A 95,826-nucleotide genomic window follows, 5' to 3' on the forward strand; every position below is an offset into this window, starting at 1 on the left:
CCCACGGCCAGCGTGGACGTGGAAAATCAGGCCGTCATCGACGGGGTGATTCGGGAGTTGCGCAAGGATCAGGGTGTTTCCATCATCTTTTCAACGCACAAGCGTTTGGAGGCCTCGAGGCTGGCTGATGAGAAGATATTTTTGTTCGAGGGACGACTCACGGGACCGGGTGGCGAAAACCTGCTTTCCTGCGACCTTGTTCACGGAGACCGGGGAGCGCTTTGCGTTGTCGGAGACAACATCGCCCTCCCCGTGCAAACGTCGCGCTCCGGCCCGGGGCGGGTCTTCATCAAACCCCAACTGATCAGGCTTATCCCCTTGGATGCTGCACAAGAAGAGTTGTCCGAACAAGGGCATGTCGGTGAAATATTGCAGATGACCGCGGAAGGTCCGAACATCAAGGTGCTTCTGGATATCGGCGTTCCCCTCCGGACCTTGCTGAGCAAGGATGAAGCCAGACATCTCGGCGTCATGGTCGGGGATAAAGTGCGTGTGCGTATTGATCCGGAAGCGATAGAGCTGGCCTGATGATCAGAGTGATGACAGGTTTTCCATCCCGTACAACGACAATCCACTACAAAACGAGGTTATCGCAATGAAAAACAAACAGTTTGCGTTCCTTCTCATGGCGGCCTTTCTGGTCCTCCCCATGCAGGTCAAGGCTGAACAGGTCAATTTGTACGCCGCCGGCAGTCTGCGGGCGGCCCTGACCGACGTGGCCAAGGCGTTTGAAGTCGGGACAGGAAATTCGGTCGCGACGGAATTCGGCCCATCCGGGCTGCTGCGCCAGCGCATCGAACAGGGCGAGGCCGCCCACGTCTTCGCTTCCGCGAATATGGCACACCCGCAAAACCTGGTCGGCCAGGGCCAAAAGGGGCCGGTGGCCCTGTTCACTCGAAACAACCTGTGTGCCCTGGCTCAACCGAGACTGTCCGTCACCACGGCCACCCTTTTGGACGTAATGCTCGATCCCGCCGTGCGGGTGGGCACGTCCACGCCCAAGGCCGATCCTTCCGGGGACTACGCCTTCGAACTCTTCGGCAAGGCCGACCAGCTCAAGTCCGGCAGCACGGCAATCCTGACGGCCAAAGCGTTGCAGCTCACCGGCGGTCCGGACAGCCCCAAGGCTCCGGAAGGTCGCAATCAATACGCCTGGGTCATGGATGATCAAAAGGCGGACGTTTTCCTGACCTACTGCACCAACGCCGTGCTGGCCAAGAAGGAGCTGCCGCACTTGCAGATCGTCTCCATCGGACCGGAACTCTCCGTCGGGGCGGACTACGGCCTGCTCGTCCTGGATGGCGCTTCGCAGGAAGCCTGGCGGCTGGCCCTGTTCATCTTGTCTCCCGAAGGTCAGAAAATACTTGGAGACTACGGCTTCGTGGTTGGTGGTCTGCCGGCCAAACATCCTCAAGGTTAGCAAGAAGTTGTGATGGTATTTCCCTTGCAGGCTGGTTTCAATCGTTCAGTTCTGAACGGGAGAAGGCTTGGCCGGAGGAAAATCGCGTTCAAAAATTTCCCACAAGTGAAGCTGGATTGGAAAGGCGTGCAGCGCGAGGGTGGCGTCCCAGTTGAAGCGCTCCGGGGGCAGGTAGCGGCCCTTGTCCAGGACATGGCGCTCCACCAGGTCCAGGTCCGGAAAAAACAAGAGATACTCGGTCACGCCGAATTCCTCGTACAGTTGTTTTTTGATCACCGTGTCCTTGAACGCTGTCGCCTTGGATACGATTTCAATGACCAGATCCGGAGGCCCCTGGATGGACTTGGGCGTGACCCTGGCCTTGTCGCAAACAATGAACAGGTCCGGCTGAACCACGGTCCGTTCGTCCAGGACCACGTCCGTGGGGGCGGTAAAGACCGCGCAGGGCGACTTCCCCGCAAGAAGGGATTTTTTGATCTCGAAAAAAAGATTGCCGACCAGAACCTGATGCCGTGTTGACGGGGCGGGAGTCATGGCAAAGGCCTCGCCATGAATGATCTCCCAGCGTTCCTGGTCCGGCCAGGCCAGATAATCCTGATACGTGAATCCGTCGGGTTTCAAAGCGGGCAATGCGGTCATGGCGCCTCCAGCATAGGGAGCGATCCCAGGAGTCTGAATTGATGATGAGACAAGCTTTAAGCCTAAGCGCCGGTTGCTTCCTGGTCAAGAAATCGGTGCGGAAGGTTGACCGCCTTGCTTCATGAAAGCGTCCGGACCATGCATGCCTTTTCCGACGATGCCTTCTCTATCAATACTCTGTGGACGAGAACGAGGGAATCGTGTTCATGCTGACGGTGGATGATCGAAAAGACGCTTACGGATGATCGGCCAACCGGCAAACGAAGCCTGCTCCGGACCGTCGCGACGCGGGCTCATGACTTTGACTCTCATACGTCGCCGAGGCCCTTGTCCCATTCCTTCCCCATGGCCCTGCCCACTGCGGCAAAGCCTTCAAGGTGCGAGACGCCGTGCGTGAGTTCTTTTTGGGCTTGCCTGACTCCGTGTTTGACTTCTTCCAGGATCATGTCCGCCTGCTTGCGCTGCAGGCCGCAGTGATGTTCGGCAAAGCGCAGCAGGCGTTTCCGGTCCGGCCATTTTTTTGATCCGTCCAGGGCCAGGGCGTCGTGGGGGAGGTAGGCCGTGGTGGTCACGATGTCGAAGGTGGGGGCCAGCTTTCCGCGTCTTGCCTCAGGGCTGTCGGAGATCAGGCAAAAATTTTTACGGTGCGCGTCTCCGTTGCGCAGCACAACGCTGACGGCGATCATCTTGAACAGGTCGGCAAGGCATTCTCCGAGGCATTCTTGGATGCAGTAGTTCTGGAGCACCTTGGTCAGTTGTTCATAACTCCCGTGGTACTTCTTCGCGCTGGGCAGGCCCGCCAGGACGCAAAAATCCTCAAATCCCATGTACCGGTCCTGCTCCGTGAGGTCGAATCGTTCGACCACCAGGAACTTCCCGTTTTTCGAAACCTCCCGGTACGTCGTTTTGGCAGATCGATTTGCTCTTGACGTTGTCCGTGATGTGGATTACTCATAGCTATAAGTATCCACATTGAGGAGGTGCGTTATGCGAACAATTCAGATGACCCTTGATGATAATCTCGTCAAGGCGGTGGATCGTGTTGCAAGGGAACTCCACACGAGTCGGTCCGCTTTCACAAGAAAGGCTCTACAGGATGCGCTGGAAAAGTATAAAAACGGGCAACTTGAGCTAAAGCATCGACGTGGTTACGAACAATATCCGGTTGCCGGCGATGAGTTTTCAGTTTGGGAAGCCGAACAGGCATGGGGGGATGGATGAAGCACGGGGAAATACGCTGGTATAAATTCGCGGCGCCGGATAAAAAACGGCCAGTCCTCATCCTGACGCGCGACAGCGTGTTGGAGTACCTGGGGGAGGTTACTATCGCGCCTATCACAACTACTGTGCGCGATATTCCATCGGAAGTGTTTCTCTCGACGATTGAGGGTATGCCCAAGGATTGCGCGGTCAATTGTGACCACTTGCAGACTGTTTCAAAAGGTAAAATCGGTCCATTGATCACATTCCTTCCCCGAATGAAGATGGTAGAGGTCGGACGAGCAATCCGGTTTGCACTCGACATTTGAAAATGGAGCTGCCAACCACGATCTTTCAGCGGATCGCAAAATCGCGCCTGTTGAAGTTGAAGAGCAGCAGTCCAAAATGCCTGCCACATGCCACAAGTAATCGCCAAAGGATCGGCACGTGAGCTTGGTCACGCCCAAGAAACGGGTCGCTGAGCACGGGGAGGTCTTTCCTCCCGGGTGGATGATCGAGGCGATACTGAAAAAAGGAACACTTCGAGCCAAGAGCAGACCTGACCCCTCTCCGCGTTCCCTCAAAATACCTCCCACAAGGAATCGCCAGAAATGCACCGGCACATGAGCTTGATCAAGTCCAAGAAACGCGCCGCTGGCCACGCGGAGGTGTTTCCAGCGTGGATGGTCGAAGCGATGCTTCTCTGTCGCGGAACGACGTTCGTTTCGCGTGGGGTCAGCTAGAAAGGAATCGGCGTCTTGTTGTGTCGTTTTTGTACGGCACTTTCCTACAAATTCAGAATTGGAAAAAAAGGAAAATTGAATGTTTGGACGGTTTTTTATGATAGGTATGAAGGTGATGTGTATTCTAGTTGCGCTTTCAAGCAGTGTTTCCTTTGCACAGGATTCAGCAACGGAATTTGACAGACCAGTCATAGGGGTCATTCTTCCTTTTTCCTCAGCCTTTGAAGACATCGCTTTTGAGCAGCAAAGAGCCATCAATCTGGCTCTTTCAAAGTCGGATGTTCCTGTAAATGTTATCTTCAAAGATGGAGGAGCGGACAAAGAAAGCGCTGTGCAGGCATTTCATGAGCTTGCGGGACTTGAGGATCGTCCCCTGGCAGTGATCAGCTGCTCCAGCTGGGCTTCTGACGCGATCCATCCCCTTGCTGCTGAGAAAGGCATATTTCACATCGCCATTGGCAGCGCAGCGTTGAATCGTACCCATTCAGGAAATACAGTCAGGTTCACTCTGGACGCGGCGGATGAGCAACAGCAGTTGGCTGAGTATCTGTCCTCCTTCGAGAAAATCGCAATACTGGCCATGGACAACGACCTGGGCAAAAGCTGGATTTCCCACATCCGGCACAGTTTTTCTGAGCAGGTTGCAGCGACGCATGTGTATGATCCTCAACAGATGGACATCCACGAAAAACTTTCGGAAATACAGTCCATTGATCCAGACATCCTGGTGCTCATCAGTGCGGGGGAGGCTGCCGGGATTGCCCGGCAGGCCCGAAAAATCGGAATAACCGCGCAATTCGTGGGCACTCGGCCCATTGAACGTGCGGAACTTCTGGCTGAGCCGGAATACACCAACGGACTTGTCTATACATACCCTTCCTACAATACGAAGCATGAATTTTCCGCCATGTACCGGGGGGAATACGGAAGCGATCCCGGATTTTTCGGGGTCGAAGCCTTTGATGCAGTGACCACTCTTTTGCAGATCCTGGACAAGGGGCTTGTGCGGCCGGCTGATCTGTTTCAGAGCTACGCAGGGCGGAAATTCGTGGGTGCGCTGGGGGAGATTTATTTCACCAGCCATGGAGACGCCAGGTATCCATATCTGTTTAAGCAGATAGTGGACGGCCGGTTTCAGGTTGCCGGATTTCAATTTCCCATGCTTCTTGAAAAGACTTCGCAACAGCTTGAAGACATATTCCAGGAAATGGATCAGGATATTGCACTGGCTGCCCGGAAGCTTTCCAAAACAGGACTTGCGGGAGAGCCTGCCGCTTCAATACTCCAGGAACTTTACGCAAAAAATCCCCATGCCTACAACTGCGTTACCGTTGATGCTGAAGGGATAATCGTCAATGTGGCCCCGGACAGGTACCTGGATGTCATTGGAGAGGACATCAGCCAGCAGGAACAGATCGTCCGGCTGCATTCCACGCGTCAGCCGGTACTCAGTCAGGCCGTAAAGATGGTTGAGGGATTTGTGGGTATTGACCTGGAGCATCCTGTATTCAATCTTGAAAATGAGTTCATTGGATCAGTCAGCATTTTGGCCAAACCGGATTTTTTCGGGAGCATTATTTCCCAGAAGGTCTCCAATTTTCCCGTGGAAATGTTTGTGATCCAGAAGGATGGGGTCATGGTCTATGACATCAATGAACAGGAAATCGGCAAAAATGTTTTTCTTGATCCTTTATATCAAACATATCCTTCCCTGCTTGCAGTTGCTCGCAGGATTGCTGCCGAGCCGGATGGCCGGGGGCGATACCGTTTTCTGGACAAGAACATGCAAGAGGAGGTGGTCAAAAATATCGTCTGGACCACGGTGGGGCTGCACGGAACCGAGTACCGACTGGCTCTGGCCTTTGAAGAGTAAGAACCAGACAACTACCAGATGAGCCAGGGCCGTTTTTGCTGGAACGGCCGTTGGCGTAAAGCGATCTCGTGGCCGGAATCATACCCTGGCCGCCAGACAGCGGCCCCCGCCACATTCCCCCCCCCGCCGACTCCACGATCAACCTTGAGAGAGAAGCTTCTCGATGCGTTCCTGTTGATGTTATGCTAAAAATAGCATAGTTGATTCCTTCAGAAAAGCTTCCACATTGGCGCCGAATTCCTGGCAACGATACATAATTGTATGAGTGCATGTTGCAAAAGTGTAGCTTTTTCCAGTGTCTAGGAAATATTCTCAATGATTCCAGGTTTTTATTTTTGGCACACATGATGCTCTACTCAGGAAAAACAACGAGCAGGAGGAGGGATCATGGGTATTGTTTTGGGCGTTTGTCTTGTGGCCACGGTCTTTGTGGTTTGTGAAATATTGCTGGGCAATTGCCTGGATAGGTATTCCGACGGAATCTACGGGGAAGCGTCGTGCCGCTTGTCCCGGATTCCGGCAGGGGAAGCGGCTACGAAAAGCCTGCCTTTGTTCCTGGCAGGTATCGGACTGCCACTGGCTCTGGCCAGCCCTGTCGAGGGATTCCTTTGTCTGCTGATTGCAGCGTCTCTCTGGGTGATAGGCAAGACAACCCGTATTCGAATCTGGTCGAACAGTGCCTGACGGCTCGTTTCTCTTCCCCCTGCAACTGACCTTGCGCGTGGCTTCCCTGGCCACGCTGTTCGCCCTGGTGTTCGGGGTGCTGCTGGCCTGGGTGATTCATCGGTTTCGTTTTCCCGGTCGGAACATGCTGGATGCCGTGTTGACCCTGCCCATGGTCCTGCCGCCCACGGTGCTTGGCTACTATTTGATCGTGCTGATAGGGCGCAACGGAGTGATCGGCGGCTGGCTGGAGTCGACTTTTGGGATCACCCTGATGTTCACCTGGCAGGGGGCGGTGATTGCCGCGTCCGTGGTGGCGTTTCCCCTGGTGTTCAAGTCGGCCCGAGCCGCGTTGGAAGGGGTGGGGCAAAAATACGAGAACGCGGCCCGCACCCTGGGCTGCGGCGAATGGCAAATTTTCTTGCGCGTCTTGCTGCCCATGGCCGTGCGCGGAATCGTGGCCGGAACCATGCTGGCCTTTGCCCGGGCCATGGGCGAGTTCGGGGCCACCTTGATGGTTGCCGGGAACCTGCCCGGTCGAACCCAGACCATGCCCTTGGCCGTGTACAGCGCCGTGCAGACCGGGAACCAAGACTTGGCCAACATGTTGGTGCTTGTCTTGTCCGCCGCCTGCGTGTTGATTTTATGGATTACGGGATCTCTGCTCAAACCCAAATGGGAGGAAAGGTGATGCAACGAATTGCCGCCGCCTTGCTGTGTGTTTTTCTGTTTCCTGCCTCGGTCGTGCCGGTCGCGGCTCAGGAGTTGATCGTGTCCGCGGCGGCCTCGCTGACGGATGCCTTCACTGTGCTCAAGGATGATTTTGAAAAGGAGCACCCTGGAACGCAACTGGTCTTCAACTTCGGAGCCTCCGGGGCGCTCTACCGCCAGATCGAACAGGGCGCGCCCGCGGACGTGTTCGCCTCCGCGGACATGCGCTGGATGGACGAGGCCATCCGGATCGGGCGCGTTGAATCGATGGAGTCCAAAGTCTTTGCGCAAAACCGAATTGTCCTGGCCGTACCCAAAAACAATCCTGCCGGGGTCTCGACCCTGAAAGACCTGGAGAGCGCCGGTGTCCGTCGGGTCGGAGTGGTCACGCCGGACACCAGTCCGGCGGGGAATTATACCAGGCAGTCACTGAAGGACCTGGAACTCTGGGAAGTTCTGGAGCCCAAGTACATCTTCGCGGAAAACGTGACCCAACTACTGAGCTATTTGCGGCTCGGCGAGGTGGATGCCGGGTTCTTTTTCGCCTCGGACGCGGTCCGGGGGGCGGACGTCGTGGCCGTGGTCAGGGAAATGCCCATGAAGGAGCCGGCCCTGTTTCCCATCGCCCCGCTCTCCGACAGCAAACAGCCGGACTTGGCCCAAGCCTTCGTGCGCTTCATCCTTTCCGAGAAGGGACAAGCCGTCCTTTCCGGGTACGGATTCAGCAAAGCGGAATGACAATGCTTCTGCGATGCGACATCACGACACGCTTCACCGGTGATGTCGGCGGTTTTGAGCTGGATGCGTCGTTCCAGGCGTCCTCCACGTCCATCGTTCTCTTTGGGCCGTCCGGTTCCGGCAAAACACTGACCCTGATGACCCTGGCGGGATTGCTGGCCCCTCGGTCAGGGCACATCGCGGTCCGAGGCGTCACGTTTTATGACTCCCGGACAGGAGTGAACGTGCCCGCCAGAAAGCGCAATGTCGGCGTCGTGTTTCAGGACTATGCCCTGTTTCCGCATCTGACTGTCCGGGAAAACGTGGCTTTCGGCCTGAAGCGACCCTTTCGTCCGCTCAGCACGGAACAGCGGCGAAAGGTGGAGGAACTGCTGGAATTGTTCGGCATCGCCGCTCTTGCCGGACAACGTCCCCATCAATTGTCCGGTGGCCAGCGCCAACGCACGGCCCTGGCCAGAGCCCTGGCCCCCAATCCGCGGCTGTTGCTTCTGGACGAGCCGTTCACGGCCCTGGATCAGCCCTTGCGGGCGAAAATGCGCGAGGAACTGGCCCAAATTCAGAAACGTGTTGACGTGCCCATGGTCATGGTCACCCACGATCTGGCCGATGTGGAGGTCTTTGCCCAAAGCCTGGTGGCTTTTGGTCACGGACGGGTGTTGGAGGTGCTGGATTATCGGGAGCGTCGCTCCGGTGGTGAAAGCGCGGGAGATATTCTGACTCCGTTGTTTGAGGCGGCCAATGGCAATGCCAATGAATCCGGATGATGTCCTTTTTCCGGCCTGAAGGCGGGCTTGACTGAAGACTACGGGATCTGCGACGGCAAGACGTCAAGCGTGGAGCCCTTTGGCTTCGGCATCTTTCCAGCGGAAGACAAAATTCTTACTTTGTGTCACCAGTGCCTTGAGCATAGTGGGCGGTTCATCTCTTCACGTGTCAACAGCTTTTGAACCATCCCGTAAACTTTTCTACTGATCCCACACCAAAATGCACACCATCCCTGATGAAGACCCCGCGACACGGCATTCGCCGGGCGCTTCGTTTTCCGTCCCACCGAACGTCAAGATTCTCGACTCCGTCCAACTGGCGGAGCTGGAGCGAACCTTTCGCGTCTGGGCAACGGACTCTCCGCGGCGGGACGTTCGGGAGTCCAGGCGGCGCATCCTTTTGATATTTCTTTTGATCCGTCATACGGGCGCCAAGCTGAACGAAATATTGGACCTCAAGGCGGGGGACATCGATCTGGGGAAGCGGGTCGTCACCGTGGGCGGCGAGGAACGGGAACGCGCCAGGGTCGTTGAAATTCCCGACGACCTGGCTGAAGAGCTGCGCGCGGCCTTGACTGCGGGCGGGCATGGTCCGGAGGATGCCTTGTTTCGAATCGACCCGGCCCATGTCCGGCGCAAGTTTTACGAGCAGGCCGAGGCTTGCGGGCTGCCCCGGGAGTTCGGCAATCCCAGTACGCTGCGCCGCTCACGCTCCGTGGAACTGCTGCGCGGCAATCTGCCCCTGCCCGTGGTCCAGCGGCTGCTCGGCCACTCCACGCCCAACCTCACCGCCGCGCATCTGGATGTCTCCGAGGAAGACGTCCACCATGCCGCCAGACGGTATATCGACCGGGAGAGTCGCCGGCGCACCAGCGCCCGGAACATTTTTTTCGGCAAGATCACGGAAATTCTCACCGGGGACATTCAGTCCGAAGTGACGCTGCTGACTCTGGGCGGGCTGCACGTCGTCTCGGTGATCACCAACGCCAGTCTGCGCAGGATGCGGCTGAAGGTCGGGATGTTCGTGACCGCGGAAATCAAGGCTCCTTGGGTACTCGTCGCCGGCTCCGAGGGAGCGGACCAGAACAGCGCGGACAACCGCCTGCCGGCCATGGTCATCGACGTCAGCACCGGTCGGATCAACGCCGAAATTCTGCTGCGCCTGGCGGACGGCACGGAAATCTGCTCCATAACGACCGCCGCGAGCAGCCGTCGCCTGAAGCTGCGCTCAGGCGACCAGGCCTGGGTGCTTTTCGGGGCCTATTGCGTGGTTCTCAATCGGGAGTGAGGCCGACTTCAGTCGGGACGCGGCGCGGCGTCCCTCATTCCTCAACGGGCTTGCCCCATTGCGGCGTCAAGGGTATCTCCACGCATACTTACACGATAATTCATGAAAACGTGCCTTTCTCCTTTCGATTTGGTTTGAATTTGATCATCGGAGCCATATTCCTGGCCCTGGCCGTGCTCCTGGGCAACCACATCCTGTCAGTCCTCTTCCCCATGTCCGCCCTGGGCGTGCTGCTCGTCTTTGCCGGTCTCCAACTTTGCATGAGCATGCTGGACATCAATGTTCGCAAGGATTTGTTCGTGGCGGTCGCCGTGGTCGGCATCACCCTGGCTTCCAACCTGGCCGTGGGATTCGTCGTGGGAACCGCCCTGGCCTATGTGCTGCGTTCGGATAGGCTGAAGGTGTGACCGGAGGCGACCATTTGTCCAAACTCTTACTTGTTGAGAGTTGGTGGCGAGGCAACGCGGCTGAACCCCAGAGTTGCCCCACGGATGAGGCGTGAAGCGTCATGTTCCCGATGACACGCTCGTTGGGTCACACGTCGCCGAGGCCCTTCTCCATGACCCTTCTCCATGACCCTTCTCCATGACCCTTCTCCACATTCATAGATCCTGCTTCCGCGAATTAAATCTCCTAATCCTGGCCGCGCATTCAGACAGCGGGCCCGCCACATTCCCGCCGCCGACTCTGATATTTCTCTGGCCTGAACTCCGCGATGCGAATGGTGCGAAAGACTGACAAAGGCCTTGCTCATCCTCTATCCGGCGTACTATGTCTGGCCCTGTTCTGCTCCTCGGGGTTGCCTCTCCTGGGAAGAAAACTCTTCAACTGATCCCTGCACGCCAGAAGTTGAAGGTATGATCGGGGACGAGCGTCGATGAGTGGCCATCACGCCGTAAAACGCAAGCACTTCACTCAAGACAGGAGAACACACAATGACCTCCCCCTGGATTGCTTACAACGACCTGGCCTGGGTCGATGATTGGTTGGCCGATGCGGCGGATTATGAGCGGGAGGCCGCTGTTTATGTGGAGTTGATCCGGCGGGCCGCGACGTCGGGCCTGGTTCGTGCGCCGCGGACTCTGCTGCATCTGGGCTGCGGGGCGGGCGGGCATGATCGGGAGTTCAAGCGGCACTTCGCGATCACCGGCGTGGACCTGAGTCCGGGCATGTTGAACATGGCCCGGACCAGACATCCGGAGATCGAGTATTTGGAAGACGACATGCGCTCCGTGCGCTTGAACCGACGATTCGACGCGGTGGTCATCCCGGACTGCATCGACTACATGACCACGTTGGACGAGTTGCGCCAGGCCGTGCAAACCGCGGTGGACCATCTCCATCCGGGCGGGGTCCTGCTTGTGGTCGGGAAGCCGGCGGAGACCTTTCAGGACAACAATTTCGCCTATACCGGCGAAAAGGACGGCGTCCACGTCACGCTGCTGGAAAACAACTACGTCAATCCATACCGCCCCGGCACCTACGAGGCCGCGCTCTTCTATCTGATCCGCCGCCACGGCGACCTGACCACCCACGCGGACCTTCACGTCCTCGGCCTCTTTCCCCAGGCGACCTGGGACCAGGTGTTCCAGGAGGCCGGGCTCGCCATGCGTCAAGAGATTCTCGACGGCGTCTACGACAAGTTTCTGCTCAACGACGGCGCGTATCCGATGACGATTTTCGTTGGGCAAAATAGCTGAAAAACAGGAAACGCTCATGACCAATCCGCTGATCAAGCCCGAATTCCCCCTGTCCGCGAAGTACGACCCGGACTGGATGCTGGATAACCAGATGGGGCCCAACGCCGTTTGGCTGATGGAATGGCTGGCCGGGGCCCTGGCGCTGCGACCGGGACTGCGCGTGCTCGACCTGGGGTGCGGGCGGGCCATGACCAGCGTTTTCATGGCCCGGGAGTTCGGCGTGCAGGTCTGGGCCGCGGATTTATGGATCTCTCCGGAATTCAACCATGCCCGGGCCGAGGCTGCCGGGGTTGGCTCCCTGGTGTATCCCTTGCGGGCCGAAGCCCACGCCCTGCCTTTTCCCGAGGCCTTCTTCGACGTGGTCGTGTCCGTGGACGCCTATCAGTACTTCGGCACGGACGTGCTCTACCTGGGCTACCTGACCCGCTTCCTGAAACCCGGCGGACAGATCGGCGTGGTCGTTCCCGGCCTGACGCAAGCCTTTTCAGAGGTTCCGGAGCACCTGGCCGCGCCGCAATCCAACGGCAAGATATTCTGGGAAGACGAGTGCTGGAGCTTCAAGACCGCGGACTGGTGGCGCGAGCACTGGAGCCGTAATCGGGGCGTGACTGACCTGAGCGTGGATCTGCTGCCGGACGGATGGCGGCACTGGCATGACTTCGAGCGGGCCGCGGAAGCTTCCGGCAAGTCCCATTTTCCATCGGATGCCGAAGCCCTGGCCGTTGACCAAGGGAAATTCATCGGTTTTGTCCGGGCCGTGGCCCGGCGCACCGACTGGATGGCCGAAAATCTGTACAGTCCGGACGTGGGCATGCGCTGCGGAGTGGACGGCTGATGAAGGGGTTGAACAAGCTTTCAATGTTCGCCAACCTGCTGACCGGACTGCGGCGAACGATCCGAGGGGCCGCCGCTGAAAAGGACCCAGAAAGCGGGCTAAACGGCGAGAGCGGGATGAGCGACGCCGCGCTGAACGAGGCCCTGCGCCGGGCCAGGGCGGTCCAGCCACCGCCGGTGGTCTGGCTGCTGGGCAAGACCCAGTCCGGGAAGACCTCCATCATCCGCTCCCTGACCGGTAGCCCGGACGCGGAGATCGGCAACGGCTTTCAAAGCTGCACCCGGACCGCCCGGTTCTACGACCACCCGGCCGATGCGCCGGTGGTCCGCTTCCTGGACACCCAGGGTCTGGGCGAGGTGGACTACGATCCTGCCGAGGACCTGGCCTTTTGCGAATCCCAGGCCCAGTTGATCATTGCCGTGGTCAAGGTCTCGGACGGGTTGCAGGGCGCGGTGTTCGACGTCCTGCGGGCCGTGCGCCGACGGCGACCGGACTGGCCGGTGATCGTGGCCCAGACCTGCCTGCACGAAGTCTATCCCTCAGGTTTCGAGCACGTTCTGCCCTACCCCTTCGACCAATCCGGCTGGGAGACGCGGGTTCCCCCGAACCTGACCCGGGCTCTGCTCTTCCAGCGCGACCGGCTCGGCGCCCTGCCTGGAAACGGACCGATGGTCTGGGTCCCGGTGGACCTGACCCTGCCCGAGGACGACATTCTTCCCACGGATTACGGCCTGGACGCCCTTTGGAAGGCCGTTCAGCGGGCTTCCCGGTTCGACCTGGAAGTGCGGCTTCGAGACGAGAGCGACCGGGAAGACGGCCAGAGCGATTCATTTTCCCTGGCCGCTCATCAGCAAATCGTCGGCTACGCCATGGCTTCCGCGGCCATTGGGGCCCTGCCCCTGGTGGACCTGGCGGCCCTGCCCGCCTTGCAGGTGAAGATGCTCCACAAGCTGGGCGAGTTGGCCGGAGTGCGCTGGGACAAGCGGCGCGTCGCAGAATTCTCCGCCCTGCTCGGGCCGGGCATCATGGCCGGATATGGGCTGCGCCTGGCTGGGCGCAGCGTGATCAAGTTGATTCCGGTCCTGGGCCAGACAGGAGGAGCGGCCTACGGCGCGGCCACCGGCGCGGGCCTGACCTTCGCCCTGGGCAAGGCGGCCCGACTTTACCTGGACCACGCGGCCCAAGGGCGCTCCGTGCGGGCCGAGGACGTCCGGAAGATCTTTGACGAGGCGTTGCGCCGGGGCCGGAACCTGATCAAGCCCTTCGGGCAAAAGGACGGATCATGATCAGCAAGACCGCCCTGCTGCGCGGCTTCGGCCTGCTGCGCCTTCTGGCCGTGTTCCTGGCTGCCCTGCCCCTGCTGGCCCTGCCGGCCCTCGGCCTGGCCTGGATCTGGCTGTCCGACCACCGCCCTTTCTGGCTGGCCGCGTTGGGAATCTGCGCTGTTTCCGGCTACGGACTGCACCTACTGGCGGCCCGGATCGAACGTTCCCGATCCAAGACCGATCAAGCCGAACAATCAATAGACCCCGAATCTCGCACCACCAGACCCGCCCCTCACTGGTCCCGCCAAGACGAGGCCTGTTGGATCAAGGTGGAGGAGCTGGCCCAGCGAACCTCACCCAAGGACTGGGCGGTCGCGGACGTGCAGCGCATTGCCCTGCTGGGCCGGGACACTCTGGATGTGGTGGCCGGCCACTATCATCCCGAAGCGGACAACCCTCTCCTGGAACTGACCATCCCCCACGCCCTGCTGATCACCGAACGGGCCGCCCGGGATCTGCGCCGGGAGATCACCCGGACCATCCCCTTCAGTCACAAGCTGACCATGGGCCTGCTGGCCCGGATCAACCGCTGGCGAGAAACCGTCAAGCAGTACGAAACCCTCTACCGCCTGGGCCGGGCCGTGCTTTCGCCGTATTCGGCCCTGTTTCATGAAGTGCGGCGCAACCTGGGAAACAGCATCGCCGGATACGGCCTGGAGAACGTCAAGGCCTGGCTGCTGCGCGAGTACGTGCGCAAGGTCGGGTACTACGCCATTGAACTGTACAGCGGAAAACTGCTGCTGATTGACGAGGACCCCACGGCCCGTCCCACAGCGGCCACCCGAAGCGACCTCAATGACGCCGGAAAGCACGGCGAACCCTCCACCTCAGAGCCCTTGCGCATCCTGGTCCTGGGGCGGGCCAACACGGGCAAGTCCAGCCTGATCAACGCCCTGTTCGGCAGGCTTCAGGTGACCACTGATACGCTGCCTGGAACCACCCAGGCCATGAAAGCCTATCGCCTGGAACGGGAGGGCCGGGACGCGGCCCTGATCCTGGACGCCCCCGGATGCGACACCGATCTTCTGCCCCCCAAGGCCCTGCGCCGGGCCGTGCTGGACGCGGACCTGATCCTTTGGGTCACAGCGGCAAACCGGGCCGACCGCCACGCCGAGCGCGAGCAACTGGACCGGATCAGGGCCTGGTACGCCGAACGCCCTTCCCGCCGCCTCCCGCCCCTGGTGGTCGCGCTCACACACATCGACCAGCTCCGGCCGGTCAAAGAATGGCAGCCTCCCTACGATCTGAACGCCGCTCCAAACCCCAAGGCCGTTGCCATCGCCGCGGCGGTGCAAGCCGTGGCCCGGGACCTGAACGTCCCCGTGGACCAGACCATCCCGGTCTGCCTGGCTCAGGGGCGTCTCTACAACGTGGAGGACACGTTGGCTGCGGTGATTCTGGAACTTCAGGAGGAAAGCGAAAAGGCGCGGTTTCTGCGCTGTCTGGAGGCGCGGAAGGGAGAGGAATTCTGGAGCGCCGTCAAAGAGCAGATGAAGACGGCGGGCAGAATGCTCGGGTCGGTTCTTAGATAGCCATCACGAGATGAGAGAAGAGAAAAGATCAAGAAGCCGCGCCACGCACGGACGCGGCGACGTCGGTGAAGACCTGGTGAACCATGGCCGCCTGCTCCCGGTCCGCGAACTGGAAGCGGACCCGCTCCCGGCCGGAGCGGGCCATGTCCTCGTCCAGGGTCAGGTCAAGCTGGAAGCCCCATTCCTGGTCGCTTCCCAGCACGGATTCTTCCAGCGGCGCAAGCGGGCCGACCCGCAAATCAGACACGCTTTCGCACTCGATGTTGCCGTAAAACCGGTGGCCGTTGCCCACGAAATGCACGGTCCTGCCGCGCACGTAGACTTCCTCCAGGCTGCGAAAGGCCAGGAGCATGGCGCAGGAGCCAACGGCTTCGGAAACCGAGGTCATTTCAGGGTCACTTCAGGTTGACCTGATCGGCGATGGTGGTGATGGAGGCCACGGCATCGTTCAGAAAGTCATCCAGTCCCACCCCGATGGTCTCGCACTCCCGGATGATCTCCCGGTTCACCGCCGCGGCAAAGGCCTTGTCCTTCATTTTCTTCTTCAGACTCTTGGCCCCCAGCCCCTCCAGCTTCGTGGGCCGGATCAGGGCCGCCGCGGAAACCAGGCCGGTGACGGTCTCGGAGCAGCGCAAGGCGTGGTCGAAGGTGGTGGACGGCGCAACCCCGTTGCGCTCGCCGTTATGGGCGCGGATGGCCGTCAAGGCTTCCTCGGGCAAGTCCTCGGCCAGCCACGTGGCCGCCCGCAAACCGTGCTCTTCCGGCAATTCCTTGGTTTCGTGGAAGTCCAGATCATGGAGCAGCCCCGCCAGCCCCCAGACTTCCTCATCCTGCCCCAGCCGCCTGGCCACCCCCCGCATCACCGCCTCGGTCTCCAGGGCATGATGCAGCATATGCTGTTCCTGGCCCTTGCTGGAAAGCAGCTCCCAGGCTTGTTCACGCGATATCATGATATTCTCCTTACGCTCAAAAAAACAACTTGCGTGGCAATTATTCGCCCACTGCCTGGCATGCGGCGGCAATCACGTTGTCGGCGAGATAATATCCTGAGGCGCGCAGCTCCAATAAGAGCGGCCGCACAACGGGAATCAACCCGCGACGTTTGGCTGCGACCAAAATCCCAGCCGTCCCCTTGACGGGAAGTCCATAAACATGCCGGGCGATTCGTCGACCTCGTCGTTCATCAATGATCGCCATGCACGGCGACAGATGCCGTGCAAGGCATATGACCTCGGCCTCTCCGTCATCCAACTCCATCACCAGCAAAGGGTCGGGAACGGGACTCACTCTGACACGCATCTGCCAGACTGCTCTCTGCAAAGCTCTGGCCCCCGGCTTGTCGATATCCGCCACCGACACTTCGTTGTAGACGGTCCGCGGAACCCAGCACTCGGTAAACAACGTTGGCAACAAATCGAGGGAATCAAGCAGTGATAGCGCGATCAGCGGACCGGCATTGACCACCGCGCGATCAAACATCGGCGTTAAACTCCGCCATCACCTCATCATTGTCCAGCGCTGCTATGGGTACACCGGCTCGTCCCGCGGCAAGAAGAAACTCTACCCGCCCCATTCCGCAAAGCTTCGCGGCCTTGCCGGAACTCAAGCGTCCAACTTCGAACAGTTTCAAGGCCAGCATAAATTGGGCTTCGCGTGCCAACGCTTCCGGGGACATACCAGGCAACGCCAAAGCATCAAAAGGGAGTTCGAGCACGACCGTATTCATAAGCTGCCTCCACTCAGGGGAAGTCCAAAACCTGCAACATCTTGAAAACTCACCTAAAAAATGATCTCCGTACCGATCCCGCCCTTGGTAAACATCTCCAGAAGGATGGAATTCTCCAGGCGGCCGTCGATGATGTGGGCCTTTTCGACGCCGGCTTCCACGGCTTCCAGGCAGCATTTGACCTTGGGGATCATGCCGCCGCGCAGCACCCCTTTTTCCAGGGCTTCCACGGCCTTGTGCCGGTTCATGGACGAGATCAGATTACCCTCCAGATCCAGCACGCCGGGTACGTCGGTGAGCAGGATCAGCCGTTTGGCCTCCAGAGCCGCGGCCACGGCCCCGGCCACGGCGTCGGCATTGATGTTGTAAGTTTCGCCATCGTCGTCCACGCCCACCGGGGCGATCACCGGGATGAAGCCTTCTTTTTCCAGGGTGCGAATCAGGCCGGTGCGGATGTCCGTGACCTCGCCCACCTTGCCCAGGTCGATAATTTCCGGGGGCATGTCCTTGTGCGGGATGACCATCTCCATTTTCTGGGCGTTGATGATCCGCCCGTCCTTGCCGGAGAGCCCCACGGCCTTGCCTCCGTGCTGATTGAGCAGGTTGACGATCTCCTTGTTCACCTTGCCCACCAACACCATTTCCACCACGTCCATGGTGGCCTCGTCCGTGACCCGCAGCCCTTCCCGGAACTGGCAGCAGATGCCCAGTTGATCCAGCATCCTGCCGATCTGCGGGCCGCCGCCATGCACGATCACCGGATTGACCCCGATGTAGCGCAGCAGGACGATGTTCAGGGCGAACGCCCGCTTGAGCTGCTCGTCCTTCATGGCGTGCCCGCCATACTTGATGACCACGGTCTGCCCGAAAAAATCCCGGATGTACGGGAGCGCTTCGAGCAGGGTTTTGGCTTTGGCGACTTCGTGTTGCATGGGGTTGTACTCGCTCAACCAGGTAAAAGGTGCGATTTAAGGTGCGATTTAAGCAGATTCGGAACCAATCGTTTTTTCGACACCGAAACCGATTTCGATAGCGATTTCGATTGATGCCGTCACGGTTAAGGAACCGGCGCTACAGTATATACCGCGACAAATCCCGACGCTGCTGGATATCCTGGAGCTTGTCGCGGACATAGGCGCCGTCCACGACCACCTGGTCCCCGGAACGTTCCGAGGCCTCGAAGGAGAGGTCGGAGAGAATTTTTTCCAGGATGGTATACAGCCTGCGGGCGCCGATGTTTTCCGTGTCGTCGTTGATCTTTTGGGCGAAGTCCGCCACCTCTTCCAGAGAGTCCGGGGCGAATTCCAGGGTCACGCCTTCGGTGCCCAGCAGGGCCATGTACTGTTTGGTCAGGGCGTTCTCGGGCTCGGTCAGGATGCGCAGGAAATCCTCCTTGGTCAGCGCGGACAACTCCACGCGCAGCGGAAAGCGGCCCTGTAATTCCGGGATCAGATCCGAAGGCTTGGACATATGAAAGGCCCCGGCGGCAATGAACAGGATGTGGTCCGTGCGCACCATCCCGTACTTGGTGTTCACGGAACTGCCTTCCACCACCGGCAGCAGATCCCGCTGCACGCCTTCCCGGGACACGTCGGCCTTGGTCGCTTCCCGGCTGCTGCAAACCTTGTCGATCTCGTCCAGGAAGACGATTCCGCCCTGCTCGACCCGCTCCCGGGCCGCCTCCATGATCTTGTCCATGTCGATGAGCTTGTCGCTCTCCTCCTGGATCAGCAGTTCATAGGCGTCCTTGACCTTGACCCGACGTTGCTTGCGGCGCTGGGGAAAGACCCGGCTGAACATGTCCCGGAACTGCATCTCCATGTCCTCCAGTCCGGGCATGGCCATGATCTCCACCTGGGGCGAGGAAGCCTTGACCTCCAGTTCCACCAGACGCTCATCCAGCTTGCCGTCCCGCCACAGCTTGCGCAATTTTTCCCGGGTCGAATCCTGGCCGGCGTCGCCCTCGATTTCCAAGGCCTGGCCACTGGTCGGGGGGATGGTGGGGGATGTCTGCTGTGGCGGTTTCTTGGCCGGCAGAAGCAGGTCAAGCAACCGTTCTTCAGCCAATTTCTCGGCCTTGACCCGGACCCGCTCGGTTTCCTCCTTGCGCAGCATGGTCACACCGATCTCCATCAGGTCCCGGATCATGGACTCCACGTCCCGGCCCACATAGCCGACTTCCGTGTACTTCGTCGCCTCCACCTTGATGAACGGCGCACTGGCCAGCTTGGCCAGCCGCCGGGCGATTTCCGTCTTGCCCACGCCGGTGGGGCCGATCATGATGATGTTCTTGGGCGCGATCTCGTCCCGCAGTTCCGGGGCCAACTGCTGCCTGCGCCAACGGTTGCGCAGGGCGATGGCCACCATGCGCTTGGCGTCCTTCTGGCCGATGATGTAGCGATCCAGTTCCGATACGATTTCACGGGGGGTCAAGTAGCTCATCAGGTGGTCGTCTCCTTCTTGGCCTCGTCTTTGCGCAGGGATTCCAGGCTCAGTTGGTCGTTGGTGAACACGCACAGTTCCGCGGTAATGGCCATGGACTTGCGCACGATGTCCTCGCAGTCCAGTGATGTGTTTCGGGCCAGGGCCCGAGCCGCGGCCAGGGCATAACTCCCGCCCGAGCCAATGGCCGCCACCCCGTCGTCCGGCTCGATCACGTCCCCGGTGCCGCTGAGCAGCAGGATGGACGTGTCGTCGGCCACCAGCAGCATGGCCTCCAGCCGCCGCAAATACTTGTCCAGCCGCCATTCCTTGGCCATTTCCACACTGGCCCGGACCAGGTTGCCGCCGTATTCCTCCAGCTTGGCCTCAAAGCGCTCGAACAGCGTCATGGCGTCCGCCGTGGCCCCGGCAAAGCCGACTATCACCCGATCCTTGTAAATCTTTCGAACCTTGCGGGCCTTGTGTTTCAGGGCCACGCTCTGGCCCATGGTCACCTGCCCGTCCCCGGCCATGGCCACCCCGCCCGCGTCGCGCACGGCGAGGATGGTCGTTCCGTGTAACTGCATCATGTATCCCTTGTTGTTACGGGCACACTGCATGAATAGAGAGTATCGGGACAAAAATCCTGTCCACCACCCCATTGGATGCTGCCCATAAACGGTTTGACCGTTTTAAATGCGTCAATATCCCTCAGTTGATAGAAAATGCCTTTATCCAGGTAGGGCTTGACGTCGAAAATACGCTGCTCTCCGTTGTCAAACGTGATAAATATCGTATAATTATCTACCGGGATAACTTCTTTGACTCTCGGATTCATGACGTCACCTCACTTCAGCGGATCAATTTGGAATATTGCCTGACCATTCGCCGCCAGTTCCCAATTCGCCATCAAAGCGTCTTTGTGGATGACGATCCAAGCCTGAACCAATCGGGCTTTGTTGCTTTTCAGGGAACCAGAAAGGATCTCGCCATCAGGAATGGAGAAGACCGCTTCCTGATCCTGGTATCGGACATGGATATGAGGAAGTTTGTGCTGCTGATCATCAAAAAAGTACATTGAGACAATGATCCCATAAAACATCGATATAACCGGCATGCCAGTGCGCCTATCCCTTCTTCGACTTGATCACGGCCCGGGGCTTGCTGCCTTCCTGGGCCCCCAGCAGACCGTCTTTTTCCATTTGCTCGATGAACCGGGCCGAGCGGTTGAAACCGATCCGGAAGCGGCGCTGGAGCAGGGAGATGGAGGCTCGGCCCTGTTCCAGGACGAATTCCACGGCTTGGCTGTAGATGGGGTCGTCCACCACGTCAGAGCCTTCGGGACCGTTCCCGTTGGTGACGCCGGCCTCCTCCTTGGCCCATTCGTTGAAATCCAGCTCAAAGCTGGGTGGCTGCTGTTCATGCCAAGCCTTGACCACCGCGGCGATTTCATCGTCGCCGACGAAGGCCCCGTGCATGCGCTGCAACTTTCCTGCGCTGGGCTTGAAGAGCATGTCGCCCTGTCCCAGCAGGTGTTCCGCGCCCACGGAATCCAGAATGGTCCGGGAATCGTGCTTGGACGTGACCTGGAAGCTGATCCGGCAGGGAAAGTTGGCCTTGATCAGCCCGGTGACCACGTCAACCGAAGGTCGCTGCGTGGCCAGGATCATATGAATGCCCGCGGCCCGGGCCAGTTGGGCCAGACGGACGATGCTCACTTCCACTTCCTTGCCCGCGGTGAGCATCAAGTCCGCCAACTCGTCGATGATGATCACCAGGTAGGGCATGGCCCGATGCTGTTCGGCCTCTTCCGGAGGCAGTCCGGCAACCTTTTGCTGGTACGACGAGATGTGCCGGACGCCCAAAGCAGCCATGGCCTCGTAACGGGCGTCCATCTCGGCCATGGCCCAATCCAGGGCACTTTTGGCCAGGGACATTTCCGTGACCACGGGGTGCACCAGGTGGGGCAGGTCCGCGTACACGGCCAACTCGATCCGCTTGGGGTCCACCAGCAGGAACTTGACCTCGTCCGGCCGGGCCTTGAACAGGATGCTCACGATCATCGCGTTCAGGCCCACGCTCTTTCCGGCCCCGGTGGCCCCGGCCACCAGCAGGTGGGGCATCCGGGCCAAGTCCGCGACCATGGGCAGACCTTCGATGTCCTTGCCGATGGCAATGGTCAGTTTGGATTTGGATTTCTGAAAGGCATCGGACTCCAGGATATCCCGCAACCAGACCGACTGGCGGTGCTCGTTGGGGATCTCCACGCCTACGGCGTCCTTGCCCTGCAACGGAGCCACCACGCGCACCGAAGCGGCTTTCAGGCCCAGGGACAGATCGTCGCTCAGACCGGCGATCCGGCTGATCTTCACCCCCGGCGCGGGCTTGTATTCGAACATGGTGATTACCGGGCCGGGCTGGATGTTCTGGACCTCGCCCTGAACCCCGAAGTCCGCCAGGCAGGTCACCAGGGACTTGGCCATCTCCTGGAGGCGCTGCGGGGAGGTGCGCGGCTGCTTGCGATCCGGGACGGCCAGAAGGTTCAGGCTCGGAAAGAGCGGAACGCCCTTCTCCCCCAAAGCGAAATCCAGCTTCTCCGTGACCGCGGCCAGCGGGTCGCGTTCCTTTTTCCCTTCCTTGGGTTTGGCGGGTCGGCTTTTCCCACCGGGAACCTGAAACTCCTCCAACAGGGACGACGGCATGTCGCTGTTTTTCCGCTTCTCGGGCTTGCCTTTGGCCGGGCGAGGACGGGGAGAACGCTTGAACCATTCGGCCAAGGCGCTCCCCCAGGTGGTCCAGTAGACGCCGAACAGCAACTGCGAGGCCAGAAAGACCAGGAACAGCCACAACAGCAAGGCCCCGCGCTCATGAAACAAAACCATGCTCAAAGCGTGGAGTTGGTCTCCGAAGTAACCGCCGCCGCCAATCCCCGAAACGACAATCCGCTCCTGAATCCAAGGGTGACTGGCCGCGGCCAGCAAGGCGAAACAAAGCAGCAGCAAACCGATCCAACGCCACCAGGACACCTGGAACACGCGCCAGACGCAGGCCAGCCCCAACCAGACCAGGACCACCGGAAACATGAACGCCAAAAGCCCGATCAGGTCCACGAACAATCCGGCCAGATAGGCCCCGACGATCCCGGCCTGATTATTGATGGACTGAATGCTGGTGGCCTGCTGATTGAAAGACGGGTCCTGGGGGTGGTAGCTGAACAGGCTGAGAGTGAGAAATGCGGCGGCGAAAAGCAGGGTCAGGGCGCATATTTCCCGAAGCAGTCGCGTTTCATTTCTCGGATGGGCGTCGGCGGTCACGGCGGAAGGACTCATGCCAGCCCGTTGAAAAACTCCCAATTGCCGCGTTGCCGCAAAGCGTTCAGACTCTCACGTATGAAGAAATACGCTTCGACCTTGAACGGTTTTTGCTTCGTGCACTTGGGATTTTTGAACGAACTGGAGGATAAGGTCATGTCAATACTCAGATGAGTGATCAAACGAGTCTCGGGCAAATCGTCCGCTACTCGCGGCTGATGTAGGTCCCGGAGCGGGTGTCGACCTTGATCTTGTCGCCCTGGTTGATGAACAGCGGGACGTTGACGGTCAGGCCGGTCTGAACCACGGCGGGCTTGGTGGAGCCGCTGACCGTGTCGCCTTTGAGGCCGGGATCGGTTTCAGTCACTTCCAGCACCACGGAGGCCGGCATGTCCATGTCGATGGCCTGGCCGCGGTACAGCAGCACTTTGACCTGTTGACCATCCACCAGATAGCGGCCCTTTTCCCCGGCCTGCTCCTCGGTCACGCTGAGCTGCTCGTAGGTGGTCATGTCCATGAACACGTATCCCGTGCCGTCGTGATACAGGAACTGCATTTCCCGGGATTCCAGGTCCGGCTTGGCGAATTTTTCCCCGGAACGGTAGGTTTGGTCCAGGATCCGGCCGGTGAGAATGTTGCGCAGCTTGGTGCGCACGAAAGCACCGCCCTTGCCGGGCTTGACGTGCTGGAATTCCACGATCTCGAAGGGCGTATCGTCGATTTCAAGTTTCAGTCCGCGTTTGAAGTCGGTCGTCGAAGGCATGGCATAGGTCCCATGAGTGAGGTTGAAGATTATCTTTGTTCGGCGATGGATGTGGACCACCGCAGCCAAAGCGTCTGCACGGCCAGGGCGTAGCTGAGCAGGCCGAAACCGGAAACCACGCCGATGCAGTGCTGTGCGATCAGGCTCGCATGTCGGATGGACTCGGCCCTGGCCAGAATGTTGCTCAGATGCACTTCCACGCAGGGCAGGTCGATCCAGGCCAGACAGTCGGCCAGGGCCAGGCTGGTGTGCGTGAAAGCCCCGGCGTTCAGAGCCACGCCGTAAACATCCTCGTTACGGGCCTGCTCCAGGCGATCGATGATCCGGCCTTCACCGTTGGCCTGAAAAAAAAGCAGCTCCACCTCGTCCACGGCCCGGCCCATCAAGGTTTCCAACAAGTCCGGCAGATCGCGCATGCCCTGGGTGCCGTAGATGTCCGGCTGACGCTGGCCGAGATGGCCGAGATTGGGGCCGTTGAGGACGAGAATGCGACAGGTCATGAAAGGAAACGCTCACGGAAGGCTGCTGTTTTAAGGAAGATACGATTCGGCGTCCGTCACCTTGGTCAATGACGACAGATCCAAGCGTGCACTACGAAAGAATAGGTAAATCTAGCTGGTTGTCCAGAAAATCGCAACCTGGCGGAAACTGACGGGAACAGTCAGCCGGAGACGTTCAATATCCGAAGCGGAAAGACGACCGGGAAACGGGCACCCGGTCGACGACTTGATTAGATTCGATCAACGATTAAGCTGCATCCACGGGATTTGACGCGTCGATATCCAAGTCCGCCGACGCCGTTGCCGTATCCATCGCCGCTTCCGAACAGCGCGCAGCCTTACGCCCCTCGTGCCGGGCGAAGACCAGGAAGCCGGTATGGGCGACCATCCTGTCGTCCGGGCGCAGTCTTTCGGCCACGGGCTTGTAGCGGCGCAGGAATATCTCCAGGACTTCCACATCCTCGAAGGGAGCTTTTTCCAGGCCGGCCAACAGGGAGCTGACCTGGTTGGTCGTGGGCAGCAGGAAGCCCACCGGCGCTCCGGGCATGATCGCCGCCACGACCTGGTCCAGGAAGTCCCACGGGGTGCGCACGTCCAGAAACAGGGCGTCTACGTCAGTCTGCACAAAGCCTTCGGCGATGTTTTGATTGAACTGCTCCACCCGTTCTCCCAACCCGGACCAACTCAGGTTTTCGCCGCACAGGCGGTAGAATTCCTCGCGCTGCTCATAGGTGTAGACCCGGCCATGGTCTCCGACGTACCAGGCCAGGGCCGTGGTCAACGCACCGGAACCGCTGCCGGCCTCGATCACCCGGCATCCCGGCGCGATGCCCAACTTCAGCAGGATATAGCCGATCTCCTTGGGATAGATGATCTGGGTCCGTCGCTTGAGCATCTTGACCATGTCGTAGAGGCTCGGCTTGAGCAGCCGGAAGGGATGGCCGAGATGGGTGCGCACCTCTTCGCCGTACCCGACTTGCAGCAGGGCCGCGTGTTCCAGCACCCCGAAGTGGGTCTGCATGGTTTCGCCTTCGCGAACTTTTCGAATGTAACGCTTGCCTTGCGGACAGACCAGCATTACCAGATCACCTGGATTGAGCATATTGCCTCCTGAAGATAAAGAAGTGTGCTGGTATGTGCTGAATCCCGACGTGTCAAGGTTGAAAGCCCGCCCAGGCAGGGCAATTTTGTTCTCGAACCACGGGTACTCTGGATCGGTATCGAAATCGAAATCGCCATCGAAATCGTTTTCTGGTAACATTCCGATTTCGATAGCGATTTCGATTTCGATTTCGATGATTCCTGGCCCTTCCTTGGGGGTCCCCTCGAACACCCTGCAATCTACAATTTTGAATTATAGATATTTTCCAGAGAACAAAATGGCCCTGCCCGCCCAGGACGCCCTGCCCCCGTCCGGGACGAGGACGCCGAGAGCCAGCCTTGAGGCCCACCACATCAATATCCGATTCCATACAAAACCAACGAACGCTCCATGCAATTCAAAACCCTTTACGGTCCGGTCCGATCCGGACGTCTCGGTCTGTCCCTGGGAGTGGACCTCCTGGGCAAACGCATCTGCTCCCTGGACTGCGTCTATTGCGAGGTCGGCCCGACCCGCGTCCTGACCATGGAACGCCGCCCCTACATGCCCGCGCGGGTCATTCTGGACGAGCTTCAGGCTTGGAAACGAGATCAGATGCCCAGGCCCGAGGTCGTCACCCTGGGCGGCCTGGGCGAGCCGTGCCTGAATACGGAACTGGAAGCGATCATCAGCGGCAGCCGATCCATCTTTCCGGACATTCCGGTGGCCGTGCTGACCAACTCAACCCTGCTCCACGACCCGGTGGTCCGCCGGGAACTCAGCGCCGCCGAAATCGTCCTGCCCTCCCTGGACACCCTTGTGCCCGCGGAGTTCATCAGGATAAACAGGCCCTGCCAGGGGGGCGATCTGGAACGGATCACCTCGGGTCTTCTTGATTTCCGGGCCGGGTTCTCCGGCCGAATCTTTCTGGAAATCCTCCTGAACCGGGGAATCAACGATACTCCGGAAAATCTGGCCCTGCTCCGGGACTTCCTGCCCCGGCTCAGACCGGACCGGGTGGACGTGGTCACCATGACCAGGCCGGGCGCCTCCCCTCTGGCCGAGACGGTGGACCATCAAACATTGACGACATGGCGCACCGCGTTGCAAGGAACGATTGCTACGCAAGAGGACGTTGAGCAGGCCGCCGTAATCCAGGACCAGACCCAGGATTTGGCCCAGGATTCGGCCCAGGATTCGGCCCAGGATTCGGCCCAGGTCTTGGCGACGGAAGCCCAACGCGAGCTGGTGCTGAATTCCCTGCGTCGCCGCCCGCAAACCATCGACCAGGTCCGAGAGGCCCTGGGGCTGGACCCGACGCAAACCCGCACCGTATTCGCCGACCTGACCGCCCGAGGCGCGATCCGGCATGCCCATGAACTCGGCGAGGATTTTTTTCAGGCCGCTCTCTGAAACACTCTGCGACCCACTTCCGTTCCATAGACGGAAGAATTCATAATTTTCAATATTTTCAAAGGAAAAATCATGGCTCCAACAAAACAACGCAAGAAAATGTTCATCAGCGTATTGCCTGGTGAGCAGGTCGAGTTGATTCTGGCCGAAGACGCCAAAATCACCGACTATTTCATTGAAATGCTGCACCAGGCCAAAACCAAGGGCAACATTTACAAAGGTACCGTGAACAACATCGATACGGCCCTGCAAGCGGCCTTCATCAATTACGGCGAGGCCCGCAACGGTTTCCTGCAGATCGACGAGGTTCACCCGGAATACTATCTCAAGGAACACAACCCGGAAACCGGCCGCAAATACCCGCCCCTGCAGAAGGTGCTCAAACCCGGCCAGGAACTGCTGGTCCAGGTGGTCAAGGAGCCCACGGTGAACAAGGGCGCCTTCCTGACCACCTATCTCTCCCTGGCCGGTCGTTTCCTGGTGCTCACTCCGGGCCAGGACCAGTTCGGGGTTTCCCGCAAGATTGAGGACGACGAGGAACGCAGCCGACTCAAGGATATCCTCCGGGAACAGGAACTGGGCGAAGGCATCGGCCTGATCGCCCGGACCAACAGCCTGGGTCAGACCAAGACCAACCTGCTCAAGGATCTCCAGTTTCTGAAACGGCTCTGGAAGGACGTGCGCAAGAAAGGCATGACCGAGCAGGCCCCGGTATTGATCTATCAGGAGAAGGAACTGGCCTTCCGGGCCGTGCGGGACTACCTGACCTCGGACGTGGGCGAAATCTGGATCGACCACCCGGAAACCATGGAACTGGTCAAGGAATTCGTAACCCTGACCTTTCCCCGCCGTCAGAACATGGTCAAACTGCACGCGGACACGGATCGCACCCTCTGGGAGCGCTTCAACCTGGAAAAACAATTGCAGCAGATCTTCGGGCGCGAAGTGTTGCTGCCCAGCGGCGGAAGGCTGGTCTTTGACCAGACCGAGGCCCTGATGGCCGTGGACGTCAACTCCGGAAAAATCAGCGGCAGCAATTTCAACGAAATGGTCTTCAAGACCAACATGGAGGCGGCCCAGGAAATCGGGCAACAATTGCGGATGCGCGACATCGGCGGGCAGGTCGTGATCGACTTCATCGAAATGCGCGACCCCAAGCACCGCCGGGAGGTGGAAAAGGAACTCAAGTCCTCGCTCAAGGTGGACCGGGCCCGGGTGGACGTGGGCCGGCTTTCCAAATTCGGCCTGCTGGAAATGGTCCGCCAGCGCCTGGGCTCCTCGGCCCTGTCCATCAGCTCCGAACCCTGCCCGCACTGCCAGGGCTCGGGACTGCAACGCAACATCGAATGGCGCGCCCTCCAGGTCTTGAAGGACATCTACCGCAAATTGCGTGCCAAAAACTGCCCCACGCCCCTGGAATACCGCACCGAGGCCGAATTGGCCCTGTACCTGCTGAACCACAAGCGGATCATGCTCAAGGACCTGGAGGACCGCTTCCAGAATTCGATTCTCGTGCTTACCGAGAAATGTCCGGGGTAACGAACCGCGCCACCCTGCTCCACGTCTGCTGCGGACCGTGCTCCCTCGTGCCGGTGCGGACGCTGCGGGAGCAGGGGGAGGAGGTCGTCGGGCTGTTCCATAACCCGAACATCCACGGCGTGGAGGAGTATTTCAAGCGCCGGGAGGCGGTGCTTCAGGCCGCTCAAGAAATGGACTGTCCGATGATCTGCCTGGACGCGGAATACGACCCGCGCCGTTTTTTCCAGGTCGTGCACGGCCGGGAGGACCACCGCTGCCCCGCCTGCTACCGGCTGCGTCTGGAGCGGACTTTCGCTTATGCCAAGGAACACGGGTTTTCCGCCGTGAGCACCACCCTGCTTTACAGCATCTACCAGGACCGGGACGCCATCCTGGCCATTGGCCGGGAACTGGATGACCGGACCGGAATCCGATTCCTGGACCGGGACTTCCGCCCGGGCTGGCAAGCAGGAATCGACCTGTCCCGGCAATGGGGGCTGTACCGCCAGAGCTACTGCGGCTGCCTGTACAGCGAGCTGGAGCGCCGCCGCAAAAAGCTGAACCGGCTGGCGGACGGCTCCAGTCCGACATGAATTTCGTGCATGTTGCTGTATATCCACATCCCCTTCTGCCGGAGCAAGTGCGGCTACTGCTCCTTTTTCTCGGTCCCCGGCCCCGGCGCGGCCGACCTGGAATCCTACCTGGACCATCTCGAGGCCGAAATCGCCCTCTGGGGACGGCGGCTGGGCCGGGCCGGAGTCCGGCGGCCCGTCTCCTCCATCTACTTCGGCGGCGGAACGCCCAGCCTGCTTTCCCTGGAGCAGATGGAGCGCATCGCCTCGGCCCTGGCCCGGACCTTCGAGCTGGCTCCGGGCCTGGAATGGAGCCTGGAGGCCAATCCGGACTCCGCGGCTGACCCGGACTATCTGCGCGGCCTGCTCGCCCTGGGCGTGAACCGGCTCAGCCTGGGGCTGCAAAGCCTGGACAACAAGAAGCTGGAGGTCTTGGGCCGGCGGCACCAAGCCGCGCAGGGCATGAAGGCCTTTGACATGGCTCGTCAGGCAGGCTTCGCGAACATCAGCCTGGATATTATCTGGGGTTTGCCCGGACAACGGGCCCTGGAATGGCTGCGTGAGCTGGAAACCGTGATCAATCTCCAGCCCGACCACCTCTCCTGCTACGGCCTGACCCTGGAGCACGAGACGCCCCTGGCCCGGGCCGAGTCGGCCGGGGAAATCGTCCTGCCGCCTGAAACCGAGCAGGCCAAGATGTTTCTGCAAGGGGCTGAATTGCTGGAATCAAAGGGATACCTGCACTACGAAATATCCAACTTCAGCCGGATGGGCTTTGCTTGCCGCCACAACCAGGGCTACTGGCAATCCCAAAGCTACCTTGGGCTGGGGGCCGGGGCGGTCTCCACCCTGGGCGGCCTGCGCTGGGAAAACCCCAAGAACATGAAGGATTACGCCGAACTGGTCCGCACGGAGCGGATCGGGGACACGTCGACGGCCCTGACGACCGCGGACAAGATCAAGGAGTTGGTCATGCTCTCCCTGCGCACCACCAAGGGGCTCAGCCTGGCCGAATACCGACAACGCACCGGCCAGGACTTCCTGCGCCGACACCGCCGCCTGATCCAGGTGCTCCGACAAAACGACCTGATCCGGGTCCACTCCGGCCTGCTGCGCCTGACCAGATCCGGGATGCTGGTCAGCAACGCCATCCTCGAACGCTTCCTGCAGGATGTCCCCGACCATCTTCCGGACGATGCCCGGGATCACGCCCCCGCACTGGAGCCCGGATCGCAATCGAAATCGTAATCGTAATCGTAATCGTAATCGTAATCGAAATCGAAATCGAGAAAGCCAAGCATATCATGGAGCGGTGGCGATAGCGATTTCGATAGCGATTTCGATTTCGATTTCGATTTCGACCAACATGCCCTGACTGGTCGTGTCACATTGTACGCAAATCAGACTCATGCAAACCTGGTATCTCTATTCCCTGCTGGCCCTGCTGCTTCTGGGCGGACAGCGCTTTCTGTACAAGGTCGCCGCGGCCAGGAATTGCGGCACCTTCCTGACCACCTTCTGCTTCATGACCACCGTGGCCGTGCTCAGCTCCGGCCTCCTGGTCCACTTCCCGCCGGTCGTGCCCAGCCTGAGTTTTCTGGTTTTGATCTCCCTGGCCAACAGCCTGACATTCGTCAGCGCCACCCTGGCCCACATCCAGGCCCTGAAACACATGCCCGCCACCGTGGCCTATCCCCTGATCCGGATGAACATCGTCCTGGTGGTCCTCTTTGCCGTACTTTTTCTCCAAGAACGGCTTGAGCCCCTGCAAATCCTGGGCGTCGGGCTCTCCTTGGCCACCATCTGGGTTCTGGGTCGGGACAGCGCACCGGACAACGACGCCCGGACCAGAGCCAAGGGCCTGATCCTGGTTTGCGTTGCCATGCTGGCCGGGGCCCTCTCGGCCATCAGCTCCAGATACGCGGCCCAGCATACGGATCTCCTGGCCTTCATCGCCCTGTCCTACGTCTTCTCCACCCTCTTCACCCTGGCTTTAGCTCCGAGGATGTTCGCGCCGCCCCAAAACCAGGGCAAAGTCAAAAGCCCGCGCCGACTGGCCGTAACCATCGGCCTGTCCATGGGCCTGCTCAACCTGGCCGGGTTCTACCTCTTCCTCAAAGCCCTGGCCCTGGGACCGCTGGCCATCGTGGCCTCGATCAACGGCATGCACTTCCTGGTGGCCGTGGTGCTGTCCGTGCTGATTTTTCGGGAGAAATTGACCACGGGACGCCTGCTGGGGCTGGCCCTGGCAATCATCGCCATCGTGTTACTGCGGGGGTGATCAGGATTATGCCTCGGCCGGGATGATCCAGATGTTAGTGTCTCCGGACATATCGGACAAAAAGGCGATCCAGCGACCGTCGGGAGACCATTTGGGGCACTCCTTTGTTGATGTGTTCCCACATACGTCTTGACCACCCTTCCCCGCAACTGCTCGGCGATGTTTCATCCCGGCTCCTGGTTCTACGGCCCCTGGAATGTTCGTGCGGCCCTTCGCGGCTGGAACGACTCGGACAGCGGGGCAGTTCCCTGGGATTCCGCCTCTTGAGAACTGATTAACTTCTGGCTTTTTCAATGCCTTTACGCCAAACCAGACATGGTGCATAATGGACTTCGCTATTCCGAAAAAGAAGCAAATATGGAAAAATTATCTCGTTTTTTTCGCAAGCCCGGAGGCGGTTTTTTCCTCTTCGGGCCGAGGGGAACCGGCAAGTCCACATGGCTGCGCCAAACAATGGGGGATGCCCTGTGGATCGATCTGCTCGATCCTGAAGCCCAGCGCGTCTATCAGGCCCGGCCAGAGCGGTTGAAGGAATTGATCGCCGCGTATCCCGCCGCGAGGGACGTGGTGATTGACGAAATCCAGAAGGCGCCGGCCCTGCTGGACGTGGTCCACGCCCTCATCGAGTCAGACCGCTGGCTGCGTTTCGTGCTGACCGGTTCCAGCGCCCGCAAGCTGCGACGCGGAGGATTCAATCTGCTGGCCGGCCGCCTAGTGGAAACAACCATGCATCCTTTCATGGCAGTGGAACTGGGCGCGGCCTTCAACCTGGACCGCGCCCTGCGCTTCGGCATGGTTCCCCTGGTGACGCAGTCCCCTGACCCCGAGGCGGTGTTGCGGACCTATGCCTCGCTGTACCTGCGCGAGGAGGTCCAGGCCGAGGCCCTGGTCCGAGACATAGGCGCCTTTTCCCGATTCCTGGAGGCCATCAGCTTTTCCCAGGGCAGCATCCTCAACCTGGCCCAGGTGGGCCGGGAATGCCAAGTGGGCCGCAAGACTGTGGAGGGCTACCTGGACATTCTGGAAGATCTGCTGCTGTGCTTTCGCGTCCCCGTGTTCACCAAACGAGCCAAGCGCCATTTGGTCAGCCATGACAAGTTCTATTACTTTGATGTCGGCGTGTACCGCTCACTGCGTCCTTCCGGCCCCCTGGACAGGCCGGAGGAGATCGAAGGTCCTGCCCTGGAAGGCCTTGTGGCCCAGCACCTGATGGCATGGGCCGCCTACCGGGAATCTCCAGCCCGACTGTACTATTGGCGGACCAAGTCCGGCAGCGAGGTGGATTTCGTGGTCTATGGCCCGGACACGTTCTGGGCCGTGGAGGTCAAGCGATCCGGGTCCATCCATGGCAAGGATCTCCGCCCGCTCAGGACATTTTGCCAGGACTACCCCGAGGCCAAAGCCTGCCTGGCATATCTTGGCCGGGAACGCCTCTTGATCGACGGCATCCTGTGCATCCCCTGCCGGGAATTGCTGCTGGGACTGGATCCGGCCAGACCCGAACTGATCAATCCGGACTGAAGAAGGCCCGGTGCCAGACGTCTCAATACGCTTTGCCCACCTGATACCAATCCTCAAAAAAGACTACATGGCTTCCGGGTCGCCCGCTCCCCAGGACTCGTTTCCGGCACCGGGGAGACAAGCCCCCGCAACCTCCCGGCGATGTTCCAGGCTCGACAGTGCCGAACCGTGGCCGCCGGGGTCAGGTGTTCCCAGGGCTGGCCGTCGATCATGGCTTGACGGACCTCGGTGCCGCTGATGCCTTTTTGCTCCGGAGGAACATCCCAGAGTACATGGGTTTTCAATCCAAGGGACTGGAACTGACCCAGCTTGTGTCGCCCCCAGTCGTCGCAGATGGAGAGCAGAAAGACCGCGTCCAAGGGAACGTAGTGGCGGTAGAGATCGGGATGGGTGATGGGCAGGGGGACGATGGTGGTCTCTGACTGGCTGACCCCGGCTTCCAGGAGCACGTCCCGGAGAATCACCAAGCGCTCGTAAAAGGTCAGGGGGTTGGCCAGGGCGCTGGATCGCTTGCGATCCGCGGCCACCTCGGCGGTCAGGCTGGGGTCCGGATTGGTGATGCCCACGACAAGATGACGACAGAGCGCCTTGCCGGCCAGCAGGTATCGCAGGTGGTCGTTGTGCGGGACCTGAAACCGACCGTGAATCACACCGATGTCGTACATATGAGCTTCCATGGATCTGTGGGTTCATTCAATTTTACGTTCAAGATGACACAAATAGCCAGGGCATGCTCGAAGTCGAAATCGAGATCGAAATCGCCGTCATTCGATGAAGTTTTTGTATTTCTCGATTTCGATGCCGATTTCGATCTCGATTTCGACTCTGACTCCAATGCGAAGTTGGACTGATAATGTCATTTTGAAAGAGGAATACGGACTGGCAGGGGCTGGTAGTCTCCAGGCCAATACAGACAGTCCTCCGGGGTGTCCCGGACCCCTTCCAGGCGGGCCATGTCCAGGTGATTCAGGATCAGCCGGAGCAGTTCCGTGCCCCGCACGCAGCCCAGGCATCCCTGGGCTGCGTGGATCTCGTCGAAGCGGGTCACCACGTCCCGTCGGACCCCGGTTCCGTGAAACAATAAGGGCACCGGCTCGCCGGAGTGGATCATGTTTCCGGAACTGGGCGTGGAATGGTCCGCGGTAACCACCACCAGCAAGCCCGGATTCTCCAACAGCGCTTTCCCCGTGCCCAAGGCCCGATCAAGAGCCTCGATCACCGCTTTCTTGAGCAGGGGATCCTTGGCGTGGGCCGCCTCGTCCGGGGCCTTGGTGTGCAGGTGGATGAAATCGTACCGGGTGAAGTGCTCCGGCACGTCGGCCAGGTCCCGGGCAAAATCCTCCGCCAGGTCGCCGGTGTCCCGGGGCGCTTGCCAGTCCAGTCCCAGATGTCGGGCCAGGCCGCGAAAAACCGCGCCCGAGGCGATGCTCAACCCACGCAGGCCGAAGCGCCGGGAAAATGGCGGTACCGGTCGCAAGCTTCCCGCACGCTGGGTGACCAGCCCGGTGATGGGCGAAAGCCCGGCCCCTCGACGGCGGTCATTGAGAGGATGCTCCCGCAGGGTGTCCCAGGTGTGCAGGAGATAGGCCCTGAGCACGCGGGCCGTATTTCGGGCCCGGACCGCATTCTCCGCGTCCAATGTCGTCGAGTGTTTTGAGATCAACGGCAGCAGGTCGGGCAGGAACCGACCGTCGCGCATCGGCCCGGTGTCCGTGATGTCCGGGGAAACCTCGCCGGAAAGGATCAGCACGCCGAACACGCCTTTGACCGGGACGTACCGGATCCGGATGCCGTCCTGTTCCCACTTGTCCACGGCCCGGATCAGGGCCGCGACCTCCTCTTCATCGGCCCGGGGAACGTCCCGGACCAAGGCCAGGCAGCCGTCCCGCTCTTCCAGGGCCGCGAAGTGCGCCAGGATGGCGACTTCGTCCCGGGCCAAATCCACGCCGACTCCCAGGGCCTCCAAAGGCCCCCGTCCGGGAAAGTCCTTCCGATCATAGCCGAACATGGCGAAATGCGCGGTTTCACTGGGCAGGGCCTCGCCCAGGCTTCCGGCGTGGTACAGGCCGTTGGCTCCGTTTCGGGCCAAGTGGTCCAGGTGCGGCGTGTGGGCGGCCTGGAGCGGGGTTTGCCAATCCAAGACCTCATGAGAGCGGTCTCCCAGACCATCCAGAACGATCAGCAGACACTTGTCGGGCATCATGGGCGTGGGGCTCGGTTAAAGATTCAAGGGGGAACAGAGGCGATTTTGCCCAGGAACGGCAAATCGGGATCGAATCGGGAAAACCGGATGTGGCTCCGCTTCGCGAGGATTGAGGTGAGATGGCGGGACGGCTGGATCCAATTCATCCAGGAGCAAGGCCCGGGTGGCCAGGGCGTGCTCAGGGCGCTGCAATTCAATGGTCCACCAGACGCACTCGGTTTGCAGGAGCTTGGCCATGAGCGGCCTGAACGGGGCGATGTCCTCAATGGGATGATGACCTTGGTCGTCCTCACGACCGTAAATATGGACCTCGAACAGCCTGTCCGCGAAGAGGTCCACGAACCGTTCCGCCGGGCAGCGGCCGCCGCGCGCGGCCTCCGAGCCCAAGGCGTGGCCGACGTCCAAGGTAATCATGGCTCCGGCCCGTTCGGCCCAGCGCAATACGTTTGCCGGTTCGCTGGATGGTCCGAAACGCAGATTTTCCAGGCAGACCACGATGCCCAGGTCTTTCCCGTGGGCCACCAAGCGAGCCAGATTCTCGACAAACCTCGACTCCTGCACCGGCTGGTTCGGGTCGAGTCCGGTATGCACCGTGACCACGGGCTCGCCCAGCCCGACCATGGCCCGCAAAGTGCGCAAATGCGCCTCCAGGGCCAGATCGGCCAAGGCCGGGTCGGCGTGGCCCAGTTCGTGCTCAAAATATCTGGTATGGAACCGGACGAAACGGTGTTGGGCCAGAAACGGCCGGATCATCTCCGCAAGCCGGTCCAGGTGATTCGGATCCGGTGAAAACTCCACCGCGTCGGCTTGCTCGCCGACCCAATGCAGCCTGGAAGCCGGGTCCGCCGCGGCGGCAGTAAAGGCCAGGGTCGGAGAAGAGGTTGGATATGAACTGTTCATGCCGGTTCGGTGGGATGCAATCGGGAGAGTCGGAAAACCATTTTGAACGGAAGAGGGTCGCAGGGTTTGTTGTTTCAGTATTTCTGAAACTGGCCTGAACGGCAACTGATTCTTTTCCTGTCTATCAAAACCGCCTCGTGTGATTCATTTTACCTATTTGACATTATTCCCCGGAATCGGTTTAAGAAGCACCATAAGCTTAGGGTGTCGGGATAATTCTTTTTTGCTACGAATTTCATACAGTGACGAGCTTTCGGCAATGAAACCGTGAAGCGTGTCACTGCGTGTCTTCATCAACGCCGCGAAAAGCCCCTCCCGGACCCGCAACCTCAGTGCAGGGAGCAAGAAAAATTCAAAGCATGAAAGTAGTTATTTATACGTGAGAATTTGAACTTTTCTGGGATAAGCCATCATGGGCCCAGGCTGGTCCGTTGGTCCCGTACGGCTCGATATCGCAACAGGCCCTGGAGATGAACAATCTAAACGGAGGTGGGTTATGAAATTCAGTGTTGGCTTGGCCAAGGACGACGCCGAAAAACGGCTTGCGTGTCGTGGCGTCAATCGTCGCGATTTCATGAAGTTCTGCGCCGCGGTAGCCGCGGCCATGGGCATGGAGGCCTCATTCGCCAAACAGGTCGCGGCCGCGCTCACCGATCCGCGCCGTCCGTCCGTGGTGTACTTCCATTTCGCCGAATGCACCGGTTGCTCCATGGCCGTGGTGCGCACCGTCAACCCGTACATCGATGAACTGATCCTGGACACCATTTCCCTGGACTATCACGAAACCCTGATGGCCGCGGCCGGCGATTCGGCTGAAGCAGCCCTGGAACAGGCCATCACCTCGCCCCACGGGTTCATCGCCGTGGTGGAAGGCGCCATTCCGACGAAGGACAACGGCGTCTATGGGATGGTCGGCGGACACACCATGCTGGATATGGCAAAAAAATACCTGCCCAAGGCCCAGGCCGTCATCGCCATCGGAGCCTGCGCGACCTTCGGCGGCGTACAGGCCGCGGACCCCAACCCCACGCAAGCCATGGGCGTGAACGAACTGATGGAACACCTCGGACTGCCGACCCGGGCCATCAACATCGCGGGCTGCCCCCCCAGTCCCTACAACTTCGTCGGGACCGTGGTGCATCTGCTGACCAAGGGCATGCCGGAGCTGGATCGCCTCAATCGTCCGAAGATGTTCTACGGCGAGTCGGTCCATGAACTCTGCGAACGGTTGGATCACTTCTTCAACTACGAATTCGCCCCGTCCTTCGACTCCGAGGAGGCCAGAAAAGGCTGGTGTCTGTACGAGGTCGGCTGCAAAGGGCCGGACACCTACAACAACTGTCCCAAGGTCAAGTTCAACGAAACCAACTGGCCCGTGCAGGCCGGTCACCCCTGCATCGGCTGCAGCGAGCCGAAGTTTTGGGATCAGCTGAGCCCGTTCTACAAACCGGTTTAGCAGTCCGTTGAAAAACTCCCAATTGCTGCGTCGCTGCAAAAAGTTCAAACTCTCACGTATCAATAACTACGCTTCGACCTTGATTCGATTGCCAGGACGGCAAATCGAAAATGTGGCGAAGCCACAGCCCGTGAGGGCCGGACACAGGACGTGTCCGGTAGCTTTTCTTGCTCCTTGCACTTGGGGTTTTTGAACGAACTGCCGACAAAGGACTTTTTCAACACTCACATTGCCAATAATTCGAAGGAGGAGAGATTATGTCTGGCTGTAAGCCCCAAGGTGCGCCGGTCATCCCGGTCACCCCGCAAAGCAACTATTCCGGCCCCGTAATTGTTGATCCGTTGACCAGGATCGAGGGTCACCTGCGCCTGGAAGTGGAAGTGGACAACGGCAAGGTCAAGAACGCCTGGTCCAGCTCCCAACTCTACCGCGGCCTGGAAACCATCCTCAAGGGCCGCGACCCGCGCGACGCCCAGCACTTCACCCAGCGGGCCTGCGGGGTCTGCACCTACACCCACGCCCTGGCGTCCACCCGGTGTCTGGACGATGCCGTGGGCGTCAACATTCCCGAGAACGCCCGGCTTGTCCGCAACTTGGTGATGGCCTCCCAGACATGGATCGACCATCTGATCCATTTCTACGTGCTGCATGCCCTGGACTGGGTGGACGTGACCAGCGCCTTGCAGGCCGACCCGGCCAAGGCGGCCAAGATCGCCGGCAACATCTCCCCCCGGCCGACCAGCGCCGAGGACTTGAAGGCCGTTCAGGACAAGCTGACCGCCTTCGTGAACCAGGGCCAGTTGGGCATTTTCACCAACGCCGCCTTCCTGGGCGGTCATCCGGCCTACTACCTGCCGCCGGAGGTCAACCTGATCGCCACGGCCCATTACCTGGAAGCCCTGCGCCTGCAGATCAAGGGCTCCCGCGCCATGGCCATTTTCGGCGGCAAGGTCCCCCACACCCAGTTCACCATCAGCGGCGGCGTAACGTGCTACGATGCCCTGCGTCCCGAGCGCATCGAGGAATACCGCGCCCTGTACAAGGAAACCCGCGATTTCATCGAACAGGTGTACATCCCGGATCTGCTGGCCGTGGCCTCCTATTACAAGGATTGGGCCGGGATCGGCGGCTGTACCAACTACCTGGCATTTGGCGAGTACCCCCAGGTGGAGAAGGACATCAACTCCCGCTGGTATCCCCAGGGCGTGATCATGAACCGCGACCTGACCAACGTGAAAGATTTCGATCCCGCGGCCATCTACGAACACGTGGCCGCCAGCTGGTACGAAGGCACTGAAGCCCGGCATCCCTACGAAGGCGTGACCGAACCCAAGTACACCAGCCTGGACGACAAGGAGCGCTATTCCTGGATGAAGGCCCCCCGGTACCAGGACGAATCCATGGAAGTGGGCCCGCTGGCTCAGGTGCTGGTGGCCTATGCCAAGGGTCAGCCCGAGGTGAAGGCGGCCGTGGACCTGGTGCTGAACCATCTCGGCGTGGGCGCCGACGCCCTGCACTCCACTCTGGGCCGGACCGCGGCCCGGGGCATCCATGCCCTGACCGTCGTCCAAAAGACCGAGGATTGGCTGGACGAACTGGCGGAAAACGTGAAGAGGGGCGACACCAAAATCGCCGAGAATCACGAGATGCCGGACGAGGCCGAAGGTGTCGGCTATTGCGACGCCCCCCGCGGCGCGTTGAGCCACTGGATCAAAATCAAGGGCGGCAAGATCGAGAACTTCCAACTCGTGGTCCCCTCCACCTGGAACCTGGGGCCGCGCTGCGACAAGGGCAAGCTGGGCCCGGTGGAAGAAGCGCTGATCAACACCCCCATTGCCGACCCCAAACGCCCTGTGGAACTGCTGCGCACCGTGCACTCCTTTGACCCCTGCATCGCCTGCGGCGTCCACGTCATCGACTCCAAGACCAATCAGGTCCACGAGTTCAAGATCCTCTAATCCTTGCCTTGCCGAGACGCCTACCGAAAAGGTAAGCGCTCGGAGAGTACAAGGTGAGTGATTCACGGAGAGCGAAGCGGTCTTCATGGTCCTTCGCTCTCCGTCTTTATGGAAGTCCAACCCGCGGACGGAACCCTACGATGCCGAAAAATCCCCAGGTAATGCATCCGCCTGAAGTCGCCAGACACATCAACGAAGCCTGTACCCGGTGCGGGACCTGTGTCCGCCGGTGCGCCTTTTTGACCAAGTACGGTATGCCCGGGGATATTGCCCGCCGGGTGCTGACCGGGGAACGCACCGTCGATCCGTACGAATGCAGTCTGTGCAACCTTTGCGCCGCGGTTTGCCCGGAAGAACTCGCTCCGGGCGACCTGTTCCTGGCCCTGCGTCGCCTGGCCGCGAACCAGGGTTTGGTGGACTTCAAGCCCTATGCGCCACTGCTCGGCTACGAAAAGCGCGGCCATTCCAGTCTCTTTGCCTGGTATCCCTCCACGCCCGCCAAAACAGTATTCTTTCCGGGCTGCACCCTTCCCGGCACCCGTCCCCGAGTCACATGGCGTTTCTTCGAGACCTTGCGCGAACTTGAGCCGGAGACGACCATGGTTCTGGACTGCTGCCACAAGCCGTCCCACGATCTGGGACGGCAATCCTTTTTTTTCGAGCAATTCCGGAGCATCCGGGATCGCCTCCTGGCTTTGGGCGTGGAACGGGTCATCGTGGCCTGCCCCAACTGCCACAAGGTCTTCAGGAAGTACGGGGAGGGGCTGACGGTCACAACCGTGTACGAAGTCATGGCCCAAAAACAAGCCCGGATGACGAAAGAGAGCGCAACGGTGTCACTCTCCACAACAGCTCAAGTCACGGTTCACGACCCCTGCCCTCTGAGGGATCAGCCCGGAGTCCACCAAGCCGTGCGCTCGCTTTTGGCGGCCCGGGGCTTTGATATTCGGGAAATGGAGGACAGCGGTACACGGACGTTGTGCTGCGGGGAAGGCGGAGCCGTGGGATTCAGAAATCCCACTCTGGCCGCGACCTGGGTCGAAAAACGACGCACCCAGGCCCAAGGCGACCGGATCATTACCTACTGCGCCGGTTGCGCCGGTTTCCTGAACCGCGCCGCGCCCACAAGCCATCTGGGAGACGTGCTGTTCGAGCCGGAGCGCGCCCTGACCGGAAAGAACATGATGGCCAAGGCCCCTATCACCTACCTGAACCGCTTGCTGCTGAAACGACAGCTGAAGCGCTTGTCTTGAGACGAATTCCTCCGGCTAGGTTGAGACAATGCCGAACATTGCTTAAGCGGCTTATGATCACCGCATGTGGCTATGCTGTGTTTGCTAGTGACGTAAAGTAGGCATCGCCCTGATGCAGGAGGAAGGAGGTGGCCCACAAACCTTGGCTGTTGCGACGTGTCTGCCGATACGTTTGAGACGCCATGGATCTGCGCCTGGCGGCGACCCTGCGGAAGTGGGCAGGCTTCGTCGTCCCGCATTCTTGCGGTCCGTACATGAGAAAGACAAAGCAAGACATCAAATGTTCTAGCCCGGCCCCAATCAATGCTGCCTTAGAATGTTTCCTCCATGATGCGTCGGCAACTTTCCTGGTTATCGAGGTCAATCCGGGATAACTCGGAAACCCGTTTCCCGTTGCGCAGCACCACCGCCCGGTCCGCCAAACGACGCATTTGTCCCAGGCTGTGGGTCACGGCGAGGATGGCGTAGCGATTTTTCAAATCCTGGAACAACGCTTCGATTTTCCGGGTGGCCTTGAAATCCAGAGAGGCGGTCGGTTCGTCCAAAAGCAGAATGGTCGGTTCCAGGGCCAGCACCCTTGCCAGGCAAAGCCGCTGTTGCTGCCCGCCCGATAGATTCAGAGCGTTATCGTGCAGGCGATCCTTGATCTCGTCCCACAACCAGACATTCTTCAGAGCCTGTCTGACGCGCTGCTCCACCATTGTCTTGTCCAGCCCCAGGGATACGCGCAGGGGCAGGGCCAGATTTTTATAGATGGAAAAGGGCAGTACGTTGGGGTGCTGGAAAACCATACCCATGCGTAGGCGCAGTTCGGGCAGGGATGTGTCCTTGGCGTAGCAGTCCAGCCAGCGCTCTTGCAGATGAATACGGACCCGCCCGCTGGTCTCGCACAGGGGAAATTCCTCGTTCAGCCGATTCACGGCCCGCAGCAGCGTCGTCTTGCCGGAACCGGACGGCCCCACGGCCATGACCAACTCACCGGGACGGATGCTGAGATTGATCCGCTCCAGAACGGTCTGGTCGCCGAAACGCACAGTCAAGTCATTAATTTCCAGAACAGATTCGGAAGTTTTTTTTACGCTTTCCATCGCTCTTCCATGGTTCTTTGTACGGCAAAGGCCAGACAGAATAACAGCCCCGTGAGCGTCAGCAGGACCAAGGCCGTGCCGAAGGCTTGGTCCAGTTCAGCCGTGGAGCGATGTTCCGCGGCCAGATAATAAATGCGAAAGGGCAGGGCCTCGAATTTGTCCCACAGGCTGCGGGGCAGAAATGCCTGGGCCACTACCCCGGTGAGCAGGATCACGGCGGTGTCTTCGGCGGCCCGGCCCATGGCCAGGATGACGCCGCCGAGGACGCCCCGTCCGGCCGAAGGTAGCAGAACATGGCGAATATTCTGCCACGTGGTGAATCCAAGGCTGGGTCCCAGCAGACGCAGGTGCTCCGGCAACCCTGACAAGGCGTTCTGCGTGGTCCGGACCAGGTAGGGCAGGATCAGCAGGGCGATGCAGACCGCGGCCAGCAGCAGGCAGGTCTTGGCCTGGGGGGCGAAGGTATGCCGCAGGACCACGATCATGCTGAATCCGAACAGGCCCATGACAATGGACGGAATGCCGGCCATCAGATCCACGGCAAACCCGGCCACGCCCTGAAAGCGCGGCGCGGCGTACTCGGCAAGGTAAATGCCGCCGGCAATGCCCACGGGCACGGCCATGGCGCAGGACAGCACCACCAGGAGCAAGGTTCCGGCCAGAGCGGACCAAAGACCGTCAAAAACCGGCCGGGCTCCGGTCAGGGCCTCCCACCAATGGGTCTGTCCGAAGAACAGCTCCGGCCCTAAGACTCCGGCGCCCCGGTAGAGGAGGAAACCCATCACGGCTAGAACCGCCACGCCCGTACCGAGTGCGGCTGCCCAGCAAAAGACCACGGTGGCCTTGTCGGCAAGCCTGCGTCGCGTTCTGGGCGTCATGGGGAGAAGGAGCGACCCAGCCCGCGCAAGGCCAGGTTGATCAGGATCATGATCAGGAAAAGAATCAGGGCGGAGGCGAACACCGAATGATAGAACGTGCTTTGACTGTCCGTGGCCACGACGAGGGCGATGTGCGCGGTGAGGGTACGGATGGAGTCCAGGGGAGAGCCGGGGACCATGGGGGCGTTGCCGGCCAGCATCAAGGAGATCAGAGTGTCGCCCACGGCCCTGCCGAAGCCGAGGATCATCGCGGCCAGCAGGCCGCGCCGGGACAAGGGGAGCAGAACGTGACGGATATAGGAGGGTCTGGAAAAACCCAGCGAGGCGCACGTGATCCGGGCCGCACGGTCCACTTCGCGCAATGTGGCATGAAAGACAAGGACGATGGTCGGTAGGATGAGCAACGTCAGGGCAACCATGGCCGTAAGCAGGGAAAAGCCGGTGCCCCGATCAAACCATTGGCGCATCAACGGGACCAGGAGAAAAATCGAGACAAAGCCATAGATCACCGTGGGGATGCTGGTCATGTAGTGGATCATGGCCAGACAAAGGCCTTTGATTCGTCCGGGAGCCAGCACCTGGACGAAGCAGGAAACGCCCACGGCCAAGGGCGTGGCAAGAGCCAAGGCCCCCAATGAGAGGAGCAGGGAGCCCGTGACCATCGGCAAGATGCCGAATTTGCCTTGAAACGGCAGCCACTGCCAGGAAAGAACCGCGCCCAGTTCGCCCGAAATGAACAGCGGCAACACAAGATAGACCAGAACCAGCAGGATGCAGAAGGCCGCCGCGGTGGACGTCAACGCGGCGGCGCACAGGACGCGCCGAATCCAGGATTCGGAAAGCATGGCGGGAAAAATTGCCTGGAATTACTTCAGCGGGATGTAGCCGGAAGCGCGAACAATATCGGCCCCATCCTCGCTCAGGACGTAGTCGATGAACGCCTTGGTCAGGCCATCAGGCTCGCCCTTGGTGTTCATAAACAGGTGTCGAATCACCGGATAGCTGCCGTCAATAGCCGTTTCCTGAGAAGGGACAACCCCGTCCACGGCCAGCGGTTTCACGTTGTCGTCGATGTGGCCGATGCTCATATACCCGATGGCGTTGACGTCCTGAGAGACGGCCACTTTCATGGCTCCGTTGGACTGAATGATGTTCGCCGTGCCCACCACGGCTTCCTTCTTCAACAGCTTGCCCCAGAACACTTCATGGGTCCCGCTGGCCTCCTCGCGACCGTAGACGTGAATGGCCGCATCGTTTCCGTTCACCTCATTCCAGCGCGTGATCCGCCCGGCGAAGATGTCCCTGATCTGTTGGGCGGAAAGATTCCCGACCGGGTTACCCGGATGAACCACGGGCGCCACGCCGTCAATGGCGAAGGCAAACGAGCGCAGGCCGTACCTGTCCACTTCCTCGTCGGACAGGGGGCGACCGGTGTTGCCGATGTCCACCAGCCCTTCACCGGCTTTTTGCACGCCGATCCCCGTACCCCCGCCGGCCACGGTGATTCGGACCTTGGGATTGGCCGTCATGATTCGCTTGGCCGCCTCGTTCATCACCGGGATGTGCGCCGTACCTCCGGCGATGTCCAGCGAGCCCTCCATCCCGGCAAACCTGTCCAGGTTCCCGGCCAGGACCGGCGAAGCGAGCAGGATCAGAGCCAGAGTCAGAACAAGAACTTTGCTGTGTGTGGTAAACATGAGGATTTCTCCATTTTAGGATTAAGGGTTGGGGAAGAGAACGGATTTTCATTCACGCAGTCGCCTACAGGATATTTTCCAGGCAGGTCAAATACGTATCATCTATCTAAAACAAACTTTCTCATTGATTTTTTCGATATGCCGATTTGCTTAAAAGGTTCCAGATTCGATTGAATGGGTATGCTTTTCTTGAGAGATCCGATCCTGTTGTTCTTGGCAAGCGTACATGGTGGAGCAAAGCTTTCGCCAAACCGAGGAACTCACCCGAAGCACTTGGCTGACAGCCAATGCGTGACGCTCGGAAAGAAAATTGAGTTCAAAAAAAAGGCACGACTCAAGCCGTGCCTTGTTACCGTCCGGTACCCGTGCCGACAAAAGCCAACTCCGGGACGGATAGGAATCAGTCCGTCAACAAGACGAACAACTTCCCCCGCACCCACCACCTCCACCACCCACCTGAACCTCGGAGGAGACGGCGAATCCGTACGGCGTCATGTCGATCTTGATAGCTCCGGCTTTTTGGCTCAATTCCTTGTCGATGAGAAAGGTATAGCCGCTGAGTTCCTGCACCAGGTCCGTCTCCTGCTCCGTGTCCAAAGCCAGGGAGAGCCGTTCTCCACCGCATCCGGCGGCCAGAAAAACCCGAATCGGGGATTGCTCCTTGCCTTGAAAGTGGCTGTCCAGTTGTTCCTTCACGGAAGGGGTGATTTCAATCATGTTTGTGGTCCTCTTGGGTTAAGTGTTTGCTTTTGTGAGACGTGCATAACATCGGGTAAGAACAAGAACTCGAAAAGTCAAATAGCCTCCCTATATTGTATTGCCGCAAGAGCATTTGCCGTTCCAATTGATGAGGGCAACCGTTTCGCCCCGTGCATCGAAAAAGACAATCTTCCGAAGAAGCATTCATTTGTCTTTCAAATTAGACAGCAAGCTCAAAGATGCGATAAAAGAATCCGGTTCCGTGAACACATGACTGTTTCCACCGCACCGACACCGAATGCTCGGAGGTTTTCCATGGCCGTGATCATCGCCGACCCTGCCCAGTTTTCCAAGAAAACAGCCAGAATGCTCAAATCCGGAGGTAAAGCCGGGGGAGCGGCCAGGCAGGCCCAGACAATTATCCAGGACCTGGCCGACAGCGGTCGCTTGGACCCCAATGTTGCCCGGAAGTTGACCACCAACGGCGAGGCCAGAATGGAAAACTGCTGGAAATTCAACCTCGCCGGAGGGCATCGGCTGGTCCTGGCCAAGCATGAGGGAGACTTCGTCTTCCTGTTCCTGGGAACCCACGATGAAACCGACACCTGGATCAAAAACAACTCCGGGCTCAAGCTGGATGTCTCCGGAGGGGAAATCGTCCCCGGAGCTGCATCGGGCCCGAAAGGCCACCTGAACGACCATCGGAACGGCCATCTGAAAGGCCACCTGAAAGGCCATCTGAGCGACCACCTAAACGACCACCAAAACGCGTCCGGAGCGCCCGAAACATCCAGAGCATTGGGCTCGTCATACGCGGACGACGACTACTATGAACGCCCCCTCCATGAATTCATCGACCAGAACACGCTCCGGGATATTTTTCGCGGACTGTGCGATGCTCCCGGCCTGAAGGTCGGAAACGAACCGGCCGGCTAATGTGGCAGGCCTGAGTGGCCGCCGTACCATGGCCTGTAGTTCTTGCATGTCGACGTGATCGGTTTCCTTCTCGGAAGGGCCAGGGCTCCTTGGCCGGAAAGGTTGTTCCCAGGATCTCAATACCATTTCCAATTCGAAGCTTCTCTTTCGGTATCGGTATCGGCATCGGGGTCGAATTATTGGGAATAAACAGTATCGATCCCGATACCGATACCGACGCCGACCCCGATAACTGCATTTCTCAAGCGAAAAACGCATCGCCGAAGTAGAATTGGTATAAGATTCATGCTTCGATGAGTCCAAAAAAATCGCGCCAGGGCAGGCAGAGCGTCGATCCGATGCGGTATGCCCGGTCCATCTCCCCAACGCAGAAGGTTTTAGCGTGAGGGTGTTCGGCTGCAAACGAGGCCAACCCGCGCAGCTCGGATGCGCGAATGGTCTGGCTGCTTTTGATTTCCACGGCCCACAGTTCACGTTCCGTCTCCAGCACGATGTCCACTTCCGCTCCATGCGCCGTACGCCAGTAATGCACCGGCCAGTCCTTTTCCCGATAGGACAACAGCCGCTTCAGTTCCAGGATGACGAACTGCTCGAAAAGCCTTCCGTAAACGGTCGTGCCCCGTTGCGGCGCTTCTCCCATACGTCCGCACAGCGTATTGATCACGCCGAGGTCAAACAGGTGGTAGATCGGATGCATGGTCCAGGCGCTTGCGGGCGCTTTTGGGGTAGGGGTGCAGCGGTCATCGTCTCGGCGCGAAGCGCTGGACGAGGTCGTCAACAACTTCATAGAATACAGGAATTACCAGCAGGCTCAGGAAGGTCGAGGTGATGAGGCCACCGATCACGACGATGGCCATCGGCGCGCGGAAGCTCGGGTCGGCGCCGAAGCCCAGGGCAATGGGCAGCATCCCGGCGCCCATGGCCAGCGAGGTCATCACGATGGGGCGTGCGCGCTTGCGGCAGGCGTCGAGCAGTGCATCGAGCCTGGGCAACCCGTGGTCGCGTTGTGCCATGATGGCGTACTCAACCAGCAGGATGGAGTTCTTGGTGGCGATGCCCATCAGCATGACCATCCCGATCATGGCGGGCATGCTGAGGTGGGTACTGGTCAGGAACAGCGCCAGGATCGTCCCCGGAATGGACAACAGCAACGCCCCGAGGATTGTCGCCGGCTGCGCCCAGGCGTGGAACAGCAGCACCAGCACGATGTAGATGCAGGCCACGCCCGTGCCCATTGCCAGCAGGAAACTCCGGCCAAGTTCGTTGGACGTTTCCGCCTGGCCGATGTCGTGCTTTACCAGGCCCTGCGGCAGGTGGGACAGGCTGTGCAGCGCGTTGGCGCGCCGCTGCACGTCGCCCAGGGCCTGGCCGTCGAGTTCGATTTCGAAGTTCACGTTGCGCAAGCGGTCGAGTCGGTTGATTTGCGCCGGGCCGCTGGTGATCTCAATGTCCGCTATGTCGCGCAGCGGCACCGGGCCCCGCGCGCCCGGCACCGTGAGCTGGCGCAGCAGTTCGAGATCCTGCGTGGCTTCGTCGGGCAGCCGCACGACGATCGGCACCTGGCGCTGGCCGAGGTTCAGCTTGGGCAGGAACTGGTCGTAGTCGCCTTGTGTGGCCACGCGCACGGTTTCCGCGATGGCGTCGGTGCTCACCCCCAGGTCTGCAGCGCGCGCGGTGTCCGGGCGCACGATCAGCTCGGGCCGCTGCAGGCCCGCGCTGCTGGTCACTTGGCCGATCCCCGCTAGTCCGCGCAGTTCCTGCCCCACCGTGGCCGCATGCTGCGCGAGCAGCTCGCTGTCCTCGCCGGAGAGCACCAGGATGTAGCTTTCGCCCGCAGCCATCTTGATGCGTGCACCGGCCACCGCGTGCAGGCTCGTGCGCAGCTCGCGCTCGATGTCCTGCTGGCTTACGCCCGGGCGTTCCTTGCGTGGCGTCAGGTTCAGCGTCAGCTGGGCCGTGCGGGACTCGGCGACACCGCTCATGGGGTTGTCTCCTGCACTGCCCCCGCCGATGGCGGTGTATATCTGCTTCACATGCGGGTGCGCTGCCGTGATGGCGCGCGCCTCATCGGCGATAGTCCGTGTTTGCGCGTAGGTGCTCCCCGGCGGCAACTCGACGCTGATCCGGGTCTGGCTCAGGTCGCTCGGCGGCATGAAGTCACCCTTGATGGCGCCCGTGAGCAAGGGTATGCCACTGGCAAGACCAAAGGCCGCCGTGATCGCCAGCGTGGCGCACTTGTGTGTGAACGCCCAGCGGGCGGCCTTCAGGTACGCTGGCATCCAGAAGGGCTCGGCATGGGGCTGGGTCGGTTTCTTCAGCAGGTAGGCTGCCATCATCGGCGTGAGCAACCGTGCCACGGCCAGCGAGATAAGCACGGCGATGGAGGCCGTCCAGCCGAACTGCACGAAGAACTTGCCGGCCAGGCCTTGCATGAAGGCAGTGGGCAGGAAAACGGCGATCAGGGTGAAGGTGGTGGCGATTACCGCCAGTCCGATCTCGTCGGCCGCCTCGCGCGCCGCCGCAAGGGGTTCCTTGCCCCGCCCCATATGGCGCATGATGTTCTCGATCTCGACGATGGCATCGTCCACCAGGAGGCCGATCACCAACGACAGGGCCAGCAGGGTGATGATGTTCAGCGTGAATTGCATGAACAGGAAGGTGGGGATGATGGACAGAGGCAAGGCCGCCGCGCAGATAAGGGTGGCGCGCAGGTTGCGCAGAAAGAGCCCCACCACCAGGACCGCGAGCAAGGAACCTTCGATGAGCAGCGACAGGCTGCCCCGGTAGTTCTCCAAGACCTGGTCAATGGTGTTGACGGCCTCGGTAAGTTCGAGGTCGGGGCGTTCCTTGCGCAACTCGGCAAGCGCCCGGCGCACGCCATGGGCCACGTCCAGGTCGCTGGCGCCGGTGGCGCGAAAGACCTCGAAGCCGACCACCGGCTTGCCGTCGAGGAAGGCCCCGCTGCGGCGCTCGGCCAGTGTGTCGCTCACCGTGGCCACCTGATCCAGGCGCACGCTGCGGCCGTTAGGCAGGGGGATCTCCATCGCCGCCAGCGCTTCGGCCGAGGGCACCGTGCCGACGGTACGCACCGTCTGTTCGCCGCTGCCCAGTCGGGCACGGCCGCCCGGGGCCTCGCGCTGCACCTGGGCGAGCCGACGCGAGATATCGGCGGCATTCAGGCGCAATGCCAGCAGCCGGTCCGGGTCCAGTTCCACGCGCACTTCCCGGCTCGCGCCGCCCACACGGATGATCGCGCCGACGCCGGGCACGGCGAGCAGACGCCGGGTGATCTGGTCTTCCACGAACCACGACAAGGCTTCCTCGTCCATGCGCGATGATGCCACTGTGTAGGTCAGGATCGCCTCGTTCTTGAACTCGATCCTGCTGATGACGGGATCGCGCAAGGCGGCGGGCAGATCGGCCCGCACCCGGGCCACGGCGGCACGGGTGTCGTCCAGGGCTTCCTGGGGCGGCTTCTCCAGGCGGAACTCGGCCGATATAGTGGCCACACCGTCCTGCACCACGGTGTGCAGGTGCCGCAGCCCCTTCATGGTGGCCATTGCGTTTTCCAGCTTGCGCGCCACCTCGGTTTCCATCTGGGCCGGGGCCGTGCCGGGTAAACTGGCCACAACGGTCACCATGGGCAGATCCACGTCCGGGAAGTGCTGGATCTTGGCGCCATGGAATGCGAAGAGGCCTGCCACCGTGAGCATGGCGAACAGCAGGATGGCTGGGACCGGGTGGTGGATCGACCAGGCGGAGACGTTCATGGCCGTTCCTTCAGCGAGGGATATGCATTCGGGCCTGCGGTCGCGAGGCGCACCGTCACGCCATCCGACAGGAAGCCCACACCGGACTCGACGACCGGCGTACCGGCGTCGAGCCCCTCGCGGATCTCCACCCGGTCACCACGCCGGACGCCCACCGTCACCTTCTGCTGCCGCACCTGGCTACCTTCGATGCGGAAGACATAGCTGAATCCGTCACGCAGCAAAACGGCGGTTTCCGGCAGCGTCAGCACCGTATGCTCTGCCAGCAGAAATTCGCCGCGCGCGAACAGCCCTGCGCGCGCCTGCGCGGAAGGCTCAAGGTCCACGTACACGATGCCGGTGCGCGTGTGCGGATCAACCTGCGGCGAAACCCTGCGCACGCGGCCTTCAACGATCTGCGCGCCACCGAGCGCCATGCGAACGGGCTGACCAAGCGCCACCTGTGCGAGTTCCGGCCCGGGTAGCTCGGCACGCCACTCCAACCGGCCCTGGCGCTGCAAGCGCATGAGTTCAGCCCCGGCCTGCACGAGCGCGCCTTCGACGGCAGGTCTGACGCTGATCACCCCCTCGTCCGGTGCGCGCACCTCAGTATACGTCAGACGCAGCGAGTCCGCCTGCACGCGTGCGCGGGCCGCGGCCAAGCGAGCGTGTGCCGCGTCGGCAGCGGACAAGGCCTGGTCGAGGGCCTGCTCAGACAAGACCTTGGTGCGCTGCAACGCCTGGGCACGATCGGCGGCACGCTGCGCCTCTGCGGCATTGACCTCGGCCTCCTGAAGCGCCGCACGGCTGGCGTTCAAATCAGCTTCAAGCGTGCCGGGGCTGAGTTGCGCCAGAAGCTGTCCCTTCTCCACCCGATCGCCGAGGTCGACCAGCAGGTGTGACAGGCGTTGCCCGCCGATTTCCGCGCCGATGACGACCTCCTGCCAGGCGGCAACGCTGCCGACGGCGTGCAGGGTTTGCGGCCACCGCTGCGCCGTGGCAAAGGTGTGCTTGACTGTCAGCGCCGGTGCGACTGCGGTGGGCGAGGAGGAAGAAGGGACGGCGCTGCGCATGGCGACAAACAGCGCGGCACAGGCGGCGGAAAGGACAACGATGAAGAAGACAGGGACGAGGTGACGTTTCATAGCTGGAATGCCCATTGCTCGGTGGGACTCGGCGTGGCGCTCCAGCCATCGCCGAGACTTCGGTACAGGCGGATCCAGGCCCGTGCGGGGTTTACCCGCGCGGTTAACAGGTCGTCGTGCGTGGCAGGCACGCACTCGCGGCTCTCGGCTTTGGCTATCATGGGGCTCTTCTTTTGTGGTCGGGACCAAATAATTCGCATTGCGAACCTATTATTGACTCGCATTACGAACCATGTCAAGAAGAATTGCGATGAAAAAGGAAATATCCCTGAAGCAAGCCCCCCCATCCAGCGAGGAACTGGCCGACGCACTTATGACGAGCGCCTTTGTCACGATGGCCGTCGTCAACAAGATTGGCGCCGAAAACGACTTGTCCCTCTCGCTGATTCGTGTCCTAGGAATTCTGTGGGATCGGCGCCCACGCATGGCCGAACTCGCAGACTACCTCGGTCTGGAGAAGCAGACGATGTCGGGACTGATCGCCCGAGCGGAAAAGCGGGGGCTGGTGGCGCGTGCACCGAATGAAGAGGATGGAAGAGCGACAGATGTTTTTCTGACGAGCGATGGGGTCGAGCTCGTAAAGCGGGTGCGTGCCCAGGGTCAACAGGCGCTGGCGCCGATCATCGAAGGGCTCGGCGCGTCGGATCAGCAGCTTCTTCAGGAATTGCTTCTGCGCATGCTTGAAAGTCGGGCGAGCTGAAGACCAGGCAATCCTTATGAGTTAGGATCGGTCGACTCTGACGAGTCCGTCTGCTTCTGCAAAAAGCCTTCACTCTTCTTTCAGGGTTCATGCTATGTGCAGCTTGCCCCCACCAGCCAGAATTCGAGTTCCCGGCGGAACAGAGAGGGGTCGCGGCTGTACTTGAGGAAGATGTCGGTGGAGAGCAGATTGACGTCGAATCGCGGTCGATCTCCAGGCACGGTGGCCATGTAGGTCGTCTTGCCCGTTTGCCGGGGGCCAAAAAGAAAACAGCTCTGCTCCCCCATGGGCAGCATCAGTTCACGCTGGTACACAAAGACCTCCCAGGTTAATTTTACACGGCAAAATTAACCTGGGAGGTCTTTTCATGGCAAGCCGCTTCTGACTGCCGTCTGAAGTGAAGAACACGGCCGTAAGGACAATTTCGTACCTGCTCCGTTCCTGTTATCCGCATCGAAGCCGGTTGTTCGCCTTTGCTAAATCTCTTCAGTCCTGAGTCGCGACCTCCAGGAATCCGGATGCTTATGCAGATTTTGGACCGCGACGACAAGAATAGCGTCGCCCCGGATCTGATAGAGCAACGCGTACGGGAAACGATTTAAACAACAGCGGCGGGTTCGCTTCGACAACGGCGTCCATGCGGCTGGATACTGCAGGATGCGCTTCAGAGCCCGTTTGACTTCCGCTACGAACTCCAACCCCAAGCCTTCGCTTTGACGATTATAGTATGCAATCGTCTCGGCGAATTCGTCATCGGCGCTTTGGAGAAAGTCCACCTTCACGAGGAGTACTTTTTCTCGACACGGTCGAACACCAGGGATGCCGGAATCGCGGCTATGTCGCCCCGTTCATAGGCGTCAATCCGATCCTCCGCCTCTCGCGCCCACGCCGCATCGATGTCGGCTCGGGCCGGGAAGTCAAAGCTCGCGAGAATCCCCTCGACGAGTTCGGCTCTCTCAATGGGGGGCAGCCCCACGGCCTTCTCAAGAACTAGCTGCGCATGTGTCGTCATGGTTCACCTCTTGCGGAGTACTTTACCCTGAATCCCTTAAACCACATTTTAAGTGGAAGCAACCGGGATGGTTCGGAACCTGTTGGACGCGTCCCCAGGGACGTTTTCGGGTGTCATATCGGACACGCTCTGGGCCGCGGCGTTGGTGGGGCTGGGCGGCCTGGTGGTCTTCTTCAACGCCTGCGCCATGCTCTCCTGCCTGCTCATCACGGGCCTCGAATTCAGGCGCGTCTTCGGCCCGCTCACACCGGCCCGGATTCCCCCGCCCGTGCCTCCCCGCCGCTATGCCGCCATCGTGGCCGTGTTCACCTTCGTCGCCCTGTTCATCTATCTGCCGGCGGTCACCTCCCTGGAAAGCCTGCTCCGGAGTAATCCGGAACTGACCCACGAAATGGCCCAGGCCAGAGAGAGCGCCGAAGCCTGGGTCGTGCCCAGGCTGGAACAGATCGACGAACAGTACTTCCGCCCCGGAACCATCGACCGGCTCCACCAGGCCCAACTCCAGGCCCTGCGCACGGTGGAAGCCTCCATGGACCGCCTGGAAGAGCAGGTCGATCTGGCCTTCGACGCCCTGGAAACCAACGTGGACGGATACCTGGACTGGTACTACAGCCTGCCCGGAGAATACGCCCGGATCATGCACCTGCTGGTCGGCCAGATCGAGGAGTACATGCTCCGCAAGCTCGAGGAAAATCTGCTGGCCGGCGAACCGTTCAAAAACGTGGAATTGGCGCTGAGCAAGGCCATGGCGGAACACGAGACGGCGTTGCAAGTGTACCACGAAGCAGCCCGACGGATCATGGACGAAAACCGGGTCGCCCCTCCGAAGGATGCCGACAAGGTCAGCGTGGAGCGCCGAATCTCCCTGAACGAGGTCTTGAATCCGTCCATGCATGTCGACGTGATCGGCTTCCACACCCGTATCGGCGGCGGAGCCGCCGCCGGTGTCGTGACCGGGGTGGTGGTCAAGAAGGTCGCGGGAAAGGTGGCCGGGAAGAACGTCTTCAAGCTGGCCGCCAAGGCCTTGGCCAAGGCCGTTGGAAGCAAGGCAGCAGGTTCCGCTGGCGGAGCCGCGACAGGGGCCGCGGCCGGTGCGGCCATCGGTTCCGTCATTCCTGGCCTGGGCACCGCCGTGGGCATGATGATCGGCGGCGTGGTCGGCGGTCTGGTCGCTGGCATAACCGTGGACAAGATGCTGCTCATGCTCGAAGAAGCCGTCAGCCGCGAAGACTTCAAACAGGAAATCCTCGCGGCTGTTCAGGAGGCGAGGGTGGAATTCAAGGTTGGATTGCGTGGGGGATGATGATGGGGAGTGGTGGGCCGGGAGCTTTGTTGATCCAGTTTTCGGCATGTTGGTACGTTGCCTTTCTAGACAGACGTTATCATCGTTTTAGAGGTGAAAAAGGGATATTTGGATTTGGACACTGAGCGATGATCATCTGAAAACAAAAGGAGGTATAAAAGCCGGTGCTATGGCTTGGCAGAAAGTCGGACAAGCCCACTCGGATTCAGCGTACTTCTTGACCTGATCAAATCCTCTCGGCTAATTCATCCTGGTTGAAGTTAGCCTGTAGCTGCTGGGGGGAGTCATAGGGGCATCTCCTGTGAGTGGTGAAATAATTCTTGTTGTGAAGAGGCGTTGAAAATGAGCACTAGAATACTGGGGATCGACTTTGGTACGAGTCGCACCGTCTTTTCTATGACGAGCACAAAAGCACGATCTGAGCCTGAAATCGTAGTGATAGATAAGAAGCCTTTTGTTGAAACGATCATGCGTCTAGACGATTCTGGAAGCATTGAACTTTTTGGAACAGAAGCATGGGAAAAGATTGACGAAGCTCCCGAACGGACTTTTTACGAGTTCAAGATGGGCATTTCCAAAGTCGGTACAAGCGAACAAGATCAACCCGCAACTACGGAGGTGGCTGAAACGCGTTTTACACCTCAACAACTTGGGTTGATGTTTTTACGACGAGCACGGGAGAAAATCGAAAAGCTGGTCTTCAATGAATCCTCCCTGGCGGATGAAGTCATTATTACCGTGATTGGTTATCCGGCAGAGTGGAATGAAAAACAGCGAATGACAACCATTGACATGGCCCAAGAAGCTGGTTTTCCGAACGTCCATGGGTGTGAGGAGCCGCTAGGCGTCATCTATTATCACGATTACAAAGGCGACCTTTCCGTGGACCACGAGCAGACCATTCTGGTCTATGACTTTGGCGGCGGAACATCTGACGTGGTGGTGGTCAAGACCGTTGCCAATGAAAAGCCACAAGTGCTTGGCATCGGTGGTGCTCTCAATCTTGGTGGCCGTGATTTCGACAAAGCCATCTACAACATTCTCTTGGTACAATGTGGGCTTAGCCCACAGTCCATGGACCCTCGCGATGTAGTTACCATTCGCCGGGCTGGGAGGACATTGAAGGAAAAACTAGCCGTTGCGTATCACGATGGACGTAATAACGTTGAATCCACTGTCTATCTGTACGGAACTCGCGCCCAAAAACGTTTACATTTGGATTTGCCAACTTTTGAAAAATGTTGCGAGCCATTGATCCATCGTTTTTCAGAACCAGTTAATGATGCTCTAAACCGTGCAGATACAGCGCGAGAGGCCATTAATCTTTCCATCCTGGCTGGTGGTTCGGCCAGAATGCATTACGTCCGCAAAGCCTTGGATGAACTTTTTCCCAACGACGTTTCCTTTCAAAGCCCAGATCCATCAGAAGTAGTGGCTAAGGGATTGGCAATTTACGGTCGTTTTTTTCAGGGTGAAAAAGTTGTCGATTCTTTACAATCCTCCACACTTGGCGGATCAAAATCCTCAACGAATCCTGAATTTCCACGGCATGTTAGATCAGATAACTCACATATTTCATCACGACTCAGCAGCTTTTGGGGGCAGCTCGCAACTCGTGGAAAAATTGGTATTTGTATAGGTATTCTTTCATTAGCATTCTTATTTATGCTAGCAATTGGAGGTAGTAACAGCATAAAGAGTGGAAATCTAGTTGAAGAGATACGTCGATATGCTGAACTAGGCGATGCAGAAGCACAGTTTGAAATAGCTGAAAGATATTTTTACGGAAAGGGCATACAACAAGACATATTAGAAGCTTATAAGTGGTACTACATTTCAAGCAGATTAGGTTACTCAAATTCTGAAAAAAAGATTCGCGATTTACGTAAAAGACGGTGGTTGTTGTTTAGTTCAGAAATTTCTCAAGATGATGCTAATAGAATTGAGAAAGAGGCTGACCGTCTTATTCAACGCAATAGATGGTAATTATTTTTCATTCATTTCGGGAAAATTATGAAAAAATATATTGAACGCTTTGACGAGCACCTACTATTCGCCCTGGAACGTCGTTACTTAGATTTTGTTGATCCAGAGCGACTTGAACTGGTTATGAATCCCAATTTCGATCCGGAAAAGTTCCATTCCAGTTCAGATCTGCGCGTTATCCGTTTGGACGAGGTTAGCCATGAGGGCAGTGACCGGCAGGGCTTACATTTACTGCATATGCAGAACGTCCTGGCAGCTATGAAGGACGATTCGCATACCCTGATTTCAGTTGTTCGAGGAGACGGGCGGACCGCATCCTTGTATTACGGACTGGCTCGAAGCATTCGGTCGAACACTGTGAACACCCATGAATACGCTAGAATGCTCGAGGCGACCATGCACGGGAATTTTCTTGGCGCCCGGTTCACCCAGCTTTCCACTCCCGACACAGAAGCCCAAATCATCGCTCCCTTAACCGAACATGATTTTGTTCTGGCTTTTCCCGGCATTCCATCCCTGCGGTTAAGAGAGCATGACGCTCCGTATGTCCAAGGCATCGACCGCTTTATCGAGGGCATGCGCGGAGAAGAGTACTGTCTTATGGTTATTGCCGAACCGGTGCAATTGCCAATGATTGACGGAATGATCACGAACCTCTTCGATCTTGGCTCATCAGTTCACGCCCAAGTCCGCGCTACGATTCAGAATATGAAAGGCTCCTCGGATACAGTCAATATTGGAATGTTCGGCTTGAGCGGCAAAGGAGAGTCCGTGACCGAGGGCACTTCTGATACCCTAGGAGAAAGTAGGTTAGGTGTAGGTGCGGTCATGGCTTCTGGTGGTGCCACATTGGGAGGTGTCCTGGGAGGCATCGTTGGTTCGATTGTTCCAGGCCCAGGCACCATCATTGGTGCAGGCATTGGAAGCGCTCTTGGTGGTGTAGCCGGAACCGTCGGTGCATGGCTCACAGGGGCCCCAATCTCCAAAGCAACTTCCTTCACCAGTACTGTGGCTAACACTGCATCCAATATGGTCGGCAAAGGGGGTATGGCCGGATATGCCCGCAGCATGAACCGCAGTGTAACCGTCGGACGGGATGAGTTAAATAAAACGGCAGAGCATTGTGAAAAGTTGACGGACGCTTATATTCATCGCCTGCAAAAAGGAAAAAACCTTGGATTTTGGAACGTTGGTGTCTATCTGCTGACAAAAAACGAGTATACTCAGCGTCGTTCCAAGGGGCTGTTAAGGGCTTGTCTCTCCGGTGACGAAACACATTGGGAGCCTGTGCGGAGTGTAAACCTCAATTCCGAGGCATTGAGCAAATATCTGCGTACGTTCAACAACCCGCTTTACAACCTTTTCCTCTACGGAGAGGAAAACCGTAACGTGGAAAAGGCCGTCAGCGCCGGGCGCAAACTATCCGAGTTCGCATCTCGTATGGGCCGCTCCGTAGCCGATTTGCTTGGATTACTCCAAAAAGCGGACCCCAAGGAGCGTTATCGCCTGTTGGAGGAAATACGCCGCTGCCCTGGCAACTTCTCACGAGAGATATTGGATCAGGCCTGGGCTCAAATTCAGGAAGCCCAACTCGGACACCCTCTCGGTCCAGTCATGGGCGGTGTGAGTACGCCGTTGAACACGGAAGAGCTGTCCATCATCATGAACGTGCCACGGCAGGAGGTGCAAGGCGTTTCCATTCGTCCGTCCACGTCCTTTGGGGTGAACTACACCGTGCCCCCGGAGGCGGACTGCATCCGGCTGGGGCGGGTGATCCACAAGCGGGCTCCGGTGGATGCCATGCCCTATCTACTGCCGCGCAAGCTGCTACAGAAACACCTCTTTGTTTGCGGGGTAACCGGTTCCGGCAAAACCAACACCTGCATGAACCTGCTGCATGATTTGCAGTTGCCGTTCATGGTCATCGAACCGGCCAAAACCGAATACCGGCAGATGCTGGCCCACGTGCCGGACCTGAAGGTGTTCACCCTGGGCGGGGAAACGGTTTCGCCGTTTCGGATCAATCCTTTTGAATTTTGCCCCGGCTGCAACCTGCTGACCCACGTTGACACTCTCAAGTCCGTGTTCAGCGCGGCCTTTCCCATGTACGCGGCCATGCCCTACATCCTGGAAGAGGCGATCATTGAGGTGTACAAGGACAAAGGCTGGGAGCTGGCCACGTCCTCGAACATCTATCTGGACGGTGCCCCTGTCCAGACCTTGCCTGGCCAGCCGACCATGCCCGAGGGGAGCACTGGAGAGCACTTCGGGGAGCGCTTTTTCGACTTCCTGCCGACCATGCAGGATCTGTACGAGAAAATCGACGATGTAGTCACCCGAAAGCAATACGCCCAGGAACAGACCATGAACTATTCCGCGGCCCTGAAGGCCCGGATTTCCAGCCTGCTCACGGGCAGCAAGGGGCTGATGCTGAACACCCGCCGCTCCACGCCTATGGCCACCCTGCTTGAGGGAAAAGTGGTCCTGGAACTGAAGCACATTGGCGACGACGAGGAAAAGTGCTTCCTGATGGGGCTGATTCTCGCGGCCATCTATGAGTACCGGGAAAACCACGGTCAGCCGGGGTCGCCCCTGAAACACGTTCTGCTCATTGAGGAAGCACACAGATTGCTACGCCGCGTCCCGGATTATGTCTCCCCGGAAGTGGGCAACACCCGAGGCAAAGCCGTGGAGACCTTCTCCAACGTCATCTCCGAAATCCGCACCCTGGGCCAGGGGCTTGTGGTGGTGGACCAGATTCCCTCCAAGCTGACCCAGGACGTGATCAAGAACACGAACATGAAGATCGTTCACCGTACCCTGGCCCGGGACGACCGGGACCAAGTCGGCTCGGCCATGAACCTTACCGATGAGCAAAGTCGGGAACTGAGCCTGCTGGGCGTGGGGCAGGCGGTAATCCATCGTGAGGGCATGGACAAGGCCTTTCTGGTAGAGATCGATCGATTCGGCCAAAGAGATCTCGCCTTTGTGCCGGACCCGGAAATCCAGGAACGAATGCGCCCCTTTCACGTCGCCAACGCCTTTGTTTTCCGCCGTTACCCCGGGTTCGAGAAACACCCGGACATTCCCCAAATCTATGCCAAGATGGACTTCCGAACCATACACCAGGACATCTATTTTTCCGTGATGGGCGCATTCGTGCTAATGCTTCTGGATGAAACCGAACGTTTACCGACCTTGCGAGCAGGGTTTAATAATCTGATCAAACGTCGCACCCGCAAGGACTCGGAACTGGAGCAGGCCTGCTACGCCATCCACTACGCAGCCCGGCTCTTTGCCGAACTGAACGCCAAATATCCGGGCTGCTATGACCGCTGCACGGCCATGAACCGCATCTTCGCCGATCTTTGGTTTGATGCCGCTGCCATGCTGGAAGGTGAGTCCGGTCGGCTGGACGCGGCCACCCGGAAACAAATGACGGCCAGATTGCGCGAGGACATGCGCTACCTGCGCCAGGACGATCGCCTGACCATCCCCTTCTTTGCCTACTACATGAACCGTATTGACCCGGAAACGCCCAAACGGCTCCGGGAAAACTGGCAAGGAACATCCCAGGATATGGGAAACCTGGATACCTACCTGCGTCAGGTGCTCCATACCATGCTCCTGGGGACGACCATCCCGGAAATCATGGAGCGCAACTTGGCCGAAGATATGCTTACCATGATCTACTGGACCGACCCCAGGCGTCCGGCCATTCAGGAACAGTTCAGGAAGTTTCGCGGCATTTCAAAATAGCAAACGGAGGTCATGCATGCAGCATGTTGCCGGTGAAGTTGCCAAAAAGGCTTTGGAAAATGTTGGCCAAAACATGGGCGACGGCGTTGCCGGTCGCAAAGGCGGGTTTGACGTGCCCGGCGAGCAACCGGGCTTTGGCGCGAAAGATATGGGCAAAGGCGAGACCGGAAAGCTGGGTTCTTCGTTTGATGGTCCGTGGGACAATCCGGATACCGGAAAAGGTGAAGGGGAGAGACTGGGTTCCTCATTTGACGGTCATTGGGCCAAGCCAGAAAACGAGCAAACAACTATTAGCTGCAAGGAGACTAGCCAAGGTATTTCAGAACATTCAGGGGAGAATGCAAGAAGTCGCATTCCATCGATAAATGATCGCCTTGCAGGCGCTACTCACCCTGACACTGGAGTTCCTTACGATGTCAAACAATCAGAGCGACCAGATGGAAAAAAGGTTGAGCTTGTAATGCCTGAATTTGAATCAGCATATGAAACAAATTTAGACAAAAATGAAAAAGGAAATTATACGGGCACAAGAGCAGACCATGAAAAGCAATGCAACGAAAAGCTCACGGAAGGGGTGAAAAACGATTCTAAAGTCGCTGATACATTTTCAAAAGAACAGCTGGAGCAAATTAAAAATGGTGATACTCCAGATGGCTACACATGGCACCATGATGCTAAACCAGGAAATATGAAACTTGTTGACTCAAAAGTGCATGCAGAGACAAGACATACAGGTGGTTATTCCGTTTGGGGCAAGGATATTTAGGAGGTAAAAAAATGACGATGCAAAATTTTGACTGGAAATATGTCAAGAATATTCAAGGGCCTTTACATATTGAAAACATTTCTAAAGCAACAAGTGTTTCTCTTCCAAGAGTTTATGTTTCTTTGGTTCAAAAAAATAATGGAGGAAGACCAAATAAAAAATACTTCGATTTCGGAGATGACACTCTCTCTGTAAAATCTTTTCTTCGCGTTGATATGTCTGACAAATTTGATTCTGTAGAAGAGAATTACAACTTGATAAATAAAGTCAACAAAAACCTATTTCCATTCGCAGTTGATAGCTTTGGGAACTACTTTTGTTTTCTTCAGAAAGAGACAGAAAAAATTCCACGAGTTGTGTTTCTCGATATGGAGCAGGAAAAAGTATACGAGTTAGCGGAATCATTCGAAGAATTTATGAATAAATTGAAATGATATCGGATGGCAGGTGAAATATTGTTGGGCCAACAACCAACAACATACGGGAAGGCCATTACCTCGAAGATGAGCCGAGGAACGGCATAGATAATCTCAAGCAGATCCGCTGGGAGCAGCGGTACTGGATAATTACACATACTCGCCAGGAAATTGTCACAAGGAGTCGTCGAATGGAGCAAAAATTGACTTTTCAGTACGATAGAGTTGCCGATATCCTTCATATCTCCACATGCAAACCATATCCTGAACAGGAAAGCGAAGAAATTGGGGATGATATTATTGCACGTCTCAACCCGGGCACAAATGCCATTGAAAATCTTGAAGTACTTTTCTTTTCAACTCGACTCTTGCGCAGCGACATATTCGAGTTGCCGGTTCTGGCCAACTTTCAGCAGAGTCGGCAAATACATGCATGATGAGTCCCTGATCTGAGCGTGTCTGATGAAGGTAGCAGGTCCCCATGCCCGAAGCGACCATTCACGACACTGTTCATGCCCGCCGGATTCATCGTCTTTTGCTGATCATCCGGGAAATCCGGGACAATCCCCGGCAGGAACTCTCCGGACTGCTGGAGCGGCTGGGGGTTTCCAGGACCCAATTCTACAAGGACCGCAAGGTCCTGGCGAACATGGGATTCGGCTTTTCCTACACCGCGGACCACGGCTTCGTCATCACCGCCGACGCCCTGGCTCCAACACTGGATCTGGCCCTTTCGGACCGCCTGTTGTTGATGTTCGCCCTGGGCCATCTCTGGTCGTCCGGAGAAGGCCATCTGGTGGCCCGGGCCTTGCGGGTGGGTCGGAAGCTGGCCGCCGGGCTGGATGAGCCCTTTCGCAGCCAGGTGCTGGACGAGTTCGATCGGGTGGTGATGCACGAGGGCTACGGGTGCCGCCCAGAAGTGCTGGACGCCCTGGAACAAGGCGTGATCGAGCACCGCAGGGTGCGCATTCTGTATGAATCCCGCCACTCCGGGGAGTACTCCTGGCGGGAGGTCGATCCGTTACGCATCTACTTCCTGCAGCGCAGCCTCTACCTCTATGCCCGTTGTCCGGACAAAACCCCCAGCTTCCGCACCTTCCGCCTGAACCGGGTCCGGGAAGTCCGCTTCACCCCGGTCCGTTCACCCCACATCCCCTACGAGAAATGCTTCCACCGCCAGTTGGCCAACGCCTTCATCCATTTCATGGGCGATGAGACTAACCGGGTCGTGATCCGCTTCCAGCCCCAGGCAGCGGAATACGTGGCCGAAGGGCTCTGGCATCACAGCCAGGAACTGAAATTTGAACCCGACGGCTGCCTGCTGTTCACGGTCCAGGTGTCCGCGCCCAGGGAAGTGCTGCGCTGGGCTGCCGGTTTCGGGCTGGACGCGGCCGAGGTTTTGGAACCGGCATGGCTGCGCGCGGAGGCGGCGGGGCAGGTGCGGCGACTGATGGAGCGGTACGAGGGGCGGGAGAAGACAGAAGACAAAAGTCAGGAGATAGATGGTTGATGGCGGAGGACGGAGGTCGGAGGAAAGGTGAGGGTGACTGATTTTTTTCATCCCGGTCCACACCTGGGTGAACCGGTCGGCCTTGTCCGTCACGCGGATCATGATATGAACGGGCTTTTCCTTTCCCGTGCACCACACAAGGAGGCCCGTCATGGATTCTTTCGGCAAAGCGGCTCGCGTGGCCCGTGTTCAGGCTGAATTGGGGGTTCGGGTGCCACCGGACTACGCCGAGTTCCTGGTCCGGTACGGACATGCCGAGACCGGGGGGCTGACCATCTACGGCTACAGCCAGGACATGGCCGATGCCGAGGCCGTACCCTGCGTCATCGGAGCCACCAAACGACTGCGCCCCATCCATGGCCTGCGCCGCGACGAATTGGTTCTGGCCCAAAACAACGGCTCGCTGATTGTCCTGGACTGCGCCAGCGGCATGGTGCTGGAGGTGGATTGCCTGGAACGGCGCAGGATCGTTGCCCGATGCTTTGACCTCTGGATGGTCGGGTTGAAGCAGGGGGAAGGAAGAAGGGACGGTTGAAAGCCGGGGATGAAATCATTCCCTTGGCGTTCTCGGCGGCTTCAGCGACCGTTGCGCTGGTCAAACAAAAAAAAGGCCCGACCCTGAATATCAAGGTCGGGCCGTCATGCGTGGTCTGCCGATTCTGACGTCAATGCACTTGAGCGGTTCAGTGCATCCGACTCCTCGGCGAAGCTGCTTGCACCAGCTTGCCCCGCTCGATCCATCGGGCGCTCTCCCGCTCCAGGATTTCGGCGGAAGCAACGCTGCTGAGTTCCTCACTCAAGGCGGGGGATAATTCGCCCGCGGCCATCAATGCGTGATACCGGGCACAGCAAACGCGCAGAAAAGACGTGAAATTGCCGAGGTCGTGGTCGGCGTCGATCGACTCGAAGTAGAGTCTGGTGATCAGCTGATTCACCGTCATCCGATCGCGGGTGGCGATCTCTTCCAGGGTTGACCAGAAGAAGTTTTCAATGCGGATACTGGTGGAAACGCCGTCGATCCGCAGAGACTTGGTTTGGCTTTTCCAAAGATCGCTGTTGGCATTGATGAACAGTTGGCACATGAAAAAACCTCCCCCTTTTAGAAAGAATCAACCATCCAGCAGGGCCATGAACTGGGCCATCCAGGCGGGATTGGCCGGCCAGGCCGGGGCAGTCACCAGATTGCCATCGGTGATCGCCTCCGTCATCTCCAGGGGAGCGTATTTTCCGCCCGCCACTTTTACTTCCGGTTCGCAAGCGGGGTAAGCGGAACAGGTCCGGCCGTTGAGCACACCTGCCGCTACCAGCAGTTGCGCACCGTGACAAATGGCAGCCACCGGCTTATCGGCTGTGAAGAAATGTTTCACCATCTCAAGGACTTCGGGATTAAGGCGCAGGTACTCGGGCGCCCGCCCACCGGGAATCACCAGACCGTCGTAGCTTTCGGCCTTTATTTCGGCAAACGTCGCATTGAGGGTGAAATTGTGTCCCGGTTTTTCGCTGTAGGTCTGGTGCCCCTCGAAATCGTGGATAGCGGTTGCAACCACCTCCCCTGCCGCCTTGCCGGGGCACACCGCGTCCACCTGGTGTCCAGTCGCCAGCAGGATCTGGAAAGGAACCATGGTTTCATAATCTTCCGTGAAATCGCCGGTAATCATCAGAATTTTAGCCATCTGCCGCATCCTTTTTTTAGAGTGTGAACGTATTGGAGTGATTCTCTACACCACGGGTGAGCAGGTGGGTAGTAACGCAATACTACACTGCAAAAAAAATCGACTGTGTTGAGTGGTATGTGCAAAATTTACACATACCACTCCATCGGAATCGTTACACGCACATCGGCAGCCATCGTCAAACCATTCTTTCCATCACCCCGCGGCAGCCCCGGCATCCTGCGTCGCGGTCTCCGGCGGCAACCCTGCCTCCACGTACTCCAGGAGATTGGCGCAGGTCCGGCTCATCCGCAGGATTTCCTCGTCACTCGGCGGCTGTCGCGCATAGCCATCCACCGAACAGATATCCTGGAACGCATCCAGGGCCAGCAGCTCCCCGGCCAGCTCATCAGTCAGCCTGGGGCCGGAAGAGTTCTCGCTCTGGGCTTCCATCCGCCGCAGCCCATCCACCAAGTCCCGGAACGTATGGTTGTCCGGTAGTTTTTTTCGGTACATCAGCAGGCCCATGATGTACTTTTCCATGGCCATGGCCAGCATGTTGTACAGGATCTCCGGGGTAAAGACCTCGGTTCGCTTCAGTCCACCCAGGGCGGCCTTGTGAAACTGGCGGCCCTGGGCCATGAACTCTCTCCAGGATTCGGTGGGGGTCAGTCGGGGAAGCATCTTGGTTCTCCTTGCAGTCCGTTGAAAAACTCCCAATTGCCGCGTCGCTGCAAAAAGATCAAACTCTCACGTATCAATAAATACGCTTCGACCTTGATTTTTTTTTGCTCCTTGCTCTTGGGGTTTTTGAACGGACTGCAGGATAAGGGTGTTTCAACATTCAGATAAAAAAAACCGCCGCATCGAACAATGTCAATGCGACGGCTGATCAGAATCACGCCCAAAAAGGCGCGGGGATGTCGATGGGTCGGTTCAACCTAGGCCACCTCGACCACTTCCAGGTCAAAGGTCAGATTCTCTCCGGCCAGGGGATGGTTGGCGTCCAGGGTCATGGTGGTGTCCGTGAGTTCGGAGATGGTGACCACGGCGGTCTGCCCCTCCTGGTTGACCTGCAACTGCTGCCCCGCCTCGGGCTGGATGGTGTCCGGGAGTTGGGAGCGTTCCACGGAGAACAGCAGGTCGTCCTGGCGCGGGCCGTAGGCGTCTTCCGCGGCAATGGTCACGGTCTTTTTGTCGCCCACCTGCATTCCGGTCACCGCGGCCTCGAAGCCGGGGATCAGCTGCCCCTGGCCCAGGGTGAATTCCAGCGGCTCGCGATCCGCGGAGCTGTCGAAAACCTGTCCGCTGTCCAGGCGACCCGTGTAGTGCACCTTGACCTGGTTGCCGGTTTGCGCCTGTGTCATAATGCCTCCTCGGTTAGATAGTGGTAAAAAGTCGTTTATCGGTGTAACTACTCAGTACATTTTGTGTCCGATCTTGCTCCGAATCGGTGTCGGGGTCGGTATCGGAGTCGGAATCGAAACAGGAAGAATTTAGAACGCATCCCAGCGTTTTCGATCCCGATCCCGATCCCGATTCCGACCCCGGCAACAGAATTACTCCGTGCTGAGTAGTTACTTATCGGTTTGAATAGAATCTACCTGTCAATCCGCGCACCCCACGCACAGCACGGCCTCGGGCATGGCCAGCAGTCTGGCCGGGGCGATGGGGTCGCCGCAGTCGGCGCAGAGGCCGAAATCCTCGTCGTTGATCCTGGACAGGGCCCGTTCCAGCCGCGCCAAGCGGCTCTTGGCCTTGCCCAGGGCGTTGACGGCGATGCTTTGGTTGGCCAGGGAGTCCATCCGGGAAAGCCGCCCCACGGCCTGCTGATCCAGTTCCACGGTTTGCGCCCGTTCTTCCAGGTCGCCCAACTGGGCCTTCAAGTCGGCGATTTTCCGCAGCATCCGGGCTTCCAGGGCTTTCCTGCCTGCTTGATCCATGGGACCGGCTACCTGTGCTCCTTGATGGTTTGCAGCACGATGTCGTCGTACGTCTCCAAGAGCCGTTCCAACCGCCAAGGGTTGGACACGAGATAAACCATGTCCCCGTCGATATCCGTGGCGATGTCCCGGCCGTTGTCCGCGATGAACTTCTTGGCGTCCCTGCCTCCGGCGATCCAGCGCGCCCCGGTGATGTCGATGGGCTCGTATCCGGCGTCCACGTTGTATTCATCCTTGAGCCGGGCCATGGTCACCTCGAACTGCAACGGCCCCACCGCGCCCAGCAGGTAGTCGTTGGCGCGCAGGGGCCGGAAAACCTGGACCGCGCCCTCCTCGCAGAGCTGCAAGAGCCCTTTTTCCAGCTGCTTGGCCCGCATCGGGTCCTTGAGCCGGACCCGGCGGAAATGTTCCGGGGCGAAGCTGGGAATGCCGGTGAATTTCAACGGCTCCTTGATGGAAAAGGTGTCCCCGATCTTGATGGTCCCGTGGTTGTGGACCCCGATGATGTCCCCGGGCCAGGCCTCTTCCACGCCGGTACGGTCGTGGGCCATGAAGATCGTGGCATTGGCGATCTGGACGTCCTTGCCGATCCGGTGGTGCCGCACCCGCATGCCTTTCTCGAAATGGCCGGAAATGATCCGCAAAAAGGCGATCCGGTCCCGATGGGCCGGGTCCATGTTCGCCTGGATCTTGAAGACCACGCCGGAAAAATCCGACTCCAGCGGGGAGACGAGCCGCGTTCCCGCCTTTCCGTTCACCCCGGTTTCCGCCTCCCTGGGCTGTGGCGGGGGGGCCAGGGTCACGAAGGTGTCCAAGAGTTCCTGAACCCCGAAGTTGTTGATGGCGCTGCCGAAGAACACCGGCGTCTGCCTGGCGGCCAGATAGCGTTCATGATCAAAAGGGTGTCCGGCTCCGGCCAGCAGTTCCGCGTCCCCCCGCAGATCCTGGGCGTCCCGGCCCAGCAGGTCGTCCAGTTGAGGATCGTCCAGACCCTTGACGTGCACCACGTCCTTAGGCCGGGTGGACTTCTGGCCGTCGGGCACGAAAAAGCGCAGTTCGTCCGCGCGCAGGTCGTACACGCCCTTGAATCCCTTGCCCATGCCCACGGGCCAGGTCAGCGGCGCGCACTCAATGCCCAGGTTGGTTTCGATGTCGTCCAGGAGTTCAATCGGCTCCAGGCCGTCCCGGTCCAGCTTGTTGATAAAGGTCATGATCGGCGTGTTGCGCATCCGGCAGACCTCCATCAGCTTTTTGGTCTGCACCTCCACGCCCTTGGCGCTGTCGATGACCATCAACACGGAATCCACCGCGGTGAGCACGCGGTAGGTGTCCTCGGAAAAGTCCTGGTGGCCGGGGGTGTCCAGCAGATTGATCTCATGGCCGTTGTAGTCGAACTTCATCACCGACGAGGTCACGGAAATGCCCCGCTCCCGCTCCACGGCCATCCAGTCCGAGGTGGCCCCCCGGGAGTTCTTCTTGGCCTTGACCGCCCCGGCCAAATGAATGGCCCCGCCGAACAGGAGCAGTTTTTCCGTGAGCGTGGTTTTCCCGGCGTCCGGGTGGCTGATGATGGCGAACGTGCGTCGCCGGGCGACTTCTTTCTGGAGTTTGTTCATAGGACGGTGATTGGAAGGACGGGAAAAACGAAAGAACCCCGCCACACATCGGCGAACGTTCGCCGGCGGCAGGGATGAAATAAAGGCAACGGGAATGAATTCAGGGAGTCACAAGAAGATCCATGGCTGGTGAAGAGGGCGTAGAGTGCGTTATTTTTCGAGCGTGGTCAAGTTGATTGGACGCCGGCCGTTTCCGGATACCTTGACCCCGCAATCTCCCATAACTACGTTATCGAAAACAAGGAGGCCGACACCATGGAAACACAATGCTCACCCCTTTCGGCCCGTGAAGCCATGAGAAGCTATCGCGCCCGGATGAAAAAGCGCGGAATGCGGTCGATCCAGATCTGGATTCCCGATACCCGGTCCCAGGAGGTTGCCGACGAAATGCGGCGTCAATCCCTTCTGGTCAGCCAAAGTCCGGAGGAATCCGACGTACTGGAATTCTTGGAAAACATCTCGGCCTGGGATGCTCCCGATGAGTCGTGACCACCCACTTGATGTCCGCCGGGGGGATTTGGTCATCGTCGCGATGACCGGAGATTATGAAAAAATCCGCCCAGCCCTGGTCGTCCAGCACGACCACGCCAATATCGGCCACGCCAGCATAGTCGTTTGTCCGTTTTCCTCCAGCATCCAAGACGCCCCGTTGTTCCGCATCACGCTCAAACCCTCCGAAACCAACGGGTTGAGCGTCACATCCCAGATTATGGTGGATAAAATCTCCGCCATCAAACGGGAACGCGTCCGCCGGGTCATCGGACATGCCTCTGATGAAACCATGCTCCAGGTCAACAGAGCCCTGGCTCTTTGGCTCGGCCTGTAAAAAACTTTTCGCCCGCCCCTAAAGTATTCCGAAATCCAACCGATAATGCTGGTGGCAGTGCCGACCTTCAACCGCCACGGCTTATTTTCCCAAAGCCTCAAGCATCTCTCCGAAGCCTCTGATGGACATCGCCGCATCGCACCCCGCTTCCGCTCCCTCCTGGAGCAATTCGCTTTCCCTGGGCGGTTTCGCGAGCCACGACCCATTCCCAGCACGGCGAGGACGGGTCTTGCCCGTTTTGCAATTCCTCGCGGCAGCAGCACTCCGGGACCGGTCAAAACCTGAACGAGCAGGCTTCCGGAGCGGCCGGCGTCGCGGCCGGACTCGCAAGTGGGTTTGCCGGAGCCGCTCAGCCTTCAAGTCCTCTTGCGCCGAGAGACGTGGTCAGCCTCAGCCACCGCACGGATCAGGACAGCCAGAGACTCAAAGGCGACCAGGGCCAGGCTCCTGCCCTGGGCCTGGATATGGGTTACGGACCGGACGCCCGTCCGGTATCGGCCGGCGTCTTCGAAGAGCAGCGCCACAGAGAGCCGTTCACCAGGAAAGAAGGCCAAGGCGACGCAGCCCCGGACCAGGACGATGATCCCAAGGAAGCGCACGCCGCGGACCGGAACGGCAGCGACATGCAGGACGAAATCAACGCGGTGCGCGACGAGTCCGAGCTGTCGTCGGAGGATCGTCAGGTTCTGGAGCAGCTTCGGCAGCGCGATGCCGAGGTCCGGGCTCATGAACAGGCCCATGTGGCCGCCGGAGGGCAATATGTCACCGCCGGGGTCAGCTACACCTACGAAACCGGCCCGGACGGACGGCAATACGCCGTGGGCGGGGAAGTGAGCATCGACACCTCTCCAGTGCCCGGCAATCCGGAGCAGACCGAACAGAAGGCCCAGACCATCCGCCGGGCCGCCCTGGCCCCGGCCAGCCCCTCCCCTCAGGACGTCAAGGTAGCGACCAGCGCGGCCCAAATGGAAGCCGAGGCCCGGATGGAGCGCATTCAGAACGAGCAAGCAGAGCGCCAGGCCGACGACGGCCATCCATCCCCAAACCTTGGCCAGGACCAGACTGCGTCCGACCATGCCGGATTTTTCAGTCGCTCCCCGGATTCCGCCTTTCCCACCACATTCCCGCCAATCTCCGAAACCTCGCCTGCCCACCGAGCTCCATCCGTCCAGGCCTATCGCACCCAACTGGCCATGGTTGAGACGGGGAATCCGTTTTAGCTGATATCCGGCCAAAACCAGAGGCCAAGCCCAGCAGGGCCATTTTGTTCTCTGGAAAATATCCATACTTTCAAAGTGGTAGATTGCAGGGTGTTCAAGGGGACCCCCCATGGGTGGGCCAGCAACCATCGAAATCGAAATCGCTATCGAAATCGGGATGTTACCAGAAATCGATTTCGATCACGATTTCGATTTCGATACCGATCCAGAGCGCCCGTGGTTCGAGAACAAAATTGCCCTGCCAAGCCCAGGGAACGTTTGACTCCCCGCCCCATCCCGGATACGAGAGCCGAAAACATGCTGGTTCTCCGTTATGGAGACGAAGAGGGAATCCGGTGCGATACCGGAGCGGACCCGCCGCTGTAACCCCAGCTCCCCCCTATGTTTCGGGGAGAAGCGAAGCGTTCCTGAAGACGCCACTGTCCCGATTCGGCAATCCACGTCGAAAACGGATGGGAAGGCGGAACGACTTCCTGGGGAAGCCAGAAGACCTACCGGCATCAGGCCCCAAGGCAACGGGTGTTTTGCCGCTTCAGGGGATGTCCCGCCAGTGCCCCGACGTTTCCGGCCCGACGCGCCGACAACCCAGCCTCCCAAGCACGCCGAACACTCGTTTCCCGTCCCGTTCTTTTCCGGAGGGAATCGATGCAGACCGATCCGCACCCACATGGCCGACATCGTCACGGCCCCGACCATCACGACCATCATTTCAAATGTGGTCATGGCCATGAGCATGACCATGACCACGACCACGATCATCACCATCATGGCCCTGAAGCTCCCGTCGGTCCCAAGCGTCCGGGCATTCTGCTGGTCGCCTTCGGCACCACGGTGGTCCCGGCCCGCCAAGCCTACGACCGGTTCGAAGCCCAGGTCCGCGACCGATATCCGGATGTGCCCCTGGCCTGGGGGTTCACCGCGCACAAGGTCCGGCGCAAGCTGGCCGACCAGGGCCTGCCCCACGACTGCGTGGCCGTGGCCTTGAGCCGGATGCACGACCAGGGCGTGACTCATCTGACCGTCCAATCCCTGCACACCATCCCCGGGGTGGAGTACTTCTGGACCCAAAACCTGGCCAAGGCCTACGAACATCCGCGCAAGGGATTCATCCAGGTCGCCCTGGGCGCGCCGCTCCTGAACGATCAGGAAGACCTGCGCCGGGTCGCGGACTGCCTGCCGGGGTTCATTCCCCAGGAGCGCCGCCCCGACGAAGCCGTGATCCTGGCCGGACACGGCACCTACCACGACGGCCAGCAACGCTACCTGGACCTGCAAACCCATTTTCAGGACCGCGATCCGCTGCTGCACACGGCCCTGCTCATGGGCGAGCCGAGCCTTTCGGCCATCATGGCCAAGCTTCAGGAACAACGAATTTCCACGGTTTGGCTGCTGCCCTTCATGGCCGTCTGCGGCCATCACGTCCAGAAGGACATGTATGGGGACCGCCCCACTTCCTGGAGCAACCGACTGCGAACCGCCGGATTCGAGGTCCGGGAACACGCCGCCGGAACCATTGAATCTCCGTGCTTCCGGTCCATCTGGCTGGACCACCTGGACACGGCCATGAACGACCTTGGCTTGGCCCATCAGGAGCACGAGCCAGGCCCCGCCCAGCCCGATCACGGAGGCGCCGACCATGCACATCACTGAAGGCGTTCTTTCCGCTCCGGTCCTGGCTCTGGGCGCGGCCACCACGCTCACCGGGCTGTGGCTCGGCCTGCGCCGACTGGACGAGGACCGGCTGGTCCTGGCCGCGGCCCTGGCCGCGGTCTTTTTCATCGGCTCCCTGATCCATATCCCTCTGGGCCCCGGCAGCGTCCACCTGCTGCTCAACGGCCTGGCCGGCCTGCTCCTGGGCTGGGTCGCCTTTCCGGTGATCTTCGTGGGGCTGCTGCTCCAAGCCCTGCTTTTTCAATTCGGCGGCCTGCTGGTCCTGGGCGTGAACACCACGGCCGTGGCGTTGCCCGCCGTGGTCTGCGGCCTGATCCTGCGGCCCTGGCTGGCCCGGGGCGGCAAGCCGGCCCTGTGTGCCGGACTGCTGGCCGGCGCGGGCGCGGTGCTGGGCACGGCCCTGTTGGCCGGAACGGCATTGGCCATGACCGACCAGGGCTTCCTGACCGCAGCCAAACTGGTGGTCCTGGCCCATCTGCCGATGGCTGCCATCGAGGGCGCGATGACCCTGTTCGTGGTCGGCTTCCTGGGCCAGACCCGACCCGACCTCCTGACCTGCGCCCTTCCCCCTACCACGGAAGGAGGTTCGCCATGTTGAATCCCGCTCCAATCCGACTTGGACTTCTCGTCCTTGCGCTGTTTTCCATCACGGCCCCTTGGTGCACCACCACGGCCCATGCCCACCGCCTGCTGCTCATGGCCTGGGTTCAGGGAGACCGGCTGGTGGTGGAGACCGCCTTCGGCACCGGCCAGATCGGCGCGAACATGGCCATCACCGTTCAGGACGCCGTCACCGGCGACGTGCTGCTTTCCGGCACCACGGACGCCCAGGGCCTGTACGAGGTCGCCCTGCCCGCCACGGCCCTGGAACGCCGCGCCCCTCTTCTGGTCCAGGCCACGGACGGAGCCGGCCACTTGGCCGAGCAAACCATCGCCCCCGACGAACTCCCCGCACTTGACATACCTTCGACGGCCTCTCCCTCACCCCCAGAAGCCACAGGTCTCCCATCCTTCCCAGATCATTCCGCAGATCATTCCCCAAGCCAGCTCTCCATGCTGCTCCAACAGGCCGTCGCCGAAGCCGTGCGCCAGGAGATCGCCCCCCTGCGTCGGGAAATCCTGGCCCTGAGCCAACGCGGCCCAGGCATCCCGGAAATCGTCGGCGGCATCGGCTGGATCGTCGGGCTGGCCGGCCTGGGCGCGTTGCTGTTACGCCGAAAAACGGCAACAACGTCTCGCCCCGGTGATCGGTAATTCCAATTTAATCCGATAATACTTTATTCGCTTGAAAAAATGCCGTCATCGGTGTCGGCGTCGGTATCGGGATCGGAATCGATACTGTTTTGTTCGCCTATACCATTAATTCGACCCCGATTCCGATACCGATTCCGACACCGACACCGAAAGAGAAGCTTTGGAAATGGCACATGATGCTTGATGAACCGCTCGCATCCAGGGACTCCCTGAGCCACGGCGCAAGTCCGCTGCACCAGATGGACGCCCGGATCAAAATCCTGACCGTCGCGGTCTGCCTGATCGCGGTTTCAGCGGTTCAAGGTCTCGGGGCCGGGTTGGCGGCGCTGCTCTTCGGGCTGGGGCTGACCCGTCTGGCCTGCCAGCCCCTGGGCCGCGTGGCCGTAAGGCTGATCCCGGCCAACGTCTTTTTTCTCGGCCTGATCCTGGTCCTCGGCCTGACCTATCCCGGCCCGGCCCTGGCCGCCGTTCCGTGGCTCAGCCAGGACGGTCTGACCCTGGCCCTGCGGATCGGTCTCAAAGGCAACGCCCTGCTCCTGATTTTCATTGCCCTGCTCTGCACCTCGTCCGTGCCCGCCCTGGCCCAGGCGATGCGCCGCCTGAGGCTGGGCCGCAAATTGTCGCTGCTCCTGGCGCTGACCTTTCGCCAACTCTTCCTGGTGGCCGAGGAATTTCAGCGCCTGCACCGGGCCGCCCTGGCCCGCGGCTTCGTCCCCCAATGCTCCCGGCATACCTACCGGACCATTGCCGTGCTTTTCGGCCAGACCCTGCTCCGGAGTCTGGCCCGGGCCGAGCGGATCCACGGAGCCATGCTCTTGCGCGGCTTCAACGGCCGCTTTCGCACCCTGGACAGCGACACCTGGAGCGCGTCCCAGGCGGTCCTGGCATCCGCGCTCTGCATCCCTCCGGTGCTGATCACCTTGCACGACCGGTTGACCTGGTGATGACCCAAGAGACGACACCGCCCCTGCTGGCCCTGCGGGAGGCCTTCGTGGCCCACGGCCCTTCGGCTCCACCGGTTCTGGAAGACGTTCATCTCTCCCTGGACCCCGCGGAGCGCGTCGGCCTGGTCGGCCCCGTGGGCAGCGGAAAAACCACCCTCCTGCTCACCCTGGTCGGCCTGATCCCGCTCCGCAAAGGTTTATTGCTTTTCCAAGGCCGCCCCGTGCGGACCAAAACGGACCTCGCGGCCCTGCGCCGCGGCGTTGGTCTTGTTTTTCAGAACCCCGACGACCAGCTCTTTTCCCCCACGGTCCTGGAAGACGTGGCCTTCGGACCGCTGAACCTGGGCCGCTCTTCGGCTGAGGCCAGGGCTGAATCCTTGGCCATCCTGGACCAACTGCACCTGTCCCACCTCGCCCATCGCCAGCCCCACACCTTGTCCGGCGGCCAAAAGCGCCTGGTCAGCCTGGCCACGGTTCTGGTCATGCAGCCCCAGATCCTGCTCCTGGACGAACCCACCAACGACCTGGACGCCCGTTCCCGGGACATGGTCCTCCACGCCCTGACCTCTTCTCCCCGAACCATGCTCATCGCCAGCCACGACATGGAACTGCTGAATATCCTGACCACTCGCAGCATCACGCTGGGGTGAGCGGTTTCAGGAAACGCTCCAGACGCGGACCAGCCGCATCCCAAGACGAGCAAATCATAACACGACCACCGCACCATCGTGCCACGAAGATATTATTTGTATTTTTTTATTGCAAACAGAATGGAATCTGATGTATTCATTCCATTCTTGTTCCATGTAACCCAGCAACCACGAGGCTCCGAGCATGTGTATCCAAAAATCCCGGCTCAACTTCCTGGCGACCTTGACGGTCTTGTTCACGATTTTCGCTACTCCACTCCACGCCCAAGACACCCGGACCATCATGGACATGCTCGACCGGGAAGTCGTTGTCCCCAACCAGGTTGACCGAGTGATCTGCTCCGGTTCCGGATGTCTGCGATTGCTGGTCTACCTGCAAGGGCAAGACCGGATCGTGGGCGTGGACAGCGCGGAAAAAGGCGGACTGCCCTTTGGCGTGGACGCCCGGCCCTATGCCGTGGCCAACCCGGGATTCGGAGATTTTCCGCTATTCGGCGAATTCCGCGGCCACGACAACCCGGAACTCATCGCGGCCCTGGATCCGGCCCCGCAGGTGATCATCAAGGCCAACGCCCAGCGGGACGGCGGGGCTGAAGCCTTGCAGGCCAAGACCGGCATCCCGGTTGTGGGCCTGGGCTACGGCAACCTGACCCATGGCCGGGAACACCTGAATCAGACCCTGCGGATCATGGCCCAGGTCATCGGCGAGGAGGAACGAGCCGAGGCGGTGATCGCCTTTTTCGACGCCCTCCAGGCCGACCTGGAGCAGCGGGCCGCCCGGGTCGCGGCGGATGACCGCCCGAGCACCTTCATCGGCGGCATCGCCATGCGCGGAGGCCATGGCTTTGCCTCCACCGAACCGGCCTATGCGCCCTTCGCCTTTCTGAACGTCCGCAACATGGCCGGGGATTTATCCAAGGGCGAAACCGGCGGCTCCCATGCCACGGTGGCCAAGGAACAGCTGCTGCTCTGGGATCCGGAGGTCGTCTTCCTGGATATTTCCACAACCCGGTTGCAAGGCGGGGCCAACGGTCTTGAACAACTCCGCTCCGATCCGACCTTCCAGGCCCTCACGGCGGTCCAGGCTGGTCGGGTCTACGGCGTGTTCCCTTACAACTTCTACACCACGAACTACGAGTCCGTCTTTGCCAACGCGTATTTCATCGGCAGCGTACTCTACCCGGATCAGTTCGCGGACATCGACCCCATGGCCAAGGCCGAGGAAATCGCCGCGTTCCTCAACGGCGGCCCCGCTTTTGAGCGAATCAACAAAGACTTCGACAACATGGGCTTTGTCCGGATCACCGTGCAATAGCCATGACCCACTTTGATCACGGCCAGATCCCGACGACCTACAGCGCCTACATCGGCCGCAAGATTCTGTTCCTGGTCTTCCTGACCGCGTTGACCGGCGTCCTGCTGGTTCTGGCCGTCTCCCTCGGGGCGGTGCGCATTCCGGCCTGGGAGGTGGTTCTGGCCTTCTTCGGTCTGGGAGAGGACGCCCGGTACGAGATCATCGTCCGGAACATCCGCCTGCCCCATGCCCTGGCCGCGGTTCTGGCCGGGGCCGGGCTGGCCGCGGCCGGGGCGGCCATGCAGTCCATCCTGCGCAACCCCCTGGGCTCGCCCTTCACCCTGGGCATTTCCCAGGCCGGGGCCTTTGGCGCGGCCTTTTCCGTGATGCTCCTGGGCAGCGGGACCATGCAGAGCACCCAGGTGGGCGCGGTGAGCATCATCAACCCCTACATGACCACCCTTTCCGCGTTCATCGCCTGCATGGCCGCCTCGCTGGTGATCATCGCCATTGCCCGATTGCGCGGGGCCAGCCCGGAAGTGATGGTCCTCAGCGGGGTGGCCCTGGGCTCGCTCTTTTCCGCGGGGACCATGTTCTTGCAGTATTTCGCCGACGACGTGCAATTGGCGGCCATGGTCTTCTGGACCTTTGGCGACGTGGGGCGGGCCGGGTGGCCGGAGGTGGGGTTCATGGCCGTGGTCGTGGCCGGGGCCGTGATTTTCTTCATCCTCAACCGCTGGAACTACAACGCCATCGACGCCGGAGACGAGACGGCCAGGGGGCTTGGGGTCCGGGTGGAGCTGGTCCGGATGGTCGGGATGCTCACGGCCTCCCTGGTTACCGCGGTGATCGTCTCCTTCCTGGGGATCATCGGCTTCGTGGGGCTGGTCTGCCCGCATATCGTCCGCCGGGTCATCGGCGACGACCACCGCTATCTGCTTCCGGCCTCGGTCCTGACCGGGGCCTGCCTGCTTCTGGCCGCGGACATCGCGGCCCGCATGCTGCTCGCCCCCCGGATGCTCCCGGTGTCCATACTCACCGCCTTCCTGGGCGCGCCCACTTTCCTCTATCTGCTGATCCGGGGACGCAACCGATGATCCTGGACGTACAGAACATCCGCATCGGCTACAACGGTCGGCTGGTCCTGCACGGCCTGGACTTCAGCGTGGACCAGGGCCAGGTCCTGACCATTCTAGGCCCCAACGGCGTGGGCAAAACCACCCTGCTGCGCTGCATCAACGCCATGCTCAAACCCCAGACCGGAGCCGTGATGGTGGAAAACGCCGACGTCTTCCGGATGCGCGCCGGGGACATCGCCAAGCGCCTGGGCTACGTGGCCCAACGCAACGAGGCCGGACGGATGACCGCCTTTGACGCCGTGCTCCTGGGCCGCAAGCCGCACCTGCGTTGGCGGATATCCGAAGCGGACCTGCGCATGGTGGACGGGGCCCTGAAACAGCTCGGCCTGGAGCATCTGGCCCTCAGGCACATCAACGAAATGAGCGGCGGGGAGCTGCAAAAGGTCTGCATTGCCCGGGCCCTGGTCCAGGAACCCTCGGTCCTCCTCCTGGACGAACCCACCAGCAGCCTGGACCTGAAAAACCAGTTGGAGATTCTGCGCACCATCGGCCACGTGGTCCACGAACACAAATTGGCCGCGGTGATGACCATGCACGACCTGAACATGGCCTTCCGCTTCTCCGACGCCTTCGTGTTCATCAAGGAAGGCAAGGTGTTCCAATGCGGCTGCAACGCCGACCTGACCCCGGACATGATTCACGAAGTCTACGGCGTCCAGGTGGACATCCTGCGCCATCAGGGCCAGACTGTGGTGGTGCCCCGGTGACGATTATAAAAGGCCTTCATGCCGCTTCCCTGCAATTATTATTGTCCATTCAATCTTGACTTTTCGATAATCATCTCGGCATATAAGAGGTTGTCTTTGCCAACTTTACTCCAAGCACACGGATTCAAGTTCTTCTTTTACGCGAATGAACACCTCCCCAAACATGTGCATGTCATGTATGCGGAGAGATGGGCAAAAATCGAGTTGAAGTCACAAAATATCGTCTATTCCACGCTCAAACCTAATGAAATAAACCGATGTTTGAAAATTTTTCAAGAAAACAGCGCTTTTTTCGAGGAGAAATGGAATGAATGGTTTTCCAATGGGTAAGTCGGTTTGGGCGGATAGTCGTCTCCTCCATGTTGAGCTTCTCGATGGTCGAGTCATCTCAACCCCTCTGGAGTGGTATCCGATCCTCTTTGCAGCGGCGATCAGGGATATCCAAAACTATCACTTCATCTGCGACGCGACCGGAATTGAATGGCCAACACTTGACTACCATTTGAGCATTGAGAGCATGCTTCAAGCCAAACCTCTCAGGGAGGCCGCGTAATGCCCAACTGCACCCTGACCCAAGAGCAAATCGACCGGGCCGTTTCTTTTCACGGCCACGAATGTCCAGGATTGTGGATCGGCCTACGGGCCGCGGAACTCTGCCTGCAAGAACTCGGGCACAACGACGAAAACCCGATCATCGCGGTGGTGGAAACGGACATGTGCGGGGTGGACGGCATCCAGGTGCTCACCGGCTGCACCCTGGGCAAGGGCAACCTGATCCACAAGGATCTGGGCAAGACCGCCTTTTCCTTCTACCGGACCACGGACAACAAGGCCCTGCGCGCCGTATTCCACCGCGAGGCCATGGAGCCGGAAGGCCGGGAACTGCGTGATCTGATGAAAAAGGTCTTCGCCGGTACGGCCACGGAGCAGGAACAGCAACAGGCCAAGGCGCTCAAGCTCAAGGCCCGCCAACGTGTCTTCGAAGCCCCGCTGGCCGACCTGTTCACCGTGGCCCAGCCGACCAATCTCGCCCCCCGACCGGCCAAAATCCTGGACAGCCTGACCTGCGCGGCCTGCGGCGAATCCACCATGGAATCCCGTACCCGCCGCTTCGCCGGCGAAACCTACTGCATTCCCTGCTTTGCGGATGTGGAGCAAAAGGTGTAGAAACGAACCCATCGCCCGGAAATCCGGAACCACGCAAGCCATTACTCAAATCTTCGCAATGTGATCGCGATCCCGACAACCTCGACAAAAAGCGAGATGCCCATGGTCGCCCTGAATATGTCCGCCCAGAATATAACCGGCAGATACACCCTGCGTGAAGAGATCGCCAACAGCATCACGCACGGCGTGGGGATTCTGTTCTCCGTTGCCGGTCTCGCGGTCCTGATCGGCTTGGCCGCCAGGTATGGAGACGCCTGGCATATCGTCAGTTGCAGCATTTTCGGCGCCACCATGATTCTGCTGTACACGGCGTCCACCCTGTACCACGGCATTACCCACCCCGGCGCGAAACAGGTCCTCCGAATCTGCGATCACTGCGCCATTTTCCTGCTCATCGCCGGGACCTACACGCCGTTCACCCTGGTCAATCTGCGCGGGCCGTGGGGCTGGTCCCTGTTCGGCACGATCTGGGGGCTGGCCCTGCTGGGCATTGTGCTGCAATTGACCCCTTGGCGTCGCTTCCGGGTGCTCTCGGTGCTGCTCTACGTGGGTATGGGGTGGGCCATCGTCGTGGCCACCAAGCCGCTTCTCCATGCCGTGGCCCCCGGCGGTCTGCTCCTGCTGGCCCTTGGAGGCCTGGCCTACACCGGCGGGATCGGCTTCTACGTCTGGCGCAGCCTGCCGCACAACCACGCCATCTGGCACCTCTTCGTCCTGGCCGGCAGCGTCTTGCACTTCTTCGCGATCCTGCTCTACGTCATCCCGATCAGCGCTTGATGTCATGACCGAAAATCTGAACCTGTTCGTGAGCGTCTACATCAAGCTCTTTTTTCTGCTCACGCCCTTTTTCGTCCTCTCGGCCTTCTTGTCCATGACCAAGGAACTGGCCATCCCCGAACGCCGACGTCTGGCCCGAAGGGTCGCCCTGGCCGTGACCGTGACCGGCTGCATCCTCTCCGTGGCCGGCAATGCCATCTTCAACGTCTTCGGCATCACTCTGGACGCCTTCCGCATCGGCGCGGGGGCCCTGCTCTTCCTCTCCGCCGTGTCCCTGGTCCGGGGCACCCGGGTCGAACCGACCCAGGAAGCGGACGGCGACATCAGCGTGGTCCCCCTGGCCATTCCCATCACCATCGGCCCGGCCACCGTGGGCGCCCTGCTGGTCATCGGCGCAAGCGTGGACACGCTGGGTGAACGGCTGATCAGCATGGCGGCCTTTATCTGCGCCAGTCTGTCCGTGGGTCTGATGCTGCTGACCGCCAACACCATCGAACGGGTCGTGGGCCGCCTGGGCCTGACCATCCTCTCCAAGATCACCGGCCTGATCCTCTCCGCCCTTTCCGCCCAGATCGTGTTCACCGGCATCCGGGGCATGCTGGAATTGTAATACCATCTTCAATTCAATGATTCGCTTTCGGTGTCGCTATCGGGATCGGAATCGGAATCGAATTCAGGTTATTGGCACACAAACAGTATCGATCCCGATAGCGAAGCGCCGACACCGACGCCGACAACTGCATTTTCTCAAGCAAATAAAGCATGGTTGAATGAGAATCGTATAAATGGCTTTGACTTTCAGGGCCGGATCACTCCTGAGCCGCCAACTCCTCCATGGTGTCACTGTCCCGCAACCCTAAAAAGTAGAGCACTCCGTCCAGCCCCATATTGGAGATGGCTTGGCCCGCGCCCTGCCGGACCACGGGTTTGGCGTGAAAGGCGATGCCCAGCCCGGCCACGTCCAGCATGGGCAGGTCGTTGGCTCCGTCGCCCACGGCAATGACCTGGGCCAGGGAGATATGTTCCTTGGCCGCGATCTCCTTGAGCAGCCGGGCCTTGCCTGGACCGTCCACGATCTCGCCCACCAGCCCCCCGGTGAGCAGGCCGTCCCGGATTTCCAGTTCGTTGGCGTACAGATAGTCGATACCCAGCCGCTCTTGCAGGCGCCCACCGAAATAGGTGAAGCCCCCGGACAGAATGGCGATGGTGTAGCCCAGATTCTTGAGGGTGCGGATCAACCGTTCGGCCCCCTCGGTCAGCGGCAGGGTTTCAACTACCTCCTCAAGCACGGACTCCGACAGCCCCCGCAGCAGCCCCACCCGTTTGCGCAGGCTCTGAGAAAAATCCAGCTCCCCGCGCATGGCCGCTTCGGTGATGGCGGCGACTTCCTCGCCCACCCCGGCCCGTTTGGCCAGCTCATCGATGACCTCGGCCTGGATCAGGGTGGAATCCATGTCAAAACAGACCAAGCGACGGATCCGACGAAAGGCGTTATCTTCCTGAAACCCGATGTCGATGCCCTGCTCCCGGGACAGTTCCAGAAAAGCGGCACGCATGGCTGAGATGTCCGCCGGGGTGCCGCGCACGGAAAACTCCACGCAGGTCCGGGGCATGGCCGCGGGATCGGCCAGGGACCTGCGCCCGGAAAGGCGGGTGATGCCGAAAATACTCAGGCCGTTGTCCGTGATCACCTGAGCCAGACGGGCCAGATTCTCGGCCGTCAAGGTCCGGCCCAGCAGGGTCACGATATGCCGCCGACGCCCCTGCTGGCCGACCCAGTGCTCGTAATCTTCCTCGGAAACAGGTGAAAACTTGAGGGTCAGGCCCAGGTTGTAGGCCCAGAACAGCAAATCCTTGATCACGGGCGAGGCCTGATTTTCCCGGGGCACCTCCACCAGCACGCCCAGGGACAATTCCTCGTGAATCACGGACTGGGAGATGTCCAGGACCGTTGTCCCGGACGCCGCCAACTGATCCATTATCCCGGCCAAAAGACCATCCCGGTCCGTACCGGTCAACTGAATAAGAATGATTTCGCGCATGGGTTCTTTTCTTACGATGCAAAAATGCCGGTTGAGAGTTGAAAACAAACCGTCAAGACCGACAGGACTTCCCCCTATCGTCAGGACGCCGGATATTTGCTTGAGCGAGCCCCTCGCGTCAAGGAAAGCTGATGCTGAATCGAAAAGAAGGAAAAAGCCCGAGAGAAACAGCCGAATAGGGGAGAAGCTCGCGTCCTTTGATCCGGAAGAAGATGACGCCCAGACAGAACAACAAAACAGAAATAGTGACACAGGGAATGCCGTTGACAATATATCTTCACATAAGATAGTCTTCTTTTCAATAATCGTCGACCGGGCGAATCCGGACCGACCTGTGAATCACTTGGGTTGCCGACCAGTGGGACCCGTCAAACCTCGGAGGAAGCATGAGAGCATTCAAGCACGTTACAGTTGGCGTGGTCATGGCCGCCTTGATGGCCTTCTTTGTGATGGCCGGTTCGGCTCAGGCCGGATCATTGCGGTTTTACGCCAACGGCGAAGAGTTGGCGACGGAGGGTTTTCTTGCTCCCAAGCTGACCAAGGACGGCTGGACCCTGACGTTCAGCCATATTTTCGTCACCTTGTCCGAGATCACGGCCTACCAGGTCGATCCCCCCTACGACGCCCAGGCCGGCGGACCCATCGCCGCCGCGTCCACGGTGGAGCTGGAAGGCGTGCATACCATTGATCTGGTCATGCAGGCGGACGAGGACTCCCGGATCCTGGTGGGCGAGACCCCGGCCCAGGCCGGGCACTACAACGCCATTTCCTGGAAAATGACCAACGCCGGAGAAGGCATGCTGGCTGGATACTCCATGGTCATTACCGGTGAAGCGCAAAAGGACGACCAAACGGTCAAGTTCCAACTCTATTCCAACGAGGAACGAACCTATCGTTGCGGTGAGTTTGTCGGGGATGAACGGAAAGGTTTTCTGGAGCAGGACGGCTTGGCCGATTTGGAGATGACCTTTCACCTTGATCACGTTTTCGGTCGCGCCGACAAGCCCGCGGATGACGAAATGAACATCAAGGCTCTCGGCTTCGCGCCCTTCGCGGATGGGGCGAAAAAGCACATGCTCAAACTCCACGGCCTGCACATCGGCCACGCCGGTGAAGGACACTGTAGCGTGGAATGGCACTGATTCCATGCACCACCTCACGACACGAAGCTTCCGGGGCGGTCGGTTCTCCACCCCGGAAGCCACCCCGAAAACCACCTAGGAAGCCATCCTGCATGCACCGTAGCTCCCTCGCTCCATGGCCGGGCACGGCGGCTTGGCTTCTCGTCATGCTCCTCGCTCTGGCTGCGCCCGAAAACCTGTGTGCCCATGGTGCGATGATCGACGTCTCTCAGACCACGGGCGTCGTCATCCAAGCCGGATACGACACGGGCCAGCCCATGTCCGAGGCCCAGGTCACGGTCTACGCTCCGGACAATCCGGCCACCCCGTGGAAGACCGGACAAACCGACGCCGACGGCCGATTCTCCTTTGTACCAGACCCGGCCATCCCGGGAACATGGGCTATCCAGGCCAGACAGGCCGGACACGGAGCCATGGCGCACATCCGGATCGACTCTCCGCGTGACGCGCCTTCCGAACCTTCCTCCCACGTCCTTTCCCACCCCGCAACCCGCCTTCCCTCCGGCGTCACCCCGTGGCAACACGCCTTGATGATCGGGTCCGTGGTCTGGGGATGCGTGGGAACGGCCCTGTTTTTTTCGCGCCGAAAACCATTTTGCCGCTGACCCGCGGGGCATACTCGCGACCGCGGACCGGTTCACGGACAAGGCGTCCTCGGCCATTGCTTCACGGGTCATATCGATCTTTCCGCTTCAAGCTTGAAGGCTTACTCCACCGTCATGTTCCGGGCCAGTTCACCCAGGACCTGAATCCCCGCCTCCAGGTCCTGGGAAATAGCATGGCCGCAACTGAGCCGAATATAGTTGCTGAACTTGTCCTGGCTGGAAAAGGCCACGCCCGGGGCCACGCCGATGCCCATCTCCAGGGCACGATAGAAATACTTCACCGAATCCACGCTTGAAGACAGCTCCAGCCAGAGCACGGCCCCTCCGGTGGGCCGGGTGACTCGGGTGGATTCTGGAAAATACCGCGCGATAAGGCAGAGCATATGTCGCATCTGTTCCTCGATGCCGCCGCGCAGTCGCTTGAGATGCCGTTGGTACAGCCCGGCCCGGAGATATTCGGCCACGGCCCGCTGGGTCGGCGTGGCCGAGCAGATGTTGGTGGTGGCTTTGACCTCGAAGGCCTTGGTGAAATACCGCCCGGGCATGATCCAGCCCACGCGATAACCCGGAGCCAGGGTCTTGGAAAATGAAGAACACTGAATGACCAGCCCCTTGGGGTCGAACGCCCGGCAACTCAAGGGGCGGGCCGGTCCGAAATAAATATCCGCGTAAACCTCGTCCTCAATCAACGGAATATCCTTTTTCGTGAGGATGGCGACGATTTCCTTCTTGGCCTCGTCCGGGGTGAGCGAGCCGTCGGGATTGTTGAAATTGGGATTGAAAATGCAGGCCTTGACGTCGTGCATGGTTACGGCCCGGCGTACATCCTCGGGATTGATCCCGTTTTCAGGGCAGGAGGAGATTTCCACGGCCCGGAGCCCCAGGTTTTCCAATAAATGCAGGAAACAGTAGTAAGCCGGGGCCGCGATGAGCACGATATCCCCAGGCCTGGTCAAAACACGCAGGGCGATGTTCAAAGCCTCCTGACAACCGGAGGTGACGATAACTTCCTCGGGACGGGACGGGACGCCGTCCTCCGCGACTCGCAGGGCAATCTGTCTTCGCAGTTCAGGGTCTCCTTCGATGGGCTCGTACTGGGCCGCGACCATGGGCGCTTCACGGACCATGGAAGCGAGAATTCGACTCAGCGCCTTGATGGGCAACAGCTCCTGGCCGATGGTGGCCACGCCGAACGGCAGGATGTCCTCCCGGCCCACGCCCTTGAATACCGTACGGATCAACTCCCCACGGGTGGCGCTGGTGGGCACGAGATTTGAAGGAGTGCGACAGGGCGCCTCCAGGGTGCCGCGAAAGCCGGGGCGCACGTAAAAGCCGGATTTGGGCCGCGCCTCAACCACGCCCTTGCGCTCCAATTCCAAATACGCCTGATTCACCGTGGCCAGACTGACACGGAGCCTGCTGCTCTGCTTGCGCAGCGAAGGCAGCTTATCCCCGGGGCGCAGCACACCATCCTCAATCTGTTCCATGATTTGCTTTTCGACGGCAACATACCGAAATTGTTCGGAAGACATTCGCAACATCTCCATTCTGCTTCTCCCTAGCCACAAAACTGTTATAGTTATTTTTTCGTTTTTCTGTATCTGTCCATAATACAGATTTCAAGGTCTAACTCTCCTCACAGCAGTGGGTCAAGGACTGCCCACGTCCGTCAGAGATGAGTACGAAGAAACCTTCAGCTTCGGGAGGCGACTATGGTCACGGGGAGATGCACGGATCGCGTTGATGCTCCGAACAGAGAAACAGGGACGTTGCAAGGGTTACGGAAACGGATGATCACCCTTGGCGGTAACGTACTTGCCCTGGCTGGGCTGCTTCTGGCCAGACGCCCCGTGGAAATCACTCTGCGCGACCGACAAATCGCCACCGTCGCCGGACGAAGACGAGTGCGCGTGGTCTGCCTCAGCGGTCGGGCCTGGGTCACGTCCGAAGGCGACGGCAAGGACTACGAGTTGAGGCCGGGCAACGAGGTCAAGCCCGGCGGCTGGGGCAAAACCGCCATAACCGGCTATGGTCCGGAAACCAGAATCGCGATTTTGCGTTGACGCGAAGGTCCCGGGCAGGCATCCGGCAATCCGGAGCGGGCAGTCCCGTCCTTGATATCGACCCTGGGAAAGTACACGGACGAACGCACCAACGACAAAGCCCCGGCGACTTACGTCATCCGGGGCTTCGTGGGTATCTGTGATTCTTGAAAACAGGCTAAAACGGCACCTCATCCATTCCGCTTTCCGAAGGCTGAGCCATGGGCCCCGGAGAGTGGCGGTCATCGGGCATGGGGGCCTCTTCAGTGCGCTGGCCCTTGGAATCCATGGCCTGGACCCGCTGGGCCACGATTTCCGTGGTGTATCGATCCTGACCCTGTTGGTCCTGCCATTTACGGGTCTGAAGCTTGCCCTCGACCATCACCAGTCGGCCCTTGGTCAGATAGTTCCCCACGAACTCGGACTGCTTGCCCCAGACCACCACCCGGTGCCATTCCGCCTTCTCCACCTTTTGGCCGTCCTTATCCGTGTAGGACTCGTCCGTGGCCATGGTGAAGTTGGCCACCGGCTGTCCGCTCTGGGTGTAGGCCAACTTCGGGTCTTGCCCGAGTCTGCCGACAAGAATGACTTTATTCAGTGATCCACTCATGATTCCTCCTACGGTGTCGGAAAGGCTTGCTTCTTGACCACGCTTTCCAGTTCGTCCAGGACATCTTCCAGTTCATAGGTGATCCGGTCGGCCGCATCGGCTTGACGGTCGGCCAGGGCGTCTTCCAAGCGCCGATCCAGTTCTCGCAAGACTTCGACATCCCTTTCCAGAAGATTTTTGAGATCACGGGGCCAATCCTCCCCGAACTTCCATTTGTCTTCCAGCACGGCCGTCAATTGCCGCACCCCGACGTCCTTCAAGTCGACGGATTGCTTCTCGCCCCAAGCCAGTCTGCTCAGTTCAGGCCATCGACTGTACACGTCATCCGGATCATACGTAACGGCGCTGACGCGAACCTGTAAAATTTTGCCCATGGATTTCCTCTCTTTGTCTGGATGCGGGTTGATCCGTTCCGGCGAGAAATCAGTCCTGCTCCACCCACTCACTCTGAACCCGGCTGACCACGTCCTGAATCGTGGAAAGCTGGTCCTTGCGACAGACGCCGATCAAAGGCGCTCCGGCGTCGACGTTTTGATTGGCCTCGAAATACACGGCATAGATGATGCCCTCCGGCCCGACGTAGTTTAACTGGCTTTCCCGCTTCATCCGCGAAACGATGAACAGATCCATGTCCGGCCGGACTTCCACGGACTGACATCCTTTGGACTTCACTTTGATGTCCACGTCCGGTCGAAAATAATACTTGGCCCGCTCCGGCGCATTGAACAGATGCAACGTTTTCCGCAGCAGCCGATCCAGCACTTCCTCTTTGCTGAGAAAGTGCCGAATGGTCATCAGCCGGGTTCCGGCCTGAACGAATCGTCCCGCCAGTTCCGTATGCACATGCTCCACAACGCCCTTGAGGGCGGCGTGAATCAGCTTCTTGTTCTTTTCACGATCCAGACGAGCAAGCAACGTGCCGGGCTTTTCACGCCACGCTCCGGACGGCCCGACGACGTTCGCCCCCGGAGCGTCCACCACGAACTCCACGGTCCCGGTATGCGGAGCCGTGATAACGACCTCCTCAAAGGGGGAAGCCTTAATCTCGTCCAGTAATTCGGTTATGTTCAGCAATCAGCACCCCCAACTTCAGTTTTCTCGTATTCACGCGAGGCCTCGGCAAGGTTGATGGCCGGGGCCTCCGGCGACTAGCGGTAATACAGATTCCTTCCTCCCACGGTCAGGAGGGCTTGATAGACGTTCTTGCGCATCTCCCGGCGGTCCCAGACGCCCTGAATATGCCCGCGCGACAAGGCCTGATACGCTCCGTGATAGTGCGGCTCCACCGGCATGCCCGTGGTCTCCTGAATCACGCCGGGACCGGCGAAACCGACCCTGGAGGAACGGATCGCGAATTGGTACGGAGAACAGCCCAGAAAACTGGCCACGGGTCCGGCGTAGGAATTCGTGTCGTAGACCACGAGATACAGTCCACCGTCTTCCAGGTACCGCCGAACGGCCATGGTACATCGCGGCATCTGGATAACGCCCAGGGTCCCTTCCTGAATGCGAATTCCGGCAGTGCCGTGGACGTAGGCTATGAATGGGGTATGCTTTTTACGCGCCCGGTCAACGGCGCGGATGAATTTTTCGCCTTCCGCCGCCCCCACCGAGCCCCCTCGAAAACCGGCCGCGAGCATGGCCGTGACCACGCTCACACCGTTGATGGTGGCCTCGAAGGTCATGCACGAGCTTTTCAGCCCCGTCTTGCGCTTGGCTTCCTCCAGTTTCAAGTCCAGGCCCTCGTAACCAAGAGGATTCTTGGCCTCGATCTGGGCATTGAATTCCCTGACGGAATCCGGATCATACACGTTGCGCAGATACCAGTCGTATTCCATCGGGAAGTGGTGTCCGCAGTGAATGCAGACCCCGGCCCATTCGCCGAACAGGTCTGGAGCCCACATGTCCAGACAGCCGTGAATCGGCGTGTTGGGACAGGTGATGGTCACGTCCTGTTTGGCCTTGGGGCTGAGATACTCCTTTTTCGGCTCCGCCTCGCGCTCCTCCCACCGGGACAACTGGGTCAGTTGGCATTGGTCCCCGCCCGCGTCTCCTTCGCCCCCCTTCAGGGAGCCCTTGATCCGCTTGATGGGCGCGAAGCACTTGTTCAGCACCACCTGAAACTCGGCCCCCACGTCCTCGGCCACCTGGGTCACCTTTTTCTGATGCTTGCGCCAGAAATCGTACTTGAAAAAGGAATAGACCGACCACCCCAGATCCGTCCCGTAATCATAGACTCTTCGCCCCAGGGAGCGCCGGTCCAGTACGGCATGTCGGCTCATGGTCATAAAGCGCTGGTAGCGCTTCCAGAGCAACCGATCCCGAGCCGCCGCGCCAAGCTTCCAACGGACGAAAATATTCTCCGCGTTGGCCCCGGGTGATTTCTTCTGACGCATGACGGCCTTGGCCCGAAAGTAGTTCATCCCGCGAACCCGCAGGACGATCTCGTCCGTGGCGTTGATCACTTCCTGACGCAATGTCCGAAAGAAATCAAAATGCTCCGTCCGCGCCCCCAGTACCGGCTCCTGGATGATCCTGTCCACAAGCCCCAGGGAGAGGTTGTCTTCAGCGGTAATTTTGAGTTGTTTCGCGCATTTTTCCACCAAATCCGACGGAACGCGCTGCCCTTGCCTGATACGCCCCTCAATGGCCGCCGCGCCTTCCGGAGAAATCACCGAGTAATACCCGTGGGAAAGCATCAGCCGCACGTCGGCCAGCCCGATGGCTTCCGCTCCCCCGGACCCGCCCTCGGAAAAAATGGCGATCACCGGGACCCGCAATCCGGCCATTTCATAGATGTTTCGGGCAATCTGCTGAGCAGCTCCGGGATAGTCCTCAAGGGGAAACGCGCCGGGCGTGTTCACGTAGGCATGGATGGGAATGTTCTCGGTCTCGGCGACCTTCATGTACTGCAAGGCCTTGGCGTTCCCCCAGGGCTTGACCGAACCGCCGTTGCGGAACTCCTGGCCGTGACCTTTTTCCTGGCCGATGACCATCACGGATTGGTTGAAGACCTTGTTCCCCACCCGTCGGGTGATGTAGGCCCTGGCGATCAGCATGCTGGGGTCCACGCTGTATTCGTCCTGGCCGCCGATCTCCGTGTAGTTGTCGTAGACGTGCTCCAGAATGTCCTTCAATGAAATCCGCTGGGGATGTCGAACGATCCGGACCTTGTCCATGGGCGTGAGCTGCCGCTCCAGCTTCTTCTCCAGAAAACCGAACAGATCCTCCAGTGAAGAAATTTGTCGGATTTGTTCCGAAGGATCCAGCTTGGGAAGCTGCTCCTCGAACTCCTGAAGTTTGGCCCGCAAAAGCAATACATTTTCATTCTCTTTCGGACCAAAAATATCCTGAATGTACTTTAGCCGCTCACGCAGTTCGAAAATGGTTTTATCTATATCCATCACGGGTTATTCTCTAAATATGATCGATTAGGGTTGGTGCGGGCAATCCATGAGCTGGTCCTCCACAGTGCGAAGAGGCACGGGCGACAACTCCGAACTCCCAAATCGGCACCTTGCGGCCCAAGTGATTCTCGGCTGCAAAGGCATGACAAAATCCTCACCGGGTTCCTGCTCCCATGACTTCATGGATGAGGGGGTGTTCCAATGATGTGCTCGAAGCGTAACAGTGAATCTTCTCGGAGAGAAAATCAAAACATCAGCAGCATATCCGTTTTTTGACGCAAATAAGCGATGTTGGACTGCAACGGCTTACCCTGGGCGTTCTCGCCTTCCAGCACTAGGTTGTCCAGAAACGCCTGGCCACGTTCCCGCGCCTGATGCAGCGTCTCTCCCCAGACAATGCCCAAGGCCAAATTTGGGTCGTATTCTGTTGGGATGTCGTACGGTTTGTCCGTGGGTACATGCGTGAAGACCTGGACCCAGGGCTCGTCTTTCCAAGAGAAACGGTCGATTCGCCCGACCCAGGGCACGAATTTGTTGTCCGGCTCCTCGGCGATGATCCGGTACTCGATCCCGACACCGTCGAACACGATGCCTTTCTGGGCGTATCCCATGGGCTCGCCCAGCCCCAAACGGATCTGCTCCGCGATCAAATTGACCTGCTTCTTGCCCGGAAGCCTGGAAATGATGGCGCTGACTCCGTTCTCCACCTGAATACGAGTGTTCACTTCAAGCAAAAACGGCTGCCCGTTCGGCGTGACGATCCACTCCCAGGTGCCGACGTTGTCGTAGCGGACCTCCCTGGCCATGGTCAGGGAGTGGTTGATGATGGAATCAAGCACCTCCCCGGCGTCAAAGGCATACGTCACGAACTGCGGGGCAAACCCCGGTGCGACTTCGATTCGTTTTTGCCGCCCGATACTTTGCACCGAACAATTTCTGGTACCGAAGTGGACGATGTTCGTCCCGGAGCGCTCGGCCACGATCTGCACTTCAAGATGGTTGAAGTCAAAAATGCGCTGCTCCACCAGTACGCCTTCATCTCGAAATTGTCGTTTGGCATAGTTGCGCACTCGGCGAAAGGTAGCTCGAAACTTATCCGGGTCGTTGACTTCCTCGATGCCCATGCCCCCGCCTCCGGCGGAGGCCTTGACCAGAACCACTGGCCTATGCACACCCTGGTCCACCTGAAATGCAAAGAGGGCCTCGGCGATGCTCTCGGCTTCGATCTCATCGTACAGCGGTCGATCCGAGCCGGGGATGGTCGGAATGTTCAGGCTCCGGGCCAGGCGCTTGGTATTGATCTTGTCTCCGAGATCGCGAATAACGGCCCAGGATGGTCCGATAAAAATCAACGGGCGGCCGCGCTCGCTGGCACGACGGGCGAACCGGTGATCCTCGGCGTAAAACCCGTACCCAGGATGAATGGCGGTCGCTCCGGAGACATCCGCCACCGAAAACATTTCATTTGGGTCGTAGTAGGAACTGATCCTGTATAAGGCCTGCTCACCACCCAACTCCACGGCCAACCGGCAATGCCCGGACGCCACGTCCTCCTTGGTGGTGACGCAGACGAAATCCAAGCCGAGCTGCTCGCAAGCCCGGATGATCCGAATGGCAATTTCGCCGCGATTGGCGATAAGGACTTTATGTTTGCTTCGCGTTTGCTTCATCCTCGCCCTGCTGTTTCTGAAATTTACGGATTTTGATCCATCGCTTTTGAATTTCCAAGCTGAGCTTGTCCATGCGCTGCTCCTGGAGCTTGGACATATTCGGAAACGTACACGCCACCAGGATGCCATCCCGGATTGTGACGATTTTGGCATCCAGTCCGGCAACCCAGACCTTTCCTTGAACATGCACGTCCACCGTCACTGTTTGCCCACTCTGAAAGGATTTTGACTCGTCCTTGAAGGCCAAGCCAAATGTGCTCAGATCGACCACGGGGTAAAATGCTTCTCGTTCCAGGAGCCAAACCGTAAGTCCCGGAAGATGGACGCGAACGGCCCGGCGGTGATGATCCCGATGACCATCATTCGGATATTCGACCGAAAAGTCGAGCGGTTCAATTCCCAATGCGCTTCTCCAAGACGAATTCGACTCGTCTGTTTCTGCTTCGATTTTCGTCAGTGGTATTCGGAAAAAGAGGATACATTTCCGCCAACCCCGTGGACGTCAACCGTACCGGCTCAATGCCGAGTTCCATAAGATAGCGTAGGACGTTCACGGCACGCAAGGCGGATATTTCCCAATTGTCCTCGAATCGTCCGCCGCTTCGGGGGGGAATATCATCCGTAAAGCCCCGAATATTAATGGTTTGATCATGATAGCGAATAAAAAAATCCTTAAGTTCCGCGATGACGCGCCGTCCTTCGGGAGTCAAGGTGACCTGCCCCAGTCCGAACAAAACGTCTCCCGGTACCCGCAAGGTGATCGTTCCTTCATCAAATACAGCCCCGACAACTCCTTCCAACCCTTTGGTATTTTGGTAATACCGAAAATCAGAAAAAATACGACGCTGATTCTCAACCACCTGCCTATGCAGCATCGCCTGATCGATAAACACGCCGATGTCTTCGGCGGGAATTCTATCCGCCCCAAGCGTACCTCCCATGGTATCGCCCAAGGCCATGCGCACGGAGAAAAACGACTCTTGAAAGCGCTCGTCATCCAAAGTGGACATGGTGAAAAGCAAAATAAAAAAAACCAGGAGCAACAGACACATGTCCGTGAATGTCACCATCCAGTCTTTATCGCCCTCACCATTTTCGTCGAGGTCGGACTCCAAGATCGACGTACTTTGGGAAGAAATTTGAAAATCAACGCTCACTGCGACGGTCCTTTGGAGGAACGAAAGAGGAGAGCTTTTCGTAGACAAGCCGCGGATTATTGTTTTCGAGAATGCACTTCGCGCCTTCGAAAATAATGTGCAGATGCAAAACTTCCTCCTGACTCCGGCTCCGTAATTTCCCAGCAACGGGCAGGAATACCAAGCTGGCCATCATGGCACCATAGAAGGTGGTCAGCAAGGCCACGGCCATGGCCGGACCGATGGATGACGGGTCATGAAGAGCGGCCAGCATCTGCACGAGGCCGATCAACGTGCCGATCATGCCGAAGGAAGGAGCATACGCCCCCATCCGCTTGAATACATCGTGTACAATAAGATGGCGACGACGCAATGAAGCGATCTCAATGGCCAACATTTCTCGAATCAACATCGGGTCCGCGTTGTCGGCAATCAGCTGGCAGGCTTTTTTGAGAATCAAGTTCTCGGTCTTGATGTTCTCCAGCGCCAGCAACCCCTCTCTACGACTGATGTCCGCGATCTTGACCATCGTGTTCACCACATCGATCTCACGCACCTTCCGGGAAAGAAAAATCTTAAAAGCCGCCGTATGCGCTTGGATAATATCGTTGAGCGGGTAGTTGACGCAGATAGCAGCCAATGTACCGCCGACAACGATCAAGAATCCGGGAACATTAACAAAGGTGTCTACGGCCCCGCCAAGCCAGATGGCGACGAGAATCAAGGACGTACCGGCAATGATCCCGAATAATGTCGTCTTATCCATTGCTTTTATCGCCCCTTGTCTTCAAAATGAAATATTCCGCCGAAGGCAAAGTCCCCACCTTTTGCGGCATCATCAAATACATAACAAGCATGCCAGGAGAAAAGCCAGAGATGACCAGCACAATTCTTAAGCTAGAAACCGCCGCTGCCGGGGCTCTATCCCCTCAACTCACTTCACGCTCGCAAGCACCTGTTGGCATTATCCTCGGGACCGGACTTGGTCAATGGGTGGAAACCCTGCAAGCCTTTCAGGCAATTGATTACGCGCAGATCCCAGGCTTTCCCGAAGCCACCGTCCAAAGTCATGCCGGCAGGCTTTGCGCGGGACAGGTCGGGAACGTTCCCGTTTTAGCCCTCCAGGGTCGCTTTCATCTCTACGAGGGATATACGCCGGACGAGGTTTGCTTTGGCCTGCGTACCCTGGGATTGCTGGGGGTTAAAAAAATTATCATAACCAACGCCGCCGGTGCCCTCAACCCTCTGTATCATCCGGGGGAAATCATGGTCATCACCGATCAGATCAACCTGACGGGACGCAATCCGCTGGTCGGTCTCAACTACGGTGCCCCGCATTTCCCGGACATGAGTCAATTATTTTCTCCGCGGCTGGCCGACTTGGCCCACGCTACCGCGCTCCGATTGGGCCAGCGGCTTCAAGACGGCGTTTACATCGGGATTCTCGGTCCCAGCCTGGAAACCCCGGCTGAAACCAGAATGTTTCGCCGACTCGGCGCGGACGCCATCGGCATGTCCACAGTCATGGAAACCATCGCCGCCAAGCAGATGGGCATGGAAATACTAGGCTTATCCTGCCTCACGAACAAAAACCTTCCGGACTGCATGGCCCCGACTTCCCTTGAGGAAATCATTTCCGTGGGAAAAGACATTGGAGGCCGTCTCTCGTCTTTGCTCAACCAGTTGATCCCACGAATGTAAGAGCAGTTGAGGCTTTCACTCGAAAGCGGACACTTTTTCATTCCCATCATATTCAGCGGTTAAAAACAAAAACGCCCGCTTAGTTTCCTAAGCGGGCGTTTTTGTGATGAGGAATGATCTGGCGGCGTCCTACTTTCCCACGGTTAGAACCGCAGTATCATCGGCGCTGGAGGGCTTAACTTCCGAGTTCGGAATGGGGTCGGGTGTGTCCCCTCCGCCAAGGCCACCAGAACAAATTTGGTGATGGGTGGTTTGTGGGGGTGGTTTGCGAATATCCTGGATATTTCCAGGCTGCATATCACCAATCACAAGTCACCTATTTCATAGGTAACGAAGTATAGAGAGGTTAAGACTCACGGTCTATTAGTACTGGTCAGCTGAGCGCATCGCTGCGCGTACACCTCCAGCCTATCAACCTGGTGGTCTACCAGGGACCTTTAGGGAATCACTTCCAGGGAGACCTAATCTTGAGGCAGGCTTCCCGCTTAGATGCTTTCAGCGGTTATCCTTGCCGAACGTAGCTACCCAGCTGTGCCGCTGGCGCGACAACTGGTCCACCAGAGGTTCGTCCATCCCGGTCCTCTCGTACTAGGGACAGGCCCTCTCAAGTCTCCTCCGCCCACAGCAGATAGGGACCAAACTGTCTCACGACGTTTTAAACCCAGCTCGCGTACCACTTTAAACGGCGAACAGCCGTACCCTTGGGACCTGCTCCAGCCCCAGGATGTGATGAGCCGACATCGAGGTGCCAAACCGCGTCGTCGATGTGAACTCTTGGACGCGATCAGCCTGTTATCCCCGGCGTACCTTTTATCCGATGAGCGATGGCCCTTCCATGCGGGACCACCGGATCACTAAGGCCGACTTTCGTCCCTGTTCGAGATGTCTCTCTCACAGTCAAGCTCCCTTATGCCTTTGCACTCAACGGCTGGTTTCCAATCAGCCTGAGGGAACCTTTGCACGCCTCCGTTACTCTTTGGGAGGCGACCGCCCCAGTCAAACTACCCGCCTGGCACTGTCTACGGTCAGGGTTCACTGACCAGTATTAGAGTTTTAGAACAACAAGGGTGGTATTTCAACGATGGCTCCGCCCATACTGGCGTACAGACTTCATAGCCTCCCACCTATCCTACACATGATGCCCCAAAACCCAATGCCAGGTTATAGTAAAGGTGCACAGGGTCTTTCCGTCTTGCTGCGGGTAGACGGCATTTGCACCGCCACTTCAATTTCACTGAGTCTCTGGTCGAGACAGCGCGGAGATCGTTACGCCATTCGTGCAGGTCGGAACTTACCCGACAAGGAATTTCGCTACCTTAGGACCGTTATAGTTACGGCCGCCGTTTACCGGGGCTTCGGTTCAAAGCTTCGGTTGCCCTAACCTCTCCCCTTAACCTTCCGGCACCGGGCAGGCGTCAGTCTGTATACCGCGTCTTACGACTTCGCACAGACCTGTGTTTTTAGTAAACAGTCGCCCCCGCCGTTTCTCTGCGACTCTTCGATGCTCAGGGAGCAAGTCCCTTCACAAAAAAGAGCACCCCTTCTCCCGAAGTTACGGGGTCATTTTGCCGAGTTCCTTGACCAGAGTTTTCTCAAGCGCCTTGGGATACTCTCCCCGCCCACCTGTGTTGGTTTGCGGTACGGTCTGAAAGACATCTCGTTTAGAGGCTTTTCTCGGCGGCATGGGATNAGTCACTTCGTCTTAAAGACTCGTCATCAGTTCTCGGCTTAAAGCTTCGCGGATTTGCCTACGAAGCCAGCCTACTACCTTGAACCGGGACATCCAACACCCGGATGACCTACCCTTCCGCGTCCCCCCATCACTCAAACGATGTCTCACAGGTACAGGAATATTAACCTGTTTCCCATCAGCTACGCTTTTCAGCCTCGCCTTAGGGGCCGACTNACCCTGGGNAGATTANCTTTACCCAGGAAACCTNGGGNTTACGGCGAANNNGTTTCTCACNNNTTTTATCGTTACTCATGCCAGCATGATCACTTCCCCGAAGTCCAGCAAACCTTCCGGTTCACCTTCATCCCGCGAGGAACGCTCCCCTACCGCGTACGTTCAACGCACACCCGTGGCTTCGGCATCGTGCTTAGCCTCGTTACATTTTCGGCGCGGAATCACTAGACCAGTGAGCTATTACGCTTTCTTTAAAGGATGGCTGCTTCTAAGCCAACCTCCTGGCTGTCTGAACAACTCCACTTCCTTTCCCACTGAGCACGAATTTGGAGGCCTTAGCCGACGGTCTGGGCTGTTTCCCTCTTGACTATGGACCTTCTCACCCACAGTCTGACTCCCAGGATAAAACGCACGGCATTCGGAGTTTGATAGGGTTTGGTAACCTGGTGGGGCCCCTAGCCCTTTCAGTGCTCTACCTCCGTGCGCGAATTACCTGAGGCTATACCTCAATATATTTCGGGGAGAACCAGCTATCACCGAGTTTGATTGGTCTTTCACCCCTATCCACAGGTCATCCAAAAGGTTTTCAGCCCTTATTGGTTCGAGCCTCCACTTGGTTTTACCCAAGCTTCACTCTGCCCATGGATAGATCACTCGGTTTCGGGTCTTATCCGCAGTACTCAATCGCCCTATTCAGACTCGCTTTCGCTGCGGCTACGCCTCAGAAAGGCTTAACCTCGCACTACAAATAAA

99 protein-coding genes, 2 rRNA genes, 1 pseudogene and 1 riboswitch (2 of these 103 running past the window's edge) are annotated in these 95,826 nt (G+C 59.1%); of the genes and pseudogenes, 55 read left to right on the forward strand and 47 right to left on the reverse strand.

Features of this window, described 5'->3' with window-relative positions; genetic code table 11:
* Window positions 1-528, forward strand: the 3' portion of a protein-coding gene (locus tag DESLA_RS21670; RefSeq protein WP_169732610.1) for an ABC transporter ATP-binding protein. The gene continues 486 nt to the left of window position 1, outside the view; 528 of the gene's 1,014 nt are visible here — the last part of the coding sequence; its start codon lies off the left edge, out of view; it ends in the stop codon at window positions 526-528.
* 67 nt (window positions 529-595) lie between these two features.
* Window positions 596-1,420: a molybdate ABC transporter substrate-binding protein gene (locus DESLA_RS0108505; protein ID WP_028572123.1), complete on the forward strand. Its 825-nt coding sequence runs from the start codon at window positions 596-598 to the stop codon at window positions 1,418-1,420.
* A gap of 45 nt (window positions 1,421-1,465) precedes the next feature.
* On the opposite strand, the gene DESLA_RS0108510 is transcribed toward DESLA_RS0108505, so the two are convergent.
* Together DESLA_RS0108510 and DESLA_RS19555 are read right to left on the reverse strand one after the other, a co-directional pair.
* The gene (locus tag DESLA_RS0108510; RefSeq protein ID WP_028572124.1) at window positions 1,466-2,059 is read right to left on the reverse strand and encodes a Uma2 family endonuclease; all 594 of its coding nucleotides are present in this window, start codon (window positions 2,057-2,059) and stop codon (window positions 1,466-1,468) included.
* Between the two features lie 308 nt (window positions 2,060-2,367).
* A pseudogene (locus DESLA_RS19555) lies at window positions 2,368-2,955 on the reverse strand (HipA domain-containing protein); the annotation flags it as partial.
* A gap of 91 nt (window positions 2,956-3,046) precedes the next feature.
* Between DESLA_RS19555 and DESLA_RS0108520 the strand changes: the two are divergent.
* The 13 genes from DESLA_RS0108520 to DESLA_RS0108585 all read left to right on the forward strand — a co-directional run bounded on the left by DESLA_RS0108520 (window position 3,047) and on the right by DESLA_RS0108585 (window position 15,431).
* Complete coding sequence (locus tag DESLA_RS0108520) at window positions 3,047-3,280, forward strand: ribbon-helix-helix domain-containing protein (protein WP_028572125.1); 234 nt, start codon at window positions 3,047-3,049, stop codon at window positions 3,278-3,280.
* Window positions 3,277-3,588 (forward strand): type II toxin-antitoxin system PemK/MazF family toxin, encoded by a 312-nt coding sequence (locus DESLA_RS0108525; RefSeq protein WP_028572126.1) that lies wholly within the window; start codon window positions 3,277-3,279, stop codon window positions 3,586-3,588. The genes DESLA_RS0108520 and DESLA_RS0108525 overlap by 4 nt, the downstream gene beginning before the upstream one ends.
* Before the next feature lie 493 nt (window positions 3,589-4,081).
* Entirely contained in the window at window positions 4,082-5,875 is a 1,794-nt protein-coding gene (locus DESLA_RS0108535; RefSeq protein ID WP_028572127.1) for an ABC transporter substrate-binding protein, read from the forward strand.
* Window positions 5,876-6,262: 387 nt separating this feature from the next.
* Window positions 6,263-6,559 (forward strand): hypothetical protein, encoded by a 297-nt coding sequence (locus tag DESLA_RS0108540; protein ID WP_028572128.1) that lies wholly within the window; start codon window positions 6,263-6,265, stop codon window positions 6,557-6,559.
* Complete coding sequence (modB, locus tag DESLA_RS0108545; RefSeq protein WP_028572129.1) at window positions 6,552-7,229, forward strand: molybdate ABC transporter permease subunit; 678 nt, start codon at window positions 6,552-6,554, stop codon at window positions 7,227-7,229. The genes DESLA_RS0108540 and modB overlap by 8 nt, the downstream gene beginning before the upstream one ends.
* The gene (modA, locus tag DESLA_RS0108550; protein ID WP_028572130.1) at window positions 7,229-7,987 is read left to right on the forward strand and encodes a molybdate ABC transporter substrate-binding protein; all 759 of its coding nucleotides are present in this window, start codon (window positions 7,229-7,231) and stop codon (window positions 7,985-7,987) included. The genes modB and modA overlap by 1 nt, the downstream gene beginning before the upstream one ends.
* Before the next feature lie 2 nt (window positions 7,988-7,989).
* Complete coding sequence (locus DESLA_RS19560) at window positions 7,990-8,751, forward strand: ABC transporter ATP-binding protein (protein WP_051434520.1); 762 nt, start codon at window positions 7,990-7,992, stop codon at window positions 8,749-8,751.
* 220 nt (window positions 8,752-8,971) lie between these two features.
* Window positions 8,972-10,039 (forward strand): TOBE domain-containing protein, encoded by a 1,068-nt coding sequence (locus DESLA_RS0108560; protein WP_028572131.1) that lies wholly within the window; start codon window positions 8,972-8,974, stop codon window positions 10,037-10,039.
* Between the two features lie 134 nt (window positions 10,040-10,173).
* On the forward strand, window positions 10,174-10,446 hold the full coding sequence (locus DESLA_RS0108565) for a hypothetical protein (RefSeq protein ID WP_028572132.1): 273 nt from the start codon (window positions 10,174-10,176) through the stop codon (window positions 10,444-10,446).
* A 528-nt stretch (window positions 10,447-10,974) separates the two neighbouring features.
* Window positions 10,975-11,739 carry a class I SAM-dependent methyltransferase gene (locus DESLA_RS0108570; protein WP_028572133.1) on the forward strand — a complete coding sequence of 255 codons (765 nt, stop codon included), beginning with the start codon at window positions 10,975-10,977 and terminating at the stop codon, window positions 11,737-11,739.
* 16 nt (window positions 11,740-11,755) lie between these two features.
* Complete coding sequence (locus DESLA_RS19565; RefSeq protein ID WP_084031976.1) at window positions 11,756-12,574, forward strand: SAM-dependent methyltransferase; 819 nt, start codon at window positions 11,756-11,758, stop codon at window positions 12,572-12,574.
* A gap of 23 nt (window positions 12,575-12,597) precedes the next feature.
* Window positions 12,598-13,860 carry a YcjF family protein gene (locus DESLA_RS0108580; protein WP_084032200.1) on the forward strand — a complete coding sequence of 421 codons (1,263 nt, stop codon included), beginning with the start codon at window positions 12,598-12,600 and terminating at the stop codon, window positions 13,858-13,860.
* Window positions 13,857-15,431 (forward strand): GTPase family protein, encoded by a 1,575-nt coding sequence (locus DESLA_RS0108585; protein ID WP_051434521.1) that lies wholly within the window; start codon window positions 13,857-13,859, stop codon window positions 15,429-15,431. Before DESLA_RS0108580 ends, DESLA_RS0108585 begins: the two co-directional genes overlap by 4 nt.
* Window positions 15,432-15,459: 28 nt before the next feature.
* Here DESLA_RS0108585 and DESLA_RS0108590 read toward each other — a convergent pair whose 3' ends face one another.
* From DESLA_RS0108590 to DESLA_RS19570, 13 genes are all read right to left on the reverse strand, one after another.
* The gene (locus DESLA_RS0108590) at window positions 15,460-15,819 is read right to left on the reverse strand and encodes a hypothetical protein (RefSeq protein WP_028572136.1); all 360 of its coding nucleotides are present in this window, start codon (window positions 15,817-15,819) and stop codon (window positions 15,460-15,462) included.
* 7 nt (window positions 15,820-15,826) lie between these two features.
* Window positions 15,827-16,381, reverse strand: coding sequence for an HDIG domain-containing metalloprotein (locus DESLA_RS0108595; protein WP_028572137.1), 555 nt, complete (start codon window positions 16,379-16,381; stop codon window positions 15,827-15,829).
* 40 nt (window positions 16,382-16,421) lie between these two features.
* On the reverse strand, window positions 16,422-16,910 hold the full coding sequence (locus DESLA_RS0108600) for a PIN domain-containing protein (protein ID WP_028572138.1): 489 nt from the start codon (window positions 16,908-16,910) through the stop codon (window positions 16,422-16,424).
* Window positions 16,903-17,157: a UPF0175 family protein gene (locus DESLA_RS0108605; RefSeq protein WP_028572139.1), complete on the reverse strand. Its 255-nt coding sequence runs from the start codon at window positions 17,155-17,157 to the stop codon at window positions 16,903-16,905. The genes DESLA_RS0108600 and DESLA_RS0108605 overlap by 8 nt, the downstream gene beginning before the upstream one ends.
* A 53-nt stretch (window positions 17,158-17,210) precedes the next feature.
* On the reverse strand, window positions 17,211-18,089 hold the full coding sequence (argB, locus tag DESLA_RS0108610; protein ID WP_028572140.1) for an acetylglutamate kinase: 879 nt from the start codon (window positions 18,087-18,089) through the stop codon (window positions 17,211-17,213).
* A gap of 139 nt (window positions 18,090-18,228) precedes the next feature.
* Window positions 18,229-19,599 carry an ATP-dependent protease ATPase subunit HslU gene (gene hslU / locus DESLA_RS0108615; RefSeq protein WP_281172403.1) on the reverse strand — a complete coding sequence of 457 codons (1,371 nt, stop codon included), beginning with the start codon at window positions 19,597-19,599 and terminating at the stop codon, window positions 18,229-18,231.
* Window positions 19,599-20,165 carry an ATP-dependent protease subunit HslV gene (gene hslV / locus DESLA_RS0108620; RefSeq protein WP_028572142.1) on the reverse strand — a complete coding sequence of 189 codons (567 nt, stop codon included), beginning with the start codon at window positions 20,163-20,165 and terminating at the stop codon, window positions 19,599-19,601. Before hslV ends, hslU begins: the two co-directional genes overlap by 1 nt.
* On the reverse strand, window positions 20,165-20,416 hold the full coding sequence (locus DESLA_RS0108625) for a DUF2442 domain-containing protein (RefSeq protein WP_028572143.1): 252 nt from the start codon (window positions 20,414-20,416) through the stop codon (window positions 20,165-20,167). Before DESLA_RS0108625 ends, hslV begins: the two co-directional genes overlap by 1 nt.
* A gap of 9 nt (window positions 20,417-20,425) precedes the next feature.
* On the reverse strand, window positions 20,426-20,695 hold the full coding sequence (locus DESLA_RS0108630; RefSeq protein WP_028572144.1) for a DUF4160 domain-containing protein: 270 nt from the start codon (window positions 20,693-20,695) through the stop codon (window positions 20,426-20,428).
* Between the two features lie 10 nt (window positions 20,696-20,705).
* On the reverse strand, window positions 20,706-22,907 hold the full coding sequence (locus DESLA_RS0108635) for a DNA translocase FtsK (RefSeq protein WP_051434522.1): 2,202 nt from the start codon (window positions 22,905-22,907) through the stop codon (window positions 20,706-20,708).
* A gap of 187 nt (window positions 22,908-23,094) precedes the next feature.
* A complete protein-coding gene (efp, locus tag DESLA_RS0108645) occupies window positions 23,095-23,652 on the reverse strand; it encodes an elongation factor P (RefSeq protein ID WP_028572146.1) in 558 nt (185 codons plus the stop codon).
* A 29-nt stretch (window positions 23,653-23,681) separates the two neighbouring features.
* Complete coding sequence (locus tag DESLA_RS0108650) at window positions 23,682-24,152, reverse strand: type II 3-dehydroquinate dehydratase (protein WP_028572147.1); 471 nt, start codon at window positions 24,150-24,152, stop codon at window positions 23,682-23,684.
* Window positions 24,153-24,399: 247 nt separating this feature from the next.
* Window positions 24,400-25,254, reverse strand: coding sequence for a tRNA (adenine-N1)-methyltransferase (locus tag DESLA_RS19570; protein WP_084032201.1), 855 nt, complete (start codon window positions 25,252-25,254; stop codon window positions 24,400-24,402).
* A 390-nt stretch (window positions 25,255-25,644) separates the two neighbouring features.
* Between DESLA_RS19570 and DESLA_RS23305 the strand changes: the two genes are divergently transcribed.
* From DESLA_RS23305 to DESLA_RS0108690, 6 genes are all read left to right on the forward strand, one after another.
* Window positions 25,645-26,646 carry a radical SAM protein gene (locus DESLA_RS23305; protein WP_051434523.1) on the forward strand — a complete coding sequence of 334 codons (1,002 nt, stop codon included), beginning with the start codon at window positions 25,645-25,647 and terminating at the stop codon, window positions 26,644-26,646.
* Window positions 26,647-26,718: 72 nt separating this feature from the next.
* The gene (locus DESLA_RS0108665; RefSeq protein WP_084031977.1) at window positions 26,719-28,185 is read left to right on the forward strand and encodes an Rne/Rng family ribonuclease; all 1,467 of its coding nucleotides are present in this window, start codon (window positions 26,719-26,721) and stop codon (window positions 28,183-28,185) included.
* Window positions 28,173-28,757: an epoxyqueuosine reductase QueH gene (locus tag DESLA_RS0108670; protein ID WP_028572149.1), complete on the forward strand. Its 585-nt coding sequence runs from the start codon at window positions 28,173-28,175 to the stop codon at window positions 28,755-28,757. Before DESLA_RS0108665 ends, DESLA_RS0108670 begins: the two co-directional genes overlap by 13 nt.
* A gap of 9 nt (window positions 28,758-28,766) precedes the next feature.
* The gene (gene hemW / locus DESLA_RS19580) at window positions 28,767-29,984 is read left to right on the forward strand and encodes a radical SAM family heme chaperone HemW (protein ID WP_051434524.1); all 1,218 of its coding nucleotides are present in this window, start codon (window positions 28,767-28,769) and stop codon (window positions 29,982-29,984) included.
* 160 nt (window positions 29,985-30,144) lie between these two features.
* Complete coding sequence (locus tag DESLA_RS0108685) at window positions 30,145-31,017, forward strand: DMT family transporter (RefSeq protein ID WP_028572150.1); 873 nt, start codon at window positions 30,145-30,147, stop codon at window positions 31,015-31,017.
* Between the two features lie 357 nt (window positions 31,018-31,374).
* Complete coding sequence (locus tag DESLA_RS0108690) at window positions 31,375-32,538, forward strand: ATP-binding protein (RefSeq protein ID WP_028572151.1); 1,164 nt, start codon at window positions 31,375-31,377, stop codon at window positions 32,536-32,538.
* 53 nt (window positions 32,539-32,591) lie between these two features.
* On the opposite strand, the gene DESLA_RS0108695 is transcribed toward DESLA_RS0108690, so the two are convergent.
* The 3 genes from DESLA_RS0108695 to DESLA_RS0108710 all read right to left on the reverse strand — a co-directional run bounded on the left by DESLA_RS0108695 (window position 32,592) and on the right by DESLA_RS0108710 (window position 35,641).
* Complete coding sequence (locus DESLA_RS0108695) at window positions 32,592-33,203, reverse strand: nucleotidyl transferase family protein (RefSeq protein ID WP_051434525.1); 612 nt, start codon at window positions 33,201-33,203, stop codon at window positions 32,592-32,594.
* Window positions 33,204-33,394: 191 nt separating this feature from the next.
* A complete protein-coding gene (locus DESLA_RS0108705; RefSeq protein ID WP_245590028.1) occupies window positions 33,395-34,741 on the reverse strand; it encodes a BPG-independent phosphoglycerate mutase family protein in 1,347 nt (448 codons plus the stop codon).
* 15 nt (window positions 34,742-34,756) lie between these two features.
* Entirely contained in the window at window positions 34,757-35,641 is an 885-nt protein-coding gene (locus DESLA_RS0108710) for a sugar phosphate isomerase/epimerase family protein (RefSeq protein ID WP_028572155.1), read from the reverse strand.
* A gap of 496 nt (window positions 35,642-36,137) precedes the next feature.
* Between DESLA_RS0108710 and DESLA_RS0108715 the strand changes: the two genes are divergently transcribed.
* From DESLA_RS0108715 to DESLA_RS19585, 3 genes are all read left to right on the forward strand, one after another.
* Window positions 36,138-37,097, forward strand: coding sequence for a hydrogenase small subunit (locus DESLA_RS0108715; RefSeq protein ID WP_028572156.1), 960 nt, complete (start codon window positions 36,138-36,140; stop codon window positions 37,095-37,097).
* A 257-nt stretch (window positions 37,098-37,354) separates the two neighbouring features.
* Window positions 37,355-39,055 (forward strand): nickel-dependent hydrogenase large subunit, encoded by a 1,701-nt coding sequence (locus DESLA_RS0108720; protein ID WP_028572157.1) that lies wholly within the window; start codon window positions 37,355-37,357, stop codon window positions 39,053-39,055.
* A gap of 140 nt (window positions 39,056-39,195) precedes the next feature.
* On the forward strand, window positions 39,196-40,308 hold the full coding sequence (locus DESLA_RS19585) for a (Fe-S)-binding protein (RefSeq protein ID WP_051434526.1): 1,113 nt from the start codon (window positions 39,196-39,198) through the stop codon (window positions 40,306-40,308).
* 311 nt (window positions 40,309-40,619) lie between these two features.
* On the opposite strand, the gene DESLA_RS0108730 is transcribed toward DESLA_RS19585, so the two are convergent.
* The 5 genes from DESLA_RS0108730 to DESLA_RS0108750 all read right to left on the reverse strand — a co-directional run bounded on the left by DESLA_RS0108730 (window position 40,620) and on the right by DESLA_RS0108750 (window position 44,688).
* Window positions 40,620-41,342, reverse strand: coding sequence for a phosphate ABC transporter ATP-binding protein (locus DESLA_RS0108730; RefSeq protein ID WP_245590102.1), 723 nt, complete (start codon window positions 41,340-41,342; stop codon window positions 40,620-40,622).
* 41 nt (window positions 41,343-41,383) lie between these two features.
* Complete coding sequence (locus DESLA_RS0108735; RefSeq protein ID WP_035261587.1) at window positions 41,384-42,274, reverse strand: PstA family ABC transporter permease; 891 nt, start codon at window positions 42,272-42,274, stop codon at window positions 41,384-41,386.
* Window positions 42,271-43,119, reverse strand: coding sequence for a PstC family ABC transporter permease (locus DESLA_RS19590; protein WP_035261590.1), 849 nt, complete (start codon window positions 43,117-43,119; stop codon window positions 42,271-42,273). The genes DESLA_RS0108735 and DESLA_RS19590 overlap by 4 nt, the downstream gene beginning before the upstream one ends.
* A gap of 21 nt (window positions 43,120-43,140) precedes the next feature.
* Window positions 43,141-43,971, reverse strand: a complete 831-nt coding sequence (locus DESLA_RS0108745; protein ID WP_028572160.1) for a phosphate ABC transporter substrate-binding protein — start codon at window positions 43,969-43,971, stop codon at window positions 43,141-43,143.
* A gap of 408 nt (window positions 43,972-44,379) precedes the next feature.
* A complete protein-coding gene (locus tag DESLA_RS0108750; protein WP_028572161.1) occupies window positions 44,380-44,688 on the reverse strand; it encodes an IscA/HesB family protein in 309 nt (102 codons plus the stop codon).
* A 297-nt stretch (window positions 44,689-44,985) separates the two neighbouring features.
* Here DESLA_RS0108750 and DESLA_RS0108755 point away from each other — a divergent pair, with 297 nt between their 5' ends.
* Window positions 44,986-45,606, forward strand: a complete 621-nt coding sequence (locus DESLA_RS0108755) for an SGNH/GDSL hydrolase family protein (RefSeq protein WP_028572162.1) — start codon at window positions 44,986-44,988, stop codon at window positions 45,604-45,606.
* Window positions 45,607-45,889: 283 nt separating this feature from the next.
* Here the strand turns inward: DESLA_RS0108755 and DESLA_RS0108760 are convergent, their stop codons facing one another.
* The 3 genes from DESLA_RS0108760 to DESLA_RS19595 are packed head-to-tail and all read right to left on the reverse strand — an operon-like array spanning window position 45,890 to window position 50,515.
* Window positions 45,890-46,303 carry a DUF4143 domain-containing protein gene (locus DESLA_RS0108760; protein ID WP_028572163.1) on the reverse strand — a complete coding sequence of 138 codons (414 nt, stop codon included), beginning with the start codon at window positions 46,301-46,303 and terminating at the stop codon, window positions 45,890-45,892.
* A gap of 43 nt (window positions 46,304-46,346) precedes the next feature.
* A complete protein-coding gene (locus tag DESLA_RS0108765; protein ID WP_028572164.1) occupies window positions 46,347-49,376 on the reverse strand; it encodes an efflux RND transporter permease subunit in 3,030 nt (1,009 codons plus the stop codon).
* Window positions 49,373-50,515: an efflux RND transporter periplasmic adaptor subunit gene (locus DESLA_RS19595; protein WP_051434527.1), complete on the reverse strand. Its 1,143-nt coding sequence runs from the start codon at window positions 50,513-50,515 to the stop codon at window positions 49,373-49,375. Before DESLA_RS19595 ends, DESLA_RS0108765 begins: the two co-directional genes overlap by 4 nt.
* A gap of 235 nt (window positions 50,516-50,750) precedes the next feature.
* Here DESLA_RS19595 and DESLA_RS0108775 point away from each other — a divergent pair, with 235 nt between their 5' ends.
* Window positions 50,751-51,200 carry a MarR family winged helix-turn-helix transcriptional regulator gene (locus DESLA_RS0108775; protein WP_028572165.1) on the forward strand — a complete coding sequence of 150 codons (450 nt, stop codon included), beginning with the start codon at window positions 50,751-50,753 and terminating at the stop codon, window positions 51,198-51,200.
* A 92-nt stretch (window positions 51,201-51,292) separates the two neighbouring features.
* On the opposite strand, the gene DESLA_RS0108780 is transcribed toward DESLA_RS0108775, so the two are convergent.
* From DESLA_RS0108780 to DESLA_RS0108790, 3 genes are all read right to left on the reverse strand, one after another.
* Window positions 51,293-51,514, reverse strand: a complete 222-nt coding sequence (locus tag DESLA_RS0108780; protein WP_028572166.1) for a hypothetical protein — start codon at window positions 51,512-51,514, stop codon at window positions 51,293-51,295.
* 162 nt (window positions 51,515-51,676) lie between these two features.
* Entirely contained in the window at window positions 51,677-51,982 is a 306-nt protein-coding gene (locus DESLA_RS22370; protein WP_084031980.1) for a type II toxin-antitoxin system RelE/ParE family toxin, read from the reverse strand.
* Window positions 51,979-52,212, reverse strand: a complete 234-nt coding sequence (locus tag DESLA_RS0108790) for an addiction module protein (protein ID WP_028572167.1) — start codon at window positions 52,210-52,212, stop codon at window positions 51,979-51,981. The genes DESLA_RS22370 and DESLA_RS0108790 overlap by 4 nt, the downstream gene beginning before the upstream one ends.
* A gap of 67 nt (window positions 52,213-52,279) precedes the next feature.
* On the opposite strand from DESLA_RS0108790, the gene DESLA_RS0108795 reads away from it, so the two are divergent.
* From DESLA_RS0108795 to DESLA_RS0108840, 8 genes are all read left to right on the forward strand, one after another.
* Window positions 52,280-53,515 (forward strand): hypothetical protein, encoded by a 1,236-nt coding sequence (locus tag DESLA_RS0108795; protein ID WP_028572168.1) that lies wholly within the window; start codon window positions 52,280-52,282, stop codon window positions 53,513-53,515.
* 342 nt (window positions 53,516-53,857) lie between these two features.
* Window positions 53,858-55,501, forward strand: coding sequence for an Hsp70 family protein (locus tag DESLA_RS0108800; RefSeq protein ID WP_028572169.1), 1,644 nt, complete (start codon window positions 53,858-53,860; stop codon window positions 55,499-55,501).
* A 1,317-nt stretch (window positions 55,502-56,818) separates the two neighbouring features.
* Window positions 56,819-59,260, forward strand: a complete 2,442-nt coding sequence (locus tag DESLA_RS21680; RefSeq protein ID WP_028572170.1) for an ATP-binding protein — start codon at window positions 56,819-56,821, stop codon at window positions 59,258-59,260.
* 16 nt (window positions 59,261-59,276) lie between these two features.
* The gene (locus DESLA_RS22375) at window positions 59,277-60,026 is read left to right on the forward strand and encodes an HNH endonuclease (RefSeq protein WP_084031981.1); all 750 of its coding nucleotides are present in this window, start codon (window positions 59,277-59,279) and stop codon (window positions 60,024-60,026) included.
* A gap of 11 nt (window positions 60,027-60,037) precedes the next feature.
* Complete coding sequence (locus tag DESLA_RS22380) at window positions 60,038-60,460, forward strand: SMI1/KNR4 family protein (protein WP_084031982.1); 423 nt, start codon at window positions 60,038-60,040, stop codon at window positions 60,458-60,460.
* 173 nt (window positions 60,461-60,633) lie between these two features.
* Complete coding sequence (locus DESLA_RS0108830) at window positions 60,634-60,879, forward strand: DUF2283 domain-containing protein (RefSeq protein ID WP_028572173.1); 246 nt, start codon at window positions 60,634-60,636, stop codon at window positions 60,877-60,879.
* 44 nt (window positions 60,880-60,923) lie between these two features.
* Window positions 60,924-61,952, forward strand: coding sequence for a helix-turn-helix transcriptional regulator (locus tag DESLA_RS0108835; protein ID WP_028572174.1), 1,029 nt, complete (start codon window positions 60,924-60,926; stop codon window positions 61,950-61,952).
* A gap of 151 nt (window positions 61,953-62,103) precedes the next feature.
* Entirely contained in the window at window positions 62,104-62,487 is a 384-nt protein-coding gene (locus DESLA_RS0108840) for an SMI1/KNR4 family protein (protein WP_028572175.1), read from the forward strand.
* Window positions 62,488-62,635: 148 nt separating this feature from the next.
* On the opposite strand, the gene DESLA_RS0108850 is transcribed toward DESLA_RS0108840, so the two are convergent.
* The 6 genes from DESLA_RS0108850 to DESLA_RS0108880 form a co-directional block, all read right to left on the reverse strand.
* The gene (locus DESLA_RS0108850) at window positions 62,636-63,034 is read right to left on the reverse strand and encodes a ribbon-helix-helix domain-containing protein (protein WP_028572176.1); all 399 of its coding nucleotides are present in this window, start codon (window positions 63,032-63,034) and stop codon (window positions 62,636-62,638) included.
* Window positions 63,035-63,061: 27 nt separating this feature from the next.
* Window positions 63,062-63,625, reverse strand: coding sequence for a DJ-1/PfpI family protein (locus tag DESLA_RS0108855; protein WP_028572177.1), 564 nt, complete (start codon window positions 63,623-63,625; stop codon window positions 63,062-63,064).
* 195 nt (window positions 63,626-63,820) lie between these two features.
* Window positions 63,821-64,288, reverse strand: coding sequence for a hypothetical protein (locus tag DESLA_RS0108860; RefSeq protein WP_028572178.1), 468 nt, complete (start codon window positions 64,286-64,288; stop codon window positions 63,821-63,823).
* A 257-nt stretch (window positions 64,289-64,545) separates the two neighbouring features.
* Complete coding sequence (locus DESLA_RS0108870) at window positions 64,546-64,971, reverse strand: FKBP-type peptidyl-prolyl cis-trans isomerase (RefSeq protein ID WP_028572180.1); 426 nt, start codon at window positions 64,969-64,971, stop codon at window positions 64,546-64,548.
* A gap of 240 nt (window positions 64,972-65,211) precedes the next feature.
* Entirely contained in the window at window positions 65,212-65,547 is a 336-nt protein-coding gene (locus tag DESLA_RS0108875) for a TraR/DksA family transcriptional regulator (RefSeq protein WP_028572181.1), read from the reverse strand.
* An 8-nt stretch (window positions 65,548-65,555) separates the two neighbouring features.
* Complete coding sequence (locus tag DESLA_RS0108880; RefSeq protein WP_028572182.1) at window positions 65,556-67,163, reverse strand: peptide chain release factor 3; 1,608 nt, start codon at window positions 67,161-67,163, stop codon at window positions 65,556-65,558.
* Between the two features lie 255 nt (window positions 67,164-67,418).
* Between DESLA_RS0108880 and DESLA_RS0108885 the strand changes: the two genes are divergently transcribed.
* From DESLA_RS0108885 to DESLA_RS0108970, 17 genes are all read left to right on the forward strand, one after another.
* Complete coding sequence (locus DESLA_RS0108885) at window positions 67,419-67,652, forward strand: antitoxin MazE family protein (RefSeq protein WP_028572183.1); 234 nt, start codon at window positions 67,419-67,421, stop codon at window positions 67,650-67,652.
* Window positions 67,642-67,989, forward strand: coding sequence for a type II toxin-antitoxin system PemK/MazF family toxin (locus DESLA_RS0108890; protein WP_035261594.1), 348 nt, complete (start codon window positions 67,642-67,644; stop codon window positions 67,987-67,989). Before DESLA_RS0108885 ends, DESLA_RS0108890 begins: the two co-directional genes overlap by 11 nt.
* Before the next feature lie 380 nt (window positions 67,990-68,369).
* On the forward strand, window positions 68,370-69,209 hold the full coding sequence (locus tag DESLA_RS21685) for a putative metalloprotease CJM1_0395 family protein (protein ID WP_051434528.1): 840 nt from the start codon (window positions 68,370-68,372) through the stop codon (window positions 69,207-69,209).
* 109 nt (window positions 69,210-69,318) lie between these two features.
* Window positions 69,319-69,471, forward strand: a complete 153-nt coding sequence (locus DESLA_RS22870) for a hypothetical protein (RefSeq protein WP_156932911.1) — start codon at window positions 69,319-69,321, stop codon at window positions 69,469-69,471.
* 22 nt (window positions 69,472-69,493) lie between these two features.
* Window positions 69,494-69,722, forward strand: a riboswitch (cobalamin riboswitch).
* A 132-nt stretch (window positions 69,723-69,854) separates the two neighbouring features.
* Complete coding sequence (locus tag DESLA_RS19610) at window positions 69,855-70,859, forward strand: sirohydrochlorin cobaltochelatase (protein ID WP_051434529.1); 1,005 nt, start codon at window positions 69,855-69,857, stop codon at window positions 70,857-70,859.
* Window positions 70,846-71,478, forward strand: a complete 633-nt coding sequence (gene cbiM / locus DESLA_RS0108915; RefSeq protein ID WP_028572185.1) for a cobalt transporter CbiM — start codon at window positions 70,846-70,848, stop codon at window positions 71,476-71,478. Before DESLA_RS19610 ends, cbiM begins: the two co-directional genes overlap by 14 nt.
* Window positions 71,472-72,134, forward strand: a complete 663-nt coding sequence (locus DESLA_RS0108920; RefSeq protein ID WP_028572186.1) for a NikL family nickel/cobalt ECF transporter subunit — start codon at window positions 71,472-71,474, stop codon at window positions 72,132-72,134. Before cbiM ends, DESLA_RS0108920 begins: the two co-directional genes overlap by 7 nt.
* Before the next feature lie 173 nt (window positions 72,135-72,307).
* Window positions 72,308-73,078 (forward strand): energy-coupling factor transporter transmembrane component T family protein, encoded by a 771-nt coding sequence (locus tag DESLA_RS19615; protein WP_051434530.1) that lies wholly within the window; start codon window positions 72,308-72,310, stop codon window positions 73,076-73,078.
* Entirely contained in the window at window positions 73,078-73,728 is a 651-nt protein-coding gene (locus DESLA_RS19620) for an energy-coupling factor ABC transporter ATP-binding protein (protein ID WP_035261597.1), read from the forward strand. Before DESLA_RS19615 ends, DESLA_RS19620 begins: the two co-directional genes overlap by 1 nt.
* A gap of 184 nt (window positions 73,729-73,912) precedes the next feature.
* Window positions 73,913-75,043, forward strand: coding sequence for an iron ABC transporter substrate-binding protein (locus DESLA_RS0108940; protein WP_035261600.1), 1,131 nt, complete (start codon window positions 73,913-73,915; stop codon window positions 75,041-75,043).
* A 2-nt stretch (window positions 75,044-75,045) separates the two neighbouring features.
* Window positions 75,046-76,119: a FecCD family ABC transporter permease gene (locus DESLA_RS0108945; RefSeq protein WP_028572188.1), complete on the forward strand. Its 1,074-nt coding sequence runs from the start codon at window positions 75,046-75,048 to the stop codon at window positions 76,117-76,119.
* Window positions 76,116-76,868, forward strand: a complete 753-nt coding sequence (locus tag DESLA_RS0108950) for an ABC transporter ATP-binding protein (protein WP_028572189.1) — start codon at window positions 76,116-76,118, stop codon at window positions 76,866-76,868. The genes DESLA_RS0108945 and DESLA_RS0108950 overlap by 4 nt, the downstream gene beginning before the upstream one ends.
* Before the next feature lie 174 nt (window positions 76,869-77,042).
* Window positions 77,043-77,198, forward strand: a complete 156-nt coding sequence (locus DESLA_RS23670; RefSeq protein ID WP_353740160.1) for a DUF4160 domain-containing protein — start codon at window positions 77,043-77,045, stop codon at window positions 77,196-77,198.
* A complete protein-coding gene (locus DESLA_RS0108955) occupies window positions 77,176-77,421 on the forward strand; it encodes a DUF2442 domain-containing protein (RefSeq protein ID WP_028572190.1) in 246 nt (81 codons plus the stop codon). Before DESLA_RS23670 ends, DESLA_RS0108955 begins: the two co-directional genes overlap by 23 nt.
* Window positions 77,421-78,035 carry an FmdE family protein gene (locus DESLA_RS0108960; protein WP_028572191.1) on the forward strand — a complete coding sequence of 205 codons (615 nt, stop codon included), beginning with the start codon at window positions 77,421-77,423 and terminating at the stop codon, window positions 78,033-78,035. The genes DESLA_RS0108955 and DESLA_RS0108960 overlap by 1 nt, the downstream gene beginning before the upstream one ends.
* 102 nt (window positions 78,036-78,137) lie before the next feature.
* Complete coding sequence (trhA, locus tag DESLA_RS0108965; protein ID WP_245590029.1) at window positions 78,138-78,812, forward strand: PAQR family membrane homeostasis protein TrhA; 675 nt, start codon at window positions 78,138-78,140, stop codon at window positions 78,810-78,812.
* A gap of 4 nt (window positions 78,813-78,816) precedes the next feature.
* Window positions 78,817-79,422, forward strand: coding sequence for a MarC family protein (locus DESLA_RS0108970; RefSeq protein ID WP_028572193.1), 606 nt, complete (start codon window positions 78,817-78,819; stop codon window positions 79,420-79,422).
* Window positions 79,423-79,621: 199 nt separating this feature from the next.
* Here the strand turns inward: DESLA_RS0108970 and serB are convergent, their stop codons facing one another.
* Window positions 79,622-80,854, reverse strand: a complete 1,233-nt coding sequence (serB, locus tag DESLA_RS0108975) for a phosphoserine phosphatase SerB (protein WP_028572194.1) — start codon at window positions 80,852-80,854, stop codon at window positions 79,622-79,624.
* 386 nt (window positions 80,855-81,240) lie between these two features.
* Between serB and DESLA_RS0108980 the strand changes: the two genes are divergently transcribed.
* A complete protein-coding gene (locus tag DESLA_RS0108980) occupies window positions 81,241-81,996 on the forward strand; it encodes a hypothetical protein (RefSeq protein ID WP_211239045.1) in 756 nt (251 codons plus the stop codon).
* 92 nt (window positions 81,997-82,088) lie between these two features.
* Entirely contained in the window at window positions 82,089-82,601 is a 513-nt protein-coding gene (locus DESLA_RS0108985; RefSeq protein WP_028572196.1) for a carboxypeptidase-like regulatory domain-containing protein, read from the forward strand.
* Window positions 82,602-82,702: 101 nt separating this feature from the next.
* Here the strand turns inward: DESLA_RS0108985 and DESLA_RS0108990 are convergent, their stop codons facing one another.
* Window positions 82,703-84,133, reverse strand: coding sequence for an aminotransferase-like domain-containing protein (locus DESLA_RS0108990; RefSeq protein ID WP_028572197.1), 1,431 nt, complete (start codon window positions 84,131-84,133; stop codon window positions 82,703-82,705).
* Window positions 84,134-84,391: 258 nt separating this feature from the next.
* On the opposite strand from DESLA_RS0108990, the gene DESLA_RS19625 reads away from it, so the two are divergent.
* On the forward strand, window positions 84,392-84,664 hold the full coding sequence (locus DESLA_RS19625; protein ID WP_035261609.1) for a DUF2917 domain-containing protein: 273 nt from the start codon (window positions 84,392-84,394) through the stop codon (window positions 84,662-84,664).
* A gap of 157 nt (window positions 84,665-84,821) precedes the next feature.
* On the opposite strand, the gene DESLA_RS0109000 is transcribed toward DESLA_RS19625, so the two are convergent.
* The 8 genes from DESLA_RS0109000 to DESLA_RS0109035 all read right to left on the reverse strand — a co-directional run bounded on the left by DESLA_RS0109000 (window position 84,822) and on the right by DESLA_RS0109035 (window position 92,232).
* Window positions 84,822-85,253, reverse strand: a complete 432-nt coding sequence (locus tag DESLA_RS0109000; RefSeq protein WP_028572198.1) for a single-stranded DNA-binding protein — start codon at window positions 85,251-85,253, stop codon at window positions 84,822-84,824.
* An 8-nt stretch (window positions 85,254-85,261) separates the two neighbouring features.
* Window positions 85,262-85,627: a hypothetical protein gene (locus tag DESLA_RS0109005; RefSeq protein WP_028572199.1), complete on the reverse strand. Its 366-nt coding sequence runs from the start codon at window positions 85,625-85,627 to the stop codon at window positions 85,262-85,264.
* Window positions 85,628-85,676: 49 nt separating this feature from the next.
* The gene (locus DESLA_RS0109010) at window positions 85,677-86,327 is read right to left on the reverse strand and encodes a hypothetical protein (RefSeq protein WP_028572200.1); all 651 of its coding nucleotides are present in this window, start codon (window positions 86,325-86,327) and stop codon (window positions 85,677-85,679) included.
* Window positions 86,328-86,401: 74 nt separating this feature from the next.
* Complete coding sequence (locus DESLA_RS0109015) at window positions 86,402-88,657, reverse strand: carboxyl transferase domain-containing protein (protein WP_028572201.1); 2,256 nt, start codon at window positions 88,655-88,657, stop codon at window positions 86,402-86,404.
* A gap of 248 nt (window positions 88,658-88,905) precedes the next feature.
* A complete protein-coding gene (locus DESLA_RS0109020; protein WP_028572202.1) occupies window positions 88,906-90,330 on the reverse strand; it encodes an ATP-binding protein in 1,425 nt (474 codons plus the stop codon).
* Window positions 90,305-90,577 (reverse strand): hypothetical protein, encoded by a 273-nt coding sequence (locus tag DESLA_RS22875; RefSeq protein WP_156932912.1) that lies wholly within the window; start codon window positions 90,575-90,577, stop codon window positions 90,305-90,307. Before DESLA_RS22875 ends, DESLA_RS0109020 begins: the two co-directional genes overlap by 26 nt.
* Before the next feature lie 145 nt (window positions 90,578-90,722).
* Window positions 90,723-91,487 carry an OmpA/MotB family protein gene (locus DESLA_RS0109030; RefSeq protein ID WP_035261612.1) on the reverse strand — a complete coding sequence of 255 codons (765 nt, stop codon included), beginning with the start codon at window positions 91,485-91,487 and terminating at the stop codon, window positions 90,723-90,725.
* Window positions 91,477-92,232: a motility protein A gene (locus DESLA_RS0109035; RefSeq protein ID WP_028572205.1), complete on the reverse strand. Its 756-nt coding sequence runs from the start codon at window positions 92,230-92,232 to the stop codon at window positions 91,477-91,479. The genes DESLA_RS0109030 and DESLA_RS0109035 overlap by 11 nt, the downstream gene beginning before the upstream one ends.
* A gap of 26 nt (window positions 92,233-92,258) precedes the next feature.
* Between DESLA_RS0109035 and DESLA_RS0109040 the strand changes: the two genes are divergently transcribed.
* The gene (locus DESLA_RS0109040) at window positions 92,259-93,167 is read left to right on the forward strand and encodes a purine-nucleoside phosphorylase (protein WP_245590030.1); all 909 of its coding nucleotides are present in this window, start codon (window positions 92,259-92,261) and stop codon (window positions 93,165-93,167) included.
* 116 nt (window positions 93,168-93,283) lie between these two features.
* Here DESLA_RS0109040 and rrf read toward each other — a convergent pair.
* Together rrf and DESLA_RS0109050 are read right to left on the reverse strand one after the other, a co-directional pair.
* Window positions 93,284-93,398, reverse strand: a 5S ribosomal RNA gene (rrf, locus tag DESLA_RS0109045).
* A gap of 111 nt (window positions 93,399-93,509) precedes the next feature.
* Window positions 93,510-95,826: ribosomal RNA gene (locus DESLA_RS0109050) — 23S ribosomal RNA — on the reverse strand; it runs 639 nt beyond the window's last position.

Source organism: Desulfonatronum lacustre DSM 10312 (genome assembly GCF_000519265.1).
In the GTDB taxonomy this organism is placed as follows: Bacteria; Desulfobacterota; Desulfovibrionia; order Desulfovibrionales; family Desulfonatronaceae; genus Desulfonatronum; species Desulfonatronum lacustre.

Coding starts and splice junctions, on each gene's coding strand:
- DESLA_RS0108505 (WP_028572123.1), top strand. CDS start 596: ATGAAAAACAAACAGTTTGCGTTCCTTCTCATGGCGGCCTTTCTGGTC.
- DESLA_RS0108510 (WP_028572124.1), bottom strand. CDS start 2,059: ATGACCGCATTGCCCGCTTTGAAACCCGACGGATTCACGTATCAGGAT.
- DESLA_RS0108520 (WP_028572125.1), top strand. CDS start 3,047: ATGCGAACAATTCAGATGACCCTTGATGATAATCTCGTCAAGGCGGTG.
- DESLA_RS0108525 (WP_028572126.1), top strand. CDS start 3,277: ATGAAGCACGGGGAAATACGCTGGTATAAATTCGCGGCGCCGGATAAA.
- DESLA_RS0108535 (WP_028572127.1), top strand. CDS start 4,082: ATGTTTGGACGGTTTTTTATGATAGGTATGAAGGTGATGTGTATTCTA.
- DESLA_RS0108540 (WP_028572128.1), top strand. CDS start 6,263: ATGGGTATTGTTTTGGGCGTTTGTCTTGTGGCCACGGTCTTTGTGGTT.
- modA (WP_028572130.1), top strand. CDS start 7,229: ATGCAACGAATTGCCGCCGCCTTGCTGTGTGTTTTTCTGTTTCCTGCC.
- DESLA_RS19560 (WP_051434520.1), top strand. CDS start 7,990: ATGCTTCTGCGATGCGACATCACGACACGCTTCACCGGTGATGTCGGC.
- DESLA_RS0108560 (WP_028572131.1), top strand. CDS start 8,972: ATGCACACCATCCCTGATGAAGACCCCGCGACACGGCATTCGCCGGGC.
- DESLA_RS0108570 (WP_028572133.1), top strand. CDS start 10,975: ATGACCTCCCCCTGGATTGCTTACAACGACCTGGCCTGGGTCGATGAT.
- DESLA_RS19565 (WP_084031976.1), top strand. CDS start 11,756: ATGACCAATCCGCTGATCAAGCCCGAATTCCCCCTGTCCGCGAAGTAC.
- DESLA_RS0108580 (WP_084032200.1), top strand. CDS start 12,598: ATGTTCGCCAACCTGCTGACCGGACTGCGGCGAACGATCCGAGGGGCC.
- DESLA_RS0108585 (WP_051434521.1), top strand. CDS start 13,857: ATGATCAGCAAGACCGCCCTGCTGCGCGGCTTCGGCCTGCTGCGCCTT.
- DESLA_RS0108590 (WP_028572136.1), bottom strand. CDS start 15,819: ATGACCTCGGTTTCCGAAGCCGTTGGCTCCTGCGCCATGCTCCTGGCC.
- DESLA_RS0108595 (WP_028572137.1), bottom strand. CDS start 16,381: ATGATATCGCGTGAACAAGCCTGGGAGCTGCTTTCCAGCAAGGGCCAG.
- DESLA_RS0108600 (WP_028572138.1), bottom strand. CDS start 16,910: ATGTTTGATCGCGCGGTGGTCAATGCCGGTCCGCTGATCGCGCTATCA.
- DESLA_RS0108605 (WP_028572139.1), bottom strand. CDS start 17,157: ATGAATACGGTCGTGCTCGAACTCCCTTTTGATGCTTTGGCGTTGCCT.
- argB (WP_028572140.1), bottom strand. CDS start 18,089: ATGCAACACGAAGTCGCCAAAGCCAAAACCCTGCTCGAAGCGCTCCCG.
- hslU (WP_281172403.1), bottom strand. CDS start 19,599: ATGAGCTACTTGACCCCCCGTGAAATCGTATCGGAACTGGATCGCTAC.
- hslV (WP_028572142.1), bottom strand. CDS start 20,165: ATGCAGTTACACGGAACGACCATCCTCGCCGTGCGCGACGCGGGCGGG.
- DESLA_RS0108625 (WP_028572143.1), bottom strand. CDS start 20,416: ATGAATCCGAGAGTCAAAGAAGTTATCCCGGTAGATAATTATACGATA.
- DESLA_RS0108630 (WP_028572144.1), bottom strand. CDS start 20,695: ATGCCGGTTATATCGATGTTTTATGGGATCATTGTCTCAATGTACTTT.
- DESLA_RS0108635 (WP_051434522.1), bottom strand. CDS start 22,907: ATGAGTCCTTCCGCCGTGACCGCCGACGCCCATCCGAGAAATGAAACG.
- efp (WP_028572146.1), bottom strand. CDS start 23,652: ATGCCTTCGACGACCGACTTCAAACGCGGACTGAAACTTGAAATCGAC.
- DESLA_RS0108650 (WP_028572147.1), bottom strand. CDS start 24,152: ATGACCTGTCGCATTCTCGTCCTCAACGGCCCCAATCTCGGCCATCTC.
- DESLA_RS19570 (WP_084032201.1), bottom strand. CDS start 25,254: ATGCTCAATCCAGGTGATCTGGTAATGCTGGTCTGTCCGCAAGGCAAG.
- DESLA_RS23305 (WP_051434523.1), top strand. CDS start 25,645: ATGCAATTCAAAACCCTTTACGGTCCGGTCCGATCCGGACGTCTCGGT.
- DESLA_RS0108665 (WP_084031977.1), top strand. CDS start 26,719: ATGGCTCCAACAAAACAACGCAAGAAAATGTTCATCAGCGTATTGCCT.
- DESLA_RS0108670 (WP_028572149.1), top strand. CDS start 28,173: ATGTCCGGGGTAACGAACCGCGCCACCCTGCTCCACGTCTGCTGCGGA.
- hemW (WP_051434524.1), top strand. CDS start 28,767: ATGTTGCTGTATATCCACATCCCCTTCTGCCGGAGCAAGTGCGGCTAC.
- DESLA_RS0108685 (WP_028572150.1), top strand. CDS start 30,145: ATGCAAACCTGGTATCTCTATTCCCTGCTGGCCCTGCTGCTTCTGGGC.
- DESLA_RS0108690 (WP_028572151.1), top strand. CDS start 31,375: ATGGAAAAATTATCTCGTTTTTTTCGCAAGCCCGGAGGCGGTTTTTTC.
- DESLA_RS0108695 (WP_051434525.1), bottom strand. CDS start 33,203: ATGTACGACATCGGTGTGATTCACGGTCGGTTTCAGGTCCCGCACAAC.
- DESLA_RS0108705 (WP_245590028.1), bottom strand. CDS start 34,741: ATGATGCCCGACAAGTGTCTGCTGATCGTTCTGGATGGTCTGGGAGAC.
- DESLA_RS0108710 (WP_028572155.1), bottom strand. CDS start 35,641: ATGAACAGTTCATATCCAACCTCTTCTCCGACCCTGGCCTTTACTGCC.
- DESLA_RS0108715 (WP_028572156.1), top strand. CDS start 36,138: ATGAAATTCAGTGTTGGCTTGGCCAAGGACGACGCCGAAAAACGGCTT.
- DESLA_RS0108720 (WP_028572157.1), top strand. CDS start 37,355: ATGTCTGGCTGTAAGCCCCAAGGTGCGCCGGTCATCCCGGTCACCCCG.
- DESLA_RS19585 (WP_051434526.1), top strand. CDS start 39,196: ATGCCGAAAAATCCCCAGGTAATGCATCCGCCTGAAGTCGCCAGACAC.
- DESLA_RS0108735 (WP_035261587.1), bottom strand. CDS start 42,274: ATGACGCCCAGAACGCGACGCAGGCTTGCCGACAAGGCCACCGTGGTC.
- DESLA_RS19590 (WP_035261590.1), bottom strand. CDS start 43,119: ATGCTTTCCGAATCCTGGATTCGGCGCGTCCTGTGCGCCGCCGCGTTG.
- DESLA_RS0108745 (WP_028572160.1), bottom strand. CDS start 43,971: ATGTTTACCACACACAGCAAAGTTCTTGTTCTGACTCTGGCTCTGATC.
- DESLA_RS0108750 (WP_028572161.1), bottom strand. CDS start 44,688: ATGATTGAAATCACCCCTTCCGTGAAGGAACAACTGGACAGCCACTTT.
- DESLA_RS0108755 (WP_028572162.1), top strand. CDS start 44,986: ATGGCCGTGATCATCGCCGACCCTGCCCAGTTTTCCAAGAAAACAGCC.
- DESLA_RS0108760 (WP_028572163.1), bottom strand. CDS start 46,303: ATGCATCCGATCTACCACCTGTTTGACCTCGGCGTGATCAATACGCTG.
- DESLA_RS0108765 (WP_028572164.1), bottom strand. CDS start 49,376: ATGAACGTCTCCGCCTGGTCGATCCACCACCCGGTCCCAGCCATCCTG.
- DESLA_RS19595 (WP_051434527.1), bottom strand. CDS start 50,515: ATGGGCATTCCAGCTATGAAACGTCACCTCGTCCCTGTCTTCTTCATC.
- DESLA_RS0108775 (WP_028572165.1), top strand. CDS start 50,751: ATGAAAAAGGAAATATCCCTGAAGCAAGCCCCCCCATCCAGCGAGGAA.
- DESLA_RS0108790 (WP_028572167.1), bottom strand. CDS start 52,212: ATGACGACACATGCGCAGCTAGTTCTTGAGAAGGCCGTGGGGCTGCCC.
- DESLA_RS0108795 (WP_028572168.1), top strand. CDS start 52,280: ATGGTTCGGAACCTGTTGGACGCGTCCCCAGGGACGTTTTCGGGTGTC.
- DESLA_RS0108800 (WP_028572169.1), top strand. CDS start 53,858: ATGAGCACTAGAATACTGGGGATCGACTTTGGTACGAGTCGCACCGTC.
- DESLA_RS22375 (WP_084031981.1), top strand. CDS start 59,277: ATGCAGCATGTTGCCGGTGAAGTTGCCAAAAAGGCTTTGGAAAATGTT.
- DESLA_RS22380 (WP_084031982.1), top strand. CDS start 60,038: ATGACGATGCAAAATTTTGACTGGAAATATGTCAAGAATATTCAAGGG.
- DESLA_RS0108830 (WP_028572173.1), top strand. CDS start 60,634: ATGGAGCAAAAATTGACTTTTCAGTACGATAGAGTTGCCGATATCCTT.
- DESLA_RS0108835 (WP_028572174.1), top strand. CDS start 60,924: ATGCCCGAAGCGACCATTCACGACACTGTTCATGCCCGCCGGATTCAT.
- DESLA_RS0108840 (WP_028572175.1), top strand. CDS start 62,104: ATGGATTCTTTCGGCAAAGCGGCTCGCGTGGCCCGTGTTCAGGCTGAA.
- DESLA_RS0108850 (WP_028572176.1), bottom strand. CDS start 63,034: ATGTGCCAACTGTTCATCAATGCCAACAGCGATCTTTGGAAAAGCCAA.
- DESLA_RS0108855 (WP_028572177.1), bottom strand. CDS start 63,625: ATGGCTAAAATTCTGATGATTACCGGCGATTTCACGGAAGATTATGAA.
- DESLA_RS0108860 (WP_028572178.1), bottom strand. CDS start 64,288: ATGCTTCCCCGACTGACCCCCACCGAATCCTGGAGAGAGTTCATGGCC.
- DESLA_RS0108870 (WP_028572180.1), bottom strand. CDS start 64,971: ATGACACAGGCGCAAACCGGCAACCAGGTCAAGGTGCACTACACGGGT.
- DESLA_RS0108875 (WP_028572181.1), bottom strand. CDS start 65,547: ATGGATCAAGCAGGCAGGAAAGCCCTGGAAGCCCGGATGCTGCGGAAA.
- DESLA_RS0108880 (WP_028572182.1), bottom strand. CDS start 67,163: ATGAACAAACTCCAGAAAGAAGTCGCCCGGCGACGCACGTTCGCCATC.
- DESLA_RS0108885 (WP_028572183.1), top strand. CDS start 67,419: ATGGAAACACAATGCTCACCCCTTTCGGCCCGTGAAGCCATGAGAAGC.
- DESLA_RS0108890 (WP_035261594.1), top strand. CDS start 67,642: ATGAGTCGTGACCACCCACTTGATGTCCGCCGGGGGGATTTGGTCATC.
- DESLA_RS22870 (WP_156932911.1), top strand. CDS start 69,319: ATGGGTGGGCCAGCAACCATCGAAATCGAAATCGCTATCGAAATCGGG.
- DESLA_RS19610 (WP_051434529.1), top strand. CDS start 69,855: ATGCAGACCGATCCGCACCCACATGGCCGACATCGTCACGGCCCCGAC.
- cbiM (WP_028572185.1), top strand. CDS start 70,846: ATGCACATCACTGAAGGCGTTCTTTCCGCTCCGGTCCTGGCTCTGGGC.
- DESLA_RS0108920 (WP_028572186.1), top strand. CDS start 71,472: ATGTTGAATCCCGCTCCAATCCGACTTGGACTTCTCGTCCTTGCGCTG.
- DESLA_RS19615 (WP_051434530.1), top strand. CDS start 72,308: ATGATGCTTGATGAACCGCTCGCATCCAGGGACTCCCTGAGCCACGGC.
- DESLA_RS19620 (WP_035261597.1), top strand. CDS start 73,078: ATGACCCAAGAGACGACACCGCCCCTGCTGGCCCTGCGGGAGGCCTTC.
- DESLA_RS0108940 (WP_035261600.1), top strand. CDS start 73,913: ATGTGTATCCAAAAATCCCGGCTCAACTTCCTGGCGACCTTGACGGTC.
- DESLA_RS0108945 (WP_028572188.1), top strand. CDS start 75,046: ATGACCCACTTTGATCACGGCCAGATCCCGACGACCTACAGCGCCTAC.
- DESLA_RS0108950 (WP_028572189.1), top strand. CDS start 76,116: ATGATCCTGGACGTACAGAACATCCGCATCGGCTACAACGGTCGGCTG.
- DESLA_RS23670 (WP_353740160.1), top strand. CDS start 77,043: ATGTATGCGGAGAGATGGGCAAAAATCGAGTTGAAGTCACAAAATATC.
- DESLA_RS0108955 (WP_028572190.1), top strand. CDS start 77,176: ATGAATGGTTTTCCAATGGGTAAGTCGGTTTGGGCGGATAGTCGTCTC.
- DESLA_RS0108960 (WP_028572191.1), top strand. CDS start 77,421: ATGCCCAACTGCACCCTGACCCAAGAGCAAATCGACCGGGCCGTTTCT.
- trhA (WP_245590029.1), top strand. CDS start 78,138: ATGGTCGCCCTGAATATGTCCGCCCAGAATATAACCGGCAGATACACC.
- DESLA_RS0108970 (WP_028572193.1), top strand. CDS start 78,817: ATGACCGAAAATCTGAACCTGTTCGTGAGCGTCTACATCAAGCTCTTT.
- serB (WP_028572194.1), bottom strand. CDS start 80,854: ATGCGCGAAATCATTCTTATTCAGTTGACCGGTACGGACCGGGATGGT.
- DESLA_RS0108980 (WP_211239045.1), top strand. CDS start 81,241: ATGAGAGCATTCAAGCACGTTACAGTTGGCGTGGTCATGGCCGCCTTG.
- DESLA_RS0108985 (WP_028572196.1), top strand. CDS start 82,089: ATGCACCGTAGCTCCCTCGCTCCATGGCCGGGCACGGCGGCTTGGCTT.
- DESLA_RS0108990 (WP_028572197.1), bottom strand. CDS start 84,133: ATGTCTTCCGAACAATTTCGGTATGTTGCCGTCGAAAAGCAAATCATG.
- DESLA_RS19625 (WP_035261609.1), top strand. CDS start 84,392: ATGATCACCCTTGGCGGTAACGTACTTGCCCTGGCTGGGCTGCTTCTG.
- DESLA_RS0109000 (WP_028572198.1), bottom strand. CDS start 85,253: ATGAGTGGATCACTGAATAAAGTCATTCTTGTCGGCAGACTCGGGCAA.
- DESLA_RS0109005 (WP_028572199.1), bottom strand. CDS start 85,627: ATGGGCAAAATTTTACAGGTTCGCGTCAGCGCCGTTACGTATGATCCG.
- DESLA_RS0109015 (WP_028572201.1), bottom strand. CDS start 88,657: ATGGATATAGATAAAACCATTTTCGAACTGCGTGAGCGGCTAAAGTAC.
- DESLA_RS0109020 (WP_028572202.1), bottom strand. CDS start 90,330: ATGAAGCAAACGCGAAGCAAACATAAAGTCCTTATCGCCAATCGCGGC.
- DESLA_RS0109035 (WP_028572205.1), bottom strand. CDS start 92,232: ATGGATAAGACGACATTATTCGGGATCATTGCCGGTACGTCCTTGATT.
- DESLA_RS0109040 (WP_245590030.1), top strand. CDS start 92,259: ATGAAATATTCCGCCGAAGGCAAAGTCCCCACCTTTTGCGGCATCATC.